The organism is Arthrobacter sp. THG-b23 (genome assembly GCF_059091265.1).
Genome location: NZ_JBNHGM010000009.1, coordinates 1 through 112687 on the forward strand (window position 1 = coordinate 1; position 112687 = coordinate 112687).

Sequence of the window (112687 nt, forward strand, 5' to 3'; positions counted from 1 at the left end):
GCGGCGGCAGCCTTCAGGCCCTCCAGCGCCGTGAGCTCTTCGACCAGTTCCGGGTCCGGCGCGTCCAGATCGATGCCCTCCAAGGCAACGGCGGCGGTGCGAACGGCGGCAGACCCGACCGGACCCGCGGCAGCGGCGGGCGGTCCTGCGGCCGGGGGAGGTTCGGATACTGCCGGATCAAACATCTCAGCGTCTCAATCTTCAGCATGCGTGCTGCATGGCCTCGAATACGAGCGGTCACGAACCCTGAACGGATCCGCGGACGCCGCCGGCAAACCCACACCCGGCGGCCAACGTTGGTGCTGAACTGCTACTAAAAACAGACTATGCGCCGCCACTGACAGTTTCGGAGGACGCAGCAACCGCCACCGACTGCAGCAAGGCAACCGGTGGAGTGGCCCTGACCGAATTGCGGCCTATAGTTTCCGCACGAGGACCTTCTAAGCAAGACCACCAAAGCGGGCCATGCAGAAGGACCGCTCTGCCCCTGCCGCGCACATCCGACGGTACAAACGGTCCCACGTAGGAAGACCGCACGGGGTACCGCGTTCGCGTGAGACTACACCGGCACCGGCGTAAGGTCGTAATGCATCTCGACCAAGTCGCCCAAGGTGCGGCTGCCGCGAAGCCGGGCCGGCGCCGTCGTGCTGGGAACGGGTAGCAGCGGTTGTCCGCCGCCCAGCACTACCGGCACCAACGTCAGGATGAGTTCGTCCAGCAGGCCGGCCGACGCGTACTGTGCGGCAAGTTGCCCGCCGCCGACCAGCCACACGTCTTTCTCGCCGGCGTCGGCGCAGATGTCATCGTGGAAGATACCCACATCGCCTCGCACAAACGTGATGTCCGCTCCGGGTATGCCTGGCAGTTCGTGATGCGTGAAGACCCAAGTGGGTGTTGAGCCGTAGGGCCATTCCTCCGGTACGTCCTCCAGCACGAACTTATACGTCTCGGAGCCCATGACGATGGACCCGATGCGCTGCATGAAGGTTGCGAAGCTGTCCTGGACGCCGGCGGCGTCATTGAACTGCGTGAGCCAGTCGAGCTTGTTGCTGCGGTCGGCAATATACCCATCCACCGAGCTGCCGACGTAGTAAATAGTCCGGGCCATGGGGCCCATGCTAGCCAGCGGGCCGAACCAGTGGAAGCTTGGCGTGCGTCCCGCTGGACATGCGGGGGTTGTCGGTCCGCAGTTGTCGCAGCACATGCCGGGGTTGTCGATCCGCGGTTGCCGCAGGACATGCAGGGGTTGTCGGTCCGCAGCTGCGGCAGTACAACGGTGGGATGGATGCGAAGACTGCGGCGTGGATCACGGCCTACCGGCAGGCGTGGGAAACCAATGACCCGGATCAGATCGGAGCCTTGTTCACCGACGACGCCGAGTACCGGCCGGAGCCTTGGACGGAACCGTGGCGTGGCCGGGACAGCATTGTCCGGCAGTGGCTGGCCCGCAAGGATGAGCCAGGTGCCGCGACATTCGAGTGGGCCGAAGTCGCGGTGACCGACCACGTCTCCGTGGTTGAGGGAACGACCGCCTACCGGGACGGACGCACCTACAGCAACCTGTGGGTGATCCGATTGAACGGCGAAGGCCGGGCAACCCACTTCACCGAGTGGTGGATGGACCATTCGGTCGCTTCCTGAAACCGACGCCGGCGCAAGATGCGCCGCTCCTGCATCAACCGCGCCCTGAGTCGTAAGCTCAGGGAATGGCGAGATACTTCGACGTCCACCCCCAGGATCCCCAGCCGCGATCGATCGGCCAGATTGTGGACCTTGTCCGGTCCGACGCGCTGATCGTGTACCCGACCGACTCTTGCTATGCGTTCGGTGCGCAACTGGGCAACAAGGACGCGTTGGAACGGATCCGGACCATCCGCCGGCTCGACAACAAGCACCACTTCACCCTGGTCTGCAAGGACTTTGCCCAGCTGGGCCAGTTCGTGCACGTCGACAACAACGTTTTCCGCGCCATCAAGGCCGTGACTCCGGGCAGCTACACCTTCATACTGCCGGCCACCGCGGAGGTTCCCCGCCGGCTGCTGCATCCGAAGAAAAAGACCGTGGGCGTCCGCATTCCGGCGAACAACGTCGCCCAGGCAATTCTTGCGGAGCTGGGCGAGCCGCTGCTCTCCAGCACCTTGCTGTTGCCGGACGAGGAGGAGCCGCTGACCGAGGGCTGGGAGATCAAGGACCGGCTCGACCATGTGGTGGACGCCGTTGTGGATGGCGGCGACTGCGGGTCCGAGCCGTCCACCGTCGTCGACTTTTCCGGCGGCACTGCCGAGGTAGTCCGTTACGGGGCCGGCGACCCGTCCCGGTTCGAATAGGCCAATGGGGCCGGCGGACATGCCAAGCTGACGGCTCGCCGTGCCGGCAGACACGCCAGGCTAACGGCCCGTCCGGCCGCCGGGGGCGGCGCCGAGGGCGGGACGTGCAGGTTCTCCGCGCGGTCAGTCCTTCTTGCGCGCCCGGCTGGGCTGCACCCGAGGCGGCTCGCCTGGCATCTTCGGATAGTCGGGCGGGAAGGGCATCTCCCCCAGACCCGCCTCGAGGTCGCGTTCCCACCACTGGAGCAGGACGTCGATCTTGCCCGGCTCATCATGCATGCGGGCCCACGGGTCGCCGGTTGTCTTCAACCTGTCCGGAACCGTCGCGATCGTGAAGTTCTTCGGCTCGGCCGTCTCGAGTTCGTCCCATTCGATCGGACAGGACACCGCCGCATTGGGCAGGGCCCGCGGGCTGTAGGCACCCGCCATGGTCCGGTCGCGGTTGGCCTGGTTGAAGTCCACAAAGATCCGTTCCCCGCGCTCTTCCTTCCACCAGGAGGTCGTCACCTGCTTGGGCATCCGCCGCTCGATCTCCCGCGCCGCCGCGATGACGGCATGGCGTACGTCCAGGAATTCGTGCGTCGGCTCGATCGGCGCGAACATGTGCAGCCCGCGGTTTCCGGAGGTTTTGATGAACGCGTTGAGTCCGGCCTCCGCCAGCACCGACCTCAGTTCGATCGCCACCGGGATGGCGTCGTCGAACGAGGTCCCCGGCTGCGGATCCAAGTCGATGCGCAACTGGTCCGGGTTGTCGGAGTTCCCCGCGCGCGACGGCCACGGGTGGAACACCACGGTGTTCATCTGCACCGCCCACACCGCCGCTGCGGGCTCGTCGAGGACCAGTTGCGGGTGCGAACGGGCGCTCGGATAGACCACCATCACCGACCGCACGAACTCGGGCGCGCCCTTGGGCGGATTCTTGGAGAAGAACTGTTCGCCGTCGATCCCGTCGGAGAACCGTTGCAGCGACACCGGACGATCGCCGTTGGCGCGGACGAACGCCTCGCCTACCTCCGCAATGTAACGCGCCAGATCCAGTTTGGTGATCCCCAGTTGGGGCCACATGACCCGGCTCGGACTGGAAATGCGCACCTCGCGCTCGCCGTGCGGTCCGTCGACCGTCAACGTTGTCTGTTCGCTGGCCATGGGAACACCTAAACACACCCACGTCGCTTCTGGCGAGGGCATGATGGGAGTATGCCTATCACCGAGTCGCCCGTGACCATCGACGTCGGCGACACCACCGTCTCCGGCGTCTACGCCCGTCCCAGGTCCCCCTTCGCATCGCTGGTGGTGGCCCACGGGGCCGGCGCGGGCATGGACCACCCGTTCCTGTCGGGTTTCACCCGCGCCTTGAACGACGACGGCGTGGCCACCTTGCGCTTCAACTTCCCCTACCGGGAGGCCGGCAGGAAGTTTCCGGACCGCCCGCCGGCTGCCATTGTGGCGTGGCGTTCGGCCATGCGGGAAGCGGCCGCACGCTCCGGCGGCGAACCGCTGTGGGCGGCCGGCAAATCCTTCGGCGGCCGCATGGCGTCGATGGCCGTGGCGGAGGGAATGCCGGCCGCCGGCCTCGTGTACCTGGGCTATCCGCTGCACCCGCCGGGGAAACCGGACAAGCTTCGGGACGAGCACCTGTATGGCCTCACGCTGCCCATGCTGTTCCTGCAGGGCACCCGCGATACCTTCGCAACCCGGGAACTGCTCGAGTCCGTCGTCGAACGCATCGGTCCGAACGCCGTGCTCGCCTGGCAGGAAGGCGGCGACCATTCCTTCGACGTCAAAGGGCGGAAACGTGGAGCAGCCGAGATCGGGGCCTCGCTCGCCGGCCCTGCCGCCGAATTCCTGCGGTCGGCGGTCGGCGGCGCCTGACCGCCGGGCTGCCTGCCTGTTACTGCTCGACGATGGAGTCGATGGGCCGCGGGGAAGTTATGGGATCGGCATGACGGTGAATGATCTTCCAGGTGCCGTCCTCCAGACGGAATATCGTCGTGACGCGCAGCGAGACCGGGGACGCCGCGTCGGACACGTTGACCTTCACCCGGGTCCGCTCTATTTCGACGATGTAGCCCAGGTCTGTCCCGACGTACGTGGAGATACGCTCAAACCGGATCGGCTCGCCCTCGCTGAAATGCGATACCGCCCGGTCCATGGCAGCCTCGACCTCTTCCCAGCCACGGGCAGGCGGTCCGAGCGGATTGGCAAGCGTAACCTCTTCCTGCCTCGAAAACAGGTCCTTCACCAAAGCGGGGTTTCCCTGCACGAACGCGTCCAGCGCGCTGTGATAACGCTCGGCAACCAGATCAAGATCGGATCCTGGCATGTTTCCTCCAGCCGCAGCCTCCCGCCGGAGCCGCACGGGCGGCCGGGGCGCGAATACAGCCATGCTCCCACCGCCATCCGGGGATGTCCATGACCCGCGTGGGCTCCGGTCAAGGGCCTCCTAGCCGGGGGCGGGCCCCGGGACTACGATGGTCGGGCCTGGGTCCCGCACGCCCCCAGCTGCGGGTCCGTGCCGGAAGGGGCCGCGTCCGATGAACGAGCATCCTGCCGGTCTCGTGCTGGAGCTGGAGATGGTCCTTGCCGCGCCGTGCGAGCCGGTGTTCCGGATGCTGACCGAGGCGGTCGAATTGGCCAGATGGTGGGGCCCGGAAGGTTTCACAACACCCGAGGTCATGCTCGACGCAAGGCCAGGCGGCGCCTACCGGCTGACCATGAAACCGCCCGACGGCTCGCCCTTCCACCTCGCCGGCGAGTTTCTCGAGGTCGTCCCTCCGCGCCGCCTCGCCTACACCTTCCGGTGGGAGGAGCCCGTGCCCGATGACCGCGAAACCATCGTCACGCTGTCCCTCGAACCCGTGAAAGGCCGCACACGGCTTGCTCTCTCCCAAGGCGGGTTCGCTACGGAAGAACGCCTCGGCCTTCACCGGGCCGGCTGGACGGACGCCTTGGCAAAACTCGCCCGCGTTCTCCACTCCGGCGGGTGACCCGGCCAGTCCCGGCCGACAGCCTTACCGTTGCCCGACGCCGGTCGACGCTGCCGTAGGCACCGGATCGTGCCGCAGGTACGCGCGCCGGAAACGTCCCGTGCCGCCGGTCAGGGCACGAAGGTCGATGGCATAGCGCAGCAATTCCTGGTCCGAAACTTCCGCGCTGATTTCGGTGAGCTCCCCGCCGGCTGAATCCGATCCGGTCAGACGTCCGCGCCGGGCGGACAGGTCGCTCATCACCGCTCCCACATAGCCGTCGGGAACTGTGATCGTCACAGCTGAGACCGGCTCGAGCAACTGGATGCGCGCCGCCGCAGCGGCTTCCCGCAAGGCCAGGGCACCCGCGGACTGGAAGGCCGCGTCGGAGGAATCGACGCTGTGCGTCTTGCCGCCGACCAGTGTCACGCGGATGTCGACGACGGGGAAACCGGCGGAGACGCCTTTCTCCATCTGCGCCCGGACCCCTTTCTCGACGGACGCGATGTACGGCCCCGGAATGACACCGCCGACGATCTTGTCCACGAATTCAAACCCGGCGCCCCGCGGGAGCGGTTCGACTTCAATCTCGCAGATGGCGAATTGGCCGTGCCCCCCGGACTGCTTGACGTAGCGTCCGCGTCCGGTGGCCGCTGCCGCGAACGTTTCGCGCAGGGGCGTGACGACGTCGACCGTCTGCACATTCACGCCCTGCCCGCGCAGCCGGTCGAGCACCACCTCGGCGTGTGATTCGCCCATGCACCACAGGACGAGTTGGTGCGTCTCCGCATGGCGCTCCACCCGCAGGGTCGGGTCGCCCGCGGCCACCTTGGCCAGGCTCTTCGCCAAGGCGGCCTCATCGTTGCGCGTGGCAGCCTCCACCGCGACAGGCAACAGGGGTTCCGGCATGTCCCACGGTTGGATGAGCATCGGCTGTTCCCTCGACGACACCGTGTCCCCGGTCTCGGCGGTGCCGATCTTCGTCAGCGCGCAGATGTCGCCGGCGATGCAATAGGACACCGACCGCAAGGTCGAGGCGAGCGGGGCGTGCAGGTGGGTGACCCGTTCATCGCTGTCGTGGTCGGCATGGCCCCGGTCGGCGAGCCCGTGTCCGGACACGTGGATGGCGGAGTCATCCCGCAGGGTGCCCGAGAAAACCCGCACCAGGGAGACCCGGCCCAGGAACGGGTCCGTCGTCGTGCGGATCACTTCGCCGGCGAGCGGACCGTCGGGATCACAGCGCAGCGTGGTGCTCCGCGAACCGTAGAGTCCCGCCGCTGCCGGCAGCGGGCGCTCACGTGGGGACGGAAACGCCCGCTTGAGCATGTCCAACAGCTCCGCGATGCCCAGCCCTGTCTCCGAGGAGGTGGCCAGCACCGGGTAGAACGATCCGCGCGCGACGGCGGTCTCCAGGTCGGAGAGCAGAACGTCGAGGCCGATGTCCTCGCCGCCGAGATAGCGGTCCATCAGGGACTCGTCCTCGCTCTCGGCAATGATCCCTTCGATCAGGGCGCTGCGCGCTTCCTCGGCGCCCTCCAGTTCCCCGGCGTCCGCGGGGCGGAAGGTGGGGTGGCGTTCCCCGTCGCTGTAGTCCGATACGGTCCCGGACAGCAGTCCGTGCAACCCCGTCAGCTCCGCCCCGTTGCGCACCGGCAGGTACAGCGGCTGCACCGAGTCGCCGAAGGCGCGGCGGCAGCCGGCCAGCGCCGCGTCGAAGTCGGCCCGCGGGTGGTCCAGCCGGCTAATGGTCACCGCCCTCGGCAGCCCGACGCCCTGGCATTCGTTCCACAGCTCGGTGGTGGCGGCATCGATCCCCTCCACGGCGGACACCACGAACAGGGCCGCGTCGGCGGCGCGAAGACCGGCACGCAGTTCGCCCGTGAAGTCCGAATAGCCCGGCGTGTCCAGGAGGTTGATCTTGACGTCGTCGTGCATAAAGGGAAGGACGGAGAGCACGACGGAACGCTGCTGGTGGATCTCCGAGGGGTCCGAGTCGCTGACGGTGGTGCCGTCTACGATGGAACCCATCCGGTTCGTGGCTCCCGCCGCCGCCAACATGGCCTCCGCGAGCATCGTCTTCCCGGCACCGGAGTGGCCCACCAGCACCACGTTGCGGATTTGCTCCGGCCGGGACGCCGTCGCCGCGGCGGAGTCCTCCGCCCGCCGCAGATCGGCGCTCCGTCCAGAACCCTTCGCCAACCCGTTGGCTGATTTCCCCGACATGAGCGCCTCCTGGCGTCATAGGCATCGTCGTCCTGCGCACTCACCTGCTCTTAACAGATTCGACACCCGGAAGGGGCACAGCGGCAAGGGCGTGGCCGTATCCCTGCGCAAACATAACGACCGCGTCCCCGGTTCAGCCGCACATCGCCGGCCAAACGTCCCCGCTGATTGGGCGCAGGCTGACTCCGCGCGTGCGCTCAGCCGGCTGGGCACCGGCTGACCGGCCCCTGGAACACCGCGGCCACGGGGTCCATCTGTTCGCCGGGTTGATACTGCTCGTTGAACACAACGGATCCCTCCGGCGTCAGCCGGGCGGGTGTCTCCGGCAGGAGGTGGAAGGCGCCGCCGGCAACAAGCCGGGCCGAGGGCAACTGCAGCAGCGGCACGCGATTGCTCAGGTCCGGCCAGTGCCGCACGTCCACGATGCTGACTACCGCCGCGTCGTTGTCGAATTCTATCCACGGGTCGGCAATCAGGACGGAGAGCATGCCGTAGTGCCCGCGCAACTGAACCTGGCCCCGGAACCTGAGGACTTCCGACGTCGTCAGCGGACCGTACTCCCCGCCGTCGGGCTCGAAGCGGAAGAAGCTGCCGTCCACAATCGCAGCCCCGTCCCGGGCGGTGACTGATCCGTCCGGCAGACGGGAGATGTAGTTGATGAAACTGCGTTTGATGCCCCAGGTCAGGCCTGCGGGCGGGGAGTCCCCGCCCGCAGGCTGCTGTGCCGTGGGCTCCGGTGCGGAGTCCATAGGTCCCTTCCTACAGGGCCAGCTTGAGCGGGCAGCCGCCCTGGGAGCGCGAAACGCAGATGAACATGCTGTCGCAGCTGACCTTTTCTTCGTCGGTCAGGATGGAGTCCCTGTGGTCCACGGCTCCGGCTACCACCGGGGTTTCGCACGTACCGCAGGTGCCTTCGTTGCAGGAGGACAGTGCCGGCAGGCCCGCCTCCTCGGCCACCTCGAGGATGGACTTGTCCGCCGGAATGGTCAGCGTGACGCCACTGTCCACGAATTCGACTTCGAAGGCCACGTCGCCACTGGAATCAATCTCCTTGGGCACAAACCGCTCCACGTGCAGGCTGCCCGAGGGCCAATGCGCCGAGGCCCCTTCCACCACGTTGAGCAGCGGCTCCGGCCCGCAGCAATAGATCAGTGTCTCCGGCTGGATGTCCCTCAGGTAGGCGGCGAAGTCCACTCGGCCGTCAGTATCCTCCGGGACAATGCGGACCCTGTTCCCGAACTGTTCGAGCTCGCCCAGGAACGCTATGGTGGCCCGTGACCGGCCGCCATAGACCAGGGTCCAGTCCGCGCCCGCACGTTCGGCCTGGTTCACCATGGCCAGGATTGGTGTGATGCCGATGCCGCCGGCAATGAAGACGTATTTCTTGGAGGGCTGGAGCACAAAGTTGTTGCGCGGCTGGCTCACGGTCAGGGTGCCGCCGGCCCGCACGGTCTCGTGGATGGCCCGTGAGCCCCCGCGTCCGTTCGGCTCGTTCAGCACGCCGATGCGCCAGCTGTCCTGGCTGCCGCCGGGAGTGCACAGCGAGTACTGCCGGACGTAGTCCCCGACATGCACGTCAATGTGAGCGCCGGGGTGCCATTCCGGCAGCGGTGCTCCGGCCGGGTCAACGAGGGTCAGCGAAAGCACGCCGTCGGATTCCTGCCGGCATTCGCTGACGCGCAGCTCGAGGGTTGCGGTGGGATCTTCGGGGAGCTCGACAGCATGCCGCGGCGCGTTCGCGGCAACATCCCATTCCACATCGAGGCTGCGCCGGACCGGCAGCAGCGCCATGCGGATGAAGTCCAAGCCCCAGTCCTTCGCAGGGCGCAGGCTGGGCAGCCGCTCGAAGAGCACCTTCAGCCCGGTGGCTCCCTGCACCCGGGCCAACGGCTGGCCCAGGCAGGTGTGGCGGCCCTTGGTGAAGGCCAGATGGTCGCGCGGGTCCTCGCGGTGGATGTCGAACTCGAACGGGTTTTCGTAGTATTCGGGATCGGTGTTGGCGCTGGCCAGCGCCAGCCAGATCATGTCACCGGCTTTGATGTCCGCGCCGCCGATCGTAACATCCACGTTGGCGCGGCGCGACGCGAAGGTCGACGACGGGCGGCGGCGCACGGTCTCGTCGAAGACGGCCTGCCACAGGGCCGGATCGGCCTTGGCGTCGGCGAGGGCGGCCGGGTTGTCATTGAGGAAGATGACCGCATTGGCCATCGCCTGGGCGGTGGTGTCGGTACCGGCCGCAGAGAACTCGCCCAGGTGCAGTGCGATCTGCGCCTCGGAGAGCGAATAGTTGCCCTCGCGGTCCTTGTCGCGGGCCATCACCGAGATCAGGTCATCCGCTTCGCTCTCGCGGCGGTCGCGGACAATCCCGCGCAGCACCAGCTGGGCGGCGACGTAGCGATCCCAGACCTCCGTGCGGCGCGGTTCCGGCAGCGGCTCCTGCGCGCTGGCGAGGACCTGGAAGAAGTCGTCGCGCAGCTGGCGCATCATGGGCTCCAGCGCGGCGGGCAGGTCCATCAGCGCCATCAGCGTCTGGGTGGTCAGCTCCAGGTTGTAGGCGTCCATCAGGTTCGCGGCGCCGTCCGCCTCGATCCGGTCGATGATCCGGTGCGCGCGCTCTTCGATCTGCGGCTGGAGCGCCTCCATCCGGGCCTGCAGGAAGCCCTTCTGCGCCACTCGGCGGGCGATCGTGTGGCCCTGCGGGTCGGAGCCGACCAGGATGCGGGAGATCAGCTCAGCCGGCATGGTCTCCGCGTGCTTCTGGGGCACCGTGATCAGTCCGGCGTTGCTGGCGCTGGAGAACTTCTGCCAGTCCGGCAGGATCATCTCAGCGTCAGCTCGGCGGGTGACCATCCAGGCGTTGAGGTAGGGGTAGAAGAAGGTGGGAGTGCCTTCGCGGACGTCGGCGAAGTGCCGCGCCGGGTCGCGGTAGTAGTCGTCGCCCATCGCGTCGAACTCCGGGGCGAGCGGCCCGCGTTCGCGCAGGCGGATGGTTTCTGTGCTCATTGGCGGATATTCCAATCAGAGGGCCGCGGAGGCGGCGATGGTGGAGAGTTTTTGGAAGCGCAGCACGTTGTCGCCTTCGTCCATGACGCCGGCGGTGAGGCAGACGAAGGTCATGTCCCGCTCAGGGTCGATCCAGAACAGCGTGGATCCGGCGCCGTAGTTGCCATGCGTGCGCGGGCTGGTGAACGGACCGAAGAAGGATGCATGGGTGCCGGTGCCGCTGAGCGAGAAGCCCAGGCCGAAGTTGCCCATGGGCTCTTCCCAGCCACGGGCGCGGGCGATCATCGCGTACAGGTCATTGGTCATGTCGCCGGTCTGCAAGGTGGTCGCAACATCCAAAACTGCCGGGGCGATCAGCTGCCGCCCGGCGAACTCGCCCTTGCGGCGGATCATCTCCGCGAACGTGAAGACGTCGGCGGCGGTGCTGACGGAACCCACCCACGGCATCTCCGCATCCTGGTCCACTGCCTCGTTGAGGATTTCCACGTCCCGCGCGGAAAGCCACCCGTCGTCCGGGATGTAGGCCTTGAGCGGGACAATGCGGTCCTTCCACTCCTCCAGCGGGCCGAACCGGGTGTCCGTCAGGCCCAGCGGACCGAACAGGTTCTTCTCGGCCAGATCACGGAACGAGTCCGCACCGTAGACCCGGCGGAGCATCTCGCCCATCAGCGCGTGGTTGATGGCCGGGGAGTAGGTCAGGTTGCTGCCGGGCTCGTGGATGACGTCCAGATTGCAGATCGCCTCGATGGTGTTTGCCAGATTGCCCAGCTGCTCGGTGGGCAGCGGCTCCGGGGTGGCCGGCAGGCCCGAGCGGTGCGTCAGCAGGTGTGAGAGGTTGACCTTGTCCTTGCGCAGCATGCGGAAGCGCGAGGGGCCAAAGAATTCCGGGATCACGTCGACAACGCGGGTGCTCAGCGCCAGCTTGCCCTCGCCGATGGCCTGGTAGACCAGCGCATTGGTAAACGCCTTGGTCAGGGACAGGACGCGGAAGATGCTGTCCGCCTGCATTTCGCGGTTAGCGGCCCGATCCGCCCAGCCGATGGTGGCGTCCAGGGCCACGTCGCCATGGCGGGCCACGATAATGCGGGCGCCGTCATAGTCACCGGCGCTGATGTCGTTGCGGATGGTGGACTCAAGCAGCTCAAGGGCTTCTGGATTCAGTCCGTGGGTCATGGTCAAACTCCTGCAGTTTGTTGGTTTCTGCGATGGCACAAAGGCCGGAAAGACAAAACCGGGGGTACGACGGCGGCAACCGTCCGCCGTCGTACGTTGCGGTAGTGCGGGCTGCTACATGTGGAGGCCGCCGGACGGCGAGAGGGTCTGGCCGGTGTAGTAAGCACCGGAGTCGCTGGCCAGGAAGAGCAGCGTTTCGGCGATCTCTTCCGGGGCCGCGGGCCGCTTGATGGGCTGCATCCCGATCAGCATGCCAGTGATTTCGGCGGGCTGCTGGCGGAACAGCGGGGTGTCTACTGCGCCCGGCGCAATTGCGTTGACCCGGATGTTGAAGGGAGCCAGCTCGGCGGCGGCACCGCGGGTCATGCCCAGCACGCCGGCCTTCGACGCCGGGTAGTACAGCGGCATGGGCACCCCCAGCAGGGCTGCGGAGCTGGAAACGTTCACGATGGCGCCGCCGCCCGTGCGCTTGAGCAGGGGCGCGCTGGCGCGCATCACGTAGAACGGGCCGAAGAGGTTGATTTCCAGCACGCGCCGGAAGTCCTCGTCGCTGATGTCGCCCAGGAAATCCGGAAAGTACTCCTCACCGGACTGCGCGGCACGGAAGGAACGGACGTTGGATTCAACCAGCTTGTCGTTGGCGGCCTTGTTGGGAGCGTTCACTCCCGCGGCATTGATCACGGCGTCCAGTCGGCCGAACTCGGCATCCAGCTTCGCAAAGGCAGCGTTGACGGCGGCGCTGTCCGTCACGTCCAGGGCAATGGCGAGTGAACCCGGGATCTTCGAGAACTCCCTGGCCAGCGCATCCTCGGACAGGTCCGCGCCCACCACGGACGCTCCGGCAGCCGCGAAGGCCCGCGCCGTAGCCAGGCCGATTCCCGATGCCGCTCCGGTAATGAATGCCACTTTGCCGTCAAGATTCATTGTTTTCCTGCCATCCTCCATCCCACCGGGACGGTACGAACTGTGATCGAAGACACCCAGTCTCGCACGCTATTAGACACCTGTCTAGCGAATTGTTGGATCGAAATATAAAAATTATTCACCCGTCCTATTGTCAGACGCCCGTCCATCGGTATGCTGATCACCGTCAGTCTTTTATGAGGCGCATCACATCGCCGTGCTGCCTTTTTCACTGCCGGCAACTTCGGCTCGCCGATCGAGCCCTTCACGCCGGTCCCTTTCAGCGGGTCCCGAAGGACCTCACTTCAGAGGAGAAACATGTCTGCTCCACTAACTCCGACCGCAACGGCCGGACTGCAGGATGCCCGGGGAACACTTCCCTGGAAACGCGCAGGAATGCTGATGGCCATCACCTTTTCCGGCCTCCAGCTGCTCAACGAAGTGGGCGCCATGATGGCCATCCCGCTCTATCAGTCGATGAGCATGGACCTCGGGCTGACCCCGGCCCAGGTTTCCTGGGCATTGCTGTCCACCCTGCTGATGGGCGCGGCTTCCATCCCGTTGCTATCGAAGGCCGGCGATGTTTTCGGCCACCGCAAGGTGATGATCTTCTGCATCCTCGGGATCCTGGCCGGCTACGTGATCTCGGCCCTCGCCACCACGTTCGCCGTGCTGGTGATCGGCCGGGCGCTGACCGGCATCATGGCAGGCCAGGCGCTGGTAGTGGGCATCATGAATGACCGGCTGTCCAACTTCGACCGCAAGAAGGCCATCGGCATCATCGCCGGCGGCCAGGCCATCGGGGTCACGTTCGGCTTCGGCCTGGGCGGCCTGATGGTGGTCGTGGGCGCCACGTGGCGCACCACTTTCTGGATCGGCGCTGTATTGACCGTGCTCAGCCTGGTGGGCATGCTGCTCTGGGGATCCGATTCGGATGCAGTGCTGCGCAACCGCGGCGCGAAGCGGCGGATCGATGTCACCGGCGTCGTCCTGATGGGCCTGTCCCTTACGGCGCTGTGCATCGGCATCAGCCAAAGCACGGCATGGGGCTTCTTTACCGCTTCCACCCTGATCTGGGTCATCGGAGGGATCGCCGGCCTGGTCCTGGCGCTCCTGGCGGAGTCCCGGAGCAAACAGCCGCTGGTCGATGTCAGCCTGCTGCTGAGCACCCGGCTGCTGCCTGCATACCTTGTCTTTGTTGCCCTGGGCGCCGCCGGCATCATGATCTTCAACTTTGTGATGGGCTGGGCCCTGACTCCGACGGAAGTGGCAGGCTACGGCTTCGGCCTGAATCCGCTGATGGCAGGCTTTTTGTTCATCCCGATGACCGCCGCCGGCATCGTTGTCTCGCTCTACGTACCGCGGCTGCTCCACCGCATCCCGCCGCGCCGACCGCTCGCAGCCGGCGCCATCCTGCTGACGCTGTCCTTCATGTGGCTGTACTTCATGCACACCCAATTGTGGGCCGTTGTGGTCGGCATTCTCTTCTACGGCATTGCCTACACCACCGTGCTCACCGTAGCAGTCTCCGTCATCGCCGCCGAAGCACCCGAAGGCAGGGGCGCCGGTACGGCCTCGCTCTACGTCGCCATTGCCTTGTCCTCGTCGTCCATTGGCACGGCCATCTATGCCGCGATCATCGCACTCAACACCACGCCGGCGGCGCCCCTGCCATTGGCCGAGAACTACGGCATAGGCTTCATGGCAGCGGCCGGCATCTGCCTTGTTGCTGTCGCCGCCGCCTTCTCGTTGTCCAAGAGCGTGCGCCTCACGGAAATCTCCAGCCACTAGCACCCGTAGATTCAGGGTGCCAGGCCGGCAAGCATCGCTTGAGGGAAGCCGGCCGCATCACTCAGTGAGTGTTCCTGCCCCGGCAGGGACACTCACTGAGTTGTTGTATCCCTGCGGAGGAAGGCGAGCCACTGGGCGGCGAGCACTTCTTTAAGACTGACCATGTCCACCGGACGCTGACGAATAACGGCAAAATACATCATGCGGTCCAGCGCCATCTGCAGGGTCAGAAGGTGCAGCCGGGCACGCTCATGCTCGTCCGGATCGGTAAATCGGGAGAACGTCCTCGGCATGACCTTGTAGCTGTTCCCCAGGACGGAGATCCACGTATCCGTCACCACATCGTCATTCGCGAGTGCCTGCTCCATGGTGGCAAAGTCCCGGGCCTTCTCGCGCCACAGGGCGAAGGTCTCCCCGAGCCAGGACACGATGCTCTCCACGTCCGGGTCACTTATTTCGTCCAGCCGCCGGTACGCAGCCAGCACATCTGGCGCACCCTGCCGCATGATCTCGGCAACAACTTCAGCCTTGCTCCGGAAATAGACGTAGAAGGTTGCCCGGCTGGCGCCTGCTGCACTGGCAATGTTTTCAGCCGTCGTTTCGTTGTAGCCCCGGTTCCGAAACTCCTCCGCGCCGGCCTCGATCAACCGCTCCCGCGTCAACTGTTTCTGCAGCTCGCGCAACGACTGACGCGGAGCCTTTTCCTGAGCGCTGCTCCCACTTTCGACCGGGCCAGGTCTGCGCTCATTGTCAACGGTGCTCACCCTGCCAAAACTACCATTGGCGCGCCGTGTCCCGCCCCTGCCATAGGTGGGTCGACGAAACGTTTCGGAGCCCGGAGACAAACGCGGCCGTTTCCTGTCGGGTGAAAAAGGTACCTTCTGTCCGCGATGGCAATTCGCAGCTGGCTGCGAACTCCATCCGGGAATGGCCCGCAGAGATTCCAACCGGTAGGCCGGGGTCCGCATAAGCCGGTCTCCACCGCGACATTCTCCTGCCGCTCCGCACCGGTTGGATCCGTATCATCACTAACTGTGCCCGAGGTGGGATTCGAACCCACACGGTTTTACCCGCCGCATTTTGAGTGCGGTGCGTCTGCCATTCCGCCACTCGGGCCTGCACCGGTTGCCAAGCCGGTCTCCAACTGTGAAAACCGTCATGCTGCCCGGTGCGCGAATCTACTCTACATGCCGATAGGCTATTTCACGGAACCGACGCCAAATCAATGGCAACGCAACACCCTAGGAGCGCCAGTGTCTGAACAAACCGAGTCTGTCCCCGCTCGCCGCGTCGTCGTCGCGGAGGACGAGACACTGATCCGCCTGGATATCGTCGAAATCCTCAGGGGTGAGGGCTACGACGTCGTTGCCGAAGCCGATAACGGCGAAAAGGCAGTGGAACTCGCCCAGGAACTGAAGCCGGACCTGGTCCTCATGGATGTGAAGATGCCCGTGATGGACGGCATCTCGGCGGCGGAGCAGATCGTCAAGGCACGCATTGCCCCGGTGGTGCTGCTGACCGCGTTCAGCCAGAAAGAACTGGTGGAGCGCGCCCGCGACGCCGGCGCCATGGCGTACGTGGTGAAGCCCTTCACGCCGGCGGACCTGATTCCGGCCATCGAGATCGCGCTCTCCCGCCACGAGGAGCTCGCCGCCCTGGAGTCCGAGGTATCCGATCTGCAGGAGCAGTTCGAGACCCGGAAGCTGGTGGAGCGGGCCAAGAGCCTGCTGATAACCAAAATGGGCCTGACCGAGCCGGAAGCGTTCCGCTGGATCCAGAAGACGTCGATGGACCGCCGGCTGAGCATGCGCGAAGTCGCCGAGACGATCATCAACCAGGTGAACTAAGGCAAACAGGAACGGCCTCCGGAATGATCCGGAGGCCGTTTCTTCTGTCCGTGGCCTGCATCGGCCCTTCACCTACGACGACGGCCAGGGGCCGACCCGCTCGGGCCGCGGGTGCGACTGGCCGTCCAGCAGTTCGCCGGCATCCGCCAGATCGCCCACCCGGTGCACCTTCAGGGAGTTGGTGGAACCGGCCTTGCCCGGAGGCGAACCGGCGGCGATGACGACCAGGTCATCGATGTCCACGAGCCCGCGCTCGTAGAGGATCCGGTCCACCTGCGCGGTCATGTGGTCCGTGTGCTCGACGAACTCCACGACGAGCGGCTGGATGCCCCAGGTCAGCGAGAGCACGTTCAGGGTGGACTGGAGCGGGGTGAACGCGAACACCGGCCGCCCCGGGCGCAGCCGGCTGAGCCGGCGGGCCGAGTCGCCGGACTGGGTGAAGGTACAGATGTACTTGGCGTCGAGCTGGTCGGCGATCTGCACGGCCGCCCGGGTGATGGCGCCGCCGCGGGTCTTCGGCTGGCTGCCCAGCGGCTGAATGCGGTCCAGCCCGTGCTGCTCGGTGGATTCGATAATCCGGGCCATGGTCCGGACCGTCTCCAGCGGGTACTTTCCCACGCTGGTTTCGCCCGAGAGCATGACCGCGTCGGCGCCGTCGAGCACGGCGTTGGCGCAGTCCGATGCTTCCGCCCGGGTGGGCCGCGGATTGTCGATCATCGATTCGAGCACCTGGGTGGCAACGATCACCGGTTTCGCCCACCGGCGGGCGAGTTCGACCGCACGTTTCTGCACCAGCGGCACGTCCTCCAGCGGCAGCTCCACGCCCAGGTCGCCGCGGGCGATCATGATGGCATCGAACGCGTCGATGATCTCTTCGATGGCGTCCACGGCCTGCGGCTTCTCGATCTTGGCGATGACCGGGGCGCGGCGTCCTTCCTCGTCCATGATCTCGTGGACCCGCTGGACGTCGGCGGCGTTGCGCACGAAGGACAGTGCCACCATGTCGACGCCGGTCTTGAGCGCCCAGCGCAGATCCTCCTCGTCCTTCTCGCTCAGGGCCGGGACATTGACCGCCACGCCGGGCAGGTTGATGCCCTTGTTATTGGACACCGCACCCGCCACGGTGACTTCCGTCACCACCTTGACGTCGTCGACCTCGATGGCCTTGAGCGCCACCTTGCCGTCGTCGATGAGCAGGGAGTCGCCCACGTTGACGTCGCCCGGAAGGCCCTTGTGCGTGGTCGAGCATTGCTCGGCGGTCCCCTCCACGTCTTCGGTGGTGATCGTGAAGCGGTCCCCCACCGCGAGGTGGTGGGGGCCGTTCGCGAAGCGTCCCAGGCGGATTTTCGGGCCCTGCAGGTCGGCGAAGATGCCCACCGGCTTGGATAGTTCGGCCGAAGCCTTCCGGACGTTGTCGTAGGTCTGCTGATGCACGCCGTAGTCGCCGTGGCTCATGTTCATCCGGGCCACGTCCACGCCGGCCTTGAGGACAGCCAAGGTGCTCTCGTAACTGGCGATGGCAGGGCCGAAGGTTGCAACGATTTTTGCGCGTCTCATATCCCTACCCTAATCAGAATGCGGCCATTGCGCAGGGCGTGCCCCGCTAGGGCAGCACCGCGATCGCACGGTCGTCCGGGGCCACCGGGGCCGGCAGCCGCGTACTTCCGGTCAACCACTGGTCGACGGCGGCCGCGCAGGCGCGCCCTTCGGCGATCGCCCACACAATCAAGGACTGTCCGCGCCCGGCGTCGCCGGCCACGAAGATGCCCTTGGTGCCGGTCATGTAGCCGCCGTCGCGGGCGACATTCCCGCGCTCGTCGAAGGCCGCGTTGACCTGGGCGCCGAGCCCGGCCTGCTCCGGACCGGTGAAGCCGAGGGACAGGAACACCAGGTCCGCCGGGATCTCCCGCTCGGTGCCGGGCTTGGGCACCCGCCGGCCGTCCACGAACTCGGTTTCGGCGACCTTCAGCGCCGTGAGCACACCGTCTTCGCCCACGAACTCCACGGTGGAGGCGAGGTAGGTCCGCTCGCCGCCTTCCTCGTGGGCGCTGGCCACTTCGAACAGGGTGGGGAACGTCGGCCAGGGCTGGTGCGAAGCACGCTGGGCCGGCGGCTGCTTGCCGATGGCGAGGGTGGTCACCGATGCCGCCTGCTGTCGGTGCGCCGTGCCGAGGCAGTCCGCGCCGGTGTCGCCGCCGCCCAGGATCACCACGTGCTTGCCCCGGGCGTCGATCTGGTCCGGGACCGCCTCGCCGGCCACCACCCGGTTGGCCTGCACCAGGTAGTCCATGGCGAAGTGCACGCCGGACAGCCCGCGCCCGGGGATCGGCAGGTCCCGTGGCACGGTGGCGCCCGTCGCGATCACCACGGCGTCGTAGCGGCGGCGCAGCTGGTCCCAGCTGATGTCCTTGCCGGCCTCGATCCCGGTGCGGAACCGGGTGCCCTCGGCACGCATCTGCTCCAGCCGGCGGTCGAGGTAGTGCTTTTCCATTTTGAAGTCGGGAATGCCGTAGCGCAGCAAGCCGCCCACCTTGTCGTCGCGCTCGTACACCGCCACCGTATGGCCGGCCCGCGTCAGCTGCTGCGCCGTCGCCAGCCCTGCGGGACCGGATCCGACGACGGCGATGGTGTGCCCGGTCAACCGCTCCGGCGCGTGCGGAGTCACCCAGCCCTGGTCGAACGCTTCCTCGATAATGGAGACTTCCACCTGCTTGATGGTCACCGCCGGCTGGTTGATGCCCAGCACGCAGGCAGCCTCGCACGGCGCCGGGCACAACCTGCCGGTGAATTCCGGGAAGTTGTTGGTGGCGTGCAGCCGCTCAATCGCTTCCTGGTCCTTGCCGCGCCAGGTCAGGTCGTTCCACTCCGGGATCAGGTTGGCCAGCGGGCAGCCCTGGTGGCAGAACGGGATGCCGCAGTCCATGCAGCGCCCGGCCTGGCTGCGGAGCACGCCCTTCTCCTGCGCTTCGTAGACTTCCTTCCAGTCCATGATCCGCACGGGGACCGGACGGCGGGGCTGGGTCTGGCGTTCCCGCACTTTCATAAATCCGCGTGGGTCAGCCACCGGTTACCTCCAGGATTCGGGTCCAGACAACGTCGCCGTCGGGGTCCAGCCCTTCGGCTTCGGCGTTCGCCCGGGCTTGCAGCACCGCCGCGTAGTCGCGCGGCAGCACCTTGGTAATGCGGGTCAGGGTATCTTCGAGGTCCTCGAGCAGGCGCGCGCCCAGCCGGGAGCCGGTTTCCTCCGCATGCTTCTTGAGCAAGGCGGCAATTATTTCTTCGTCCACCGGGTCCGGCCGCAGCAGCTGCAATTCGCCGTTGTCCGTGCTCTGCGTGTTGAGCCGGCTCCGGTCCAGGTCCAGCACGTAGGCCACGCCGCCGGACATGCCGGCGCCGAAGTTGCGTCCGGTCCGGCCCAGGACCAGGGCCAGTCCCCCGGTCATGTACTCGCAGCCGTGATCGCCGATTCCTTCGACGACGGCGGTGGCGCCCGAGTTGCGCACCAGGAACCGCTCTCCCACCTGGCCGCGCAGGAACATCTCCCCGCTGGTGGCACCGTAACCAATGACGTTGCCCGCGATCACGTTGTGTTCGGACGCGAACGTGTTGGCCCGGTCCGGCCGGACGATGATCCGGCCGCCGGAAAGTCCCTTGCCGACGTAGTCGTTCGAGTCGCCGAGCAGCCGCAGCGTGATGCCGGCGGGCAGGAAAGCGCCCAGCGACTGTCCGGCCTGGCCCGTGAGGGTCACGTCGATGGTGTCGTCCGCCAGGGTCTCGATGCCGAAGCGCTTGGTCACTTCGTGGCCGAGCATCGTTCCCACGGACCGGTCGGTGTTGATCACGTCCAGGCTGATCCGCACCGGTTCGCGGTGGGTCAGCGCGTCGGAGCTCATGGCGATCAGCTGGTTGTCAAAGTGCTTGTCCAGTTCATGGTTCTGCGTGGTCATGTTGCGCAGCGGGACGTCGGAGTCGGTGCCGTAGCCGCGCAGGATCGGTGCCAGGTCCAGGCCGTCGGCCTTCCAGTGGTCGACCGCTTCGCGGGTGTCCAGCAGCTCCGCATGGCCGATGGCTTCTGCCAGGCTGCGGAAGCCCAGTCCGGCCAGCAGCTCGCGCACCTCCTCCGCGATGAACTCGAAGAAGTTCACCACGAACTCGGGCTTGCCGGTGAAGCGGCGGCGGAGCTCCGGGTTCTGCGTGGCAACCCCCACCGGGCAGGTGTCCAGGTGGCAGACGCGCATCATGATGCAGCCGGAGACCACCAGCGGCGCGGTCGCGAAGCCGAATTCCTCGCCGCCCAGCAGCGCCGCAACCATCACGTCGCGGCCGCTCTTCAACTGCCCGTCCACCTGCACCACCACGCGGTCCCGCAGGCCGTTGAGGATCAGCGTCTGCTGCGTTTCGGCCAGCCCCAGTTCCCAGGGCGCGCCGGCATGCTTGAGCGAGTTCAGCGGGCTGGCGCCGGTGCCGCCGTCGTGCCCCGATACGAGGACGACGTCGGCCTTCGCCTTGGTCACGCCTGCCGCCACGGTGCCGATCCCGACTTCGGCCACCAGCTTCACGTGCACGCGTGCCGAGGGGTTGGAACGCTTCAGGTCGTAGATCAGCTGCGCCAGGTCCTCGATCGAGTAGATGTCGTGGTGCGGCGGCGGCGAGATCAGGCCGACGCCCGGTGTGGAATGCCGGGTCCGGGCCACCCAGGGGTAGACCTTCTGGCTCATCAGCTGGCCGCCCTCGCCGGGCTTGGCTCCCTGGGCCATCTTGATCTGGAGGTCCTCGGCGTTGGTCAGGTACAGGCTGGTGACGCCGAACCGGCCGGACGCCACCTGCTTGATGGCCGACCGGCGCACCGGGTCCAGCAGCCGGTCGACGTCCTCGCCGCCCTCGCCGGTGTTCGATTTCCCGCCCAGCCGGTTCATGGCGATGGCCAGGGTCTCGTGCGCCTCCTGCGAGATGGAGCCGTAGCTCATGGCCCCGGTGGAGAAACGCTTGACGATGCTGGAGACCGGTTCGACCTCCTCCAGCGGCACGGGCGGGCGGGTGCCGGCCTTGAACTTCAACAGGCCGCGGAGCGTCATCAGCTCCTTGGCCTGGTCGTCCACGCCGCGGGTGTAGGCCTTGAACACGTCGTAGCGCCGTTCGCGGGTGGCATGCTGCAGCCGGAACACCGTCTCCGGGTTGAACAGATGCGGTGGTCCTTCACGGCGCCACTGATACTCGCCGCCGTTCTCAAGGGTCCGGTGGGGGTCTTCGATCCCGTCGGAGGGGTAGGCCTGGGCGTGCCGGGCCGCGGCCTCGGCGGCGATGACGTCCAGGCCCACGCCGCCGAGCTGCGATTGCGTTCCCGCGAAGTACTGGTCCACCAGGGACTGGGCGAGTCCGATGGCTTCGAACGTCTGGGCGCCGCAGTAGGAGGCGACGGTGGAGATGCCCATCTTGGACATGATCTTGAGCACGCCCTTGCCCAGGCCCTTGATCAGGTTCTGCACGGCCTGGGCTTCGCTGACGCCTTGGATGTCGCCGTTGCGCACCAGTTCCTCGCAGCTTTCCATCGCCAGATACGGATTCACGGCCGAGGCGCCGTACCCGATGAGAGCGGCGACGTGGTGGACCTCGCGCACGTCGCCGGCTTCCACCAGCAGCGAGATCTTGGTCCGGTTGGCGCTCTTGAGCAGGTGGTGGTGCACGGCACTGGTCAGCAGCAGCGACGGGATCGGCGCCCACTGGGCGTTCGAGTCCCGGTCCGAGAGCACGATGAACTTCACGCCGCGGTTGACCGCGCCGGAAACCTTTTCGCAGATTTCCTGCAGCCGGGCAGCCAACTCGGCGGCGCCGCCGTCGGGCCGGTACAGGCCACTCACCTTCAGCGTGAGGCGGTTGCCTTCCTCGTCTGCCATCGCGGCGATCTTGGCCAGTTCGTCGTTGTTGACCACGGGGAAGTTCAGCGACACCTGGGTGGTGCGCACCTGGCCGGTGGCCAGCAGGTTGCCGTCGGGACCGATCGACGAACGCAGCGACGTCACCAGTTCTTCGCGGATGGCATCCAGCGGAGGGTTGGTCACCTGCGCGAAGGACTGCACGAAGTAGTCGAACAGCAGCCGCGGGCGCTTGGACAACACGGCGATCGGGGTGTCGGTGCCCATGGCCCCCAGCGGTTCGGCGCCGGTGCGGGCCATCGGGCCCAGCAGGATCCGCAGCTCTTCCTGCGTGTAGCCGAAGGTCCGCTGGCGGAGGTTGACGGACGCGGCGGTGTGCACCACGTGCTCGCGCTCCGGCAGGTCCTCCAGCCGGATCATGTTTTCCTTGAGCCATTCGCCCCACGGGTTGGCCGCCGCGACGTCGGCCTTGATTTCCTCGTCCTCGACCAGCCGCCCGGCTTCGGTGTCCACCAGGAACATCTTCCCCGGCGAGACCCGGCCCTTCCTGACCACCTCCGCCGGTTCGATGTTGACGACGCCGACCTCCGAGGCCAGCACGACCAGCCGGTCCTCGGTGACCCAGTAGCGGGCCGGGCGCAGGCCGTTGCGGTCGAGCACCGCGCCCACGAGCCTGCCGTCGGTGAAGGAAACGGCCGCGGGGCCGTCCCACGGCTCCATCAGCATGGAGTGGTACTGATAGAAAGCACGCCGCTCCGGGTCCATCGTGGCGTGGTTCTCCCACGCCTCGGGAATCATCATCATGATCGCGTGCGTAATCGGGCGGCCGGAGAGCATCAGCAGTTCGGCGACTTCGTCAAAAGAGGCGGAGTCGGAGGCGCCGGGCGTGCAAATCGGGAAGAGCTCTTCCGGCGTCTCCCCCAGCAGGGGGCCCTTCAGCTGCGACTGGCGGGCCCGCATCCAGTTGCGGTTGCCCTTGACCGTATTGATCTCGCCGTTGTGCGCAATGGTGCGGAACGGTTGGGCCAGCGGCCATGAGGGGAAAGTGTTGGTGGAGAAGCGGGAGTGGACAATACCCAGTTTCGTCTTGAAGCGGGGGTCGGAGAGGTCCGGGTAGAAGGGTTCCAGCTGCGCGGTGGTCAGCATTCCCTTGTAGACGATGGTTTTCGACGACAGCGACGGGAAGTACACGCCGTACTTGTTTTGCGCGCGCTTGCGGACGCGGAAAACGCGGGCATCCACGTCGCTGCCGCCGGCATCGGCCGGGTCGAGGCCCAGGAACACCTGGGCGAAGTGGGGCATGCAGGACCGCGCCAGGGCGCCGACGAGCTCGGCCACCACCGGGACGTCGCGCCAGCCGAGGACCTTCAGGCCTTCGGAAGCGGCGATGGATTCCACGCCGTCCCGCGCCGCCGCCGCTTCAGACTCGTCGCTGGGCAGGAAAGCGGTCCCGGCGGCATACCGGCCGGGCTCCGGAAGTTCGAAGCCCACCACCGCCCGGAAGAATTCATCGGGGATCTGGGTGAGCAACCCGGCGCCGTCGCCGGTTCCTTCATCGGCGCCGACTGCGCCGCGGTGTTCCAGATTGCGCAGCGCCGTCAGCGCCGCGTCGACGATGTGGTGGCCCGGCTCGCCCCGCAGGGTGGCAATCACGGCGAGGCCGCAGGCGTCCTTTTCGTGGGCGGGGTCGTACAGCCCGGTCTTTTCCGGGTAGGCGGCGAAACGACTGAACGGCGAGGGCACTGTGGTGTGCCGGCGCCCGTGTCCGCCGCCGAGGCTGCGCGGGGTGCTGGACCCCTTGAACGGAGGAGTCATCTGAACTTCCTTCTCCTGGATGTAGGTGAGAAGGGGGACGGCGCTGGCCCCGCCCGGGCGGCTTGTGGGCAAGCCGGCCGGTGATGCACCGGGATTCTATGGCCAGCTCACCCCGCACAGCGTATTCGGTGTCCAAGGGGTCGGATGGGGGCCGCCAGGATGAACTGTGCGGTCAATCGGCCACGGCCGCCGGGACCGCACTGGGTGGTGCGCCTTGTCCGGCGGAGAATCCACGTCAGTGTGGTCGGTACGCCGCATGCCTGCGCCCGGTCGGTGGTCCGGGAGGTGCGTACTGATCGTTCGGCCCGCCCGTCAAGGTGGGACCGGCCCGCGGAACGAGTCTGTTCTGCGGTAGAGCGACGATAGCACGGCAGGCACCCCGCGACACAGGCTTTTCGGGTTTTTTACCGACCGCCTTCCGGATTGTTATCGGAGGCCCGGAGTGCACGAAGCCGCCGGAACGTAGGGATGCTACTATTCCGGCGGCTGCGCGGGGAAACTAGTTCCGGGGGCGGTTGTTGTCCGCCCGGGGCGGGTCGTTCTCGGCGGCGGCGTCGGCGGGCGCCGCAGGCTGCCCGGCTTCCTCGGCTGCCGGCGCTTCGTCCGGGGTGGGCTCCGTGTCCTTCGACCCCGGCTCAACGGCCGTGCCGGTCGGCGCCGCGCCCTGTGGGGCAGGCTCCCCGCCCTTCGGGTCGGGCGTCCCGGCAGGGGTTTCCCCCTTCTCCCCAGCGATCACGGAAGATCCGGCTCCCGCGGCGCGCGCACCGCCGTCGTGCTCGGGGGCGTTCTCCTGCAGGACCGTTGCCTGCCCGGATTCCGCCGCCGCGGCGCCGGACGGCTCCCGGCCCGGCAGGTACAGGGAGTCGGTTTCCGCGGTGCGCGGGCGGCGGGACAGCACAACGAAGATCACGACGGCGGCGACCAGCAGCAGCAGCGACGTCCAGACGTTCAGCCGCTGGGTGATGCCGAAGAGCGTGACCATCTCGGCGTCGTCGATGCGCAGCATTTCGATCCAGACCCGGCCGAGGGTGTAGAACGCGACGTACAGCCAGAACAGCATGCCGCGGCGGAACTTGAAGCGCCTGTCCAAGAGCAGCAGCAGGGCCACCCCGGCCAGGTTCCACAGCGACTCGTAGAGGAAGGTGGGGTGGAACAAGGTCCCCGGTGCCGCGTCGGCCGGGAAGTTGGGGTTGTCGGCGTCGATCTCCAGACCCCAGGGCAGCGTGGTGGGAGCGCCGAAGAGCTCCTGGTTGAACCAGTTGCCCCAGCGGCCGATCGCCTGGGCCAGGAGTACCCCTGGTGCGGCGGCATCCATGAAGGCCGGCAGCTTGAAGCCGGCCCGGCGGCAGCCGATCCAGGCACCGACCAGGCCGAGAGCCACGGCACCCCAGATTCCCAGCCCGCCGCGCCATATCTGTGGGATCAGGCCGAGGTCGCCGTTCGGCCCGAAGTAGGCATCGGGCGAGGAAAACACGTGGTAAAGGCGGCCGCCGACAATGCCGAACGGGATGGCCCAGATGGCCACGTCCCAGATGAACTCCTCCGGCCCGCCGCGGGCCTTCCAACGGCGGTGCGTGAGCCAGATTGCCGCGACGATGCCCAGCAGGATGCACAGGGCATAGGCGTGGATGGTGAGCGGGCCGATGCTGAATCCGGACCAGCCGGGGCTGGGGATGGATGCCGGTACGGCCGTTGCAATAGTCGTGCTGTACACCAGGTAAGTCCTCTTGGCCGGAGTTTGCAGGTCGGGCGCGGCCGCGGCGGACCGCTGGCCACCGCTTATTCTGTCAGGCCCGGGCTGTGCCTTCGCTCAGCCGCGCCGCGAGCTTGCCGAGTGCCGGCACACCGGAGTTGCCGAGTTCGGCCACCAGCGCGGTGCCCACGATGGCGCCCTCGGCATACGCGCCGATCTCGCGCACGTGCTCGGGACTGGAAATCCCCAGGCCAACGCAGACCCGTTCGGCTCCGGCCTCATGCGCCGACCGGACCACACGCTCGGCGGCGCTGGACACACTCTCGCGGGCACCGGTGACGCCCATGATCGATACCGCGTAGACAAATCCGCGGCTGGCCTTGACCGTCATCGCCATCCGCTCCGGAGAGGACGACGGGGCGACCAGGAACACGCGGTCCAGCCCGTACTTGTCCGAAGCCTCGAACCATTCGGCCGCCTCGTCCGGAATCAGGTCCGGGGTGATCAGCCCGGCGCCGCCGGCCTCGGCCAACCGGCGGGAGAACTCGTCAACGCCCATCCGCATGACCGGATTCCAGTACGTCATCACCAGGACGGCGGCATCGCAGCGGGCGGTGATCCCGGCGACGATATCGAACACCTGGCTGACCCGGAAACCGTCCTTCAGCGCCTGGACCGTAGCGGCCTGGATGACCGCGCCGTCCATCACCGGATCCGAGTACGGGATGCCGATTTCAATGACATCGGCACCGTTCTCCGCCAGCGCGACGGCGGCGTCGATAGTGGTCTGGACGTCCGGGTATCCTGCGGGCAGATAGCCGACCAGTGCGGTCCGGCCGTCGGCCAGGGCCCTGTCGATGGCCGCGGCGGACTTGCTGGCGATGGCGGTGTTGTTCACAGCTGCTCTCCTTCGGAACCGATGCTTGCTTCGGGTGATTCCTCCGGAAGCAGGCCGAACCACTCGGCGGCGGTGGCGACGTCCTTGTCGCCCCGGCCCGAAAGGCTGACGACGATGATGACGTCCTGCGGATTGTCCCGTCCCTCGGTCAGGCGCTTGCCCACCCGCAGCGCTCCGGCCAAGGCGTGCGACGATTCGATCGCCGGGATGATGCCCTCGGTACGGCACAGCAGCCGGAACGCATCCATCGCTTCGCTGTCGGTGACCGGTTCGTAGCTGGCCCGGCCGATGTCCGACAGGTAGGAATGCTCCGGTCCGACGCCGGGGTAGTCCAGCCCGGCCGATATTGAATGCGACTCGATGGTCTGGCCGTCCTCATCCTGCATGAGGTAGGAGCGCGCGCCGTGCAGGACTCCGGGCCGGCCCAGCGTGATGGTGGCGGCATGGCGGCCGGTGTCGACGCCGTCGCCGCCGGCTTCAAAGCCGTACAGCGCGACGTTCCGGTCGTCCAGGAAGCCGTGGAAGATGCCGATGGCGTTCGAACCGCCTCCGATGCAGGCGCAGACGGCGTCCGGAAGCCGGCCGGTCTGGTCCAGGATCTGGGCGCGGGCTTCCTCGCCGATGACTTCATGGAAGTAGCGGACGAGCGCCGGGAAGGGGTGGGCGCCGGCAGCGGTTCCGAGCAGGTAGTGGGTGTTGTGCACGTTGGCCACCCAGTCGCGCAGGGCTTCGTTGATGGCGTCCTTGAGCGTCTGCGACCCGGCGGTGACGGGCACGACGGTGGCTCCGAGCAGTTCCATCCGGGCCACGTTCAGGGCCTGCCGGCGGGTGTCTTCGGCGCCCATGTAGACCACGCATTCCAGGCCGAGCAGCGCGGCGGCGGTGGCGCTGGCCACGCCGTGCTGGCCGGCACCGGTCTCCGCAATGATGCGGGTCTTGCCCATCCGCTGAGCCAGCAGCGCCTGTCCCAGCACGTTGTTGATCTTGTGTGAGCCGGTGTGGTTCAGGTCCTCGCGCTTGAGGAAGATCCGGGCGCCGCCCGCATGCTGCGAGAAGCGCTTGGCTTCGGTCAGCAGCGAGGGCCGGCCCGAATAGTTCTTGTTCAGCTCGGCGACCTGGGCGGTGAATTCGGGATCGGCCTTGGCCTTTTCGAAGGTGTCTTCCAGTTCGTCCAGCGCAGCAATCAGGGATTCCGGCATCCACCGCCCGCCGAAGGCACCGAAGTAGGGGCCGGGGGCATGGCGGAGGCTGTCTCCGGCCAGGAAGGCATCGGCTTCCTGCGTGTTTCCGGGCTCCGCCGGGGTATCGGGGCTCTGCGTCATGGCCGTCCTGTCTGTTACTGGAGGCAGGACGCGGAGCCGCAGATGGCCCCTGTCTGCCCCTCTAAGGATTCTTAGGTTGTGTGGCCCGCGGGCTCAGCGGCGCGCGGCAATGGCCTCGGCGCCCGCCGCGCCGAATTCGGCAACGGCCGCTTCCGGATCACCCGTGATGACCAGCGCTTCGCCTACCAGGACGGCGTTGGCGCCCTGGCTGGCGTAGTCACGCACATCGTCCGCTCCGCGGACTCCCGACTCGGCCACCACCACGGCACTGGAGGGAATCCGGCCTGCCAGCCCGGCGAACACCGAGCGGTCCACGTCGAGGGTCTTCAGGTTGCGGACGTTCACGCCGATGATGCGTGCGTCGACGGCGACGGCCCGGTCGATCTCCTCGGCGGTATGGGTCTCCACCAAGGCCTCCATGCCCAGTTCGTGCGTCAGCGCCAGCAAGGCCTTCAGCCGGTCGTCGTCCAAGGCGGCGACGATCAGCAGCACCAGGTCCGCGCCGTGGGCGCGTGCCTCGAAGATCTGGTATTCATCGACGTTGAAGTCCTTGCGCAGCAGCGGCACGTCCACCGCGGCGCGCACGGCGTCGAAATCCGCCAGCGAGCCGTTGAACCGGCGCTGCTCCGTCAACACGCTGATGACCGCAGCGCCGCCGCGTTCGTAACCGGCCGCCAGTTGGGCCGGGTCGCTGATGGAAGCCAGGTCGCCTTTGGAGGGGCTCTTGCGCTTGACCTCGGCGATCACCTTGAGCGCGGTTCGCGGCGAATCGTTGCCGCCCAGGGCTGCGTAGGCATCACGCGGGGCCGGCGCGCCGGCCGCCAGCCGCTGGATCTGCGCCAAGGGAACCTGGGCGCGCCGGGACTCGAGGTCTTCGCGGACTCCAACGATGATGTCGTCGAGAACGGTCACGCTCAGTGTCCGCTGCCCTGGATCTTGCTGCCGTCCACGCCGTAGCCGACCTTCTTCATGATTCCGCCGACGATCAGGCCGATGAAGACGACCGCCATGCCGGCCCAGAAGACCAGGGACGAGGCCATGGCGAAGCCGATGCCTGCCACGATGGAGCCCGCGATCATGATGAGCACGCAGGTCCAGGCGGCCGGGCTGTTCCCGTGGCCGATGACCTCGTCGTGGATGCTGCCTGCCGGGTCCGTCTTCATCGCGGTTTCGGTGGCGGTGGCCTGGTTGCCCATGGTGTATCTCCCTCTAAAAACGGTTCTGCTACTTCATTCTGCCATTGTTTGCGGGACCGGCAGGCCAGTGTGACACGGCTGCCGGATGCCCCGGTTCCCGGTGCCGGCCGCTGGCGGCGGTTCAGTCCGTCGGGTCCTTGCCCCGGCTGAGCTGGTCCCAGCTGTCGATTTCGTCGACGCTGCCGGCCCTGTCCGATGGCATCCCGTCGGCCTGCCGCTCGGTCGCCGGCACATACTTCTTCGACGCGGCCCAGGACCGTCCGGCCACCATCAGCCAGACAGCCGCCAGCAAAAGCAGGACACCGGCAACTGCCCCCAGGTACGGGAAAACCGTGATGTCGACGGCGGCCTCTCCCCCGATCTGCCCGGTCGCCTCGCCGATGGCCGCCGAAGCGGCCCCGGCCGGGTTGGCGACCACGGTGAAGCTGGCGGCGGCGATGCCGATGCCGGCCGCCGCCAGGAGCACGGCGATCACGATGCGGGCGATCCGGCCGGCGATGGAAGCGGCCAACGCGGCGGCCAGTGCCACGAGTGCCAGGGCTGTCACGGCGGTGGCGGCATCGCTGCCGGCCACGCTCACGTCGGGGGTCTGCACCCGGGTTCCCGGGAACCGGGCCGTGAGCCAGGTTTGCGTCGTGGTGCCAAAGGCGGCCAACGAGATCACGACGGCGGCAAGCACCACGGTGCCCTTGCGCTGCCATCGCGCGGGGGACGGCCGCCGCTCCGGTTCCGCGTCCCGCGCCGGGGAGGTGTTCTCGTCGCTCATTGCTGCCCCTTGACCGGTACGTGTGCCGGATTGGCCCGATGGAGCCGCGCCGCCAGGGTCACTGCCCGCAGCGGCGCCGCCGCCTTGTTCACGGTTTCCAACGCCTCGGCCTCCGGCTGCGAGTCGGCCACGATCCCGCCGCCGGACTGGACGTAGGCAACGCCGCCGCGCAGCAGCGCCGAGCGGATGGCGATGGCCATGTCCATGTCCCCGGCAAAGTCCAGGTAGCCCACGACGCCGCCGTAAATACCCCGGCGGTGCGGTTCCAGTTCGTCCAACAGCCTCAGGGCGCGGGGTTTGGGTGCGCCGGAGAGCGTACCTGCCGGGAACGTCGCGGCCAGCACGTCGTAGGCGGTCTTATCCGGGGACAGCCGGCCAACCACGGTGGAGACCAGATGCATGATGTGGCTGAACTTCTCCACCTCCATGAACTGCGTGACGTCGACGCTGCCTGGTTTGCAGACCTTGGAGATGTCGTTGCGGGCCAGGTCCACGAGCATCAGGTGCTCGGCGCGTTCCTTTTTGTCCGCCAGCAACTCCTCGGCCAGTTCCTTGTCATGCTCCACGCTGTGCCCGCGGGGCCTGGAGCCGGCGATCGGGTGCGTAATGACCTCGTCGCCGGTCACGGTGACCAGCGCCTCCGGGGAGGATCCCACGATCGAGTAGCCCACGCCGTCGGAATCTTCCAGGCTGAACAGGTACATGTAGGGGCTGGGATTGAGGTTCCGCAGCACGCGGTAGACGTCGAGCGCCTCGGCTGAGCATTCGGCTTCGAACCGGCGCGAGATCACGACCTGGAACACTTCGCCGTCGACGATTGCTTCCTTGCCGCGCTCCACGGCGGCCAGGTACTTCTCACGGGCCCAGCGGTGGGTGACGCTGTTCATCAGGTCCGCGGTTTCCAGCGCGGCGTCTTCCAGCACCGACACCTGCTGCGCCAGCGGTTCAGCGAGTTGGGCCAGCAGGTGCTTGGCGCGTTTGACGGCGTCCAGCCACGCCTCGTCCACGCGCTCGTCGCGGTTGTCGAAGTTGATGGCATTGGCGATCAACGTGACCGTGCCCTCGGCGTTGTCGTGCACGGCCAGGTCGGTGACCAGGTTCATGGCCAGCTCGGGCAGGTTCAGGTCGTCTTCGGGCGGGGACGTCAGCTTCTCCCAGTGCCGCACGGCCTCCCAGCCGACGAAGCCCACCAACCCGGAAGTCAACGGCGGCAGCGAATCGAACCGTTCGGTCCGCAGCGCCTCCACGGTCGCGCGCAGCGCCTCCACCGGGTTGCCCGCGCGCGGAACGCCCACCGGCGGCTCCCCCAGCCAGTGCGCCTGTCCGTCCCTGGTCGTCAGCGTGGCCCGCGAGTTGGCGCCGATGAAGGAATAGCGGGACCAGACTCCGCCGACGGCGGCCGACTCCAGCAGGAACGTTCCCGGCCGGGAATCCGCCAGCTTGCGGTAAATGGAAATGGGAGTCTGGTCATCGGCGAGCACCTTGATGGAGACCGGGATGACCCTGCGGTCGCGCGCAAGCGCGCGGAATTCCTCCAGGCTGGGGCTGATGACGCCAAGGTCCTGCATGCGTTATCTGTCTTTCGCTTCAGTGGCTGATACTGCGGTGGTCATGAGTTCCGTTCAGGTGCCAGACGCTCCTGCGCCGCCGCCCGGTTCGGCGCCGTGGCCGGCGACGGCGTCGAGGCCGCGGCCGTCAAAGCAGGTGCGGGTGCCGGTGTGGCAGGCGGCACCGACCTGGTCCACCCGGACCAGCAGGGCGTCGCCGTCGCAGTCCAGGGCCACGGACTTCACGTACTGCACGTGGCCGGACGTGTCGCCCTTGCGCCAGTATTCCCGGCGCGAACGCGAATAGAAGGTCACGCGGCCGCTGGTCAAGGTGCGGTGCAGCGCCTCGTCGTCCATCCAGCCCAGCATCAGCACCTCGCCGGAATCGAACTGCTGGACGACCGCAGCCACCAGGCCGGCGGAGTCGCGCTTGAGTCGCCCGGCGACGGCGGGGTCAAGGGCCGTAGCGCCGGCAGCGGACGGCATTGTATTCGGGGAACCAGACTCGGAAGGCATCGCTACAAGTCTAGTGCCAAGTCCCGACGGCTCCCGCCCGCGCCAGGACGGCGGGCACGGACCCATTTACCGGCCCGCAGGCGCCTTCTTCGTGCTAGGTTCATGGTGATGCATTTCGTAGATCCGTCCCGTGAAGTCCTGGCCGAGACCTTGCTGGCTGCCGGGCCGGATTCGCCCACCCTGTGCGAGGGGTGGAGGACAGCAGAACTGGCCGCCCACCTGTACATCCGGGAGCACCGTGTGGGTGCCGCCCTCGGCCTGGCCTTTAAGCCCCTCGCCCGGGTCTCGGACGAGGCCACCCGAAAGGTGGCGGACAAAGCCCGGGAACCGGCCGGCTATGCCAGGCTGGTGGAAGCCTTCCGCGCCGGACCACCGGCCCTGTCCCCGTTCCGGGTGCCCGGGGTGGACAGGGTTGCCAATCTGGTGGAGTTCTTCGTCCACACCGAAGACGTCCGGCGGGCTACCGACCGTTGGGCACCGCGGGCGCTGGACGAGGACTATTCGTCGGCGCTGTGGGACGAACTCATCAGGCGCGCGGCCCTGCTGTACCGCGGAGTGGACCTGGGCATCGTGCTGGTGCGTCCGGACGGTCCGCGGCACGTGGCCAAACGCGCGCCGGTCTCGGTGGCGATCGTCGGAGAACCGGGCGAACTGCTGATGCATGCGTCCGGCCGGGCCAAGCATGCCCTGGTCACCTTCGAGGGCCAGGACGATGCCGTGGCCCTGCTGGACAGCGCCGAAATCGGCCTCTGAGCTTCCGCTTCCCGGCTCCGGGACTCAACGGACCGGGTAGCCCGCGTCCCGGATCGCCTGCTTGACCTGGGCGATGGCGTCGTCGGGCCCGAAGTGGAAGACCGACGCGGCCAGCACCGCGTCGGCCCCCGCGGCGACGGCCGGCGGGAAATGCGCGGGCTTGCCGGCGCCGCCGGAAGCAATCAGCGGGACCTTCACCGCGGCCCGTACCGCCCGGATCATTTCCAGGTCGAACCCGTCCTTGGTCCCGTCGGCATCGATGGAGTTGAGCAGCAGCTCCCCCACTCCGCGGTCGGCCGCTTCGCGTGCCCACTGCACCGCGTCGATCCCGGTCCCCTTGCGGCCGCCGTGCGTGGTGACTTCGAATCCGGAAGCCACCGAGGGATCCTCGGTCCGGCGTGCGTCCAGCGAGAGCACCAGCACCTGGGAACCAAAGTGGCGGGTGATCTCGTCGATCACATCGGGCCGGGCGACCGCGGCGGTATTGATGGCGGCTTTATCCGCCCCGTAACGCAGCAGTTTGTCGACGTCGGCGACCTCGCGCACGCCGCCGCCCACGGTCAGCGGGATGAAGACTTCCTCGGCGGTGCGGGCCACGACGTCGAACGTCGTTTCGCGGTTGCCGGAGGAGGCGGTGACGTCCAGGAAGGTCAGCTCGTCGGCTCCGGCCCGGTCGTACCGGTGCGCCAGTTCCACCGGGTCACCGGCGTCGCGCAGGCCCTCGAAATTAATCCCCTTGACCACGCGTCCGGCGTCGACGTCCAGGCAGGGGATCACACGGATGGCAACAGTCATGGCTTACTCCAGGGCGGTCAGATGCGGCAGGCGTGGATGGTGCTGACCAGGATGGCCCGTGCGCCGAGGTCGTAGAGCTCGTCCATGATGCGGTTGGTCTGCGTGCGGCGGACCATCGAGCGGACGGCCACCCAGCCGGTATCGCGCAGCGGCGAGATGGTGGGTGACTCCAGCCCCGGGGTCAGCGCCGCGGCGGCGTCCACGAGGTCCTTGCGGATGTCGTAGTCCATCATGACGTACTCGCGGGCAACAATGACGCCCCGCAGTCGGCGCATCAGCACGTCCAGTCCGTTGGGCGAGGTCTCGCCCGCGCGGCCGATCAACACGGCCTCGGACTTCAGGATGGGATCGCCGAAGATCTCCATGCCGGCGGCCCGGAGCGTGTTGCCGGTCTCCACGACGTCGGCGATCGCGTCGGCCACGCCGAGGCGCACGGAGGATTCGACCGCGCCGTCCAGCCGGACGACGGAGGCGTCGATGCCGTGCTCCGCCAGGTAGCTGCGCAGCAGCCCGTCATAGCTGGTGGCCAGGCGCTTGCCGTTCAGTTGCCCGGCGCTGCTGAACTCGCCGACCGGGCCGGCGAACCGGAACGTGGACGCCGCGAAGCCCAGGTTCATCAGCTCGACGGCCTCCACCTGTGCATCCAAAAACAGGTCACGGCCGGTGATGCCGACGTCCAGGGTGCCGGCGCCTACGTAGACGGCGATGTCGCGCGGACGCAGGAAGAAGAACTCAATATCGTTGTCCGCATCGGTCATGACCAGTTCGCGGCTGTCGCGGCGCTGGAGATAGCCCGCCTCGCCCAGCATGGCGGAGGCGGCTTCGGACAGGGAGCCTTTGTTGGGAACAGCTACACGCAGCATGTGGAGTCTTTCTGGAATCGTCGCGGCCGCAGCAGGGCCGCGCAAGTGTGGAATCGGCCTGGGTCTGGGCGGGGCGCCGGCTCGGGCGGCGTCCCGCTACAGATGCTTGTAGACGTCTTCCAGCCGCAGGCCCTTGGCGATCATCAGTACCTGCAGGTGGTAGAGCAGCTGGGAGATCTCCTCGGCGGCTGCTTCGTCGGATTCGTGTTCGGCTGCCATCCAGACTTCGGCGGCCTCTTCGACGACCTTCTTCCCGATTCCGTGGATGCCGGAATCCAGCTCGGCTACCGTACGGGAGCCCTCCGGGCGCCGCTGCGCCTTTTCGCTCAGTTCCGCAAACAGGGATTCGAAGGATTTCACGCCCTTTAGACTACGTCAGGAGCGCATGGGGGCGGCAAACCGCCGTTCCCATTGTGACGAATGCCTCCGGCGCCGCGCGGCGGTCCGGTTTCAGGCGCGGCGACGCGCGGCGCTCCGGTTTCAGACGCGGCGACGCGCGGCGGTCCGGTTTCAGACGCCGAGGCCTCGGAGCGTGGCCGCGGTCGCCAGGGCGGCGGTAACCGCTTCGTGGCCCTTGTCCTCGCTGGAGCCCGCCAGGCCGGCTCGGTCCAGGCCTTGTTGCTCCGTGTCGCAGGTGAGCACCCCGAAGCCCACCGGCTTCCCGGTCTGCACGCTGACGCTCGTCAGGCCCTCGGTGGCGGCCTGGCAGACGTACTCGAAGTGCGGAGTTCCGCCGCGGATCACGACGCCGAGCGCCACCACGGCGTCATAGTGCGGTGCCAGCCGGGCGGCGGCGACGGGCAGCTCGAAGGCACCGGGCACCCGGACCAGGGCCGGTTCCCCGATCCCTGCCTCCGTTGCCGCCCGCAGCGCGCCGTCGACCAGCCCGTCCATGATCTCGGTGTGCCAACTGGCGGCCACTATCGCGAGCCTTAGCGCGCCGGTCTCCGCCTGCAGGCCGGTGATGTCGATGGTGGGTGCTCCGTGTCCGCTCATGTTCTTCCCTCGTGAAACTCTCGTCGGTGGTTGGTCGGTGGTTGATAGTGGATGCTTGCCGGGCGCAGGCGTCAGCTCTGCTGCACCGGTGTTGTCTGCAGGACGGCCAGCCGGTGGTCCATGCGGTCCCGCTTGGTCTCCAGGTAGCGGCGGTTCTGCTCCCGGAAGGGAACTTCGGCGGCCACCATCTCGACCACGTCGATTCCCAGCGCCACCAGCATGCTGCTCTTGGCCGGATTGTTGCTCAGCAGCCGGATGGCGCCGATGCCCATCGCCTGCAGGATGGCGGCAGCGGCAGAGTAATCCCGCGCGTCCACGGGCAGGCCCAGCTGCTCATTGGCCTCCACCGTATCCGCGCCGGCTTCCTGCAGCGCATAGGCCCGCATCTTGTTGGCCAGCCCGATGCCGCGCCCCTCTTGCCCGCGCAGGTACAGGACCGTCCCGCCGTTCTCGCCGATCATGGCCAGCGCCTGTTCCAATTGCTCGCCGCAGTCGCAGCGGTAGGAGGCGAACACATCGCCGGTCAGGCATTCGGAGTGCAGCCGGACCAGCGGTGCGGCCGCCGGCCGGACCTGGGAGGTGATGCTCAGGTGCTCCACGCCGGTGGCGGCGTCGGTCCAGGCTTGGGCCGTGAAGCTGCCGAAGGCGGTGGGCAGCTGGACCGCGGGCCCGCCCTCGACCGTGGCGGCAGGAGTCTTTTCGCGGATGTCCTTACCGTCCATGGTTCGCCGCCTTCGGCAGGCCGGCGGTGTCCGGGCGCCCGGCCAGGTGGTTCGCGAGGTCCTCGATCGACACCAGCGGGCAGCCGTGCTCGTCGGCAAAAGCACGCAGCGCCGGCAATCGCATCATGTCCCCTTCATCGTGCACAAGTTCGGCGATCACGCCCACCGGGGCCCGCCCGCCCAACCGGCACAGGTCCACGGCCGCTTCGGTATGTCCGCGCCGCGCGAGCACGCCGCCGTCGACCGCCCGCAGCGGGAAGACATGGCCGGGCCGGGTCAGGTCGGCGGCGGTGCTGTCCGCTGCCGCGAGCACCGCGGCGGTGCGCGCACGGTCCGCGGAACTGATGCCGGTGGTCACGCCGTCGGCGGCGTCGCAGGACACCGTGTAGGCCGTCCCCTTGGCGTCCTGGTTGACCTCGACCATGGGCGGCAGCCCCAGCTCGTCGGCCCGGGCAGCCGGCAGGGGCACGCAGATGACGCCCGAGGTATAGCGGATGGTCCAGCCCATCAGTTCAGGGGTGGCGGCGTCGGCGGCGAAGATGATGTCGCCTTCGTTTTCCCGGTCCTCGTCATCAACGACGACGACGGGGCGGCCGGCGGCGACCGCCGCCACCGCGGCTTCGATCGTGTCGAGCGCGATCCGCGGCTCCACGGCGGCGCTCATGCCCTGGCTCCGGTGGTGAACGCCAGGAGCCGCTCGGCGTACTTGGCAAGGACGTCCACTTCCAGGTTGACACTGTCTCCGGGCTGCTTCGCTCCCAGCCCGGTGTCGGCCAGCGTGGTGGGAATCAGGCCGACCTCGAAAAACTGGGTCGCGGCACCGGCGTCGCTGACGTTCGTGACCGTCAACGAGACGCCGTCGACGGCAATGGATCCCTTCTCCGCGATGTAACGGGCCAGCTCCACGGGAACGGTGAAACGCAGCCGCTCCCAGTCGCCCAGGTTCTCGCGTTCGGCCAGCGTGCCGACCCCGTCCACATGCCCCTGGACCACGTGGCCGTCCAGCCGTCCGCCGGCCGGGACGCAGCGTTCCAGGTTGACTGTCTGCCCCGGCTGCAGCGATCCGGTGGTGGTGCGCGTGAGGGTCTCCCCCATCACGTCAACGCTGACCCGGCTGCCGTCCAGCGCGACTGCCGTCAGGCACACGCCGTTGACGGCGATGGACCCGCCGAGTCCGAGGCCGGCGGCCGTTGCGGGTGCGGTGAAGGTCAGCACAGCACTGTCGGTGGCTGGACTCAGGTCCAGCGATTCAACGCGTCCTTGTTCCGCGATGATTCCGGTAAACATTCATTTGCCTTTCTGGATGCCGTGGGACGGCAGGGGTTCTAGGTGCAGGCGCAGATCCGCGCCCAAGGTTCGGGTGCTGCCGCCGGCCGTGTCCCAACGCCAGCGGCCGGCCTCGGCCAGTGTCCCGATGCCGATGTCGGCTACGGCACGCGTGCCGGCGCCGAGCATCAGGGGTGCCAGGTAGAGCACGAGTTCGTCGACCAGGTCGGCGCGCAGGAAAGCCGAGGCGACGGTGGCTCCGCCCTCGATCATGGCGTGGCCGACGCCGCGCCGTGCCAGTTCGGCCAAGACTTCGGCCGGGTCATGGGTGGCCAGTTGCAGGAAGCGGCCATCGGTGCCGCGGACGGCGGCGTCTGCAGGGACCTTCCGGCGCCCCATCACCACGCGCAGCGGCTGGCCGGGGGTATCGTGTCCGGCCTGGTCGCGGGCGGTGAGCCGCGGGTTGTCGGCGGCGATGGTTCCGTTGCCGGCGATGATGGCGTCTGCGCGGGAGCGGATGCCGTGGCTGTCCGCCCGGGCCTCCTCCCCCGTGATCCACTGGCTGGTGCCGTCCGCTGCGGCAATCAGCCCGTCCACCGTCTGCGCGATGTGCAGCGTGGTGAACGGCCGGGCTTCCCGCCGGGACTGGACCCAGCGATGGTTCAGGTCCAGCGCCTGCTCGCGCAACAGCCCCGTGCGCACGGCGACGCCGGCCTCGGCCAGCCGCTGCGCCCCGCCGGCGGCCACCTCGGTGGGGTCGGCCGTGGCGTAGACCAGCGAACGGATGCCCGCGTCCAGGATGGCACCTGAGCAGGGGCCGGTGCGGCCGCGATGGTTGCACGGTTCCAGGGTGACCAGCATGGTGCTTTCCGCCAGGTCCGCGGCGCGCTCCGAGGACACGTTCGCCAGCGCATCGACTTCGGCGTGGGGTGTGCCGGCGCCCCGGTGGTACCCGATGCTGACCACTTCGCCCCCCGGGTCGATGATGACGGCGCCCACGAGGGGGTTTGCTCCGCGCACGCCCTGCCGCGCGGCGTCCAGCGCCAGCTCCATGGCGCGCTGCTCCGCCGTCGAAAAATTGCGGGCCGTGCCAACCGCCGCCGGGCCCGTCACGCCTGCACCTGATCATCGGCCGGGCGCCCGATCCGCGGATCGGGATGCAAGGTTTCGACCCCGGGCTTGGCCTGTGCGTTGGCCCGCCACCACACGAAGAATCCAACCAGCGTGAATCCGCCGTAGAAGAGGTACATGAAGGCGCTGGCGTAGTAGCCGGCGCTGAACAGGAGCGGTACACCCACGATGTCCACCGCCACCCAGATCAGCCAGAACTCGACCCAGCCGCGGGCCATGCCGTAGGTGGCCAGCAACGAACCGACGAAGGTCCAGGCATCCGCCCAGACCGGCTCGTAGGAGCCGAGGGCCGCGAACACCGGGGTCAGGGCGACGGTGCCCAGGAGCAAGGCCGCGACCAGGCCGAGGCGCGCCTTGCCGCTGGCCCACTGCGGTGTGATGGCGTGGCCGTCGCCGCTGCGTGCGGAGCGCCAGCGCCTCCAGCCGTACACGGCCACGGCGATGAACATGACCTGCCGGCCGGCCTGGCCCAGCAGGTTGGCGGTATTGGCGGACCCGAAGAGCGATCCGAGGAAGACGGTCAGCAGCAGCACGTTGCCGACGATGCCGATGGGCCAGGCCCACACCTTCCGGCGCATACCGCCGAGCGCGCTGAGCAGGCCGAAGACGTTGCCCAGAACTTCGCGCAGCAGCAGGGCGCTGCCGGCTACGGGAATCTGGGCTTCAAAGAGCCACCGCAGAAAATCCATGCCGTTCCTTTCGAGCCGCGGCGGCTCCGGGGAACGACAGAGCGGAAGATCCGGGGCTTTACGGGATAACGGTCATCGACCGTACCCGGTGGCCCCATGGCTGCCACCTGTACGTGCTTCTCCCATCCAGACTTTAACTGTCGGTACCGGAATTCCACCGGTTCAACCGCTGCGTGAAGTTCCGGGTGGAACTCTCGGCAGCGGGTCGCGGACTATGACCGCCGGTTCGGACTTACACCGACCCCGGAGCACGTTGTGTTTGCGTAACTATGCTCTCACAACTGCCCGTTGTCACGTTCCATTCCCGTCACATCCTGTAACAGCGGTCACAGGAGCCTCAGGAGGTGGGTTGCCGGCTGGCCGCGGCCCGCAGCGAAGCGATGGCCTGCTCCGGATCGGCCTTGCCGTACACGGCGGATCCGGCCACGAAGACGGTGGCGCCGGCCTCGGCGGCCCGCACGATGGTTTCTTCGGTGACGCCCCCGTCCACTTGGATCGCCACCGGCAGCCCGGAACCCGCCACCGCGTGGGCGGCCTTGCGGATCTTGGGCAGGGTGACGTCCAGGAAAGACTGGCCGCCGAAGCCCGGCTCGACCGTCATGATCAGCAGGAGGTCCATCTCCGGGAGCAGATCCAGATAGGGCTCGACGGCGGTGGCCGGCTTCAGCGCCATGCCCGCCTTGGCACCGCGGGACCTCAGCTCCCTGGCCAGCCGGACCGGAGCGGCCGCCGCTTCCACATGGAAGGTCACCGATTCAATCCCGGACTCGGCATAGGCCGGCGCCCAGCGGTCGGGATCGGCGATCATCAGGTGCGCGTCCAGGGGCAGGGTGCTGACTTCCCGGATCCGCTGCACCACCGGCAGCCCGATGGTCAGGTTCGGCACGAAATGGTTGTCCATCACGTCCACGTGCACGGCATCTGCGGTACTGATGCGCCGCAGTTCGGCTTCGAGGTTGACGAAATCGGCCGAGAGGATGCTGGGGTTGATGCAGCACTGTGCCATCGGATGCTTGCCTGCCTGTCTGTCTGTGTGTGTCGAGGGGTGTCGGAACCGGTGTTGACCTAGTTGGTTCGGCGCAGCAGCGCCATGAACATGGCATCGGTGCCATGCCGGTGCGGCCACAACTGCGCGGTCGTTCCGCCGGACCGGCCCACCGCGTCGCCGCCCGGCTGCCCTGCTTCCAGCTGCCCCGGGAGACTGACCCCGTCGAGGACGGAGGACGTATCCAGCAGCTCCAGCCCGGGGTTCCGGCGCAGCAGGTCGGCGACCACCGCCGTCGTCTCCGCCGGATGCGGAGAGCACGTGACGTAGGCGATCAGGCCGCCCGGCCTGGCGGCGGCGACGGCCGCGTCGAGCAGTTCGCGCTGCAGGGGACCCAACTGGGCCACGTCGGAAGGCTTCCGGCGCCACCGCGATTCCGGGCGGCGGCGCAGGGCTCCCAACCCGGTGCAGGGCGCGTCCACCATGATCCGGTCGAACTGCCCGGCATACAGATCGCCCACCTCGCGGCCGTCTCCGGTACGGATCTCCCACACGTCGGCCGGGACCGGGGCCAAGGCCTTTCGGACCAGCTCGGCGCGGTGTTCGGCCACCTCGTTGGCGAGCAGGGTGGCGCCCTGTTCGGCGGCCAACGCGCCCAGCAGGGCGGCCTTGCCGCCGGGGCCGGCGCAGAGATCCAGCCAGCGCTCGCCCGGCGTTACCGGCGCGGCGGCGGCCAGTGCCCGCGCCACGAGTTGGGAGCCGGCGTCCTGGACGCGGGTGGTTCCCGCCCGGACACTGGCCAGCCGGCCGAGGTCGCCGCCGGCATATAGGGCGGAGTCTGCGACCAGTTCCCCCCGCTCGGCGCCGGCGTCGAACGCCTCGTCCAGCGTGCCCAGCCCCGGCAGCGCCACCAGGTTCACGACCGGCGCGGCGTTGTCGGCCGCCAGCAGGTCTTCCAATTCGTCCACGCTGCGTCCGTGCCCGGCCAGGGACTGCCGCAGGGCCCGCACCACCCATTCCGGATGGCTGTGTTCCAACGCCGCCGCCTTGACCGGATCGGTCTCCCCGGCGGTCAGCTCGGCGGTCCACCCCTGGAGGTCCCGGGCGGTGACCTTGCGCAGGACGGCGTTGATCAGCGAGCCGGGGCCCGCGCCAATCACCGCGCGGGCCAGGCTGACCGTCTGGTCCAGGGCGGCATGGGCCGGCACCCGCATGGCCAGCAGCTGGTGGGCGCCGAGGCGGAGCGCATCGAGGATCGCGGGGTCCAGCTGGTCCAGCGGCCGGTCCACGCAGCGGGCCAGGATGGCATCGTAGGTGCCCAGGCCGCGCAGGGCCCCGTAGGCCAGCTCGGTGGCGAAGCCGGCATCGCGCTTGTCCAGCCGGTGTTTGCGGATGCTCGCCGGCAGCACCAGGTTCGCATACGCGTCGTCCCGTTCCACCGCGCGCAGCACCTCAAAGGCCGCCAGCCGTGCCGGATCCGCCGTCCTCGTCCGCTGCGACGGAGCCGACCGGGAGTACTGCCTGGTGCCGCCGCGGTTGCGCTCCCGCCCCGCAGCATCCCGACGGCCGGCTCCCTGGCCGCCGCCACCTTGGCGTCCGCTGTTCCGGCTGCCTTCATTCCGGCCGCTCATTCGAAGTGCACATCCTCACGCTGCCCAAGCCCGCGGGCCCAATCTGCTGCATCCATCATTTTCTTGCCCGCCGGCTGGACCCTGTCCAGCTCCACGGCGTGTGAACCGGTGCCCACAAGCGCCGAGGCCGACGAGCCGCCCGCCAGCCTGACGGCCCCCGGCGGCAGATCGCGGTGCTCCGGCCGCAGGCGTACCGGGCCCAGTTTGAAGCGCTGCCCGTCGAGCATGGTCCAGGCGCCGGGCTCGGGGGTGACACCGTTGATCCGGCGGCGGATGGCCAGCGCCGGCTGCCGCCAATCGATGTGGCCGTCCTCCAAGGACAGCTTGGGCGCAAGACTGACATCGCCGGACTGCGCCACCGCCACTGCCGTGCCTTCGCCAACGGCTGCCAGCGTTTGGGACAGCAGCACCGCGCCGCTGCGCGAGAGCCGTTCCAGCACCTCGCCGCTGGTCTCCGCAGCGCCCAACGCCTCGGTCAGGGTGCCGTACACCGGGCCCGTATCCAGCCCCTTCTCCAGTTGGAAGGTGGAGGCACCGACGACGTCGTCACCGTTAATGACGGCGTGCTGCACCGGCGCGGCGCCGCGCCAGGCGGGCAAGAGCGAGAAGTGCAGGTTGATCCAGCCATGTTCGGGTATGCCGAGCGCAGCTTCGGGGACGAGGCCGCCGTAGGCCACGATGGCCGCCACATCCGGAGCGGCTGCCCGGATGGCATCGGCCGCTGCCTGCCCGATCCGATTGGCCCGGATCACCGGCACGCCCAGTTCCGCGGCACGGGCCGCCACCGGCGAGGCGGTCAGGACGCGTTTGCGCCCCACCGGCGCATCTTCCCGGGTGAGCACGGCCACGATCTCGAAGCCATCCTCGACGAGCCGGTCGAGGGACGGCACTGCCACGCCGGGAGTGCCGGCGAAAAGGACCCGCAAGCGACTGCCGCCGTCCGTCATGCCAGCGGCTGCCCGAAGGAACCGGCGCCCGCCGCGGCCGGTCCCCGGCTGAAGCCGGAGCCGACGTGGGCGGCGCGCTGGGCCTGCGTCTCGCCGGCCACGCCGTTGTAACCGGCGTTGCGGATGGACCGCAGCGCGTTTTTCCGGTCCTCGCCGGTGAGGTGGTCGATGTAGAGGATGCCGTCCAGGTGGTCGGCCTCATGTTGGAAACAGCGGGCCAGCATGCCTTCGCCCTCGTACTCCACGGGGTTGCCGTGCATGTCCTGGCCGGTCACCCGCGTCCAGCGGCGCCGGCGCACTGGATAGCCCAGCGCGGGGATGGACAGGCACCCTTCGGCGACGTCGTCCTGGAAGTCGTCGCTGAGCTCGAGCACCGGGTTGACCACGTGGCCACGCTTGCCGTCCACGCGGAAGGTAAAGACGCGAAGGCTCACGCCAACCTGCGGGGCGGCCAGCCCGGCGCCGTCGACGTCCTCCATGGTTTCGTCCATGTCCGCCACCAGCTTGGCCAGCTCCGGCCCGAACCCGGTGACCGTTTCCGCCTTGGTCCGCAGCACGGGGTCGCCGATAATCCGGATGCTCAGGATCGCCATGTAGTTCTTGTCCTCACTGTTGCCGCTTCGGGTGCTGCCGTTGGTTCCGGTCCAGTTTAGTGGGCCTGCTGGGCCGCCTGCAGGGCGGCCGCGGGCGGCGGCGCGATCGGCAGCAGCGCCCGGCCCGCTTCGGCTACCTGCAGATGCGTCTCCCATGCTCGTCGCAGCGAGCAGAAGCGATACCAGTGCCATCGAAGCACTTCCGGGTTGGCGCGCATGGGCCGGACTTCCGTCTCACCGATCGCCACGCCCAGCAGCAGCGGATCGTCACCGTGCGCCCACGGCTCCCAGCTTCCCGTCGCGGCGTCGACCAAGGACTCCTGGGCCTTCATCCCGGCCACCAACTGCATGACCACCTTGTCATTGAGCGCCTTGACCTGGCCGTTGCGGTCCGTGCCCTTGGTCTTGAAGTCGATCAGGCAGGTCCGCCCCCCGATCCTGGCCACGAGGTCCAGCGTGCCGGCGTATCCCACCTCCTGGTTCCAGACGGTGATCTCCGGGGCGATCGGTTCCACGCCATAGAGTTGCCACCATTCGTCGAACCTTGCGGCGAAAGCTTCTTCGCCGTTGGCCTTGAGCGCCTCCCGGGCACCCGCAACGTCGTGCTCCCTGTCCAGCGCCCGGAGTGCCACCTGTTCGCAGTAGCCGTGGACTCGGTCCCCGCGCAGCGCGGCAGCGTCACGGTAGCGGTCGGCGGCCAGGGTCGCTTCCTTCGCCAGCGACCGCAGCCGTCCCGGGTCCCCGGCGGCTTCGGCCAGCCTGGCATCGGAGGCCAGGGAGGTGGCTGCCATGTGGGCGAACCAGCCGTCCAGCGTGGTCGGCTCCTGCGCGATCACGGTGGTGATGGAAGGAACCGACGGCGGCTCCGAGGTGGAGCGCGCGTACATCCGGCCGTTGGCGGTGGCATGCGCAAGGAGTGGTGCAGTCATAAGGAAATCTTCTCAGGTTCCACTGACCGTTCCGGTCCGCCGGCCACAGCGCCTGTTCACAGGGGGCGGGCCCAAGGCCCCGTTAACGAAAATATCCCGGCCGGGCACTGCTGCCTGGCCGGGATATTTGCCGTGGTGGGCGATACTGGGTTCGAACCAGTGACCTCTTCGGTGTGAACGAAGCGCGCTACCACTGCGCCAATCGCCCGGGTTTGCTGCGGATGCGCCCGGCGCTTCCTGCAACGTCTAGAAATGCTAGCCCACAGACCCGCTGAAACAAAAATCGCGCCGGAACGAGGCTGTGGCCGTTGTCGTTTCACCCCGTCACCGGGCCGATTGGACGAAGCGGGAATCGTCCTATAGAGTTTTTACTCGTTGGAAATCACAGCGACGCCGCGGGCCGTTCGATGAACGGATCGCGGAAAAGTGATGGAAAACTTCTGCGGACGTAGCTCAGCTGGCTAGAGCACCACCTTGCCAAGGTGGATGTCGCGGGTTCGAATCCCGTCGTCCGCTCGCAAGTCACTGTTACGAGCCAGCGTCGCTGGCCGGTCCTGGCGCAACTGCGGATAGGCACGGTGGGGTGGCCGAGAGGCGAGGCAGCGGCCTGCAAAGCCGTATACGCGGGTTCGAATCCCGTCCCCACCTCGTTTGTGATGAGCAAACATCTCGTGAGAGATCACGGGCGATTGGCGCAGCGGTAGCGCGCTTCCCTGACACGGAAGAGGTCACTGGTTCGATCCCAGTATCGCCCACTGGAACGAAGTCCGGAGTAATTCGGAACCGTTTCGCGCGGACGTAGCTCAGCTGGCTAGAGCACCACCTTGCCAAGGTGGATGTCGCGGGTTCGAATCCCGTCGTCCGCTCTCTTTTTCAGAGTTTTCTCCAGCGGCCCGCCTCGGGCACACCGGGGCGATTGGCGCAGCGGTAGCGCGCTTCCCTGACACGGAAGAGGTCACTGGTTCGATCCCAGTATCGCCCACCATTCCACGGCTCCCCTGGCGGGAGCCGTCCTTGTTTAAGCCGTTTACTCCGTTGAGCGCCCGCGGCGCGGTGCCTACGATGGATGTGCAGGGGCGAAAGGCCCCCCGTCGGAAAGGAGGTGGCTGTGTCTGTATTTGACGAGCTCAAGGGCAGGGCCGGAGGACTCAAGGACAAGGCAGCCGGTCTCGTGGGAGAACACTCTGGCAAGATCAAGGGTGCCGTCGGCAGCGCCGGTGACTACATCGACACCAAGACCGGCGGTAAGTATTCCAAGCAGGTAGGCGGCCTGCAGGCCAAGGCATCCGGTTTCGTCGACACGTTCGGCGACAGGGATGGCCAGGCACCGTCCGACGGGAACACTCCGTCCGCCTAGTCCTGGGCACGCCAAGGAGGGTGCCGGACCGCCGGGAGGCGAGCCGGCACCCTTTGTCGTGAGGCCGCCTGTTCGCCCGCGCGTGCCCGGCTGCGGGAGCTAGACCGCGGGTTCGCCGGAGGCGCTGGCACTCCTTCGATTCTGGGGAGTGCTCGACCCAGTGAAACACCCTGCCGCAAGGCTCGACATCGGAACCGGCTCTAACCCGGTAAGGGGCCGGGGCCTTCCTCCCGATCACTCAGGGGCGTTTGACTACCCAGCTTGGCTTTGAAATTTCCCTCGGTCTGTCCGAGACACGCGGAGGAATGGGTCGACGGTATGCGTGCCCTGGTCGCCACCCATGAACGGATCATTGAGACGCAGGCTGTGGGCCTCAGGTGCTGGAGAAAGGTTCAACCGAACCGGAGCCTGCGCCAACCAACGATAGGTCCGCAGAGAGCCGTACAGAGCCTCCTGCCCCTGCCCCTCGCCCTACTCCAGACACAGAGAAGGACGGGCGCCAGCCCGTCCCATTCCTGCGCCGCCTGCTAGGCCGTCTCTAGTCCTGCGCATTGGCGGTCATGCTCAGGTAGCGGTACACCACGCGCGACTGGATCAGGCAGCGGTCCTCGCGGTCCTCGCGCTGCTCGGCGTGCGCCGCTCCCCGTACTGGCTGGCCGCAGGTTGGGCATTGCATCCCTTCTGGGACATCCCGCTGCATCTGTGGGAACCCGGTCATGAATTCACCCCGTTGGCCTACTCCATCGCTTGCCTCACCTGTGACTGGGCGGTGGCCCTCTACGTCGTCATCGCCTACTCCCCGCCACCGGCTTCCGGTTCAACCGGGTCAGGCGAAGCCCCTCCCACCCCTTGCACCGTCCCTCTATGCTGGGGGAACCGCAGCGGGCGGTACACGAGATCAATGGGGGTTGAACCGTGGACGACATTTCATTTCTCGGCACTATTGCCGCCGCTCTTTCCTGGACTGCCACCCTTGCGCCCCTTGCAGTGGCGATCCTCGCGGCCATCGCAGTGCGTACCTTGTTCCTGTTGAACGCCATGCTCAGGCTCCGGGTTGATCAACTCCGCTTGGAAAACCTGCGCCAGGATATCGCCGACGACGTAGCGCAATAGCCATGGGTTCGGACAGAGAAGGACGGGCGTCAGCCCGTCCCATTCCTGCGCCGCCTGCTCGGCAAACGATAGCTAACCGGGTGGGAGCCTGGAGGCCAAGGCGCGAGTGTAGCTCTCGGGATCGTTATGGGTCTGCGCCGAGACGACGAGATGCCTTGGGCTGATGCGCTTGGCGTAGTCCCCCTGATAAGGCATGACCAGGACGGTGTCCAAGCCTGTTTTCCAAGCGGCAATCAGAGCCGGCAGACAGCGGCGTTCGGGGTGTAGTTCAAGAGGGAGCATGTGGTTGGGCTGCAGCTGGATTTGCCAACGGTTGAAGGCGTCGATGTCCACGCCATCCCAGCCGTATTCGGTTGTCCAGCCCGGGGGGAAGGCCACGTGCATCTCCTGATCGGCGCGGATTTCCGGCGTTGGATGCTGGTTCTTCTGGTCCCCCGTGTCGTACCAGGCCCAAGCTCGTTCCCAAGCCTGCTGCCAACGGGTGCCCCACTCAGTCCTGTCTGCAGTGGCAGGCGGTCGCGAGGCACCGGGCTTCGGTGCCGGGTTCAACTCCGGAATGTTGACATCCGGGGCAATGTTCCAAGCGCTACGGATGAAGAGCAGGAGCGATAGGTGGTTCGGCGCGTCTTTCACAGAGATGACCATGTCCTGCGGCCAAGGGTTATCTGGCAGGGGCTGATTGGATCTCATGAATTCCCTTTCGAGATTTTGATTCCTCGTCCGCTCCAGCTCGAGTCAGGTTAGTGTCCCACGATAGGACCGGCACAGAACCGCACAGAGCCTCCTGCACCTACTTCTCACCAAGCTCCAGATACGGAGAAGGACGGGCGTCAGCCCGTCCCGTTCCTGCGCCGGCTGTTGAGAAGCCGGCCCTAGTCTTGGTTGGCAACCGCCGGCGGCTCCACATCCTCTGTCCGCAAGAAATCCACTGCCTTGTTCCTGAGTCCGAACGCGACGGGCACAAGGGCGAGAGAGGCAAGAACCCCGAATAGCATGGCAGGCCCGCCGACGGCTGCGAAGGACCCGGCGTGTACGCAGACACCCGCGAAGATCACTCCCATGGAGATTAGGGAAAGTGCCATGACGTTGGCCCAGCCCTTTGACCGAGCGGCCACAGCCCCTCCCCGCGCCGCGGCCGAAAGTAGTTGCCATGCTGCCAGCAAAGCCACCTCGAATCCGCCGATTGCAACCATGATCGCCGTGACATACGGGGGCGCCAGATACGCAACTTCGGGGTAGGCATCGGCGTACTCAGCCGCGACCCGTGGAACAACCACAAGTTGAGCCAGCAGGGCGCCAAGAGCAAGCGCTCCGAGGAGAATGCGGAGGGGTGTAGCTTGCTGTGTGATCACAGCGCGATCATCGCCTTGCCTATCGTGACTGTCAACCGTCCCGATGAGCTGTTTCTTGGAGGGCACGCCGCAGCGTGACCGACTCCAGCACAGCCTTGACGGTGGATGCGTGCCACGCCCTGCCCGCAGCAGTCGGGATTCTTTCCGCCGTCAGAGCTTCCGCAATCTTCCGGAGGATAGACCGCGCTCGCTGTCACCGTGGATCCGCAGCATGACCTCGACCGGCAGGCCGGCAGCCCTGCCCATGTGTCCCCCTGGGCGGCTTCCTCCTGCATTGCCGCAGCCGTCCGCGCACCGATGAACTTCCGTTCGATCTCTGCAAAGTTGAGCGCCATGTTGTACATGCCAGCCCCCATGATGGTGGCCGTGTCGACTCCGAGGTCGAGACAGATGATGCGCCAACCCTGACGCTGCGAGTCGGCCAGCAGCCGGGTGCCGTCCTCCATGTTCCTGGAGAGACGATCAAGCTTGGAGACCATGAGCCCCTGGTACTTGCCTGCCTTCAGCTCTGCCAGCAGTGCCAGCATCTTCGGGCGCTTGCTGATGGTGGCCGCGCTCGCGGCCAGCTCCTCGACCAGCTCCAGTTCGTACCCCATGCGGCTGGCTTCTCGTATCAGCTCTGCACGCTGTACGTCGGGGCTGATGTCCTGCTTGTCCGTGGAGACGCGGATGTACCCAACGACGCGGATTGCCTGGTCGGCGTGGATGTGTCGGTGTCGGCGCCCTCCTGGTCCGGCCAGCGGAGAGACATACTGCGGCTTCTTGAGGCATGCCGAGCCAGCGATCCCCGGCGACAGGAGTGGGGGGTGTACTCCGGCCCCGCTCTCTAAATTGGCGTCTTCAGATCCGTTAGTGCCGTCAAGAAGATGATGGCGAACGCAAGTATGCACAGACCTCCGGTTAGGCACACGGCGAGCATCATCTTTCGCTGCGGCCCGAACGGTTCCCCTTCTCGTCGGGGATGCGCAATGGCGTAGACGGATGAGAGCCCAACCAGTACAAGGCCGATGATGAAAAGGATCAGCGCTTCCGGATGCATGCCCCATCCTTGCATCCCGACAGGGGGGTAGCCCCCGTATCGCGGCACCCCGCGCCCGCCCGTACATGGCGATCACGGAAGCGTACGGGTATTTACCGCTATAGGCGGCAGGTCCAAAGCGTAATCTCTTGCTATGACTGGCTCATGCCTATTCGAGGAGCGGGTGGAGCGGCTTCCCGCGCTACTGCCTCGCGCTTGCCTGGCGGCTGTGGCGCTGGGGGTAGGCCTTAGTCTCGCCGCATGTGCCCAAGTCCAGGGCGGGGGTCTAACTACGACATCCAGCCCATCGAACGACACGCACCTCATCGTCACTAGTTGGGCGAACGGAGATGACGCCATGCTTGCCCTCCTAAACGGCGTCCTCATCGTGCAGTCTGACGGTTGCGTGGGGCTGCGAACCAGCGACCCAAAGTCGAAACCAAATCTCCTGCGCTGGCCCGCCGGGACTCGCCTGCCTGAAGACGGGGAGGCAGTTGTCGGCCTATCCGGCCAGCGCTTTGACTTTGACACGCTGGTCGCGGTTGGCGGCGGCTTTGGCCTTGCCCCCGTTCCTGCCGAGTGCGATTCGGGGTTGTGGGCCGGTGTCGTTGAAATACAGCAACCGCTGTAGGGCGTGGTGGTTTCGGCCCACGATCAAAGCCCGGGGGGTGGACCCTTCGGGCCCGCGCCAGCGGGACAGGTGGTCATCGTGACTTTTGTCCCGGACGGGTTGGAAAGTATCTCTTGAGCCAACTTCCCCGTGGTTACTGGGATGCAGGGCTATTGACGCGGGGATCTTTAGGCCCGCGCCAGCTTCACAACCGATGGATAAGAAGTTGGAACCGGATACCGGTGCACTGGCTGGCCATCCAGCCCGAACCCAAACGGCTCTCCTGTCTGCGCCCTGCCGATGGGAAGACCCTTAAGCACAGCCCACGCGCTGACGTCCTACGGCATCTCTGGAATCAACACAAGCGTGCGGGCGATGTCGTCCCGGGACAGTTCCCTGCCGTCGCGCTCTTTCCTGGTATTGCTCAGCAGCGTCATTGGCATGAGGTGGTCCGGTCTGTGGCCGATGTTTGCTTTCGTCAGCTTCTTCGTAGCCATCGGGCTGGGCCCGTTGGCTTACCTGCTCGGCTACCTGCTGCGCCCAGTCCGGCGACAATGGCCGCACGTCCTCAGTTTCTACGCCCTGTTCACCGCACTGCCCGCAGCCGCACTGGCCTTCACTCCCACCCTTGGAATCCTGCTGCCGATTGGTCTCGGCTCCTGCTGGGAATCTGCGCAACAGCGGGACGAGCGGCTGTCATCCGTGACGCGATCATCACCCCAAATCCTGAACCGGGGCAGAGCGGGGCCGCGTAGCTTTGGGAGAGCGGCCCAGACCCTAGTCATCTGGCCGCATCAGCAAGAAGTTATTGCTTCGCAACGTCCCACCCTTCCTCTCCATGCTGTTCCGCCGCTACCGTGACGCAGACCGTTGTATATCACACACAAGGGGCGGTCATGCATGCGATAGCCAAACTGACGACTGGGGTTGTCGTACTGCTGGCGTTGTCCGGCTGTGGAAGTTCAACATCCGGAGGAACCGCCGTCCAAGAACCAGCCGGCACGGCAGGGGTGAACGATCCCGACGCGCAGATGCATCCCGAACTGCTCGAAGTCTCGCCTTCTCCTGCCAAGCCGGGGCAGACGATCAAGGTCCGATTCCCCGAGGAAACTTCTCGGGGAATCCCCTGGGTCCTGGAAGAACAGGACGGCAACAGTTGGCATGTCCGCTACTACCTAATTGCCACGACCGATGGTGACGGCGGCTCTGGTTCCCCATCTTGGTGGCCTGCGAACGACCCCAGGGGCCAAACCTGGAAGGATATTGGCGTCGGGGGACCAGGCCCAGACACCCTCATCATTCCGGACAGCATTCGCCCTGGAACATACCGGCTGTGCACGGCCAACAGCATGCCGAACATCTGCACCATGCTTGGCATCACGGAGTAGGGGCGCCCAGTCTCGGCCATTCGGCGGGGTCGCGTAGCGCCAGCGGAGCGACCCTCCTGATGCTTCCGCGCATTCCCAGCCCGATCACCTGACCAAGCACCTTGGCGGGGATGGGTGGGGGAACGTATCAGGCAGACGATGGTGTTAAACACCGCGTCGGTCGCGTCGGTTGCTCCGTCGTATCGTCATCAGGCGCAGGGCATTACTCCTGCACCGTGGCGGCATGTGCGCGCCCGGCTGCGGGAGCTAGACCGCGGGTTCGCCGGCCTGGCCCTCGCGGGCCAGCGCAGTCAGGCGGGACACCGCGCGGTAGTACTTCTTCATGTAGCCACCGGACATCATTTCCGCGGTGAAAAGCTCATCGAACGGCACACCGCTGGCGATGATCGGCACGTCCTTGTCATAGAGCCGGTCGGCCAGCACCACGAACCGCAGGGCCACTGCCTGCTCGGTGATCGTGTGCACGTTATGCCAGGCGACCGCATCCACGCCGTCGAGAAACTGCTTGTACCGGCTGGGGTGCACCCCGGCCAGGTGGTTGACGAGATCGGAGAATTCATCGGCCGCCACCACCTTGCCATCGAAATCATGCAGCCGCCGCTTGAGTTCGTGGTCGCTGAGCGGCTGGGGAGCTGCCGGCAGCCCGCGGTGCCGGTAGTCCTCGCCGTCCACCCGGATGACGTCGAACTGGTCGGACAGCACCTGGATCTCGCGTTGGAAATCGACGGCGGCAAAGCGTCCCTCCCCCAGCGAGCCCGGCAGGGTGTTGGAGGTTGCCGCAAGCTTGACCCCGGCGTCGGCCAGCTCGCGCATCAGCCGCGACATCAGAACAGTGTCGCCGGGATCATCCAGTTCAAACTCGTCGATGCACACCAGGCGGTAACTGCTCAGCGCTTCCACGGTTTTGCGGAACGACAGCGCGCCTACCAGGTTGGTGTACTCCACAAAGGTGCCGAAGGCCTTGGGGCCATCCACAGCGTGCCACAGCGAAGCGAGCAGGTGGGTCTTGCCGACACCGAACCCGCCGTCCAGGTAAATGCCGGAGTGGCCCTCCGGCTTGCCGCCGCCGAACAGCTTCTTCAGGCCCTTCGGCTTGGGCCGGTCGACCTCGGCGGCAAAACGCTGCAGCGCCCTCACGGCCTCGCTCTGGGACGGCTGGGCCGGGTCCGGGCGGTAGCTGGCGAAGGACACTTCGCCAAAACGCGGCGACGGGTGCAGGCCCGCCAGCAGTTCGTCCACGGACACCTTCGGCGTCCGGCGTGAAAGCTGTTCGATCTGGGGCACGTAGGCTAACCGCTGCCTTCCTGACATGGGCTCGGAGAATGCACAGCGGCCGGAATGCCGCCAGCAAAACGATACGCTACCCCGCCCGCCGGCGGCAGCCGGTGTAAGCCAGGCCACAGCCCGCCCGGCGGGCCTCGGCTCTCCCCCCGGCCCCGATGTGACGCGGGGTGAGGCCCCGGAAGCTTTTGCCCGCTCCAGTGGTTAGGCTGAACAGAAGTCCCCGGCCGTTTTGCACGGCTGTCTGCACGCTATGGAAAGCTGCACGTCAAGGAAAGGTTTGCCATGCCCATTGCCACCGAGCACAACGAGAAGTTTGCCGCCTACGCCAACCCCGACCGCCTGGTCTCCACGCAGTGGCTGGCTGACAATCTGGGCACTGACGGGCTGGTGGTCGTGGAGTCCGACGAAGACATCCTGCTGTACGAAACCGGGCACATTCCGGGTGCCGTGAAGATTGACTGGCACACCGACCTGAATGATCCGGACACCCGCGACTACGTGGACGGCGAGGGCTTCGCCGCGCTGCTGGGTTCCAAGGGCATCAGCCGGGACGCCACCGTGGTGCTCTACGGCGACAAGAGCAACTGGTGGGCAGCCTACGCCCTCTGGGTCTTCACCCTGTTTGGCCACGAAGACGTCCGGTTGTTGGACGGCGGCCGCGACAAGTGGATCGCGGAGGGCCGCGAACTGAGCACCGAGACGCCGCGGCCCGCCGCGGTGACCTACCCTGTCGTCGAGCGCAACGACGCACCCATCCGCGCCTTCCTTAACGACGTGCTGGACCACTTCGGCAAGCCGCTGGTGGACGTCCGCTCCCCGGAGGAATACACCGGCGTGCGCACCACCATGCCGGCCTACCCCGAGGAAGGCGCGCTGCGCGGGGGCCACATCCCGACGGCGGCGTCCGTCCCGTGGGCGCGGGCGGCGGCCGACGACGGGACGTTCCGTTCCCGCGAAGAGCTCGAAGCCATCTACCTGGACGACGCCGGGCTGAAGCCGGGCGACGATGTGGTGGCTTACTGCCGGATCGGCGAGCGGTCCAGCCACACCTGGTTCGTGCTCAAGTACCTGCTGGGCTTCGACACGGTCCGCAACTACGACGGCTCGTGGACCGAATGGGGCAATGCCGTCCGCGTGCCGATCGTCAGGGGCGCCGAGCCCGGCGGGATCCCCGCCTCGGCGCGCTAAGGAATAGCCGACCGGCACACAACGTTGACGTTGGGGAGCCCGAAACCGCAAGAGAGAGCGCAAGTATGACCGTGACCGAGCAGACGATTCCCGAACCGCTGGCAGAAATCATCGACGACTTCCAGGCGGTCACCGAGGCCGAGCGGCTGCAGCTGCTGCTGGAGTTCTCTCGGGAGCTTCCCGAGCTGCCCGAACGTTTCGCCGGCCATCCGGAGCTGCTGGAGCAGGTGGTGGAATGCCAGTCGCCGCTTTTCCTGACGCTGGAGCTGGGCGCTGACCCGGACCAGGACGTGCAGATCTACTTCTCGGCCCCGCCGGAGGCTCCCACCACGCGCGGCTTCGCCTCCGTGCTGCACGAGGGGCTCAACGGGCTGCCGGCGGAGCAGATCCTGGCCGTTCCCGATGATATCGCCGAGCACCTGGGCCTGACCCGCGCCATCACCCCGCTGCGGATCCGCGGCATGTCCGCCATGCTGTACCGCATCAAGCGCCTCATCACCGAGGCACGGCAACTGCGCGCTGCCTCGGCCTGACGATGGCCAAGCACAAGCCATCCGCCGGAACCCCCGCCACCACGCTGCTGCAGCGGGCGGGGGTTCCGCATGTGCTGCACACCTATGCCCATGACCCCGCGGCGCCCAGCTTCGGCCGGGAGGCCGCGGAGGCGCTGGGGATGGATCCCGCCCGCGTGTTCAAAACCCTGATGGCCGTCGTGGACGAATCGCTGGCGGTCGCCGTCGTGCCGGTCAGTTCCAGCCTTGACCTGAAGAAATTGGCCGCGGCCCTGCGCGGGAAGCGCGCGGCCATGGCAGACCCTGAGGTAGCTCGGCGGCGCACCGGGTATGTGCTGGGCGGAATTTCGCCGCTGGGACAGAAACACGCCAGCCCCACCTTGCTGGATTCCACCGCCCGGGACTTCGGCGCCATCCTGGTCTCCGGCGGCCGCCGCGGACTGGATATCGAAATCGCGCCGGCGGACCTGGCCGCCCTGACCGGCGCGTCCTTCGCCCCGCTCAAGGCAGATTAGCCCTTACCCCACCGGACGGAGCACCCGGCTCAACCAGGACGTGACGACGCGCTCCCAGCGTTCCGGGTCCACGTTCCATTCGCGGGTATGTCCGGCCCCGCTGAAACGCTCGAAGGTGACCAGAGGATTCTTTTCGGCCAGCGCCGCCGACGGGCCGTGCGGCACGAAGTCGTCGTCCTCGCTGTGCACGATCAGCGTCGGCACGCGCAGCTCGTCGGCCCGGGCCACCCAGTTCATCATCTTCAGGTCCAGCGGGGCGGCCAGGCCGGTCAGCAGCCGTCCGGCCTTGTTCGAGATCAGCCACTGTGAGAATTGCCCCACGGCGTCCGGAATCCGGTTCAGCTTCGCTTGGTGGGCCAGCACATCCGTCCAGTCAATCACCGGGGCGTCCAGCACCAGCGCACGGATCCGGCTCCGGTAGCGGGACTGGTCGGCGGCCTGCAGGCTGATTGCCCCGCCCATCGACCAGCCGAACAGCACCACATCCTCTGCCCCGTTCGCCAGGGCGAACCCGATCGCCGCCTCGACGTCGCGCCATTCGGTCATGCCCAGCCCATAGCGGCGGTCCGGGGCGGAGGGGGCTTCGCCGTCGTTCCGGTAGGAGATCAGCAGCGAAGAGATGCCCAGGCCGCGGACCGACCGGACGGCGCGGATACCCTCGGCCCGGGACGCTCCGCGGCCGTGCACCATGATGGCCCAGGTTTTCGCGTCCCCCTCGGCGCGGACCAGCCAGGCCGGCGCGATGCCGCCTTCCACCTCGATCTCCACTTCCTCATTGGCCAGCCCGACGGCGGCCGGGTCAGGGTAGGCCGCACCGCCCCACCAGCCGCGCGTGGCGGCGGCGAGGTCGCCGGCATACACCCGCTCGACCCTGCGCTGGACCGTGCCTTCCCGCGGCGAGTAGGACGTCACCTCACCCACCCGCGCCACCGAGCGTCCGCCGTCGAAATAGAGGCTGTAGACGCCCGGCGCGGTGGTGTCCAGGGTCGCCGGCAGGATGATTTCCTGCTCCACGCCGGATCCGACGACGGCCAGGATTTCCAGATCCTGTACATGCTCGCGGACCGGCGTGAGCACCTGGCGGGCGAAATAGGAGGCCAGCCCCGACGTCGCTCCCGCCAGCACGGATCCGGCACCCGCCCCCGCCAAGGCACCGAGCAGCAGCCAGCGGGCACGGGGCAGCTCGCCGTCGCCGGCAGAAGTGTTCCGGCCGGACCGGTATGAGCGTTCGAACACAGCCATGGCTCCATTCTTGCCGGTGCCGGTGCCCACCGCTAACCGGCGCGGCCGTCGGCGTGCCGCGTTGTTGTCCCCGGCTTGCGCTGCTGATTAGGCTTGGCGCATGACCGAAACCATCGTCGTGCTGACCGAGGAACCGCTCAATGACGCCGACCTGAAGAACTTCGGTTGGCTGGCCGGCGAGCAGACCGCCGGCGAGCAGGCCACCTTCCGGGTGCTGATTCCCGAGGACACCAAGCGAAACCTGCTGCTGGATTTCGTCGAGCGGCTGAGCATGTTGGAGGTCGGCACCGCGTTCCGCGAGCTGGCGCACGGCCAGCCGAGTCCGGAGGAGGCCCGGCACGAGGCCGACGAGGCCAGACGCATCTCCGCCAGGCTGCTGGCGGAAGCGGGCTTCAACGCCACGGTGGACATCGTTGAGGACGACGGAGTGTCCGCCCTGGTCAAGTACGTCGGGGAACATCCTGCAGACCGGGCGGTCGTCATCACCCGGCCGCATTCCATTTCCGACACCTTCCATACCGACTGGGCCAACCGGGCGCAGGACAAGCTGGGCATTCCCGTCCTGCACCTGTACTCGGGCTCGGGATACATTGGCGACTCGTGAGCGTTGGAGAGAGTATGAGCAACACAGAGGCCGGGCAGTTCCCGGTGACCAAGACCGACGATGAGTGGCGGCAGGAGCTGAGCCCGGAGGAATACCATGTGCTCCGCGAGGCCGGCACGGAGCGGCCGTACACCGGCGAATACTGGGATACCCATACCGAGGGTGTCTACAGCTGCCGCGCCTGCGGGGCCGAGTTGTTTACCAGCAAGGAGAAGTTCGACTCGCACTGCGGCTGGCCGTCCTTCTGGGCGCCGCTGGCCGAAGGCACTGTGCGCTACCTGCGGGATTCGGCCCTGGGCATGGAGCGGATCGAGGTCCGCTGCGCCAGCTGCGACTCTCACCTGGGGCACGTGTTCGAGGGCGAGGGCTACGGGACCCCCACCGACCAGCGCTACTGCATCAACTCCGTGTCCCTGACGCTGAAGGGCACGCAGTAGCTTTTTCGTACCGCGCCACCCGCAGCGCTTAAGGCGCTTCCACGTTTCAGCATGATTAAGCCCGGCCAGCACGAGCCGGGCTTAATCATTTCCGACCGCCGCGCCTCCGAGCATTACAGTCACTTACCTGTTGCCGGTTTTGAAATAAGTATGGCTGTTGCGTTGCTACGCTCGCTACATATCCACTCGAGGCGCCGGGACCCGCCGGCACGACGGAAAGGCGAGGCGACGATGACGATCACCCCCACCCGCAGCAACTCCAGCGCTGCCGTGCACGGCAACCCGGCGCAGCACCCGGCTTGGCTGCGTCTGAAGGAGGCAGCCACAGCGCTGCGCGCACTCCAGGTCCAGGACGGCTCCGTCCCGGACGAGGGCAACAAACCCGCTGCCGCCCGGCACGCCGACGTGATCATCGACGCCATCGGCCAACTGGCCCCGCTGTTCGAACACGACGCCGACTACCTGGACAAACTGGCCGTGGATTTCCGCCGCTGGCGCGACGGTGGATTCGGCGTCCCGGACTTCCTGGACTCGCTGCTGGCGTTCCAGCCGCAGCAGCACCGGGTCAACGGTCTGCGGCACCTGGTGGTCTTCCCCATGTACACGCAAAACGGCAGCAGCGACCGGTTGGTCGAAGCCGTGCTGATCGAAGTCATCTGGCCGGACTTCATCGGCGAACTGGAATCGGGCTCCTACTCGAACAAGCTGTTCGTGCCCATCCGGTTCCTGGACTTCACGGCCGGCTACGACACCAACTCGGCCGTGCTCTTCCCCGAGACCGTGGCCGTGCGCGAAACCCCTGCCTTTACCTGGGGCGCCATCTTCGCCGACCGGGAGGCCGCCCGGTTCCGCAAGGTGGTCCGCGCAGCGGCCGAGATCACCTCGCTGGAACTGCCGGAAGAGGCTGCGGCCCTGCTCGACGACCAGCAGCTGACGCAGGAAACCTTTGTCATGTGGGACCTGATCCACGACCGCACGCACATGCGCGGCGACCTGCCCTTCGATCCGTTCATGATCAAGCAGCGGATGCCCTACTTCCTGTACTCGCTGGAGGAACTGCGCTGCGACCTGACCGCATTCCGCGAGTCGGTGCGCCTGGCCCAGGACGCCACCGCGTCCGATCAGGTCCGTAAGCACGCCCGGCTGGTGCAGTACGCGGTGATCTTCGACCGGATCTTCCGCTTCGCCATCACCGGCAACCGGGTGCGCAACTACGACGGCCTCGGCGGCCAGCTGCTGTTCGCCTGGCTGCACCAGCACCGGGTGCTGCACTGGACGGACGGCAAGCTCTCCATCGACTGGGACAACGTCGCGGACGCCGTCGTCGCCCTCGGCGGCGAAATCGAGGACCTGTACTGGCGCTCCATCGACCGGCCCAAGGTGGCCCACTGGCTGGCCGCCTACGAGATGCTGACCCGGACGCTGACCCCGCACCCGGCCTCGGTCTGGGCCAAGGGCCCCGATGCCCTGCCGCTGACCGGGCTGCCGCGCGAGGTCACCGACCAGGTCATGGACGACGAGTTCCCGCTGTCGATGTTCTACGAGGCCCTCTCGCGGAAAATGAAGCCGGTGATCGAATCCACCTCGGGGATCACCGGAGAGTCGGCCTGACATGGCCGCCCCGCAGAACGGCACCGGCGACGGACCGCCCGATGCCGAACGGCTGCTGGCCGCCGCGCCCGGCCCCGGCCGGCTGGCCGGCCTGAGGGTAGTCGTCGCCGGCGCGTCCGGCGCCTCCGGCCAGGCCGTCACCGCGGCCCTGACCGCCGCGGGCGCCACGGTGCTGGCGGTCGGCAGCAGCAAGAACCGGCTCGACGCCGCCTATGCGGAGAACGACGCCGTGGCCTGCTTCCAGTGCGACCTCGCCGACCCCCGGGCCGTGGAAGAACTGGCCGGCGCCGTTGCCGCGGAGCACGGCGGGGCCGACGGCCTGATCCACCTGGTGGGCGGCTGGCGCGGCGGCCAGGGCCTGGCGGGGCAGTCGGATGAAGACTGGGACTTCCTGCACCGGCAGCTGATCAGCACGCTGCGGAACACCACCCGCGCGTTCTACTCCCAGCTGGAGGCCTCCCCGTCCGGCCGGGTGGCCATCGTCTCGACCACGGCAACGGATTCCCCCACCGCGTCCGGCGCCAATTATGCCGCCGCCAAAGCCGCCGCAGAAAGCTGGATGTCCTCGGTGGCCGACGCCTTTCGCCGGGCCCAGTCCGGACGCAAGGAGGACCCCGCGCCCCAGCGCTCCGCCGCCGTCGTCCTGGCCGTCAAGGCCCTGCTGGACGACGCCATGCGCCGGGCAGACCCGGAGAAGGCCTTTGCCGGCTTCACCGACGTGGCAGACCTGGGCCGCGCGGCCGCCGCCCTGTTCACGCTTGACGCCGCCCGCCTCAACGGGACACGCATCCGGCTGGCCTGACCCGGCCCGGCTGTGACGGCACCCACTGATTAAGGAATACTGAAACACGTGACTGACTCCCCCCTGCTTTCCGGTTCCCTGCACGACACCGACCTGCGCGGCTTCGCCTCGGACAATTACTCCGGCGTTCATCCGGAGGTGTTGACCGCGTTGGCGCATGCCAACACCGGGCACCAGGTCGCCTACGGCGAGGACGCCTACACCGCGCGGTTGCAACAGGTGATTGGCGGACACTTCGGCGAGGCCGCCCAGGCTTTCCCGGTGTTCAACGGAACCGGCGCCAACGTGCTGTCGCTGCAGTCGCTGCTGCCCCGGTGGGGCGCCGTCATCTGCACCTCCACCGCCCACATCAATGTGGACGAGAACGGTGCACCCGAACGCGTGGGCGGGATCAAGCTTCTGGCGGTGCCGGCCGATGACGGAAAGCTCACCCCGGAGCTGATTGACCGTGAGGCGTGGGGCTGGGGCGACGAACACCGCGCGCAGCCGCTTGCGGTGTCCATCACGCAAAGCACCGAGCTGGGCACGCTCTACAGCATCGAGGAAATCCGCGCCATCGCCGACCACGTGCACGAACGCGGCATGAAGCTGCACATGGACGGGGCACGGCTGTCCAACGCGGCCGCCTCCCTGGGCACCGACCTGCGCAGCTTTACCACCGACGCCGGGGTGGACATTCTCTCGCTCGGCGGCACCAAGAACGGCCTGCTCTATGGCGAATGCGTGGTGGTGCTGAACCCGGACGCGGCTCACGGGCTGCCGTACCTGCGCAAGATGAACATGCAGCTGGCCTCGAAGATGCGGTTCATCTCCGCCCAGCTCATCGCCCTGTACGACGGCGACCTGTGGCTGCGCTCCGCTTCCCACGCCAACGCGATGGCCGCGCGGCTGCGCGCCGCCGTCGAGGGCGTCGAGGGGCTGTCGTTGACCCAGCCGACCCAGTCCAACGCCGTGTTCGCCGCGCTGCCGCCCGGGGTGGCGGACCGGCTGCGGCAGAAATTCCGCTTCTATGACTGGGATTCGTCGCGCGGCGAGGTCCGTTGGATGTGCTCCTTCGACACCACCGAAGACGACATCGACGCCTTCGCCGCGGCCATCCGCAGCGAGCTCTCCTAGTCCCGCGCCGGGGATCCCCGCGGCTCCCCGGCGCGCCTGCCTGACGTCTTATAGCTCCAGGGCATAATCTGGCTATGTGAGTGCGATTGATCTCTCAGCAGTGCCCCCTGAGTTCATGCGCGCGCTGTCGGCTCTGCGCCAGGCGCAGTGCCGGAATGAACTGCGGCTGGAGGAAATTCCCGCGCCCTCCCGGCTGGCACCCTTCGCCGTGGCCCTGGGCGCGGAAGTCATCGCCGAACCCGGCCCCCGGCCGCTCCACGGCCCGGTGGTCACGGCCCTGCAGACCGCCGACGGCCCGGAACTGGCCACCGGCCGCTTCATCCTGCTGCATGATCCCGAAGGTTCGGCGGTCTGGGACGGTACCTTCCGGATCGTTACCTACATCCGCGCCCAGCTCGACGCCGACATGGGCAACGACACCATGCTCGGCTCCGTCGCCTGGGACTGGCTGGTGGAGGCGCTGGAGAACCACGGCGCCCCATACCGCAACGCCGGGGGCACCGCTACCCGCATCCTGTCCGAAAGCTACGGCACGCTGAACGGGCGGCAGGACTCGATCGACATCGAGCTTCGCGCCTCCTGGACGCCTGCTTCAGCCGACATCCGCTCCCACCTGGAGGCGTGGAGCGACATGGTGTGCAGCTATGCCGGGCTGCCGCCGCTGCCGGAGGGCGTTGCCGCCCTTCCAAACCGCCGCCGCAACTGACCAACCGCCGCCTGGCTGCAGGCTCCCCGCGTGCGCGGCTCCAGTCGGCGCGGGCGGTTAGCCTGGCGAACATGACGTCTTCAAAGCTCCCGGCCCCCCTCTCGCGACAGGTACGGTTACTGCCGTCGTCCTGGTATCCACCAAGGCGTATCACCAAGATCATGGAGCGCAATTTTGCCGCAAACCGATAGGACACAGATGAAAGCACAGGGGAAGCGAAAGGGCTCGGCCCTTAAGCACCGCTCGCTCCATATGGTGCTTGGGATCGGCATCCTGCTGGCCGTCCTGGGCCTGGCTGCCTTGGCTGTCAACCTGATCTTCTTCTCACGGATCCATGATGTGGCCCCCTGGCAGACCGACGTCCGGGTCTCCGGCGGGCTGTTCGCACTGTCTCCATCAGAAATCAGTCAGTTGTCCTTCTTCGTCGCCGTGCCCGGAGGCCTTTTCCTTCTCGCGCTCTGTTTTATCATGACGGCCCGGGTGCTCCGGGGCCGCGTCGGGACGCGTGAGACGAAGGGCCTGGAGGGCGGTATCGTCGTCTCCAGCAACGAGTATCTTTCCCCGCGCGCCCAGCTGGGGTGGCTTGTAGTTGCACTGGTGTTCTGGTTCATTCTCATCCCCGTTCCTGTCCTGCTGGCATCCCGGGGAAGTTGGCCGGCGACGGTCAGGGAACTCCCGCAAACCTATGTCTGGATTAACCTCGGAATGTACGGGGCACTGGCCGCTGGCATCGCCGGTGTTCTTCTCGTCTCGCACCTGAAGAAACAGTGGTATCTGGCAATGCTCGAGGTGCAGGACGCACGCCTGCGCGAGCCCCAGCGCGGAGTCTGGCGCTGGGCGACGTTCCGGTGGCGCTTCGACCTGTGGCTCGCCGGGATGGGGGCGGCCCTGGCCGGTGCATCCGGGCTCGCGCTGGCATTCGACGACGTCGCCTTCCTGGTTCTCCCCACAGCAATAGGGGTTGTTCTTTTCGCACTCGGTCTATGGCTGGCCCGGCAGTACTGGCGGGCAGGAATGCCGCTCGGCACTGGCGAATCCTTCATGTAGAGGAGGGGCAGTCCGGCGCTTTCCCACGATGTGGCCGCCTGTCGGCACCCCCGCCCACCGGAAACGGCCGGTACCGCATTCACTTCTTCCACGTTCACCTAAGCCGGTCCCGTGCCAAGGTAGCGTTCACCGACGTCAATGAAGAACGTGGGCAGCGCTTCCGGATGCATGGGCCCATCCTTGCATCCCGACAGGGGGTAGCCCCCGTATCGCGGCACCCGCGCCCGCCCGTACATGGCGCACACGTAAGCGTACGGGTATCCGTGGCGACAGGGGCGGGGGGTGTACCCTTCGGGCCGGCGGTGGCGGGACCGGTAGTCATAGCGACTTTTCCCGCGGACGGTTTGGAAGGTCTTCTTGAGCCAACTTCCCCATGGTTACTGGGATCCAGGGCTGTTAAGGGAGGGAACTTTAGGCCGGCTCGTGCGGGCTAGATAGGCACCAGGTCTTTTGCACTGGGTATTCCGTCAGGCCGGAATGCCCTTTGCATATTTAGGGGCTGCCGGTGGGAGAGTTGTTCAGACGTTTGAAGAATTCGAATGCCACCGCTGCCAGACTTCCCAATACACCGGTCAAGGCGCCAAGGAGTCCTGCGAAGAAAGCAAGCCAGCTACTGCCGCTGATGAGAGCCCACGGCAGGCACAGGAGCGCGCCGGCCGCAGCCATGAACGGGACTCGGACCAGTTCCGCGAAGCCGTTGCGATGGAACCACTTCCAGGTCGGCCACCATGTAATGGCCGTCCAGGCAACAGCCGATGCCAGCGCCAAGGCGTAGATGTAGAGAACCGAAACCGGGCTCGAGGGAGGCACGAGAAGAAGGACGTAGATCGTGGTCGCGAGGAGGGACGAGGCAGGCAGGGCAACAAATATCAGCTTGAGTTGTCTGCGCTCCACAGACGCAGGGTGCTCTGTCATGGGCCAAGGCTACACATCGACAACGCAGCTCCACGCCGGACCTGCGATGTCGTGGAAGGTGGGGGGAACCCCGATGCTGCGGCGGCCACGCCCGCCCGTACCTGGCGCTCACGGAAACGTACGGGTTTCCGGTGCGACTCCAGCAGCCTGCTTTGCGGCGGGACAGAATCAACCCGAAGGCCGCGGACAGTCATAACGGTCTGTTCCCCGATGCGATCGAAGAAGCTGCAGTCCGCGGACGCCGTCACTTGGCCGCCGCGGTTCGACTGCGATGCGACTACTTCTTCAGCCACGACGGCGGCTTCGCCCTAAATCACCAGGTTGACTCCGTAAGGGTTCAAACACCTCGAGTGGTGTGGCAAGAATCGTTGTTTGATCAGCAGTCTACTGCGTAGTGTTCCCATGGTTTGGTTGCACCCGTATAAATCCGCGCAGAACCGCCCAGCACTCGCACGTTTGTCCCGCCCTAAGCGCGGAAGTATATAGACACGAGGAGCAGACGTTGCGAAGCAATAACTTCCTAAACGGTGGCAGTAGCTCAGAGCGTCCTGTGCTCTTCGCCCTCCAGTCCCCATCTATCCCCATCTATGTGACAGATTCACCGCGCCGCCTACCATCCAAACCGGATCATGCTTCCCTTCGAAAGTGGAATAGCCGCCGAGTGCCATACGTTTCACCGGAGTCAGTCAACCTTCGAGAAAAGAGAACAAGCCAAGTGGCAACCGATTACGACGAGGTTCGGTCCGACGTCAAGGAATCCCAGCAGAACTCTCTGCAGGCACTAAAGTCCGCAAACGCACCGCATGCCCGCAGCGTCGTCATGGAGCTGGATGAGGCCGACGGCCTGGACGGAGCCGGTGTTCCCGGGGGCGAGTTCATCGCCGAGGAGCTGACCGTTCAGGTCATCCCCCAGGCCGAAGACGAATTCACGTGCCACTCGTGCTTTATGGTCCGCCACCGGTCCCAGATTGCCCGACAGAAGGGCAGCCACGCCTACTGCACCGACTGCGACGGCTAAACGGCCGTTCTCACTGTTGGGTGGGTCAGCACCCTTGGTGTCACCCGGGAGCTGCGGATGCACCAGAAATGCCTGCGGGCCGCGTGAAAGCCGGCGTGCGGCGCTTCATCGCCTCCGATTACGGCACGGCGCGTCCTGCCATTCGGCCGGGCGCATACTGCTGGCCTAAACTGAACGGATCATGAGCTCCTTGACTTCGGACACGTCCGGGCACAACAGCCCTGACCAGAGCACCTCCACTGACGCCGCAGAACCCCGGGAGCAGACCCCCCAGCTGATCCACCTCGACGCGCCCCGCGACGGCGTTCCGCTGGTCATCGCCAGCGAATCGGGCCTGCAGCGGGCCGCCGCTGCGCTGGCGGCCGGCACCGGCCCGGTCGCCATCGATGCCGAGCGGGCCTCGGGCTTCCGCTACGGGCAGAGGGCCTTCCTGGTCCAGCTGCGGCGCGAGGGGGCCGGCACCTGGCTGATCGACCCCGAGCCGTTTGAGGACCTGAAGCTGCTCAATGACTCCGTGCGCGGCGTCGAGTGGATCCTGCACGCCGCCAGCCAGGATTTGCCCTGCCTGTCCGAGCTGGGCATGTGGCCGGACAAACTGTTCGACACCGAACTCGCAGCCCGGCTGGCCGGCCTGCCCCGGGTGGGCCTGGCAGCCGTGATCGAATCCCTGCTCGGCTTCACGCTCGCCAAGGAGCACTCCGCGGCGGACTGGTCCACGCGCCCGCTGCCCGAGCCGTGGCTGCGCTATGCCGCGCTGGACGTCGAGGTGCTCATCGAGCTCCGCGAGGCCCTGATCGAGAAGCTGCGCGACGCCAGCAAGCTGGAGTACGCGCTGGAGGAATTCGAGGCCGTGCGCGCGGCCCCGCCGTCGCCGCCGCGCGTCGACCCCTGGCGCCGCACCTCCGGACTGCACCAGATCCGCGACCGCCGGCAGCTGGCCGCCGTGCGCGAACTCTGGAACGAACGCGAAGCCTTGGCTGCCAAGCGCGATGTTGCACCGGGCCGGCTGATCCCCGACTCGGCCATCGTCGCCGCGGCCAAGGCCATGCCCGCCACCGTCCCGCAGCTGCTGGAGACGCACGGGTTCCATGGGCGGGCGGCACAGCGCGAAGCACCGCGCTGGCTGCGTTGCGTCGCCACGGCCCGGGGCGAGACCGAGCTGCCTCCCCTGCACCTGCCCACCAACGCTCCCCCGCCGCCGCGCTCCTGGGCCGACAAGGATCCGGCCGCCGCGGCCCGGCTGCAGACCGCCCGGCCCCGGCTGGCATCGCTCGCCGAGCAGTTGGACATGCCGGTGGAGAACCTGCTGACCCCCGACTACCTGCGCCGCACCGCATGGCGTCCGCCGGAGCCCGTCACCGAACAGTCTGTGGACGCCGCCTTGGCAGAGCTCGGCGCGCGGCCTTGGCAGCGCAAACTGACCGCCGGGCTGCTCGCCGAGGCCTACGCCAACCCGGAGCCGCTGGCACTCAAGGAGAACCCGGAGCGGTCCGAGGGCGCGACCGACGACGGCGCTGCGGGCACCTCCGCGCGCCGGCGGACTTCCACTGGAACCATTGCCGGGCCCGCCGAAACGTCAGCGGGGGCGGTGTCCGGCTCCATCCGGCGGCGCCGGCGTGAACGGCATTCCCCCGCCTGACCGCCTCCGCCGCGCCGACACGGGAGCTGAGTCTTCCGTTCCCGGCAGACTCCCCGCCGGTGGCGTCGGGCCGCCGCCCGCGAACGCTCGCCGGCGGCGGCCGGGTACAGTCAGGACGGCGAGGCCGGCGACGACCAGGGCGACGCCCAACCAGCCTGCCGGCGACAGCCGCTCGCCCACCACCAGCACGGCCAGCACCGCGGCCACCACCGGCTCCGCCAGCGAAAGCGTCGTGGCGGTGCTGGCGCGGACCCGCGCGAGGCCGAGGCCGAACAACACGTAGCCGGCGAACATCGGGACCAGCGCCATGTAGGCCCCCACGGCCGCATTGCCCCACGAAGCCAGCAACGGAGCGCCCGTGGCCAGCAGCACCGGCATCAGCAACAGTCCGCCCAGGCCGAACATGGCGCCCATGGCGGCACGTGCGGGAACACCGCCGCCAATGATCCGATGCGCCGCCCAGGAGTAGAGGGCGTAGGTCAGTCCCGCCAACAAGCCCAAGGCAATACCGGCGAGCGTCCCGCCCGCATCCCGGGCCATGCCGCCGTCCGCGGCACCGTTGCCGCCGCCTCCGGCGGCCGCGAAACACAGCAAGGCGGTTCCGGAGAGCCCCAGCACGGCGGCGCCGGCCCAGCGGGCGCCCAGGATGTGACGGTCGGCAGCCCGTTCGATGAGCGCGGACGCCAAGGGGGCGGAGCCGATGCTCACCACCGTGCCGACGGCAACCCCAGCCAAATGCATGGAACTGTAAAACGCCAACGGATACACGGCGACGGCGACCGCCCCCGGAAGCACCAGCTTCCACTGCGCCCGCAGTCGCCGCCGGGCGCGACCGAGCGGCCGCAGCGCAATCAGCGCTTGAAACAGCCCGCCCACCCCCATGGCCACCGCGCCGATGGCAAGCGGACCGACGTCGGGCGCGAAGGTGGCAGCCGTTCCGGTAGTCCCCCACAGCACTGACGCCGCCAGCACCAGGAACGCACCGGGATAGCCCACCGCCGGCCGGTACCGCTGTTCTGCTTCCATGCCTCCTCGCCCGGTTGCCTGCCGACAGCCTAGCCGCTGCACCGTACCCGCAGCATCCGTTCCACCGGACCACCGGGCCGCGCTTGCTGGCTAAGTTACCGGCGGGTAACATCTTGCCTAGCACTGTGTCCCGCATCTCATGGAGGTATCAGGTGAGCCCCACGTCCCCGCCCCGCGCCCTGAGCGATGTCGTCTTCGTCGACGGCGTGCGCACCCCGTTCGGCAAGGCGGGTGAGAAGGGGATCCACGCCGGCGCCCGGGCCGACGACCTGGTGGTCAAGTGCATTCGGGAACTCTTGCGCCGCAATCCGTCGCTGCCGCCCGAACGCATCGACGACGTGGCCATCGCCGCCACCACGCAGACCGGCGACCAGGGCCTGACCATCGGCCGAACCGCCGCGCTTCTTGCCGGGCTGCCCCGCTCGGTCCCCGGCTTTGCCATTGACCGGATGTGCGCCGGCGCCATGACCGCCGTGACGACGACGGCCGGGGGCATCGCCTTCGGCGCGTACGACGTGGTGGTGGCCGGCGGGGTGGAACACATGGGCAACCATCCAATGGGCCAGGGGGCGGATCCGAATCCGCGGTTCGCCAGCGAGCGCCTGGTGGATCCCGCTGCGCTGAACATGGGCAACACCGCCGAAAACCTGCATGACCGCTTTCCCGCGATCACGAGGGAACGGTCCGATGCATACGCCGCGGCCAGCCAGGCCAAGCTCGCCGCGGCCTACCGGAACGGCAGCATCCAGCCCGACCTGGTGCCGGTGGCCGGCCGCAAGCCCGGCGAAGGCTGGTCGCTGCACAGCGCCGACGAACCCCCGCGGCCGGACACCACCATGGAAGACCTAGCCGGGCTGCGGACCCCGTTCCGCCCGCACGGCCGGGTCACCGCCGGCAACGCCGCCGGCCTCAACGACGGCGCAACGGTCTCCCTGCTGGCCTCTGCGGAGGCCGCCGCGGAGCTCGGCCTGCCGGTGAAGATGCGCCTCGTCTCCTACGCCTTCGCCGGCGTCGAGCCCGAAGTCATGGGCATCGGCCCCGTCCCGTCCACCGAGAAGGCCCTGAAGATGGCAGGCCTGGACATCGCAGACATCGGCTTGTTCGAGATCAACGAGGCATTCGCCGTACAAGTGCTGTCCTTCCTGGATCACTACGGGATGGCCGACGACGATCCCCGCGTCAACCGCTACGGCGGGGCCATCGCCGTCGGCCATCCCCTGGCCGCCTCCGGCGTGCGCCTCATGACCCAGCTGGCCCGCCAGTTCGAAGAAGACCCGTCGGTGCGCTACGGACTGACCACGATGTGCATTGGCCTGGGGATGGGGGGAACGGTGGTCTGGGAGAACCCGCACCATGCGGATTACTCGGGCCGCACCGTCGATACGGCCGCCGAAACTGTTGGAACCGCCGACCCCGCATCAGCACCGGCACGAGAGGACCACGCATGAGCGCCGCCCAGTACACGGCCCTGGCCGCGAAGTTTCCGGACGAGACCGTTACCCATTCCTACGTGCAGGATGTGGAGCTGCCCGGTGCCGGCACCCTGGCGCTGCTGACCCTGAACAATGACCTGGACCACCGCAAGCCGACCACCCTCGGCCCCAATACCCTGGTGGAACTGGGCGCGGCACTCGAGGGGCTCAAGGCACGGGCCGCGGCGGGCGAGATCTCCGCCGTCGCCATCACCGGCAAGCCCTACTACCTGGTGGCCGGGGCCGACTTGGGCGCCGTGGGCAGGCTCACCGACCCCGAGGACGGACGGGCCATGGCCCGGCTGGGCCACGATGCCTACGCCACGCTCGCCTCCATGGGTGTCCCCACGTTCGCCTTCATCAACGGAGCGGCGATGGGCGGCGGGTTGGAGATCGCGCTCGCCGCCGACTACCGCACCATCTCCACCGGCGCCAGCGCCATCTCCCTGCCGGAAGCCTTCTTGGGCCTGATCCCCGGCTGGGGCGGGGTCTACCGGCTGCCGCGGCTGATCGGCCCGGCCAACGCCGTCAAGGTCATGGTCGAGAATCCGTTGAGCAACAACAAGGCGCTCGACGGCGGGGCCGCCTACCGGCTGGGCATCGCCGACGTCCTGTTCGAACCGGCCGATTTCCTGGAGCAGTCGCTGGACTGGGCGACGCGGATCCTCACCGACGACGGCGCCCGCCGGCTGGTCGCGGACCGCCGCGCTGGAACCTCGGCGGCCTCGGAGGCGGACTGGGACGAGGCCATCGCGGCCGGACGGAAGTTTGTGGAGGCCAAGACGTCCAACGCCGCGCCGGCACCGGCCAAGGTGCTGGATGTCCTGGACGCCGGCCGGGGCAAGAGCCAGCAGGAATCAGCCGACCTTGAAGTCGAAGCGCTGGCCGAATTGATGCAGACCCCGCATTTCCGCGACACGGTCTACGCCTTCCTGGAGCTGGTGCAAAAGCGTTCCAAGCGGCCGGCCGGCGCACCGGACCCGAAGCTCGCCCGGCCCGTCACCAAGGTGGGCGTGGTCGGCGCCGGCCTGATGGCCAGCCAACTGGCGTTGCTGTTCGCCCGCCAGCTGAAGGTTCCGGTGGTCATGACTGACATCGACCAGGCCCGGGTGGACAAGGGCGTGGGGTACGTCCACGCCGAAGTGGACAAGCTGCTGGCCAAGAAGCGGCTCTCGGCCGACGCGGCCAACCGCACCAAGGCCCTGGTCACCGGCTCGGTCTCCAAGGAAGCGTTCGCGGATGCCGACTTCGTGATCGAGGCGGTGTTCGAAGAACTGTCCGTCAAGAAGCAGGTCTTCGCCGAGGTCGAGGCAGTGGTCTCCGAGGACTGCATCCTCGCAACCAACACCTCATCCCTGTCCGTCACGGAGATGGCGGCGGACCTGCTGCATCCGGAACGTGTGGTCGGCTTTCACTTCTTCAACCCGGTGGCCGTCATGCCCCTGCTGGAAATCGTCCGGGCGCCGAAGACCAGCGACGAAGTGCTCTCCACCGCCTTCGTTTTGGGCAAGGCACTCAAGAAGACCACGGTACTGGTCCAGGACGCTGCCGCGTTTGTGGTGAACCGGGTGCTGCTGCGGCTGATGGGGGAGGCGGCAAACGCCTTCGATGAAGGCACGCCCGCCGACATTGCCGACAACGCGCTCAGGCCCATGGGCCTGCCGATGACCCCGTTCACCCTGCTGGCCATGGTCGGCATCCCGGTGGCCCAGCACGTCACCGAGTCGCTGAATGCGGCCTTCGGCGACCGCTTCCGGGTCTCCGCCAACCAGCAGCGGCTCATCGACAACGGCATCACGGCCCTCTGGATCACCGACGACGACGGCCGGCAGGTGATTCCCGAGTCAACACTGGCGCTGCTGGAGTTCGGCGACTCCCCCAGCAGCTCCGAGCAACTGCTGCGGCGCACCCAGGACGCACTGGCCGAGGAGATCGGGCTCATGCTGGAAGAAGGCGTGGTGGCCGCACCCGAAGACATCGACCTGTGCATGGTCATGGGTGCGGGCTGGCCGCTGCATCTGGGCGGCATCACCCCCTACCTGGACCGGGTGGGCGCCTCCGAACGGGTCAACGGCCGAAAGTTCCACCCGGAGCGGTAACCGCAGCACCCAACCCGGGCACCGCCGTCGTACCGGTCCTCCGGGACGACGGCGGTGCGTGGCGTCGGAGGAACCGGCATGGTTACCCGGACGCCCGGGAATGCAGGCCCGGCGCGCAGCAACTGTCCCCGCGCCACGCTTCGCGGCCTTCGTTGATCGCCACCGCGGCGATCACGAGCGCGGCGAGCGGATCGGCCCAAGACCAGCCCAGGGTGCTGTTCAGGAGCAGGCCCGCGAGCAGAGCCCCGGACAGATAGGTGCAGAGCAGGGTCTGCTTCGAGTCGGCCACGGCGGAACACGATCCCAGCTCGCGGCCGGCGCGCCGCTGCGCCCAGGACAACCACGGCATGACGACCAAGCTGGCGGCCGCCAGCACGATGCCTGCCGTGGAGGGGTCCGCTTCGCGTCCGCTTAGGAGCGAACGGAGCGCATCGGTGATGACGAAGGCGGCCAGGGCGAAGAAGGAGAAGGCGATAAACCGCAGCGCTTTCTTCTCACGCTTCCCGGGGTCGGGACCGGCGAACTGCCATGCCAAGGCAGCGGCGGAGGACACCTCGATGACGGAATCCAGGCCGAAACCGATCAAGGCGCTGGACGAGGCGGCTGAACCGGCGGCAAGCGCCACCACGGCTTCCAGGACGTTGTACGCGATGGTCGCCGTGACGAGCAGGCGAATCCGCCGTGACAGGACCGCCCTTCGCTCCGCCGCGGCTGCGGTGGTCCGGGGGTGCACAAGGGTCACCATCAAAGTGTATTCAGCGTTTGCGGATTCGGTCGATGCCGGGCGACTGAACCAACGCAGAGACCCGGGCGTCTATCTTTTACGAACACGCTTACTGCCCAACGGGGAAGGTCAGCGCATGAATCCCAATGCCGGTCCCGCGCGACGCTCAGTCCTGGCAGCCTCGGCAACAGCCTGCTCGGCGTGTGTACTGGCTGCCTGTGCGCCGGCGGGGAGCGGTGGCGGCCAGACCGGCGGAAAACCCGGCCCTGCTACGTCCGGCGGCGCGGCCGTCCAGGTCCTCAAGCTCGCCGACGTTCCGGTCGGCGGCAGTGCCGGTGGTGAAGCCGGCGGGCAGGAAGTCCTCATCCACCGCCCCGATGAAACGACCGTCCTGGCCTACAGTGCAATCTGCACGCACCAGGGATGCACCGTGGCGCCGGCGGACGCGGAGTTCCGATGTCCGTGCCACGGCTCAGTCTTCAGCGCTGCAGACGGCAAGGTGCTCAACGGACCGGCCTCGGCACCGCTGCAGCGCTTTGCCGCCGCCATTGACGGCGAGTGGATCACCGTGGTGGCCTGATCGACGCAACCTGCGCCCTGCGCCCCATCATCAGTCCGTTTGGAAATTAACCGGTAACGTCCGGGAGAATAGCGGACATGAGTTCGTCCCTGCCTTCGCGCCGCGCCATTCTGACCGCTACTACCGCCGTCGGTGCGGTGGGCGCGCTGACCGCATGCTCCCCGCTCCAGGACTACACAGGGGCACAAGGCGCCACTCCCTCCCCGGTTGCCAGCGATGGCACGCCGGTTCGAGTCGGCAAGCTCAGCGATGTGCCGGTAGGCGGCAGCGCCAGCGGTGAAGCAGACGGGCAGCAGATCCTCATCCACCGCCCCGATGAGTCAACCGTCCTGGCCTACAGCGCCGTGTGCACGCACCAAGGATGCGGCGTGACTCCGGCGAAGGCCGAATTCGTGTGCCCTTGCCATAACTCGACGTTCGCGCTCGCCGACGGCACGGTAACCGGCGGTCCGGCACAGGCTCCGCTGCCGCGTTTCGCGGCCGCCATCGACGGCGAATGGATCACTGTCACCGTCTGACGATAGTCCTGACCGCTACGGAAAACGGGCGCCGCGGCCGGCTTCCCGCTCCCCGCGATCGGTGGGCCTAGGGCCGCCCCGCGGCACCGTATCCCGCGTCCAGGAAGTCAATCAACGGCCCGTCGAGGCCAGCTGTTGCCGTCGCCCGATCCGGTGCCTGGAAGGACTCGGCTCCGCGCCAGTCGCTCTTAACCACACGGCCGCCGGCTGCCCAATGAACGCCGACCAGCTGCGCCCCGGCGTCCGGCCCATAGTCCTGCGGTGTGGGAAAGCCGCCGTCGGGGGCCGCCGGTCGCCCGGTCTGGACAACTTCGTAGCGGTCGCACGAGGGCCGGCGGCCATCCGGCAACACGACCGTCTCGGTGCCGGCCAGCGACACCTTCGTCCATGCCCCGCCGTCGGGTTCGGCCGGGGCTGCGTCGTCCAACCGGAAAAACTCCACGGCGTGGGCGCCGGATCCGAGCATGTCCGCCAACAGGAGGTACTCCGCGTAGCTGGGCAGGCTCGTCCCGGGCAGCCCGAAATCCTCGCGGCGGGCCGATGCCTCGGTGCTGCCCTGCCCCTGCCGGAAGGAGGAGGATTCCCACCGCCGTGTCCCGGGCTCGAACCGGATGACGGATTCCGCGCGGTACCCGTCCGGGCCGCTTCCGAAGGCGATCCGCGTGGTGAGGACGTGATCCGCCCACCGTCGGTAGAGGCAGCCTTGCTTGGCGCCCTCAAGGTAGAAGTCTTCCCAGCGTTCCATTGGCTCCTCCCGCGGCTTCGTCGAAGATGTCAGAACAGGGCTACTTGCGGGACCGCGGGGAAGATGCCTTCCAGCTCGGCCAAGTCCTCGCGCGTTGGCTGCCAGCCGGCGGATTGGGCGTTCTGCCGAACCTGTTCCGGCTTCGTGGCTCCGGCGATGACCGATGCGACCGCGGGACGCGTGGCAAGCCAGGAGAACGCCACCTCGATTTCCTTGAGTCCGCGGTCCGCGGCGAAGCGGGAGAAGGCGCCCAGCTGCTCCCAGTCCGCGTCCTTGAGCATGTTGGTGCGCGAGTGGGTCAGCCGGCTGCCTTCCGGTGCCTTGCCGTCCTTGTACTTGCCGGTGAGCAGGCCGTTGGCCAGCGGGAAGTACGGCAGCAGGCCCAGCCCGTAGGCCTCGGCAGCAGGAGTGACTTCCAGCTCGGCCCGGCGGTCCAGCAGGTTGTAATGGTTCTGGCTGGAAACGAACGGGGTGTAGCCGCCCATCCGCGCCGTGAATTCCGCCTCGGCGATCTGCCAGCCGGCTCGGTTGGAGTGGCCGATGTAGCGGACCTTGCCGGCGCGGACCAGGTCGTCCAGGGCGGACAGGGTCTCCTCGACCGGAGTCAGCGGGTCGGGCGTGTGGAACTGGTAGAGGTCAATCCAGTCGGTGCCCAGCCGCCGCAACGACGCTTCGGCGGCCTTGACGATGTAGCGCCGCGAGCCGCGGGCACCGAAGTCTTCGCCGATCGCGCCGCGCATGTCCATGCCAAACTTCGTGGCAACCACGACGTCATCGCGCCGCGTTCCGAGTGCCTTGCCCAGGAACTCCTCACTCAGCCCCGGAGTCTTCCCGTAGGTGTCGGCCACGTCGAAAAAAGTCACCCCGGCGTCCAGCGCGGCGTTGACCACCGCGTCCGTTCCTTCCTGCGTTTCCGTCGGGGTATTGGACCGGCCCAGGTTGTTGCAGCCGAGCCCCACCGTCGAGACGGTGAGGCCGGATTTGCCGAGACGCCGGTATTCCATCGCTACATCCTTGTCACTGGGGGATTTGCCGTTCGCCTCGCATCCTATCCCGGCTCCGGCCGGGGCACCGGAGCCGGGAGTGAGTTCCCGCACGTCACGTAGGCGGCCGCGGCGTTGCCGCTTCTGTCTTTGGGTGCCGCTGCACATATGATCGAAACCATGGCCAAAGTTCTGACTTCCCTTCCCGTCGGCGAACGCGTCGGCATCGCCTTCTCCGGTGGACTTGATACGTCCGTTGCCGTTGCGTGGATGCGCGACGGCGGAGCCGTGCCCTGCACGTACACGGCCGACCTCGGCCAGTACGACGAGCCGGACATCGACGCGGTGCCCGGCCGCGCCACCGAGTACGGCGCCGACATCTCCCGCCTGGTCGACTGCAAGCCCGCACTCGTGGAGGAAGGCCTGGCCGCGCTGGCCTGCGGCGCCTTCCATATCCGCAGCGGCGGCCGTTCCTACTTCAACACCACCCCGCTGGGTCGCGCCGTGACCGGCACCTTGCTGGTGCGCGCCATGCGGGAAGACGGCGTGGACATCTGGGGCGACGGTTCCACCTACAAGGGCAACGACATCGAGCGTTTCTACCGCTACGGGCTGCTGGCCCACCCGCGGCTGCGCATCTACAAGCCGTGGCTCGATCCGCGCTTCGTCTCCGAGCTCGGCGGCCGCCAGGAGATGTCCGAATGGCTGACCGCGCACAACTTCCCCTACCGCGACTCCGCCGAGAAGGCGTACAGCACCGACGCCAACATTTGGGGCGCCACCCATGAGGCCAAGACGCTGGAACACCTGGGCACCAGCCTGGAGGCCGTCGAGCCGATCATGGGCGTGGCCTTCTGGCGCGACGACGTGGACATTCCCACGGAGGACGTGTCGGTGCGCTTCGAGGCCGGCCGCCCGGTCGCGATCAACGGCACCGAATTTGCCGACGCCGTCGCCCTGGTCCAGGAAGCCAATGCCATCGGCGGCCGCCACGGGCTGGGCATGTCCGACCAGATCGAGAACCGCATCATCGAGGCCAAGTCGCGCGGCATCTATGAGGCCCCGGGCATGGCCCTGCTGCACATCGCCTACGAGCGGCTGCTCAACGCCATCCACAACGAAGACACCGTGGCCAGCTACCACGCCGAGGGCCGCCGCTTGGGCCGCCTGATGTACGAGGGCCGCTGGCTGGACCCGCAGGCGCTCATGCTGCGCGAATCGCTGCAGAAGTGGGTTGGCTCCGCGGTGACCGGCGAGGTCACGCTGCGACTTCGCCGCGGCGAGGACTACACCATCCTGGACACCTCCGGGCCTGCGCTGAGCTATCACCCGGACAAGTTGTCCATGGAGCGTGTGGGCGACGCTGCCTTCGGGCCGCTGGACCGCATCGGGCAGCTGACCATGCGCAACCTGGACATCGCCGACTCCCGCGCCCGCCTGGAGCAGTACGCCGCCCAGGGCCTGGTGGGCGGTCCGACCGCCGAGCTCGTGGGCGCGCTGGAAGCCGGCGGCGCGAGCGAAATCGCTGACACCGCCGAGCTAGACCCCGCCGACCGCGCAGCCGACGAGGCACTGGACCGCGCAGCGTTCGACGCCGGCACCGACTGATTCGCCGGTCCCGCCTGAGCGGGCCGCGGCGCGGGCACGGTGCCCCTCTTCACGGGGCGCCGTGCCTTCGTCGTTCCGCAGCCCGTGCCGTGTTCGCGGCGGGACTGCAGGGCGTGTGAAAGAGTGGTTTTGTGCCCTTTACCCGTGCTGAACTGCTCGCTTACCGGGACGCGTTGGTCCCCGATCTACTGGGCCCGGGTTTGCGCCTGCTGTTCGTGGGCATCAATCCCGGTCTCTGGTCCGCTGCCACCGGCTCGCACTTCGCCCGGCCCGGCAACCGGTTCTATCCGGCATTGGCCGCCGCCGGCATTACCGGCCATCTGATCCGCGCCGGGGACGGCATGGCAGCGGCCGATCGCAACCACCTGATCTCCCGCGGTGTCGGCATCACCAACATCGTTCCGCGGGCTACCGCCAGGGCGGACGAGCTGGGTGCCGAGGAACTGCGGGCCGGAGCCCGGCTCCTGGCCGAACGGGTCGAAGCCCTGGGGGCCCGGGTGGTGGCAGTCGCCGGGGTGACCGCCTACCGGGTGGGCTTTGACCGGCCGAAGGCGAAGCTGGGCCGTCAGCCGGAGACGCTCGGCGGGGCCGAACTGTGGGTGGTGCCGAATCCCAGCGGCCTCAACGCCCACCACAGCGTGGCCACGCTGGCGTCCGCCTACCGAGAGGCGGCACGCGCCGCGGGCCTGGAGCTGCCGGAGGGCAGCTAGCGCCGCCCCCGCGGCCGGCCGGCCCTAGAGGCTGAACGCCGTCTTGGCCGGCAGCGGATGCTTTTGTTTCACCGCGGCAAGGTTCCCGTGGGGCGCGACGCCGATGCTCAGCTTGGTGAAGTCCAGTTTGGCTTCGCGGAGGCAGACCTTCAGGCCCGCCACCGCCTTGGCCGCATCCGGCGCCAGGACATAGATGTTGAGCTTGTGCGGGACGAACTCGGTCTTCTCCACGGTTCCGAGCCCGCGCCAGGCAAAGTACTCGGTGATGGTGCGTTTGGCCTTGTCCTCGAGGTAACGGTCGCGGTCGCTGCCGGCCGCCGTCTTCAACGCATACTGGGCAATCACCCAGTGCTGCTCCCCCGGCGCGAGCTCCGCGTAGCCGTCCTCGGCGCACTGGGCCGCGAACGCGTCCATCAGCGACTCTGCGGCCTCGGGGTCGACGTCCCGACTGTCCTGGGTGGTGCTCTGGTGGCCCACCGTACCCTGGTTGACCACGAACTGGCCGTAGTCTTCGTCGAACCACGCCTCGCGGAACACCAGCCCGCCGTCGTCATGCTTCTTGTACACGCGCAGGAAACTCATGTCCGTCCTTTGTTCAACCATGTCAGGGCCGTGCCGTCGAACGGGGCGGCCTCTGCCGCCACTTGCTCATGGAGCGCCAGGCAGCTGGCGTGGATCCGTGCGGCCAGCGCCGGCGGATAGCCCATGCTGACCCGGTGTTCGGCGAATTCGTCCTCGTCGTCGATGTACACGCCGCCGCTGGCGGTGCGGACCACATCCAGGTCCATGTCCGTGAGCTGGACTTCCCAGCCAGCCGGAAGCAGCGGGTCTACCCGGATGCCGGTGGTCAGGTCGATGTAGATGCGGAAGTCGCCGGGGTAGCTGTCGTCGTAGAACGTCGCCACGTAGTCGCCTTCACGGGGCAGTAACTGCACGGCGTCGGACGCGGCGAAGAAGGCGATGCCGGGCCGGGCGACCAGGGAGCCGGCCGGCTGGAAGATCCAGTCGCCGAAGCCGTCCGCGCCCAGGTAGGTGCCGGGCACCAGCCAGTGGGCACCGCCGTCGTACTTCCAGTTACGGAACACCACCATGTCGCCGGGCTGGGCCTCGGCGGGCATGCGGCCGGTCACTGGATCTTGGGAATCTGGCCGGTCGGCAGTTCCTGTCCGGGCAGCGGGCGCGCGAACGGGACCTTGGTGCCCAGCACCTGCGCGACCGTGTCCTGGGCCACCTGCTGCGCCGTGAGGCCCACGCGCTCCAGGACCTCGGCGCGGGTGCCGTGGACCAGGAACTCGACGGGGAGGCCGACCTCGTTCAGCGCGGTGTCCACGCCGGCGGCACGCATCTCCTGGCGGATCCGCGATCCGACTCCGCCGGCGCGGACGCCGTCTTCAATCACGACGACGATCCGGTGCCGGGCCGCAAGGCCGATGATTGAGCGGGGCACCGGCAGCACCCAGCGCGGGTCGACGACGGTGGAGCTGATCCCTTGCGCGCCGAGGCGGTTCGAGACGTCCAGCGCCAGTTCGCTCATGGCGCCCACGCTGACGATCAGCACGTCGTTTTCGGTGGAGCCGGACGGCCGGCGCGCCAGGACGTCAACGCCGTCCTTGAGCCGCTCGAGGGCCTCAACCTCGGGCCCCACCGAACCCTTGGAGAAACGGACCACGGTGGGGGCGTCGTTGACGGACACCGCCTCGCGCAGCTCTTCCTTCAACCGGGTGGCGTCGCGCGGGGCGGCCAGGTGCAGCCCCGGCACGATCTGCAGCAGCGACATGTCCCACATGCCGTGGTGACTGGGGCCGTCCGGGCCGGTGACCCCGGCACGGTCCAGCACCACGGTGACGCCTGCCTTGTGCAGGGCGACGTCCATCAACAGCTGGTCGAAGGCTCGGTTCAGGAAGGTTGCGTAGAGGGCCACCACCGGGTGGAGTCCGCCGTAGGCCATGCCAGCGGCGCTGGCCAGCGCGTGCTGCTCGGCGATGCCGACGTCGAAGACACGGTCCGGGTGCTTGCTGGCGAATTTCTGCAGGCCCACCGGGATCAGCATGGCTCCGGTGATGCCGACGATGTCCTGGCGTTCGTCGGCGATCTCGGCGATCTCGTCGGCGAAGACCGAGGTCCAAGACTGGCGGCCGCCGGACTCGACGGGTTCGCCGGTCTCGGGGTCGATGACGCCCACGGCGTGGAACTGGTCCGCCTCGTGGGCGCGGGCGGGGGCGTAGCCGCGGCCCTTTTCGGTCATCGTGTGGACAATCACCGGGCCCCGGTAGTTCTTGGCCTGCGTCAGCGCGGCCTCCACGGCCTCCAGGTCGTGCCCGTCGATCGGCCCGATGTACTTCATGCCGAGGTCCTCGAACAGGCCCTGCGGCGCCCACCAGTCCTTGATGCCCTTCTTGGTGGCGTGCAGGCTCCGGTAGGCGAACTGGCCCAGCGGTCCGCCCGACTGCAGTTTCTTTTTCCACCAGTCCAGGGTGCCTTCGTAGGCCTGGTGGGTGCGCACCTTGTCGATGGTGGTCCGGCGCAGCGCGGCCAGCTGGTCGGCCAGTCCGCCGATCGTCGGGGCGTAGGAGCGCCCGTTGTCGTTGACCACGATCACGACGCGCCGCCCGCGGTCCGCGGCGATGTTGTTCACGGCTTCCCAGGCCATACCGCCGGTGAGGGCGCCGTCGCCCACGACCGCGACGACGTAGCGGTCGCCTTCGCCGGTCAGCCGCCGGGCACGGGAGATACCGTCTGCCCAGGACAACGACGACGACGCGTGCGAGCTTTCGACGATGTCGTGCACCGATTCGCCGCGGTCCGGGTAGCCGGCCAGCCCGCCCTGCTGCCGCAGCGTCCCGAAGTCCTGCCGCCCGGTGACCAGTTTGTGCACGTAGGACTGGTGGCCGGTGTCAAAGACGATGCTGTCCTGCGGGGAATCGAACACGCGGTGGATGCCGAGGGTCAGTTCGACGACTCCAAGGTTCGGGCCGAGGTGTCCGCCGGTCTGTGCGACGTTCGTGATCAGGAACTGGCGGATTTCCCGGGCCAGGTCCTGCAACTGGACCATGTCGATCCGGCGCAGGTCGCGCGGCTCGCGGATGGTCTCGAGCAATCCCACAGAGCAGGTCCTTTCCTTCACAAAGCGTCGGTTAATCCTACCGCCATCCATCCGCCACTCTGCGTCCCCCCGGTGCGAGGGTGCACACAACGCGGTCAACGCGTGATCAGGGACTGAGCCGGAAAGCGGGCTGGTGCGGTGGCCAGACGCCGCAGGGCGGACGTCCATCGGACGCCCGCCCTGCGTTGGGCCGCTGTGCGGTGTGTGCCGGACCCGAGGCTAGTTCGCCGAGATCTGGCGCAGCACGTACTGCAGGATGCCGCCGTTGCGGTAGTAGTCGGCTTCACCCGGGGTGTCGATCCGCACCACCGCGTCGAAGCTCTTGGTGCCGCCGTCCTCGCCGGTGGCGGTGACCTTCAGCGTCTTCGGGGTGGTGCCCTCGTTCAGCGCGGTCACGCCCTCGATGGAGAAGGTCTCCGTACCGGACAGCCCCAGCGACGCAGCGGACTCGCCGGCCGGGAACTGCAGCGGCAGCACGCCCATGCCGATCAGGTTCGAACGGTGGATGCGCTCGAAGCTCTCGGCGATGACGGCCTTGACGCCCAGCAGGGCGGTGCCCTTGGCGGCCCAGTCGCGGGAGGAGCCGGAGCCGTACTCCTTGCCGGCCAGCACCACCAGCGGGGTGCCGGCGGCCTGGTAGTTCATGGCGGCGTCGTAGATGTAGGCCTGCGGGCCGCCGGTCTGGGTGAAGTCGCGGGTGAAGCCGCCCTCCACGTTGTCCAGCAGCTGGTTCCGCAGCCGGATGTTGGCGAAGGTGCCGCGGATCATCACTTCGTGGTTGCCGCGGCGGGAACCGTAGGAGTTGAAGTCCTTGCGCTCCACGCCGTTTTCCAGCAGGTAACGGCCGGCGGGGCTGTCCGACTTGAACGAACCGGCCGGGGAGATGTGGTCAGTGGTGACCGAGTCGCCCAGCTTGGCCAGCACGCGCGCGCCGCCGATGTCCTCCACCGGCTCCGGCTTGGCGCTCATGCCTTCGAAGTACGGTGGCTTCCGCACGTACGTGGAGTTCGGATCCCAGGCGAAGGTATCGCCTGCGGGGGTCTCCAGCGCCTTCCAGCGGTCGTCGCCCTCGAACACGCCCTCGTAGCCCTTGGCGAACATTTCCTTGTTGATCGAGGAGTCGATCACCTGCTGGACCTCGACCGGGTTCGGCCAGATGTCCTTCAGGAACACGTCGTTGCCGTCCGGGTCCTGGCCCAGCGGCTGCTTCTCGAAGTCGAAGTCCATGGTGCCGGCCAGGGCGTAGGCGACGACCAGCGGCGGGGACGCCAGGTAGTTCATCTTGACGTCCGGGTTGATGCGGCCTTCGAAGTTGCGGTTACCCGACAGCACCGAGGTGATCGACAGGTCGTTGTCCTGGACGGCCTGCGAGATCTCCGGCTCCAGCGGTCCGGAGTTGCCGATGCAGGTGGCGCAGCCATAGCCGACCACGAAGAAGCCAAGCTTCTCCAGGTACGGGATCAGGCCGGACTCTTCGTAGTAATCGGTGACGACCTTGGAGCCCGGGGCGATGGAGGTCTTGACCCACGGCTTGGACGCCAGGCCCTTCTCCACCGCGTTGCGGGCCAGCACGGCCGCCGCCAGCATGACCGACGGGTTGGAGGTGTTGGTGCAGGAGGTGATCGACGCGATGGAAACCGCACCGTGGTCCAGTTCGAACTCGCGCCCATCTTCCATGGTGACGTGGACGCGCTTGGAGGCGCGGCCGTCGCTGGGCAGGGCGACGTGGCGGCCCTGGCTGGCCGATCCGCCGGAGGGACGGTCGTTGGCCTGCGCAGCGCCGGCCTGCGCACCGGCGGCCTGCGCGGCGGCAGCGTGGCGGACCGTGGAGGTCATGGCCGGGACGTCCGACGCCGGGAAGGACTCTTCGAGTGCCTCGTCCAGGGCGTCCTCGTTGCCGGTGCCGACGTAGCTCTGCAGGTCCTTGCGGAACTGGTTCTTGGCGGAGGTCAGGGCGATGCGGTCCTGCGGCCGCTTCGGACCGGCAATGGACGGAACCACGGTGGAGAGGTCCAGCTCAAGGTATTCGGAGAACTTCAGTTCGTGCGACGGATCGTGCCAGAGGCCCTGTTCCTTGGTGTACGCCTCGACGAGGGCGATGTTCTCCTCGGAGCGGCCGGTCAGGCGCAGGTAGTCGAGCGTCACGTCGTCGATCGGGAACATGGCGGCGGTCGAGCCGAACTCCGGGCTCATGTTGCCGATGGTGGCGCGGTTCGCCAGCGGCACCGCGGCCACGCCTTCGCCGTAGAACTCCACGAACTTGCCCACCACGCCGTGCTTGCGCAGCATTTCGGTGATGGTCAGCACGACGTCGGTGGCGGTGGCGCCGGCGGGGATGGAGCCGGTGAGCTTGAAGCCGACAACGCGCGGGATCAGCATCGAGACGGGCTGGCCGAGCATGGCGGCCTCGGCCTCGATGCCGCCGACGCCCCAGCCGAGCACGCCCAGGCCGTTGACCATGGTGGTGTGCGAGTCGGTGCCGACCAGGGTGTCCGGGTAGGCGCGCAGCTTGCCGTCAACCTCGCGGGTCATCACGGTGCGGGCCAGGTATTCGATGTTGACCTGGTGCACGATGCCGGTTCCCGGCGGAACGACCTTGAAGTCTTCGAATGCGGTCTGGCCCCAGCGCAAGAACTGGTAGCGCTCACCGTTGCGCTGGTACTCGATCTCCATGTTGCGCTCGAGCGCGCCGGCGTTGCCGAAGACATCGATTTGGACCGAGTGGTCGATCACCAGTTCGGCCGGGGCCAGCGGGTTCACGCGCTTCGGGTCGCCGCCGAGCTCCTTGACGGCCTCGCGCATGGTGGCCAGGTCGACGACACACGGAACACCGGTGAAGTCCTGCATGATCACGCGGGCGGGGGTGAACTGGATTTCGGTGTCCGGCTGCGCGTCGGGGTTCCAACCGGCCAGGGCTCGGACGTGGTCCGCCGTGATGTTCGCACCATCTTCGGTGCGGAGCAGGTTCTCCAGCAGGACCTTGAGGCTGAACGGAAGGCTCTCGGCACCTTCAACGGCACTCAGCCGGAAAATTTCATACTCGGCCCCGGCGACGTTCAAGACGCCTTTGGAACCGAAGCTGTCCACATTACTCATGACAGGACTCCTCTCGCCACACTTTATCTTTGTCCGGGCGGCAACCACCCGCTAGTTAGGCATCCCTAAGTGTGAAGGGACAGCTGTGGGCTCGGCCTCTGGCCTCTTTGCACGCCGAAGCCCGCAGAATTTACAAACCAGAGACTCTATGCTTCGTCCGGGACCGCTGCCTCCATCCTATCGGGTAGGCGGTTGGCAGGAACCGGAGCGCCGCCTGTGGCCTGCCTCACAGCCACAATCGCGGTGCAGCGGCCGCGGATGGTGAGGGACGGTGGGGTGCGGCGCGAGGGAAGGCCGGGCGGGCACGCGCCCCCCGCTCAGCGGCGGCCCGGAGTCAGCACGGCGAAGGATTCCATGTGGTGGGTATGCGGGTACAGGTCGAAGACGCGCAGCGAGTCGAGGTTCCAGCCCAGCTGCAGGAAGTAGCTTAGGTCCCGGGCGAAGGAGGCCGGATCACAGGACACGTAGCCGACCACCCGGGGGTTCCGGGCGGCGACCGCCTGCACCACGGTCTTTCCGGCGCCGGCGCGGGGCGGATCAAGGACGACGGCGTCCATCGTGTCTGGCTGCGAGCGCAGCACCCGCTCCACCTTGCCCTGGACGATCTCGACCTGCCCGAAGCCGTGCAGGTTCTTGCGGGCGTCCTTGCTGGCGGCCGGCGAGCCCTCGATGGAGAGCACGTTGCCCGTGACCCCGACGGCGTCCGCCAACGGCGCCGTGAAAAGTCCCGCGCCCGCATACAGGTCGGCCACCCGCTCCCCCGCCCCGGGCGCAACGCCGTCCAGGACCGCGGCCGTCAACGTGGCCGGTGCCAGCCGGTGGATCTGCCAGAAGCCGTCTCCCGTCACCCGGTACTGGTGCCGCCCGCTGGTCTCGGCGACCCACGTGCGCCCCCGCAACCGGGTGAGCCGCCCTGGCTTGGGCTCCCAGGCGGCAACCGAAACGCCGGGTTCGATCCGTTCGGCGATCTTGGCCAGCCGTTTGGCCGTTGTCCCGGCGCCCGGCACCAGCAGCACCAGCGGAGTGCTCCCGTCGGCGGGCGCGGCCACCTCCACCCGCTCCAGCCCCGACAGATCGAGCTCCCACAGCCGCAGGTCGTTGACGCCGTCCGCGGCCAGCGGCATCTCCTGGATCGGTATCAGTTCGTCGGACCGGTGGGCGTGCATGGCCAGGCGCCCGTCGGACCCGACGCCGAAGGCGGCGCGGGTGCGCCAGCCGAGTCCGTCGTCGTACTCCCCCGCCGGGGCTTCCACGGTGACCTGCCGTTCCAGTTTGGCCAGCCGTTGCAACTGTTCGGCGAAGATCCGGCCTTTCAGCCGGCGCTGGGCGTCCAGCCCGATGTGGCCGAATTCGGCGCCGCCCACGGCCGGCCGGCCGGCTTCGGCAGCGGCCAACGCGTCCGCCGGCGCCCAAGGATGCTGCACCCGGTCGGGGGATGCCTCCAGCACCTCAACGGTGTCCGCCCGCCAGAAGCCCGCGTCCGGTCCGCCTTCGGTGACGCGTGCCAGCACCCGCTCCCCGGGCAGCGCGTGCCGGACGAACACCACCCGGCCGTCGTGCCGCGCGACGAAGTGGCCTCCGTGCGCCGGAGCGCCGATGGTCAGTTCGATCAGTTGCGGTGCGGGGTCGGTCATGAAAGCTCCTGGTAGCGGCGGACGGAATCGGAGGAAGCCAGCTGCCACGGCACGCTGGCCACCATGACGCCGGGCTCGAAGTGCAGGCGGGTCTTGATGCGCAGCGCGGTCTGGTTGTGGACCAGCTGTTCCCACCAGCGTCCCACGACGTATTCGGGGATGTAGACCACCACCAGTTCGCGGGGCGAGTCCCGTCGGATGCTCTTGATGTAGTCGATGATCGGCGTGGTGGTTTCGCGGTACGGGGAGGCGAGCACCGTGATCGGAACCGGGATGTTGAGCTTCTCCCAGTCGCGCAGGGTCTGCTCGGTCTGGTCGCGGTCGAGGTCCACCACCACCGCGTCGAGCCGGGACGGGCGCGAGGCCCGGGCGAAGGCAAGCGCCCGGAGCGTCGGCTTGCGCACGTGCGAGACCAGGATGACCGCGTGCACCCGTGACGGCAGCGCGGTGGTCGGCTGGTCCGGATCGATCGCGAGCTCACGGGCGACCTGGACGTAATGGCGGTTAATGCTGAGCATGACCAGCCCGAGCAGGACGATGCCGAGCACGGCCAGCCACGCCCCGAAAACGAACTTGCTCACCAGTACCACCACCAGCACGGTGACGGTCAGGATGAAGCCGACCATGTTGATGAACCGCGAGCGCACCATCCGGCGGCGCACCGGGCGGTGCGGGGTGGCCCGGATTTCACGCGACCAGTGCCGGATCATGCCCAGCTGGCTGCAGGTGAAGGAAACGATCACGCCGATCACGTACAGCGGGATCAGCCGGGTGACGTCCGCGTTGAAAACCAGCACCAGCACCACGGCCGCGGCGGCCAGGGCCAGCACCCCGTTGCTGTAGCTGAGCCGGTCTCCCCGGGTGCGCAGCTGGCGCGGCAGAAAGCCGTCGGTGGCGAGGATCGATGCCAGCTGCGGGAAGGCGTTGAACGCCGAGTGGCTGGCCAGCACCAGGATCGCCGCGGTGGCCGCGACCGTCAGGTAGAAGAGCAGGGCGCCGTCGCCGAAGACCGTCTCCGCCAACTGGCTGAGCACCGGGGACTGGAAGTAGCCGGCCGGCAGCTGCCCGCCGTCCAGCCGCAGTTGGTCGGCGGGGACCTGCACCACCCGCACGTCGGTGGCCCGGGCCAGGTACATCACGGCCATGGTGATCACGGTTGCGGAGATGCCCAGCATCAGCAGCGCAAAGCCGGCGTTCTTGGCGCGCGGTTTCTCGAAGGCCGGAACGTTGCTGGCCGGTGTCTCCAGGCCGGTGAGTGCCGCTGCGCCCGTGGAGAAGGCCCGCAGTACCAGCAGCGCGCCGGCCAAGCCGGTCAGGCCGGCCTCAAAACCGGGTTCCGGCACGACGTCGAACGCCGCGCTGGGAGCCTCGCCAAGACTGCCGCTGAGGTCGAGGACGAACCCGGCCAGGCACATCAGCAGCACGGTGCCCACAAAGATATAGGTGGCGATCGCCACGGTGAGGCGGCCACGTCCCAGCCCCCGCAGATGGAGCAGGGCGAGGATCGCGATGCCGGCGACGGCCGCTCCGGGCTGCCAGCCCTTCAGCGCCGGGACGGCGGACACCAGATAGTGCGCCGCGGAGGACATGGACACCGCAACCGTGAGCACGTAGTCCAGCATCAGCGCCGAACCGACCGTAATGCCGGCCGGCTTGCCCAGGTTCTTGGTGGCGATCTCGTAGTCGCCGCCGGACGGATACGCATGGATGCTCTGCCGGTAGGAAGCCACCAGGACCAGCAGCACCATCATGACCGCCAGTCCGACCCAGGGCGACAGGGCGATCGCCGCAACCCCCGCCAGGGCCAGCGTGAGCAGGATCTCGTCCGGGGCGTAGGCCACCGAGGAGAGCGCGTTGGCGGAGAAGACCGGAACTGCCAGCCGCCGCGGCAGGGCGTCCTGCTTCAGCCGCTCGCTGCGGAACGGCTTGCCCACCAAGACGCGCTTGAGGGCATCGAGAAATGTCAGCACGTTTCGCTCGGCGACACAGGCAGCGAATGGGTCCGGATCTTCACGGCTTAGAGTCTAGACCGCCGGCCGGAAACTTCGGGGCAAACAGGAACCCCGATCGACGATTTCATAGCCGCGGAACCACCGCGCGGGTTAGCATATGCGTGTGTGAATGTGCGCTGCATCACATTCACAATGCTGGGCCGATTGACCCAGTGACTGCTCGCTAAGGAGTCTTAGATGGGCAATGCCGCCGCCGTGATGACCGGCCTTAACAGCATCGAGATTCAGGAGCGCCCGATACCCGAGCCTGGTCGGGGCCAGGCCGTTATCCGGGTGGAAGCCGTGGGGGTCTGCGGCTCCGACGTCGCCTATTACCGCTACGGGAAGATCGGCCCGTTCGTCGTTGACGGCCCGTTCATCCTGGGCCACGAGGTTTCCGGCGAGGTGGTCGCCGTCGGCGAAGGGGTCGGCAACGTCCGCGTCGGTGACCGGGTGGCCGTGGAGCCGGGCACGCCCGACCGCAGTTGCGAAGAGTGCCGGGCGGGGCGCTACCACCTCTGCCCGAACCTGGAGTTCCTGGCCACCCCGCCCTACGACGGCGCACTGCTGCAGTACCTGGCCATGGACGCGCGCTGCTACTTCCCGATCCCGGATTCGATGAGCTACGAGGACGGCGCGCTGCTCGAGCCGCTGTCCGTGGGTTTGTGGGGCTGCCGGCGGGCGAACCTCCAGGCCGGCGACGACGTGCTGATCACCGGCGCCGGGCCGGTGGGCCTGCTTGCCGCCGAAGCGGCGCGGGCCCTCGGCGCCGGAAGCGTCACGCTCACGGACGTCTCCGACTACCGGCTCGGCGTCGCCCGCGACCACGGGTTCGCGGTGGAGAAAAGCGGTGCGGCCACGGCGCGGGGCTATGACGTGCTGCTGGAATGCTCGGGCGCCAACGGCGTCCTCGCCTCCGCGCTCGGCCGGTTGCGCGAGGCCGGGCGGGCGGCCGTCATCGGCCTGGCCAAGACCGAGGAGGTGCCGCTGCCCCTGTCCACGCTCAACTGGAAGGAGATCACGATCTCGATGGTGAACCGGTACAACAACACCTGGCCGCTGGGCATCGACCTGGTGTCCTCCGGCCGGATCAAGCTGGAGGGACTGGTCACGCACAGCTTTGCGCTGCCGCAGACCGCGGCCGCACTGGAAAACACCTCCACCGAACCCGAATCGCTCAAGGCGATGATCTACCCCCAGCGGCTCTGACCGCGGGTGCCGGAACGCACGAACGGCAACGCGGCACGCCACCATTAAGAGGAGTTCCGATGAAGAAGAACACACGGGGAATCCTGGGCCTCACCACGGCCCTGTTTCTCGCAGCCGGCATGACTGCCTGCGGTGGCGGTGGCGGCGGCGGCGGTGAAGCCGGCGGCGGCGGCGGGACCGCAGGCGGTGGCGGCGGCCAGGCCGAGGGCAAGATCGCGTTCCTGATGCCGGACCGGGCCTCGACCCGCTACGAGCAGCAGGACAGCCCGCTGTTCAAGGCCAAGGTCGAAGAGCTGTGCGGCGGCTGCGAGGTGCTGTACCAGAACGCCGACGGCGACGCGAACAAGCAGCAGCAGCAGGCCAACGCCATGATCACCCAGGGCGTCGAGGTCCTGGTCCTGGACCCGGTGGACAGCACAGCTGCCGCCTCGCTGGTTAACACCGCGAAGGGCCAGGGCATCAAGGTGGTCACTTATGACCGGCCGGTCCCGGACACGCCGGCGGACTTCTACGTCTCCTTCGACAACAAGAAGATCGGCAGCCTCATCGCCGAGGACCTGGTGAAGAAGCTGGACGCCGACGGCAAGGAGACCGGAGGGGTGCTGATGGTCAATGGCTCCCCCACCGACCGGGCCGCGCAGCTGATCAAGGAAGGCGCGCAGGAGGCCGTCGAGGCCAGCGAGCATGAAATCCTGGCCTCGTATGACACCCCGGAGTGGCAGCCGTCGAAGGCGCAGGACTGGGTGGCCGGCCAGATCACCCAGTTCGGTGAGGACATCACCGGTATCGTGGCCGCCAACGACGGCACGGCCGGCGGCTCCATCGCCGCCCTGAAGGCCGCCGGCGTCTCGCCGTTCCCGCCGGTCACCGGCAACGACGCGGAGGTCGCCGCGATCCAGCGGATCATCAAGGGCGACCAGTACAACACGATCTCCAAGCCCATCAAGATCGTCGCTGAAAAGTCGGCCGAAGTGGCGGTCCAGCTGCTGAATGACGAGACCCCCGAACCCGACGCGACGCTCTTCAATACCCCGTCAGCGTTGTTCGTGCCGACGGTTGTCACCAAGGAGAACGTCAAGGAAGTGATTTTCGACGGCGGCATCTACAAGCCTGAAGAAATCTGCACCGGTGAGTACAAGGCGGGCTGCGACGAACTCGGCATCAAGTAGCGCAGCCGCGGCCGGCAGTGCCGCGCCCACCGCGGCACCGCCGTCGTAAGGGAAGGGGAAGCAGTGTCCACTGTGTCAGCGGAACGGCCGGAGGCAACCGCTCCGGTCCTGTCCATGCGGGGCGTGAGCAAGCACTTCGGTGCCGTTGCCGCCTTGACCGACATTGACCTGGACGTCCACGCCGGCGAAGTCGTCGCCCTGGTCGGTGACAACGGCGCCGGGAAGTCGACTCTGGTCAAGATCCTCGCGGGCGTGCATCCGCAGGACGCCGGAACCGTGAACTTCGACGGCAGGGACGTGACCATCCACACCCCGGTGGATTCCATTCAGCTGGGCATCGCCACGGTGTTCCAGGACCTCGCCCTCTGCGACAACCTCAGCGTGGTCGACAACCTCTTCCTCGGCCGGGAGCTGGGCGCGTGGCGGTTAAACGAGGTGGAGATGGAGGTCCAGTCCTGGAAGCTGCTGCGCCAGCTCTCGGCGAAGATCCCTTCGGTCCGCATCGCCGTAGCCTCCCTCTCCGGCGGCCAGCGCCAGACCGTCGCCATCGCCCGGTCGCTGCTCGGCAGCCCCAAGCTCATCATCCTTGACGAGCCCACGGCAGCCCTCGGCGTGGCGCAGACGGCCGAGGTGCTGAACCTGGTGGAGCGGCTGCGTGAAAACGGCCTCGCGGTGATCATGATCAGCCACAGCATGCAGGACGTCAAAGCCGTCTCCGACCGCGTCGCGGTGCTGCGGCTGGGGAAGAACAACGGCACGTTCCGGATGAAGGACGTGTCGACCGACGACCTGATCGCCGCGATCACCGGCGCCACCGACAACGTCGTGACCCAGCGCGCCGCCCAGACCGGGGCAGCAGCAGCCGCGGCCGGCGGGGCGGGAAGCGACACTGGGGCCGAGGGGGCCGGGCTGGGCGGACCGGGCGGAGGCTCGCTGCCGCCCGGCCAAGCCGCAGGAAGCGCGGACAAACAGGGGTCCGGGGCAGCAGCACCGGAAGAAGGGACCGTACCATGACAACGAATCCAGCCGCCCCGGTCATCCCCGTGGCCACGGACCTGCAGGATGAACGGCTGATCCGGACCGAGGGCTTCAAGGGCGCCGTCAAGGTCGGGATCAACCGGGTTCGCGGCGGCGATCTGGGCGTGCTGCCCATCGTCGTTGGGCTGCTGGTCATCTGGTCCATCTTCCAGGTGCTCAACCCGTTCTTCCTCTCCAGCGCCAACCTGGTCAACCTGCTGCTGGAAAGCGCCGCCGTCGGAGTCATCGCACTGGGCATCGTCTGCGTCCTGCTGGTCGGCGAAATCGATTTGTCCGTCGGCTCCGTCAGCGGCCTGTCGGCCGCGATCGTCGGCGTCACCTTCATCAAGCAGGACTGGCCGATCGGGCTGGCGGTCTTGACCGCCATGGCGGTCGGTGCCGCGATCGGACTGGTCTATTCGCTGGTCTACACCAAGTTCGGGGTGCCGTCCTTCGTGATCACGCTGGCCGGCCTGCTCGGTTTCCTCGGCCTGCAGCTGTTCGTGCTCGGCGTCGAGGGCACCATCAACCTGCCGTTCGATTCCTTCCTCGTCTGGTTCGGCCAGCAGGCCTTCGTGCCGGGCTGGCTGTCGTACGTGCTGGCGGTCGTCGGCGTGGCAGGCTTCTTCCTCAGCCAGCTCACGCTCTCCCGCCAGCGGGTCAAGGCAGGCCTGTCCGGGCGGCCGATGAAGCTGGTCGTGATGCAGACAATCCTGCTGGCCGTGATCCTGCTGTTCGCGGTGTGGTACCTGAACCAGGCCCGCGGCGTCGGCTGGATGTTCGTCTTCTTCGCCGCCCTCGTGCTGGCGATGCACTACGCCTTTACCCGGACCCAGTGGGGCCGCTCCGTCTACGCCGTCGGCGGCAACCGGGAAGCGGCGCGGCGGGCCGGCATCGCCGTCAACCGCATCTACGTGTCCATCTTCGTCCTGTGCTCGACGTTCGCGGCCGTCGGCGGCATGCTGGCCGCCGGCCGGCTGGCCGCCTCGGCGCAGAGCAGCGGCACCGGGGACGTGAACCTGAATGCCATCGCCGCCGCGGTGATCGGCGGGACCAGCCTGTTCGGCGGCCGGGGCTCGGCGTTCTCCGCCCTGCTGGGCATCTTGGTCATCCAGTCCATCTCCAGCGGCCTCACCCTGCTGAACCTTGAGTCCTCCTTCCGTTACATGATCACCGGCCTGGTGCTGCTGCTGGCCGTGATCCTCGACGCCGTATCCCGCAAGTCCCGCACGTCGCACGGCCGCGCCTAGTGGCCGGCCGCCGGAGCGACATGTTCCTGGGCATCGACGTCGGTACGGGCAGCAGCAAGGCGGTGCTGGCGGACGCCGGGGGGAAGGTACTGGACAGCGCGACGGCCGCGCACGACGTCGCCTACCCGCGGCCGGGCTGGGCGGAGTTCGACGCCGAGGGCGGGGCGTGGGCGGAGGTGGTCCGGCTGTGCCGGGAGCTCTTCTCCCGCAACGACGCCGGGGCCGTCGCCGGCGTCTGCGTCAGCGCGATGGGTCCCAGCCTGGTGGTCACGGACGAAAACCTGGCCCCGTTGCGCCCGGCGATCCTGTACGGAATCGATGCGCGCGCCGTCGCCGAAATCCGCGAGCTTACGGAGGAGTTCGGCGCCGAGGCGATCCTTCGCGATGCGGGCAAGGTCCTGTCGTCCCAGGCCGTGGGACCGAAGCTCCGCTGGCTGCGCAACCGGGAACCGGAGGTCTTCGCCCGTGCCCGGAACTGGCACAGCCTGAACTCCTTCATCCTGGCCAGGCTGACCGGTGAGCTGGTGTTGGACCACCACACCGCCAGCCAGTGCGATCCGCTCTACGACGTTCGCGGAAACCGGTGGCATCCGGAGCGGTACGAGGCCGTCGCCGGCCACCTGCCGAAGCCCCGGCTGGCATGGCCGGCCGAAGTCGGCGGCCGGGTCCACCGCCGGGGGGCCGAGGCCACGGGCCTGCCCGAGGGCGTGCCGGTCTGCGCGGGCACCGTCGACGCATGGGCCGAGGCGTTCAGCGCCGGCGTCCGGCAGCCGGGCGACCTCATGCTGATGTACGGCTCCACGATGTTCTTCGTCCAGGTCCTCGGGGAGTTCCGCGCCGAACCCAAGCTTTGGACCACGGCCGGCGTGGACCCGGGGTCCCTGACGTTGGCCGCGGGGATGTCCACGTCCGGAAGCCTGACCACGTGGCTGCAGCGGCTGTTCGGCGACGTCCCCTTCGAGCAGCTCGTGAGGGAGGCCGCCGCGGTGCCGCCGGGATCCGACGGGCTGCTGCTGCTGCCCTACTTCGCCGGCGAACGGACGCCCGTCTTCGACCCCGACGCCCGCGGCCTGATCACCGGCCTGTCGCTGCGGCACGGACGCGGCCATCTGTTCCGCGCCGCGTATGAGGGCATCGGCTTTGGCATCCGGCAGATCCTCGAGTCCCTCGAGAACGCCGGCGAACCGATCCGGCGCGTCGTCGCCGTCGGCGGCGGCACCAAGGCCAGGCTCTGGACGGAAATCGTCAGCAACATCAGCGGGCGCGAACAGCTGGTCCCGGAACAGGCCATCGGTGCCAGCTACGGGGACGCGCTGCTCGCCGCCATCGGAACCGGGGCCGTGCCCGCCGGGACCGACTGGGCCCGCACGGCGGCGACGGTGAAGCCCGATCCGGCGACCGCCCCGCTCTACGAAAAGCTCTACGCCACCTACCGGCTCCTCTACCCCTCGAACCGTGAGCACATGCACGTGCTCGCCGCCCTGCAGGAGCCCGCGGCCGGGTAGGCGGCCCCGGGCCGGGTAGGCGGCCCCGGGCCGGGTAGGCGGCCCGGCGGCTGCCCGGCAGCCGCCGGCGCTGTTTCGACCCCTGCCCCTGTCATGACATCGATGGACCGGTTCAGCGTTATGGTTGCAGTACATTTGATTCCCGCTGTTGCAGCGGGTGCCGGAAGGACGTGGATGGCGCACTTTGTGATCATGGGCTGCGGGCGCGTGGGCGTGACGCTGGCCCACACCCTGGAAGACTCCGGGCACAGCGTGGCCATCATCGACCAGGACGACCGGGCGTTCCGCCGGCTGCGCTCGGGATTCACCGGCCGCAAGGTCACCGGCGTCGGGTTCGACCGGGACACGCTGCGGCACGCGGACATCGAGAACGCCTACGCCTTCGCGGCCGTTTCCAGCGGCGATAATTCCAATATCCTCGCCACCCGGGTGGCCCGCGAGACCTTCCACGTGCCGCACGTGGTGGCACGCATTTACGATCCCGGCCGCGCCGAGATCTACCAGCGGCTCGGCATACCCACGGTGGCCGCGGTGCGCTGGAGCGCCGATCAGGTGCTCCGGCGGATCCTGCCCGAACAGGGCATCAAGGGCGATTTCCGTGAGGCCTCCGGACGCCTGATCCTGGGTGAGGTGCAGCTGGACGACGGCTGGGTGGGCCGGGAACTGGCCGAGATCGAAGCCGCCTCCGGCGCCCGGGTGGCCTATCTGACCCGTTTCGGCGAGGGAATCCTGCCCGCCCGCGGCACCCGCTACCAGAAGGGCGACATAGTCCACGCCATGATGGCAGTGGATTCGACGTTCGAGATCGACAGGATCCTGTCCAAACCCCCGGTGGAGGAGTCCGAATGAGGGTGGTCATTGCCGGAGCCGGCAGCGTTGGATCGTCGATCGCGCGCGAGCTGCTCTCGAACAACCACGACATCCTGCTGATCGATCCGAAGCCCGAGGTGATCGGCCGCAGCGGGCTGAAGGGCGCCCGCTGGCTGGTCGGCGACGCCTGCGAGATCACCACCCTGCGTGAAGCCCGGCTGGAAGAAGCCGACGTGGTGGTCTCGGCTACCGGCGACGACAAGGTGAATCTGGTGGTCTCGCTGCTGGCCAAGAGCGAGTTCGGCGTCGGCCGCACGGTGGGTCGCGTGAACAACCCCAAAAACGACTGGATGTTCGACGATTCCTGGGGCGTGGATGTTGCCGTGAACACCCCGCGCCTGATGACGGCCCTGGTAGAGGAAGCGGTGGAGATCGGCGACCTGGTGCGCCTGCTGACTTTGCAGAGCGGCGTCGCATCCATGGTCGAGTTCACCGTTCCCGCCGACTCGGCGTTGATCGGTCAGCGGCTGGGCTCCATCGCCTGGCCGCAGGATGCGACGGTGGTGGCGATCCTGCGCGACGACGCACCGATCACGCCGAGCCCTGACGACGTGGTCGAGGGCAGCGACGAGCTCTTCTTCATCACCACCATCGCCGCCGAGGACGACCTGCGGGCGGTTCTGACGGGCCGGCCCGCAACGGCGGCGGCAGACTAGTTCACCCGGCCCGGCTCGCCTCAACGGAGGCCGGGCGGGAGACCAGCCAGGCCAGCCACAGCCCCAGCGCGTACAGCGGGACGCCCATGAGCAGGCGGGTGGTGCCCAGCGCCACCAGCCCCTCCTCGCCCATCAGGTAGAGGGGAAGCTGCACCGCAAGCCGCAGCAAGAGCACCGCCATCACGATCCAGGTGGCAAGGGTGTACGCCTTCAGCCGCTTCGGCTCCTTCCGCCATGCCGTGCCCTCGCTGCGGATCAACCCGAAGATCAGGCCGAGCGCCGGCCACCTGACGGCCACCGACACCAGCATGACCAGAATGTAGGCGGCATTCGTGATGAAGCCCCAGACGTAGAAGTCCTCGGCCCGGCCCGTGGAGTTGGCGACGAAGGCGCAGATGGCAACCCCCACCAGGCCGGAGAAAGCCTGCGTCACGGTGCCTCGCTGCACCAGTCGCAGCACGGTGAAGGCGGCGGCGGCCGCAAGCGCCCCGATCAGCGCGGGGCCGAGCTCCCGGCCGATGGTGAAGACCACCAGGAAGATCACGCCCGGCAGGATGCTCTCGGCCAGCCCGCGGACGCCGCCAACGGTCTTCAGCACGTCGATCTGTCCGTCGTCGGTACGGTGGACCGCGGCGCTTGCGGCATAGGCGCCGGCGAGTGCTTCGGCTTTGTCCGGGCGCCTGTTGCCTGGTTCTCCCGCGGGTTCCGGACGGGCGCCCGGCGGCTGCCCGGCGCCGGCCGGCGGCACGATGTGCTGCGGACCGGAGTCCGGCTGCTGGTCTGTCATGGGTCAATTCTCCAACGGACTGAGGATCTCGTAGCGCGGGTTGTAGATGGTGGCGGTTCCTTCCACTCTGAACAGCATGCCCTCGAAGGCCAGCCGGATACCAGCCGCGATGCCGGGGACGCGGCGCTGCCCCAGCCAGACCAGCCGGACCCGCGGGTGCCCGCCGTCGCGGGATTTGCCGGGCTCCTGCTGGCCCGCGTCGGTGACGACGGCGGCAAACCGCGGCGGCTGTCCCGGCGGCGCGATGGTGATCGCCTCGACCAATCCCGTGCCGGCCACCTGGCCGCGCTCCGGCAGCCGCGCGATGGCGCTGTCCGCGGCGCCGCGATGGACGCGGGAGCGGTCAGCCAATCTCGGTGATCTCCGGACCCCGCTCGGGCGCGGTCAGCCCGGGGTTGTGCGGCGCGCCGGCCGGCGGCTGGCCCGGGACGCCCTTGGGCATCTTGAGCTGCAGCAGGTCCTTGGGCGGCAGCGGCTGCGTGCCCCGGACCACCACGGTGGAGCGGAAGAGTTCCTCGAGGTCGGCGGCCTTGGCCCGGTCCAGCGCGGCGGGGCCGCCGATGACGCCGCGCAGGAACCAGCGCGGCCCGTCGACGCCTAGGAAACGGGCCACCCGGAAGCCCGTCTTCCCATCAGCGGTCCGTGCCGGCAGCTTGGCCACCACCTCGGTCCCCATCGGTCCGTCGATCTCTTGGACTGTGCCGCCCTGCGAGCCCACGGAACTCGCGATTTGGGTGCGGATTTCCTTCCACAGCCCCTCGGATTTCGGCGCGGCAAATGCCTGGAGCTGCAAGTTGGAACCGGCCAGGTCCAAGGTCACCGCAACAACCCGCTTGGACTTTTCCTCGACCTCCAGCCGCAGCTGCAGGCCCTCCCGGGGGCGGACCTTCAGCGCACCCAGGTCCAGGTAGCCGTCCCCGGTGTCCTGCTCGGAGTCGTCGTAGGGACCGTTGCGGCGGGGCCCGCTGTCCGGCGCCGGCCGGGTGGCTTCCTCGCCGGGTGCGGCCGCGTCGGCTTCCGGCACTCCGCCGTCGTCCTGGTTTTTCTTCTTGGAACGCCCAAATGCCATAACGTGAGATTCCTCTTCCTCCGGTACTGCACCGGGTTGCTCAATGTCTGCGCTGGGGATGCTGCCTCCGCGGCCAGGCATGCACGTGCGAGGGCACGCCGCCGCGAGGAGCTAGCCGGCGCCGAACCCTCCGGTGGATCCGAACCCGCCGGCCCCCCGCACCGAGTCCGGGAGTTCGTCGACGCGTTCGAACGCGGCCGTCTCCACCTTCTGGATGACCAGTTGCGCGATCCGGTCCCCCCGCTTGAACGTGAGCGTTTCACTGGCATCGGTATTCAGCAACGTGACCGCTATTTCGCCCCGGTAACCGGCGTCCACCGTGCCGGGGGCGTTGACGATGGTCAGCCCGTGCTTTGTGGCCAGCCCGGAACGCGGATGGACCAGGGCAACATACCCGTGCGGCAGCGCAAGCGCCACGCCCGTCGGCACCAGGACGCGCTCGCCCGGAGCGATCCGGAAATCGATCCGGCTCCGCAGGTCGGCCCCGGCGTCCCCCGGGTGGGCGTAGGCGGGCGGTTCCAGCCCGTCGTCGAGCATTTTCAGCTGGACCGTCAGCGTTTCAGTTGTCTGCTGCACTCGTGATCGTTTGTCCTTGCGATTGCGGATGTGGCGGGAAAATGGCGGCCGCCAAGGGCCTGGCCCGCTGAGATATTCCGCACATCACTCTAGCGCCTTTTCAACCGTGGCGCCCGCGGGCGGGCAGGCTTCCGGGGCCCCGCCGGGAGCAAGGTGAAATGCCTGCCAAAAGGTGAAAAGCTGAGTCCATGACACAACCCGCGACCCCTGCAGGCGGCTCCGGTCCCGCCGGCGGTCCTTCTTCCGTGACCCACTTCGATGAGCGGCTCTGGCCCAACTTCTGGGTCTGGCTCATCGCCGCCGGCACCGCCGCCGCGGTCATCGTGATGCTGGCACCGATCAGCATCACCGCGGGCATCATTGGCGCCGTCGTCGCCGCCGTCCTGCTGGCGGTCCTGCTGATCGCTTCCACGCCGCGGATCCTGGTCACCGATACGATGCTGCAGGTTGGCCGCGCCCAGATCGAGCGCCGCTACGTGGGCCGGGTGGAGGCCTTCACCGGCGAGGCGGCCACCGAGCAGCGCGGCCCCAAGCTGAACGGCACCGCCTACATGTGCCTGCGCGGCTGGATCGATCCGGTGGTCACCATCGAAATCACCGACGAAACCGACCTGACCCCTTACTGGATCGCCTCCACGCGCCGGCCGCAGCAACTCGCCGCGGCGCTGAACCGCCCCGCGCCGGACGCGGCCTAGCCGCAGCTACCCCTCGCAGTCCCGGCAATAGAGCAGCCCGTCTTTCTCCTTGGCCACCTGCGACCGGTGGCGGACCAGGAAGCAGGAAGCACAGGTGAACTCGTCCTGCTGGGCCGGGAGGACGCGGACCAGCAGCTCCTCGCCGGACAGGTCGGCGCCGGGCAGCTCGAACCCCTCGGCCGCCTCGGCCTCGTCCTCGTCGACGACGGCGGACTGGGTGTCGGTCCGCCGGTGCGACTTCAGCTCTTCAATGGACTCCTCGTGGGTCTCTTCGTCCGGCTTCCGCGGGGCGTCGTAGTCAGTGGCCATTGTTGTTTGCTCCCACTCCGGTGGTCGAGTCCAGTTTCACGTCAGACCCCCGGTTCCGGGACGCGTGCCCCATGCCTGACGATCTGTGCACAGGCTCAACGCATTCGCCGTCTGATTTGTGCCCGTGACGCGAAGATTCTTGCCGATTTCCGTGCGCCTGCCAAACCGCGGGGTTCGAACGGCATTCACGGCGGCCTTCGGAAGTGGCGCCGGTGAGGGCGACCTTGGCCACAAACACCGCGCCACACCTGCGAAAACAATAGGAAAAGCCCGGTATGGGTGGCAGAGTTTCAGGCATAAAGTGTCGTCTGGTGGAGGGTTTTCATGCAGGATCTACGGCTGGTGGGTGTCCATGAGGATGGCGAACATCTGCTGTTGAGCGCAGGTGGGGACGACTACCGTCTGGCCATAGACGAAGCCCTGCGCACAGCGGTCTTCCGACCCACAACCACCCGCGCTCCCGGTGCCGGCGAACCGTCGGACGCCGGTTTGTCGCCCCGCGAAATCCAGGCGCGCATTCGTGCGGGCGCCACTGCCGAGGAGGTCGCGGCCGAATCGGGCCTCGACCTTGCACGGATCCGGCGCTATGAAAGCCCGGTGCTCGCGGAGCGCCACTACATCGTCGAGCAGGCCCGCAAGGTGGAAGTCGCCGGCCCGCTGCCCGGCCACGACGGTTACCGTTCGGCCTTCGGCGATGAGCCTGCCACCCTGGGTGAGATGGTGGACCACCGGATCCACGCCTTCGGCATCGATCCCGAGTCGATGGACTGGGATTCCTGGCGCCGCAGCGACGGCAGCTGGGAAATTGTGGCGTCCTTCTCCGCCCCGGCCGCCCCCGCCACCGACTCCATCGGGGAAGAACCGCCCGCCCGCTGGGTCTTCCACGCAGCCCGCCGCACCATCCAGAATGCCAACCGGTGGGCGCAGCAGCTGAGCGAGCTCGAAACCGTGGACGGCCCGGTACCCGCACGCCGGCTGAAGGCCGTCACCGACCACGTCTTCGACTTCGAAGCGGACACCGGGGCGGACCCGGACCTCGATCCGGCCGAGCAGCAGGACGGCGGGCAGGACGGCGAGCAGTCCTCCGAGTCGGACGAACTGCTGGAGGTGCTGCGCTCCCGCCGCGGCCAGCGGCTGGGCGTCGACGAAGACGCCGACGACGCACTGGCCCTGATGCTCACCCACGGCCCCATTCCGGCGGCCCACCCGCGCGAATCGTTCCAGGAAGCGGACGATTCCGACGACGAGTCCCCCGGCGCGCGTCCTCGGGCCGGCTTCCCGTTGACCCTGGCTCCGGCCTACGACGACGGCGCGGCCTCGTCGCTGGAATTGGGGCACGGGATCAGCACCCACACGCACGAAATCACGCTCTCCGGCGCGCCCGGATTCCTGCGGGACCAGCCGGCCACGGAAACCGGCGGCGACGTTCGGGAGGCGGACGAAGACTCTGCCGGCGAAGCCGGCGACGAGCGCCTCGAGACCGGCGGCGCGCAGGAAACAGGTACGGCCGACGACCGGATCGAGGTTGCGCGTCCTTCCACCGCACCAATGAAAACCGTGGAGAACGGCAACGCAGCGGCCGGGGACCAGGCCCGCACTGCACAGGCCGGGGCGAAGACCGCCGCCGACCCCGGAACCGAAACCACGGACGCCCGGCAGGCCGATCCGGCACCGGAACCGCCCAAGCGCGCGATCAAGCCGAAGCGCTCCAGCGTTCCCAGTTGGGATGAGATCGTCTTCGGCACCAAGCACGACTGACCTGCTGCCCGCGGCAGCCAAGATCCGCCCGGTGCGCGTTCCGGCGACCTCCCGTTAGTGGCGGGCGCGGATTCCTAGCGCCGTTTGCCCGGAGCCGCCAGCGTCAGCAGGGGCACTTCCCGCTCCGCCCTGGTCAGCGAGCCGTGCTGGCCGACCACGGACAGCGCGGTCTCCGGGACGCGCCGGGTGTCGTAGAACGCCACGGGTTCGCGGGCGGCCACCATCAGGTCTCCGATGCGCGGCAGCACCCGCGGGTCGACTCGGCCGAAGAACCCGCGGCTGACCGCTTCTTCGCGGGTGAAGACCCAGGCCTGCTTCCCGTATTCCTGCAGCCAGGCACGGGCCACCTGTTCGCGCTGCCCGTCCGTGGCGTCCGGTTCAAAATAGAGGTGCACCAGGCGCGGTTCCCCGCCGGTGTGCCGGACCCCCGCCACCAGGGCCGGGTCCGCCGAGTAGTCGAAACGAAACTCCTCGGCCACGTCCAGCATGCCGTGGTCCGCGGTCAGCAGCAGCAGCGTATCGGCCGGAAGCTGCCGGGCCAGGCGGCGCATGTCCGAATCAAGTTCCTCCAGCGCGTTCCCCCATTGGGCCGACGCCGCACCGAACCGGTGGCCCGCCTTGTCCAGTTCGTTGAAGTAGAGGTACACCAACGCCCGGTCCGTAGCCGCCAACGCTTCGGCCGCGGCCTGGGTCCGGGCGTGGCCGGTGGCGCCGGGCACGAACGTGCTGCCGCGCAGCGCCGCCCGGGTCATGCCCGATTCCGCGAACCGGGGCAGGCTGACGGTGGTGACCGGCAGCTGCGCGGCCACCCGTTCAAACACCGTCGGATACGGTTGCCACACCTGCGGATCCACCCCGGGGTCCCAGCCTCCGAGCTGGTTGACCACCTTGTCCTGCCCGGGGTCGAGGACGTCGTAGCCGACCATGCCGTGCAGCCCGGGTGCCAGCCCGGTCCCCAAACTGGCGAGGGACGCCGCCGTCGTCGACGGGAGGGCGCTGCCGAGGGTGCGCGAGTTGTCCACGGCCTGCCGCAGGAAGGGGGCGTGTCCGCCACGCTGCTTCAGCAGCGCCTTGCCCAGCCCGTCCACCATGACCACGCACACGCGCCGCGCCGGCGGCAGCTGCAGCTCGTTGTCGAAGCCCTCGGCGCCCAGCGCGGCCGCGGCGCTGGTCATGACCTCGGCGAGGGAGTTGCGGCCGTAGCCGGGGGCAGCCGGAAGCGGTTCCTGTATCAGGGTCACGCAGTCAGTCCCGCAGGTCAGCGGCCGTGGTGGCCGCGGACCAGGCGGTTGCCGATGCGCGGGCGCTGCTGCACCGGGCCCGGCGCCGCGGCGGGTTCCGGGTGGCTGGTGCTGACCTTGCGCAGGGCGCGGGCAAAGTCCTTGGCGTTCTGGACCGCCTGCAGCCCGTCGGCCTCTGCGCTGACCCGCAGCACGATGTCTTCCTGGACGATGTTGCCGGTGTAGCCGTGGTCGGCGTCGCACTGCGGATCTCCGCACCCGGCCGGGCCCATGTCCAGCCGCTGGCCGCCGGACCAGGCGATGGCCAGGGTCAATTCGCGGGCCTGGTCGGCCGAGGTGTAGTTCTGCGGCTGGGCGTAGACGTAGCTGAGCACCACGGAGCGGATCTGGCTGACCGGGACCGACTCGGTGGAAATCTGCGCCACCATCTGCTCGCCCTCGTCGTCCAGCTGCTGGTCGTCCACGTGGGTGATCACCAGCATGTCCTCGGTGAGCACCAGCACGGTGATGTGCCGGTGCACCTCGTTGCGGTCGAAGTGTGTCTCCAAGTGCACCAGGTGGGACAGCGGCTCGCGCTCGTCCAAAGCGTCGTGGACCACGTCGGAAACCAGCAGCGGGTAAAAGCCTGCCCGGTTGAGGGCGTCATCGAGACTGCGGCGTTCGGCCGTCGAAAGGGGGCTCATGTGTTCCATAATCCCCTACGCTGCTGCCAGATGGCCAACCCGGACGGTTTAGTCGCGCATGGCGCGCCGCGCGCTGTCCGTGCGGTGCGCGTGGTTTCCGAGCCGGACTTCGGCGTTCAGCACGGCAAGGCCCCGGTCGGAGAGCTGGACCGGGTTGAGCTCCAGCAACGCAACCTCGGGATGCTCGTCCTTGAGCTGCGCTACGCGGGCGATCAGGTCTTCCAGCGCCGGAACGTCCACCGCCGGCAGGCCCTGGTAGCCGAAGAGCTTCTCGGCCGCGCGGGGTCCGCGGACCAGGTCCGCCACATCCACGGTGGTCAGCGGGGGGATCCGGTGGGACCAGTCCCCCAGCAGGTTGACGGCGTCGCCGGCCAGCCCGAAAGACACCACCGGGCCCAAGAGCGGATCCTCGATCGAGCGGATGGTGCAGGCCTGGCCGGCGGGCACCATCGACTGGACTTCCAGCGGGATGTCGCCGAACGGGGCCAGGCTGGCCCGCATGTGCGCGATGTTGGCGCGCAGGGTCGCCTCGTCGGTGATGTTCAGCCGCACGCCGCCGAGGTCCAGCCGTTGCCGCAGCCGCGCATCCGTGGTTTTGACGGCTACGGGCCAGCCGAGCCGTTCCGCAGCGGCCACGGCCTCATCGTCGTGCGTGAAGCCGGCCGACTCCTGCACCGTGATGCCATAGCAGCCCAGCAGCCGGGCGGTCTGCGCGGGGGTAGGCGTGAGCAGGTCTGTCCCGGTGACCCCGGCGAGCAGGGCGTCGATCTGCCGTTGGGCCTCGGCCGGGTCGGTTCCCGCCGGTTCGGCGAATTCGCCCTGGTCGCGGGCCTTCCATTCGGCGTAGCGAACCACGGCCGCCAGCGCGTTCACGGCGCTGCCGGGGCTGGCAAAGCTGGGCAGGCCGCGCTGCAACCCGCCGTCGGCACCGCTGCCTCCGGTGGCAAGCAAGCCGTCGGTCCGTTCGGCCAGATCGAGCACGCCGGTGAAGGAGGCGACCACCGGCTTCCCGGCTTCTTCGGCACAGTCCCGCAGCACTTCCGCCAGCAGGGAGGTCGGGATTCCGGTGGCGGGAAGGAGTGTGACGACGGCGGCGTGCACCGCGGGTGCGGACAGTGCCTGCCGCACCTGCCGGCGAAGCATCGGCAGCGCAACGGACTGGCCGGTATTCAGGTCCAGCGCCACCTCCCGCCGGACCACGTCCAGCTGGTGTGCCTTGGCGGCGTCGGCCACCACGTTGCCCAGCGCCAGGGAGTTGCTGAAGACGGCCAGGTTGGCTCCGGCCGGAAGCGGCTGGCTGACCAGGATCTGCGCCACGTCCATCAGCTCTTCATTGGTTTCCACGCGGATCACGCCGGACTGGCGGAACATCGCGTCGAGGGCGCCCAGCGGGGCCTGCGTGGTGCGCACCGCATGGCCGGGCGGCAGTTGCAGTCCCATCACGTCGGACTTGGCCACGATCACCGGCTTGCTGCGCGAGAGCCGGCGCGCAATCCGGGAAAACTTTCGAGGGTTGCCGATGGATTCCAGGTAAAGCCCCACCGCCTTGGTGGCCGGGTCGTCTTCCCAATACTGCATCACATCGTTGCCGGAGACGTCGGCCCGGTTCCCGGCGGACACGGTGGACGACAGGCCCAGCCCGCGCCGGCTGGCGGCGGTGTAGAGCAGGACGCCGATCGCTGCGGACTGGCTGAACAGCCCGAGCGGCCCGCGCGGCGGCATGGCGGGCGCCATCGAGGCGTTCAGCGACACGGCCGGGTCGGTGTTCAGGAGTCCGAGCGACCCGGGGCCGATCACCCGCATGCCGTGGGCGCGGGCCTGGCGCACCAGCTCGCGCTGCCGTTGCAACCCTTCGTTCCCGGCTTGGGAGAAGCCGTCGCTGGCCACCAGGATCCCCTTGACCCCGGCGGCAGCGCATTCGCGGGCCACCTTGGGCACTTCCTCGTAAGGGACGGCGACGACGGCGAGTTCCACGGGGTGCGGGACGTCGGCGATGGCCGCGTGGGAGATCATGCCGTTCAGTTCGAAGGCCTGGGGGTTGATGGCGTAGACGGGGCCGGTGAAGCCGGCTTCGATGATGTTCTCCAGCAGCGAGTAGCCCACGCTGCCCCAGTCCCGGCTGGCGCCGATCACGGCCACGGATCCGGGCGCCAGCAGGGCAGCCACGCTCTTGGCCTCGGCCCGGTGTTCCCGGGCGGCCATCACGGCACGGGAGCGATCGGTCGGGTCGATGTCGAACTCGAGGGCGACCACTCCGTCGTCGAAATGGCGCCGCACCTCGTAGCCCGCGTCGTTGAACACGGTGATCATCTTCCGGTTCTCCGGCAGCACCTCGGCGGAAAACTTGCTGATGCCGTTTTCCCGGGCGGCGGCGGCCAGATGCTCCAGCAGGATGGATCCCAGCCCCCGGCCCTGGTGGGCATCCGAAATGTTGAAGGCGACCTCGGCTTCGGCGGGATCGTCCAGCCTGTCATAGCGGCCAATCCCGATGATTTCGTCGCCGATGGTGATGACGAAGGCCACCCGGTTGACGTAATCGACCTTGGTGAAGCGGGCCAGTTCGCGGGCGCTGAGCTTGGACTTGAAGGTGAAGAAGCGCAGGTAGATGGAGCTTTCGGACTGCCCCACGTGGAAGGCCTGCAGGGCCTCGGCATCGGCCGGGACGATCGGGCGCAGGTGCGCCGTCCCGCCGTCGCGCAGCACGACATCCGCTTCCCAATAATCCGGATAATCCGGGGAATCAGCCTCTTGCGCCATAAACTCACTGTATCCGCAACTTTTAACTAAGGACCGAAGCTCTACCCATGCCCCGCCGCCAGACTCCCGCCCCCGAAGAGGACTACACGGAGAACATCGTCGATATCGACGTGACCTCCGAGATGGAAGGCTCCTTCCTCGAATACGCCTACTCGGTGATCTACTCGCGCGCTCTGCCCGATGCCCGCGACGGGTTGAAGCCGGTGCAGCGGCGCATTCTCTACATGATGTCCCAGATGGGGCTGCGGCCGGACAAGGGGCATGTGAAGTCCGCCCGCGTGGTCGGCGAGGTGATGGGCAAGCTGCACCCGCACGGCGACGCCGCCATTTACGACGCGATGGTGCGGATGGCGCAGTCCTTCTCGCTGCGCATGCCGCTGATCGACGGCCACGGCAACTTCGGGTCGCTCGACGACGGTCCCGCGGCACCGCGCTACACCGAGGCCCGCCTCGCGCCGCCGGCCCTGGCGCTGACCGACCACCTGGACGAAGACGTTGTGGACTTCGTTCCGAACTACGACAACCAGCTGATGCAGCCGGCGGTACTCCCGGCCGCTTTCCCCAACCTGCTGGTCAACGGTTCCTCCGGCATCGCCGTGGGCATGGCCACCAACATGGCGCCGCACAACCTCGGCGAGGTGATCGCCGCGGCCCAGCACCTGATCGCCAACCCGGACGCCACGCTCGAGGACATCATGCGGTTCGTCCCCGGACCCGATCTGCCGTCCGGCGGCAAGATCGTGGGCCTGGACGGAATCCGCGATGCGTATGCCACCGGCCGCGGCTCCTTCAAGACCCGCGCCAAGGTGGAGGTGGAGAAGCTCACCGCCCGCCGCACCGGCCTGGTGGTCACCGAGCTGCCCTACGGCGTGGGCCCGGAGAAGGTCATCGAGAAGATCAAGGACGCGGTCACGTCCAAGAAGCTGCAGGGCATCAGCGACATCGTTGACCTGACCGACCGGCAGCACGGCCTGCGCCTGGTCATCGAGCTGAAGAACGGCTTCAATCCCAACGCCGTGTTGGCGCAGCTGTACCGCTATTCGCCCATGGAGGACTCCTTCGGCATCAACAACGTGACGCTCGTCGACGGGCAGCCGCGCACGCTGGGCCTGATGGAACTGCTGCAGGTCTACGTCAGCCACCGCATCGGCGTCGTGCGCCGGCGCACCGCGTTCCGGTTGGGCAAGAAGAAGGACCGGCTGCATCTGGTCGAAGGCCTGCTGATTGCCATCGTGGACATCGACGAGGTCATCCAGATCATCCGTTCCTCGGACGAGGCCGCCGCCGCCCGCGAACGGTTGATGGCCATCTACGACCTGTCCGAAATCCAGGCCAATCACATCCTCGAACTGCGGCTGCGCCAGCTGACCAAATACTCGCGGATCGAGCTCGAGAAGGAACAGGACGAACTGCGCCGCGAGATCGCCGGCTTGGAGGAGATCCTGGCCAACGAGGCCATGCTGCGCCAACTGGTCTCCGACGAACTGGGCGAGGTTTCCGCGCTCTACGCCACGCCGCGGCGGACCGTGCTGCTCGAATCGGAAGCGGCGGCCCCGCTCCGCGGCACCGCCCTGCCGGCTCCCGCCGCCGCCGGCAAGACCGCCAAGGCCGCCCTGCCGCTGCAGATCGCGGACGATCCGTGCTGGGTCCTGCTCTCCGCGTCCGGCCAGCTCGCCCGCACGGTGGACCAGGAGCCCCTGTCGGACGGCCAGCGGATCAGGCACGATGTCCTGGCGTCCGTCGTCAAGACCACGGCACGGGCCGAAATCGGAGCCGTGACCTCGCTGGGCCGGATGCTGCGGCTTCCGGTTTTGGACATGCCGGTGCTCGCCGCCGCTGCCGGTTCGCCCAACCTGGCCGGCGGCGTCCCGGTCAAGGAGTTCGTGACCCTGGCGAAGGGCGAATCCCTGGTGGCTTTGGCGCCGCTGGACAAGGTCCTCGCCCTTGGCACTGCGCAAGGCATCGTCAAGCGCGTGACCCCGGACTACCCGCTCAACCGGGAGGACTGGGAGATCATCGCGCTTAAGCCCAAGGACTACATCGTGGGCCTCAGCGTCACGGCCGACGACGACGAACTGGTCTTCATCACCCGCCAGGCGCAACTGCTTCACTTCCCGGCCTCGGCGGTGCGCGCCCAGGGCCGCACGGCCGGCGGCGTAGCGGGCATCAAGCTGGGCGCGGAAGACACCGTGGCGTTCTTTGGTGCGGTCGCCGCAGGGGATGCCGACGCGGTAGTCGTCACCGTCGCCTCCACCCGGGAAGCCCTCCCGGGCACCTCCCCCGGCTCGGTCAAGGTCACCCCGTTCACCGAGTACCCGGCCAAGGGCCGCGCTACCGGCGGAGTGCGCGCACACCGCTTCCTGAAGGGGGAGGACATGCTCTCGCTGGCGTGGGCCGGGCACGGTCCGGCGAAGGCCAGCTCGTCCAACGGCGCCTCGCGGGCCCTGCCCACCGAACACGGCCGCCGCGACGGTTCCGGCATCCCGTTGTCCCAGTCCGTGGACGCAGTCGGTCCCTCCCTATCGCAGCAGGGGGCGGAAGACTCCTAAGCTGGCTGCATGGCGATCATCCCCGACACCAAGGACTGGACGTGGGTCACCGAGCGGCCCTGCCCGGAATGCGGCTTCGACCCGGCCGGCGTCACGCCGGACCGGATCGGACCGGCGGTGCTGGCCACCGTTCCCCGCTGGCAGGCGGCCCTGGCGGAGCCCGGCGTCCACGTCCGCCCCAACGACTCGACGTGGTCGGTGCTGGAGTACGCCGCGCACGTGCGTGATGTCTGCCGCGTGTTCGATGCCCGGCTGGAGCTGATGCTCAGCCAGGACAACCCGGAGTTTGCCGACTGGGACCAGAACGCCGCGGCCGTGGAGGGGCGTTACGGCAGCCAGGACCCGCTCGCTGTGGCCCAGGAACTGGCGGCGGCAGCGGCGGAGGTGGCCGCCGGCTTCAATGCGGTGACCCCGGCCGAGTGGGACCGGCGCGGCAGGCGCAGCAACGGTTCGGCTTTCACGGTCACCACGCTCGGCAGCTACTTCCTGCACGACGTCATGCATCACCTGCACGACGTCGGGGCGTAGCCGCCGGCCCGCCGCGGTGCACGGCGCCGGGGCGTAGGCCCCTGCCCGCGCGGTGCACGGCGCCGGGTCGCGGTCCCCTGCCCCTGTCAGGTCAGCGGCAGTTCATAGTCCAGGTAGCGCTGGGTGGGCACGTAGCCCATCCGGGTGTAGAGCGCGAGTGCGCCGCTGGGATTCTGCGTGTCCACGCCCAGCCCGGCGTGCGCCATCCCGCCGGCCCTGAACCGGCGCATCGCTTCGGCCAGCAGCGCCTGGGCCAGCCCGCGGCCGCGCCACGGCCTGCGGACGCCGAGGAGATTGGTGAACCCTTCGTCGTACCCCGACTGCAGCCTGTACTCGGGGTCGAAGCTGGCCACCTGATAGGCCACCGTCTCGCCGGACGAGGCCTCCACCACCGACATGCTCCACTCCGGCTTGGTTTGCGGGTGCATCAGCAGGGTGTTCCACCGGCGCTCGTCCCTGGGCTCGCTGCCCCAGTGGTCCGCAAAGGCCTCGTTGTGGGCGAGCCTGACGGCCTCGCTGTCCTCCGGGTCCAGGTCGACGAACGCGAACCCTTCAACCAGCGGTGCTTCCGGAATCGTTTCCAGCGGCCGGGTCATCTCGGTGAAGTAGCGCACCACCGTGGCGCCCACGGCGGCCATCAGCGCGTTGTGCGCCGGGTCCCGTTCTTCGGTGCTGGTCCGCAGGACACCGCCGGCGATGCCGGCCGCGCTGAACCGGCGACGCTGGCACTCGGCCTGCCAGTCGTACAGCGCCCGGCCAATGCCGAGGCGGCGCCATTCCGGGTCGACGCCGCCCCAGGTGTGGGCCGCCGCGGAGCCGGCGTTCGCGTAGACCCGCCCCACGGCACGGACCGTTCCGTCGGCGTCCACGCCGATGGCCGTGGTCTGCGCCGGGTCGTTGGCGGGGTCGTCGAACGCCTCCGCCAGGTCCGCCGTCGTCTCGACCCAGACCGGCTGGTCCACGGCGGCCATGCGGCGGATCAACTGGTGCCAGCCCTCGATGTCCGAGGCGGACATGGGGCGCCAGCGCAGGGCTCCGCCGGGAAAGTCAGGCAGGTCGGGAACGGTCATTGCCTCAGCTTAGGGCAGCGGCGTAGCTGCCGGTAGCCAAATGCAGCCGATGCTCGCACCACGCGGCTTGCCGCTCGTCATGGGTCACCATGACCACTGCTTTACCGGCGAGCCCGCGGCGCAGGTCGGCCAGCAACGCGTCCGCCGCCTCGCGGTCCAAGTGCGCGGTCGGTTCATCCAGCAGCACCACGTCCGAGTGGGCCAGCAGCGCCCGGGCCACGGCGAGCCGCTGCCGCTGGCCGCCGGAGAGGAAGTGCCCGCCCGGGCCGATCCTGGTGCCCAGCCCGTGCGGCAGCCCGGCCAGGAATCCGCCCAGCCCCACGGCGGTGAGCGCCGAGCACATCTCCTCTTCGGTCGGCGCGTCCGTGGCCGGGCGGGCCAGCAGGAGATTGGCCCGGAGCGTTGAGTTGAACAGGTGCGCCTCCTGCGGCATCCACGCGATGGCGGACCGCGGCGCCCCGCCGGCCGTCCCGTTGACCAGGTAGTGCCCGGATGCCGGCGGCAGGAAGCCCAGCAGCACGCCAAGCAGCGTGGACTTCCCGCTGCCCGAAGGGCCGGTGACCGCCAGCCATTGTCCGCGCTCCACCCGCAGGTCCACTTTGGTGAAGGCGTCGTGGCGGGCACCCGGGTACCGGTAGGAAACGTTGCGCAGTTCGAGCGTTTCGACCGGGTCTTCCCGCCGCGTTTCGCTGGCCGGTTCTGCGCCGCTGCTGCCGAGTTCCGGCATGACGCGCGCGCCGGCCTGGCGCCAAGCGCCCCATTGCTGCACCGCGGTGTTCACCGCCATGAACGGTTCCGCCAGCGCCAACTGCATCAGGACGACGACGGCGGCCGCCCCCGGTACCGTTCCACCGGCGGAGCCGATCATCACCACGGCGGACAGGGAACAGGCCAGCACGGTCAGGGCGTGTCCCAGGCCCTGCGCCCAGGCGCTGCGCTGCACGGCCGCGGTGGCTTCCCGGTCCAGGCGGCGGGCCCGCAGCAGCAGCGGCCCGGCCGCCGTGTTTGCGGCCAGGTCCGGGGCTGCCGCCAGCAGGCGCGTGAAAGCGTTCAGCGACCTGCCCTTGACCCGCACGTTGGTCGCCTGGGCATGGCGGTCGGCCCAGCGGGTCACGGCGGGGGCACCCACCACGCAGATCCCCGAGAGCAGCAGCTGCCACCCCAGGGCCGCGGGCATCAGCAGGGCCGTGGCCACGCAGGACGCGGCGGCCACCAGCAGGCCCACCAGCGGGGCGAAGACGGCCCGGGGTGCGATGTCCCGCAGTTCGTCCACATCTCCGACCAGCCGTTCCAGGGCGCCGCCGCCGCGGGCCAGCCGCCGCCACGCCGCCGGCCGCTGCAGCAGCCCGTTCCACAGCCGGATCCGCAGCCGGTCGGTGCTTTCGAAGACGGCGTCGTGCAGCTTCAGCCGCTCCTGGTAGCGCAGGACCGAGCGTCCGATCCCGAAGAACCGGACGCCGACGATCGAGGTCATCAGGTACAGGATCGGCGGTTGCTCGCTGGCATAGACAATCAACCAACCGGACAGGCCCGCGAGCGCGACGGCGAAGAGCGCAGCGCCGAGGCCAAAGCACAACGCCGCCAGGAAGCGGGGGCTCCAGGGCCGCAGCAGCGCCGCTTGCCGCCAGAGGCCGGGTCCGGCGCCGGCGGCGCCCTCCCCCAACGTTTCCGTCCGGGAGCCTGCCGCGGCCCCGGGCGCGGGCCCGCCGCGTTCGGCCTCCGGTGCCGCGGGCCGCGCACTACCGGTACGAGCCGGGGCGGCAGGGGCTCCCCCGGACGCCGGCATCACCGGCACCACGTGGTCGGCGAGCGCCGCCGTGTCCGGGTCGTGTGCCACCAGGACCGTGGTTACCCGGCCGCGGAGCCCGTCCAGCGCGGCCTCGATCGCCCGGGCGCTGCGCTCATCCACGTGCGCGGTGGGTTCATCGGCCAGCAGCACGTCCACATCGGGGACATGTTCGATCCGGGCCAAGGCCCGTGCCACGGCCACGCGGCGCAGCTCTCCCGGGCTGAGGTCGCCGGTGTCCGCGTCCGCCAAGCCTGCGGCATTGACCCGCGCCAGCGCTTCCTCCGCCGCCGCACGCCCGGCCGGTCCTGGCAGCCCCGCGTACAGGGCCACCTCTTCGGCCGCCGTGGCTTCGGAGGGAACCGGGTGCTGCGGGATCCACGCGATCCGGCCGCGGTCGACGCCGGACACCTGGCCGGCCAGGTGGATGCCGGCCCCGTCCCGGCGCAGGCCGGCCAGGATCTCCAGCACCGTGGTCTTGCCGCCCCCGCTTGGTCCGGACAAGGCGGTGATGCGGCCGGCAGGTGCCGTGAAATCCAGCCCTTTCAGCACCTGGCCGCGGCCCGGGTAGCCGGCGGCCAGCCCCGCCACCCGCAGCTCCGGCGCTTCCCTGCCAGCGGCCCCGGACCGATGCCCGGCGTTCGGAGCGGGGACCAGCGGCCGGCCGGGCGACGCGTCCAGCACGGCCTTGCTGCGCTCGAGGGCTTCCAGTCCGTCTTCGCTCGCGTGATGCGCCGAGCCGAGGTCGCGCAGCGGCTGGAAACACTCTGGCGCCAGGATCAGGGCCAGCAATCCGGCTTCCAGTTCCATTTCGCCGTAGACCAGCCGGATCCCCACGAACACCGCCACCACGGCCACGGAAATGGTGGCGATCAGTTCCAGTGCCAGGGAGGACAGGAAGGCGACCCGCAGGGTGGCCAGGGTCCGCTCCCGGTAGGCGCGGGCGACGTCGCCCAGGGCCCTGGTCTGCGCGGCGGCCCGGCCCAGCCCGACCAGGACCGGGAGTCCGCGGGCCAGTTCCAGCAGGTGGTCGGACAGGCGGTCCAAAGCCGCGGCGGCCTGTTTCGTCCGGTCTTCGGTGTGCTTTCCGATCAGGATCATGAAGACCGGCACCAGCGGCAGCGTGAGCACCACGATCAGCGCGCTCACCCAGTCCGCGGCCAGGATCCGCAGCCCCACCAGCAGGGGCACCGTGGCGCAGGTCACCAGCGCCGGCAGGTACTTGCTGTAATAGTCGTCAAGGTTGTCCAGTCCCCGGGTGGCCAGCACGCTCAGGGCGCCCTCACCCGGGGCGGAGCCGTCGCCCCCGGCCGGGGAGCCGCCGCCGTCGTGCAGGATCCGCGCGGCGAGCCGGGCCCGCAGGTCCTCCTTGACCCCGGCCGCCGCCCGCTGCGCCGCGACGTCCTGGCCCCACGCCGCGGCCGCGCGCAGTACGGCGCCGAGGGCGCCGGGCAGCAGCACCGTATCCCAGCTGAAAGCCCCGGCCGCCACGCCCGCCACCCCGGCGGCCACCGCCGAAGCGAGCATCACCAAGCCGCCCGCCTTGGCCGCCGCGGCCAGCCCCAGCAGGTAGAGCGCACGTTTGCCGGCCGCGCCCGCCGGAAGCATCGGCTTCACTGTGCGGTGACGGCGTGTGCGGCGGGGATGGCGGATGCGCTCACGCGCTTGCGGAACACCCAGTAGGTGTACCCCTGGTAGACCAGCACCGCCGGGATGCCGAACAACGCCACCACACTCATCACGCCCAGCGTGTAGTCCGAGGACGACGCCGAACCCACGGTCAGGCTGAATGCCTCGTCGACGGTCGAGGGCAGCACGGTGGGGAACACCGAGGTGAAGATGGTTGCCGTCCCGGCGACCACGAAGGTACCGAGCCCGGCGAAGGAGAGCCCGTCCCGCCCGGCCTTGGCCAGCAGCCAGGCCGCCGCCGCACCGAGGGCGGCGACCAGCAGCGTCGCCACCGTCACCGCCTTGCCGTGGCGCAGCACCAACACGGCCGCCCAGGCGGCCATCGGCAGCAGCGCCACCGGCAGCCAGCGCAGGACCAGCGCCTTGGCCCGCAACCGGACCTCGCCGTCGGTCTTCAGCGCCAGGAACGCCGCCGCGTGCACCAAGCTGAAGCCGACCACTGCCAGCCCGCCGAGCACCGCATAGCCGTTGAACCAGGCGAACGGTCCGCCCACGCGGTCGCCGTTGGCGTTGAGCGGCAGGCCGGTGGTGGTCAGGGCGAGCATGGCGCCGACGCCGAAGGCCGCGACCAGGGAGCCCAGCGCGATCGCCCAGTCCCAGCGGGCCCGCCACCGATCGGTGTCCACCTTGCCGCGGTATTCGATGCCGACGGCGCGGAAGATCAGGGCCAGCAGCACCAGCACCAGCGGGAGGTACAGGCCGGAGAACAGGGCGGCGTACCACTCGGGGAAGGCCGCAAACGTGGCGGCCCCCGCGGTGACCAGCCAGACTTCGTTGCCGTCCCAGACCGGGCCGATGGTGTTGAGCAGCACGCGGCGCTCCGTGTTGTTCCGGGCGAAGCCGCGCATCATCATGCCGACGCCGAGGTCGAATCCTTCCAGGAACAGGTACCCGGTCCAGAAGAAGGCGATGACAATGAACCAAATGGTGGGCAGGGTTTCCATGTAGCCGTCCTTATCGATCCGTAGGAGCCGGTTCAGTACGCGAAGGAGAGCACATCATCGGTGTCTTTCCCATCGCCGTTGTTTCCGTCTCCGTCCTTGCCGCTGCCGCCGGTGCCGTCGCCGCCGTCGTGCTTGCCCGGACCATCCCCGGACGTCGCGTGCAGCAGTTCGGGCATCGCCGCGGGCACACCGCCGCGGCAGTAGGCAGCGAGCAGCTTCACTTCCACCACCAGCAGGGAGCCGTAGACCAGGGTGAAGGCGCTCAGCGAGAAAATCAGCTCCCCCAGCGAGACGCCCGGCGACACCGCCGCGGCCGTGAACATGAAGACGTTGTCGATGCCGTCGGGGTCCGGGTTGGGTGCGACGACGAACGGTTGGCGGCCCATCTCCGTGAAGATCCAACCGGCCGAGTTGGCGCCGAACGGGGCAAGGATTCCGAGCACGGCCAGCCGCATCAACCACTTCGATTCGGGCACGGTGCCCTTGCGCACCACCCACAGGGCGACGGCGGCGGCCGCGGCGGCCAACATGCCGAAGGTAATCATCATCCGGAAGCCCCAGTACGTGACTTCCATGACCGGCACGTAGTCGATTTCGCTGCCGGCGCGCTCGCCGTAGATCGGGTTGTCGGGCAGGTGCGTCCCGAAA

General features: G+C 68.2%; 105 protein-coding genes, 7 tRNA genes, 1 pseudogene and 1 riboswitch (1 of these 114 cut by a window edge). Of the genes and pseudogenes, 45 read left to right on the forward strand and 68 right to left on the reverse strand.

Annotated elements, in window-relative coordinates; translation table 11 throughout:
- On the reverse strand, positions 1-185 hold a 185-nt coding region (locus AC5RVD_RS14315), incomplete at its 3' end, for a hypothetical protein (protein ID WP_494127286.1).
- A 374-nt stretch (positions 186-559) separates the two neighbouring features.
- A complete protein-coding gene (locus AC5RVD_RS14320; protein WP_494127287.1) occupies positions 560-1108 on the reverse strand; it encodes a dihydrofolate reductase family protein in 549 nt (182 codons plus the stop codon).
- A gap of 173 nt (positions 1109-1281) precedes the next feature.
- Here AC5RVD_RS14320 and AC5RVD_RS14325 point away from each other — a divergent pair, with 173 nt between their 5' ends.
- Positions 1282-1641 carry a nuclear transport factor 2 family protein gene (locus AC5RVD_RS14325; protein WP_494127288.1) on the forward strand — a complete coding sequence of 120 codons (360 nt, stop codon included), beginning with the start codon at positions 1282-1284 and terminating at the stop codon, positions 1639-1641.
- Between the two features lie 65 nt (positions 1642-1706).
- Complete coding sequence (locus AC5RVD_RS14330; protein ID WP_493987341.1) at positions 1707-2327, forward strand: L-threonylcarbamoyladenylate synthase; 621 nt, start codon at positions 1707-1709, stop codon at positions 2325-2327.
- Between the two features lie 123 nt (positions 2328-2450).
- Here AC5RVD_RS14330 and ligD read toward each other — a convergent pair whose 3' ends face one another.
- Entirely contained in the window at positions 2451-3473 is a 1023-nt protein-coding gene (gene ligD, locus AC5RVD_RS14335; RefSeq protein ID WP_494127289.1) for a non-homologous end-joining DNA ligase, read from the reverse strand.
- Positions 3474-3524: 51 nt separating this feature from the next.
- Between ligD and AC5RVD_RS14340 the strand changes: the two genes are divergently transcribed.
- Positions 3525-4199: an alpha/beta hydrolase family protein gene (locus AC5RVD_RS14340; RefSeq protein WP_494127290.1), complete on the forward strand. Its 675-nt coding sequence runs from the start codon at positions 3525-3527 to the stop codon at positions 4197-4199.
- A 19-nt stretch (positions 4200-4218) separates the two neighbouring features.
- On the opposite strand, the gene AC5RVD_RS14345 is transcribed toward AC5RVD_RS14340, so the two are convergent.
- Positions 4219-4650 carry a YybH family protein gene (locus AC5RVD_RS14345; protein ID WP_494127291.1) on the reverse strand — a complete coding sequence of 144 codons (432 nt, stop codon included), beginning with the start codon at positions 4648-4650 and terminating at the stop codon, positions 4219-4221.
- A 211-nt stretch (positions 4651-4861) separates the two neighbouring features.
- Between AC5RVD_RS14345 and AC5RVD_RS14350 the strand changes: the two genes are divergently transcribed.
- A complete protein-coding gene (locus tag AC5RVD_RS14350) occupies positions 4862-5314 on the forward strand; it encodes an SRPBCC family protein (protein ID WP_494127292.1) in 453 nt (150 codons plus the stop codon).
- 24 nt (positions 5315-5338) lie between these two features.
- Here AC5RVD_RS14350 and AC5RVD_RS14355 read toward each other — a convergent pair whose 3' ends face one another.
- The 5 genes from AC5RVD_RS14355 to AC5RVD_RS14375 form a co-directional block, all read right to left on the reverse strand.
- A complete protein-coding gene (locus AC5RVD_RS14355; protein ID WP_494127293.1) occupies positions 5339-7516 on the reverse strand; it encodes an elongation factor G-like protein EF-G2 in 2178 nt (725 codons plus the stop codon).
- A 197-nt stretch (positions 7517-7713) separates the two neighbouring features.
- The gene (locus AC5RVD_RS14360; protein WP_494127294.1) at positions 7714-8265 is read right to left on the reverse strand and encodes an HtaA domain-containing protein; all 552 of its coding nucleotides are present in this window, start codon (positions 8263-8265) and stop codon (positions 7714-7716) included.
- A 10-nt stretch (positions 8266-8275) separates the two neighbouring features.
- Complete coding sequence (locus AC5RVD_RS14365) at positions 8276-10519, reverse strand: cytochrome P450 (protein WP_494127295.1); 2244 nt, start codon at positions 10517-10519, stop codon at positions 8276-8278.
- 15 nt (positions 10520-10534) lie between these two features.
- Complete coding sequence (locus AC5RVD_RS14370; protein ID WP_494127296.1) at positions 10535-11692, reverse strand: serine hydrolase domain-containing protein; 1158 nt, start codon at positions 11690-11692, stop codon at positions 10535-10537.
- Between the two features lie 114 nt (positions 11693-11806).
- Positions 11807-12616, reverse strand: a complete 810-nt coding sequence (locus AC5RVD_RS14375) for an SDR family NAD(P)-dependent oxidoreductase (protein WP_494127297.1) — start codon at positions 12614-12616, stop codon at positions 11807-11809.
- A 381-nt stretch (positions 12617-12997) separates the two neighbouring features.
- Here AC5RVD_RS14375 and AC5RVD_RS14380 point away from each other — a divergent pair, with 381 nt between their 5' ends.
- Positions 12998-14386 (forward strand): MFS transporter, encoded by a 1389-nt coding sequence (locus AC5RVD_RS14380; protein ID WP_494127298.1) that lies wholly within the window; start codon positions 12998-13000, stop codon positions 14384-14386.
- Positions 14387-14478: 92 nt separating this feature from the next.
- Here AC5RVD_RS14380 and AC5RVD_RS14385 read toward each other — a convergent pair whose 3' ends face one another.
- Together AC5RVD_RS14385 and AC5RVD_RS14390 are read right to left on the reverse strand one after the other, a co-directional pair.
- Entirely contained in the window at positions 14479-15150 is a 672-nt protein-coding gene (locus tag AC5RVD_RS14385) for a TetR/AcrR family transcriptional regulator (protein ID WP_494112542.1), read from the reverse strand.
- Between the two features lie 271 nt (positions 15151-15421).
- A tRNA-Leu gene (locus AC5RVD_RS14390) sits at positions 15422-15502 on the reverse strand.
- A gap of 137 nt (positions 15503-15639) precedes the next feature.
- Between AC5RVD_RS14390 and AC5RVD_RS14395 the strand changes: the two genes are divergently transcribed.
- The gene (locus AC5RVD_RS14395) at positions 15640-16233 is read left to right on the forward strand and encodes an ANTAR domain-containing response regulator (RefSeq protein ID WP_493987353.1); all 594 of its coding nucleotides are present in this window, start codon (positions 15640-15642) and stop codon (positions 16231-16233) included.
- Between the two features lie 72 nt (positions 16234-16305).
- On the opposite strand, the gene pyk is transcribed toward AC5RVD_RS14395, so the two are convergent.
- From pyk to hisI, 11 genes are all read right to left on the reverse strand, one after another.
- Entirely contained in the window at positions 16306-17790 is a 1485-nt protein-coding gene (gene pyk / locus AC5RVD_RS14400; protein ID WP_494127299.1) for a pyruvate kinase, read from the reverse strand.
- 46 nt (positions 17791-17836) lie between these two features.
- Complete coding sequence (locus AC5RVD_RS14405; RefSeq protein ID WP_494127300.1) at positions 17837-19297, reverse strand: glutamate synthase subunit beta; 1461 nt, start codon at positions 19295-19297, stop codon at positions 17837-17839.
- Positions 19290-23921 carry a glutamate synthase large subunit gene (gene gltB / locus AC5RVD_RS14410; protein WP_494127301.1) on the reverse strand — a complete coding sequence of 1544 codons (4632 nt, stop codon included), beginning with the start codon at positions 23919-23921 and terminating at the stop codon, positions 19290-19292. The genes AC5RVD_RS14405 and gltB overlap by 8 nt, the downstream gene beginning before the upstream one ends.
- Before the next feature lie 499 nt (positions 23922-24420).
- Positions 24421-25635: a prolipoprotein diacylglyceryl transferase gene (gene lgt / locus AC5RVD_RS14415; RefSeq protein ID WP_494127302.1), complete on the reverse strand. Its 1215-nt coding sequence runs from the start codon at positions 25633-25635 to the stop codon at positions 24421-24423.
- Between the two features lie 73 nt (positions 25636-25708).
- The gene (gene trpA / locus AC5RVD_RS14420; RefSeq protein ID WP_494112546.1) at positions 25709-26512 is read right to left on the reverse strand and encodes a tryptophan synthase subunit alpha; all 804 of its coding nucleotides are present in this window, start codon (positions 26510-26512) and stop codon (positions 25709-25711) included.
- Positions 26509-27834: a tryptophan synthase subunit beta gene (gene trpB / locus AC5RVD_RS14425; protein ID WP_494127303.1), complete on the reverse strand. Its 1326-nt coding sequence runs from the start codon at positions 27832-27834 to the stop codon at positions 26509-26511. The genes trpA and trpB overlap by 4 nt, the downstream gene beginning before the upstream one ends.
- A 93-nt stretch (positions 27835-27927) precedes the next feature.
- Positions 27928-28746, reverse strand: a complete 819-nt coding sequence (trpC, locus tag AC5RVD_RS14430; protein ID WP_494120580.1) for an indole-3-glycerol phosphate synthase TrpC — start codon at positions 28744-28746, stop codon at positions 27928-27930.
- 2 nt (positions 28747-28748) lie between these two features.
- Positions 28749-29030 (reverse strand): HGxxPAAW family protein, encoded by a 282-nt coding sequence (locus tag AC5RVD_RS14435; RefSeq protein ID WP_494120579.1) that lies wholly within the window; start codon positions 29028-29030, stop codon positions 28749-28751.
- A 121-nt stretch (positions 29031-29151) separates the two neighbouring features.
- The gene (locus AC5RVD_RS14440; protein ID WP_494127304.1) at positions 29152-29796 is read right to left on the reverse strand and encodes a Trp biosynthesis-associated membrane protein; all 645 of its coding nucleotides are present in this window, start codon (positions 29794-29796) and stop codon (positions 29152-29154) included.
- Positions 29793-31364, reverse strand: coding sequence for an anthranilate synthase component I (locus tag AC5RVD_RS14445; protein WP_494127305.1), 1572 nt, complete (start codon positions 31362-31364; stop codon positions 29793-29795). Before AC5RVD_RS14445 ends, AC5RVD_RS14440 begins: the two co-directional genes overlap by 4 nt.
- 54 nt (positions 31365-31418) lie before the next feature.
- On the reverse strand, positions 31419-31829 hold the full coding sequence (gene hisI, locus AC5RVD_RS14450; RefSeq protein ID WP_494112599.1) for a phosphoribosyl-AMP cyclohydrolase: 411 nt from the start codon (positions 31827-31829) through the stop codon (positions 31419-31421).
- Positions 31830-31967: 138 nt separating this feature from the next.
- On the opposite strand from hisI, the gene AC5RVD_RS14455 reads away from it, so the two are divergent.
- The gene (locus AC5RVD_RS14455) at positions 31968-32612 is read left to right on the forward strand and encodes a TIGR03085 family metal-binding protein (RefSeq protein ID WP_494112552.1); all 645 of its coding nucleotides are present in this window, start codon (positions 31968-31970) and stop codon (positions 32610-32612) included.
- Positions 32613-32636: 24 nt separating this feature from the next.
- Here the strand turns inward: AC5RVD_RS14455 and hisF are convergent, their stop codons facing one another.
- The 15 genes from hisF to AC5RVD_RS14530 form a co-directional block, all read right to left on the reverse strand.
- Positions 32637-33407 (reverse strand): imidazole glycerol phosphate synthase subunit HisF, encoded by a 771-nt coding sequence (gene hisF, locus AC5RVD_RS14460; protein ID WP_494112553.1) that lies wholly within the window; start codon positions 33405-33407, stop codon positions 32637-32639.
- Between the two features lie 17 nt (positions 33408-33424).
- Entirely contained in the window at positions 33425-34270 is an 846-nt protein-coding gene (gene hisG / locus AC5RVD_RS14465) for an ATP phosphoribosyltransferase (protein WP_494112554.1), read from the reverse strand.
- A gap of 96 nt (positions 34271-34366) precedes the next feature.
- The gene (locus tag AC5RVD_RS14470) at positions 34367-34630 is read right to left on the reverse strand and encodes a phosphoribosyl-ATP diphosphatase (RefSeq protein ID WP_493987366.1); all 264 of its coding nucleotides are present in this window, start codon (positions 34628-34630) and stop codon (positions 34367-34369) included.
- Positions 34631-34780: 150 nt separating this feature from the next.
- The gene (gene ribH, locus AC5RVD_RS14475) at positions 34781-35266 is read right to left on the reverse strand and encodes a 6,7-dimethyl-8-ribityllumazine synthase (protein WP_494108758.1); all 486 of its coding nucleotides are present in this window, start codon (positions 35264-35266) and stop codon (positions 34781-34783) included.
- Positions 35267-35337: 71 nt separating this feature from the next.
- Positions 35338-35988, reverse strand: coding sequence for a GTP cyclohydrolase II (gene ribA / locus AC5RVD_RS14480; protein ID WP_494127306.1), 651 nt, complete (start codon positions 35986-35988; stop codon positions 35338-35340).
- Positions 35978-36652: a 3,4-dihydroxy-2-butanone-4-phosphate synthase gene (gene ribB, locus AC5RVD_RS14485; protein ID WP_494112557.1), complete on the reverse strand. Its 675-nt coding sequence runs from the start codon at positions 36650-36652 to the stop codon at positions 35978-35980. The genes ribA and ribB overlap by 11 nt, the downstream gene beginning before the upstream one ends.
- On the reverse strand, positions 36649-37275 hold the full coding sequence (locus AC5RVD_RS14490; RefSeq protein ID WP_494127307.1) for a riboflavin synthase: 627 nt from the start codon (positions 37273-37275) through the stop codon (positions 36649-36651). Before AC5RVD_RS14490 ends, ribB begins: the two co-directional genes overlap by 4 nt.
- The gene (gene ribD, locus AC5RVD_RS14495; RefSeq protein WP_494127308.1) at positions 37276-38367 is read right to left on the reverse strand and encodes a bifunctional diaminohydroxyphosphoribosylaminopyrimidine deaminase/5-amino-6-(5-phosphoribosylamino)uracil reductase RibD; all 1092 of its coding nucleotides are present in this window, start codon (positions 38365-38367) and stop codon (positions 37276-37278) included.
- Positions 38364-39074, reverse strand: coding sequence for a nicotinamide riboside transporter PnuC (pnuC, locus tag AC5RVD_RS14500; RefSeq protein ID WP_494120573.1), 711 nt, complete (start codon positions 39072-39074; stop codon positions 38364-38366). Before pnuC ends, ribD begins: the two co-directional genes overlap by 4 nt.
- A 110-nt stretch (positions 39075-39184) precedes the next feature.
- Positions 39185-39329: riboswitch (FMN riboswitch) on the reverse strand.
- Positions 39330-39411: 82 nt separating this feature from the next.
- On the reverse strand, positions 39412-40080 hold the full coding sequence (rpe, locus tag AC5RVD_RS14505; protein ID WP_494112561.1) for a ribulose-phosphate 3-epimerase: 669 nt from the start codon (positions 40078-40080) through the stop codon (positions 39412-39414).
- A gap of 59 nt (positions 40081-40139) precedes the next feature.
- The gene (locus AC5RVD_RS14510) at positions 40140-41690 is read right to left on the reverse strand and encodes an RsmB/NOP family class I SAM-dependent RNA methyltransferase (protein ID WP_494127309.1); all 1551 of its coding nucleotides are present in this window, start codon (positions 41688-41690) and stop codon (positions 40140-40142) included.
- Positions 41687-42616, reverse strand: coding sequence for a methionyl-tRNA formyltransferase (gene fmt / locus AC5RVD_RS14515; RefSeq protein WP_494127310.1), 930 nt, complete (start codon positions 42614-42616; stop codon positions 41687-41689). Before fmt ends, AC5RVD_RS14510 begins: the two co-directional genes overlap by 4 nt.
- A 17-nt stretch (positions 42617-42633) precedes the next feature.
- Positions 42634-43230: a peptide deformylase gene (gene def / locus AC5RVD_RS14520; RefSeq protein WP_494112564.1), complete on the reverse strand. Its 597-nt coding sequence runs from the start codon at positions 43228-43230 to the stop codon at positions 42634-42636.
- Between the two features lie 56 nt (positions 43231-43286).
- Complete coding sequence (locus tag AC5RVD_RS14525; RefSeq protein ID WP_494112565.1) at positions 43287-44159, reverse strand: cytochrome; 873 nt, start codon at positions 44157-44159, stop codon at positions 43287-43289.
- Between the two features lie 133 nt (positions 44160-44292).
- A tRNA-Val gene (locus AC5RVD_RS14530) sits at positions 44293-44367 on the reverse strand.
- Positions 44368-44601: 234 nt separating this feature from the next.
- Between AC5RVD_RS14530 and AC5RVD_RS14535 the strand changes: the two genes are divergently transcribed.
- From AC5RVD_RS14535 to AC5RVD_RS14560, 6 genes are all read left to right on the forward strand, one after another.
- Positions 44602-44675: transfer RNA gene (locus AC5RVD_RS14535), tRNA-Gly, on the forward strand.
- Positions 44676-44736: 61 nt separating this feature from the next.
- Positions 44737-44807 (forward strand) — tRNA-Cys (locus tag AC5RVD_RS14540).
- Positions 44808-44842: 35 nt separating this feature from the next.
- A tRNA-Val gene (locus tag AC5RVD_RS14545) sits at positions 44843-44914 on the forward strand.
- A 37-nt stretch (positions 44915-44951) separates the two neighbouring features.
- Positions 44952-45025 (forward strand) — tRNA-Gly (locus AC5RVD_RS14550).
- A gap of 44 nt (positions 45026-45069) precedes the next feature.
- Positions 45070-45144 (forward strand) — tRNA-Val (locus AC5RVD_RS14555).
- 123 nt (positions 45145-45267) lie between these two features.
- The gene (locus tag AC5RVD_RS14560; protein WP_494127311.1) at positions 45268-45516 is read left to right on the forward strand and encodes an antitoxin; all 249 of its coding nucleotides are present in this window, start codon (positions 45268-45270) and stop codon (positions 45514-45516) included.
- A gap of 538 nt (positions 45517-46054) precedes the next feature.
- Here AC5RVD_RS14560 and AC5RVD_RS14565 read toward each other — a convergent pair.
- A complete protein-coding gene (locus tag AC5RVD_RS14565; RefSeq protein WP_494127364.1) occupies positions 46055-46192 on the reverse strand; it encodes a hypothetical protein in 138 nt (45 codons plus the stop codon).
- Between AC5RVD_RS14565 and AC5RVD_RS14570 the strand changes: the two are divergent.
- Positions 46148-46243: pseudogene (locus AC5RVD_RS14570) on the forward strand (hypothetical protein); the annotation flags it as partial. The gene AC5RVD_RS14565 and the pseudogene AC5RVD_RS14570 overlap by 45 nt on opposite strands.
- Before the next feature lie 188 nt (positions 46244-46431).
- Positions 46432-46629: a hypothetical protein gene (locus tag AC5RVD_RS14575; protein ID WP_494120567.1), complete on the forward strand. Its 198-nt coding sequence runs from the start codon at positions 46432-46434 to the stop codon at positions 46627-46629.
- 72 nt (positions 46630-46701) lie between these two features.
- Here AC5RVD_RS14575 and AC5RVD_RS14580 read toward each other — a convergent pair whose 3' ends face one another.
- The 5 genes from AC5RVD_RS14580 to AC5RVD_RS14600 form a co-directional block, all read right to left on the reverse strand.
- Entirely contained in the window at positions 46702-47319 is a 618-nt protein-coding gene (locus tag AC5RVD_RS14580; RefSeq protein ID WP_494127312.1) for a hypothetical protein, read from the reverse strand.
- 182 nt (positions 47320-47501) lie between these two features.
- Positions 47502-47981 (reverse strand): DUF2975 domain-containing protein, encoded by a 480-nt coding sequence (locus AC5RVD_RS14585; protein WP_494127313.1) that lies wholly within the window; start codon positions 47979-47981, stop codon positions 47502-47504.
- Complete coding sequence (locus AC5RVD_RS14590; RefSeq protein WP_494127314.1) at positions 47978-48889, reverse strand: recombinase family protein; 912 nt, start codon at positions 48887-48889, stop codon at positions 47978-47980. Before AC5RVD_RS14590 ends, AC5RVD_RS14585 begins: the two co-directional genes overlap by 4 nt.
- Entirely contained in the window at positions 48808-49020 is a 213-nt protein-coding gene (locus AC5RVD_RS14595) for a hypothetical protein (protein ID WP_494127365.1), read from the reverse strand. Before AC5RVD_RS14595 ends, AC5RVD_RS14590 begins: the two co-directional genes overlap by 82 nt.
- 927 nt (positions 49021-49947) lie before the next feature.
- The gene (locus tag AC5RVD_RS14600; RefSeq protein ID WP_494127315.1) at positions 49948-50106 is read right to left on the reverse strand and encodes a hypothetical protein; all 159 of its coding nucleotides are present in this window, start codon (positions 50104-50106) and stop codon (positions 49948-49950) included.
- A gap of 399 nt (positions 50107-50505) precedes the next feature.
- On the opposite strand from AC5RVD_RS14600, the gene AC5RVD_RS14605 reads away from it, so the two are divergent.
- Entirely contained in the window at positions 50506-50997 is a 492-nt protein-coding gene (locus AC5RVD_RS14605; RefSeq protein WP_494127316.1) for a hypothetical protein, read from the forward strand.
- A gap of 246 nt (positions 50998-51243) precedes the next feature.
- Here the strand turns inward: AC5RVD_RS14605 and zapE are convergent, their stop codons facing one another.
- Positions 51244-52281, reverse strand: coding sequence for a cell division protein ZapE (gene zapE, locus AC5RVD_RS14610; RefSeq protein WP_494127361.1), 1038 nt, complete (start codon positions 52279-52281; stop codon positions 51244-51246).
- A gap of 282 nt (positions 52282-52563) precedes the next feature.
- Between zapE and AC5RVD_RS14615 the strand changes: the two genes are divergently transcribed.
- The 3 genes from AC5RVD_RS14615 to ybaK all read left to right on the forward strand — a co-directional run bounded on the left by AC5RVD_RS14615 (position 52564) and on the right by ybaK (position 54496).
- A complete protein-coding gene (locus AC5RVD_RS14615) occupies positions 52564-53469 on the forward strand; it encodes a sulfurtransferase (protein ID WP_494112567.1) in 906 nt (301 codons plus the stop codon).
- A gap of 65 nt (positions 53470-53534) precedes the next feature.
- The gene (locus AC5RVD_RS14620) at positions 53535-54002 is read left to right on the forward strand and encodes a SufE family protein (protein WP_494112568.1); all 468 of its coding nucleotides are present in this window, start codon (positions 53535-53537) and stop codon (positions 54000-54002) included.
- 2 nt (positions 54003-54004) lie between these two features.
- A complete protein-coding gene (gene ybaK / locus AC5RVD_RS14625; RefSeq protein WP_494112569.1) occupies positions 54005-54496 on the forward strand; it encodes a Cys-tRNA(Pro) deacylase in 492 nt (163 codons plus the stop codon).
- A 3-nt stretch (positions 54497-54499) separates the two neighbouring features.
- On the opposite strand, the gene AC5RVD_RS14630 is transcribed toward ybaK, so the two are convergent.
- Positions 54500-55738 carry an alpha/beta hydrolase family protein gene (locus AC5RVD_RS14630; RefSeq protein ID WP_494112570.1) on the reverse strand — a complete coding sequence of 413 codons (1239 nt, stop codon included), beginning with the start codon at positions 55736-55738 and terminating at the stop codon, positions 54500-54502.
- 100 nt (positions 55739-55838) lie between these two features.
- On the opposite strand from AC5RVD_RS14630, the gene AC5RVD_RS14635 reads away from it, so the two are divergent.
- The 7 genes from AC5RVD_RS14635 to AC5RVD_RS14665 all read left to right on the forward strand — a co-directional run bounded on the left by AC5RVD_RS14635 (position 55839) and on the right by AC5RVD_RS14665 (position 62061).
- Positions 55839-56342 carry a hypothetical protein gene (locus AC5RVD_RS14635; protein ID WP_494112571.1) on the forward strand — a complete coding sequence of 168 codons (504 nt, stop codon included), beginning with the start codon at positions 55839-55841 and terminating at the stop codon, positions 56340-56342.
- A 14-nt stretch (positions 56343-56356) separates the two neighbouring features.
- Complete coding sequence (msrB, locus tag AC5RVD_RS14640; protein WP_494112572.1) at positions 56357-56779, forward strand: peptide-methionine (R)-S-oxide reductase MsrB; 423 nt, start codon at positions 56357-56359, stop codon at positions 56777-56779.
- 231 nt (positions 56780-57010) lie between these two features.
- Positions 57011-58390 (forward strand): DUF6421 family protein, encoded by a 1380-nt coding sequence (locus AC5RVD_RS14645; RefSeq protein ID WP_494112573.1) that lies wholly within the window; start codon positions 57011-57013, stop codon positions 58388-58390.
- 1 nt (position 58391) lies between these two features.
- Positions 58392-59192: an SDR family NAD(P)-dependent oxidoreductase gene (locus AC5RVD_RS14650; protein WP_494127317.1), complete on the forward strand. Its 801-nt coding sequence runs from the start codon at positions 58392-58394 to the stop codon at positions 59190-59192.
- 48 nt (positions 59193-59240) lie between these two features.
- A complete protein-coding gene (locus AC5RVD_RS14655) occupies positions 59241-60308 on the forward strand; it encodes a threonine aldolase family protein (RefSeq protein WP_494127318.1) in 1068 nt (355 codons plus the stop codon).
- Positions 60309-60423: 115 nt separating this feature from the next.
- Complete coding sequence (locus AC5RVD_RS14660) at positions 60424-61014, forward strand: DUF3000 domain-containing protein (protein WP_494127362.1); 591 nt, start codon at positions 60424-60426, stop codon at positions 61012-61014.
- A 174-nt stretch (positions 61015-61188) separates the two neighbouring features.
- Positions 61189-62061 carry a hypothetical protein gene (locus AC5RVD_RS14665; RefSeq protein WP_494127319.1) on the forward strand — a complete coding sequence of 291 codons (873 nt, stop codon included), beginning with the start codon at positions 61189-61191 and terminating at the stop codon, positions 62059-62061.
- A gap of 492 nt (positions 62062-62553) precedes the next feature.
- On the opposite strand, the gene AC5RVD_RS14670 is transcribed toward AC5RVD_RS14665, so the two are convergent.
- Positions 62554-62976 carry a hypothetical protein gene (locus tag AC5RVD_RS14670; RefSeq protein ID WP_494127320.1) on the reverse strand — a complete coding sequence of 141 codons (423 nt, stop codon included), beginning with the start codon at positions 62974-62976 and terminating at the stop codon, positions 62554-62556.
- Between the two features lie 715 nt (positions 62977-63691).
- On the opposite strand from AC5RVD_RS14670, the gene AC5RVD_RS14675 reads away from it, so the two are divergent.
- The gene (locus AC5RVD_RS14675) at positions 63692-63994 is read left to right on the forward strand and encodes a DUF4193 domain-containing protein (protein WP_494127321.1); all 303 of its coding nucleotides are present in this window, start codon (positions 63692-63694) and stop codon (positions 63992-63994) included.
- A 181-nt stretch (positions 63995-64175) separates the two neighbouring features.
- Positions 64176-65633 carry an HRDC domain-containing protein gene (locus AC5RVD_RS14680; RefSeq protein ID WP_494127322.1) on the forward strand — a complete coding sequence of 486 codons (1458 nt, stop codon included), beginning with the start codon at positions 64176-64178 and terminating at the stop codon, positions 65631-65633.
- On the opposite strand, the gene AC5RVD_RS14685 is transcribed toward AC5RVD_RS14680, so the two are convergent.
- Positions 65571-66659, reverse strand: a complete 1089-nt coding sequence (locus tag AC5RVD_RS14685) for a DMT family transporter (protein ID WP_494127323.1) — start codon at positions 66657-66659, stop codon at positions 65571-65573. The two genes, AC5RVD_RS14680 and AC5RVD_RS14685, sit on opposite strands and share 63 nt — an antisense overlap.
- A gap of 152 nt (positions 66660-66811) precedes the next feature.
- Between AC5RVD_RS14685 and AC5RVD_RS14690 the strand changes: the two genes are divergently transcribed.
- Both AC5RVD_RS14690 and AC5RVD_RS14695 read left to right on the forward strand, forming a co-directional pair.
- Positions 66812-68107, forward strand: a complete 1296-nt coding sequence (locus tag AC5RVD_RS14690) for a thiolase family protein (protein WP_494112581.1) — start codon at positions 66812-66814, stop codon at positions 68105-68107.
- Positions 68104-70230, forward strand: coding sequence for a 3-hydroxyacyl-CoA dehydrogenase NAD-binding domain-containing protein (locus tag AC5RVD_RS14695; RefSeq protein ID WP_494127324.1), 2127 nt, complete (start codon positions 68104-68106; stop codon positions 70228-70230). Before AC5RVD_RS14690 ends, AC5RVD_RS14695 begins: the two co-directional genes overlap by 4 nt.
- A gap of 82 nt (positions 70231-70312) precedes the next feature.
- Here AC5RVD_RS14695 and AC5RVD_RS14700 read toward each other — a convergent pair whose 3' ends face one another.
- The gene (locus AC5RVD_RS14700) at positions 70313-70975 is read right to left on the reverse strand and encodes a cation efflux transmembrane domain-containing protein (RefSeq protein ID WP_494127325.1); all 663 of its coding nucleotides are present in this window, start codon (positions 70973-70975) and stop codon (positions 70313-70315) included.
- A 115-nt stretch (positions 70976-71090) separates the two neighbouring features.
- On the opposite strand from AC5RVD_RS14700, the gene AC5RVD_RS14705 reads away from it, so the two are divergent.
- Entirely contained in the window at positions 71091-71534 is a 444-nt protein-coding gene (locus AC5RVD_RS14705) for a Rieske (2Fe-2S) protein (protein WP_494127326.1), read from the forward strand.
- A 77-nt stretch (positions 71535-71611) separates the two neighbouring features.
- Positions 71612-72052 carry a Rieske (2Fe-2S) protein gene (locus AC5RVD_RS14710; RefSeq protein WP_494127327.1) on the forward strand — a complete coding sequence of 147 codons (441 nt, stop codon included), beginning with the start codon at positions 71612-71614 and terminating at the stop codon, positions 72050-72052.
- 67 nt (positions 72053-72119) lie between these two features.
- On the opposite strand, the gene AC5RVD_RS14715 is transcribed toward AC5RVD_RS14710, so the two are convergent.
- Complete coding sequence (locus tag AC5RVD_RS14715; protein ID WP_494127328.1) at positions 72120-72797, reverse strand: hypothetical protein; 678 nt, start codon at positions 72795-72797, stop codon at positions 72120-72122.
- 29 nt (positions 72798-72826) lie between these two features.
- Positions 72827-73801, reverse strand: a complete 975-nt coding sequence (locus tag AC5RVD_RS14720; RefSeq protein WP_494127329.1) for an aldo/keto reductase — start codon at positions 73799-73801, stop codon at positions 72827-72829.
- 159 nt (positions 73802-73960) lie between these two features.
- Between AC5RVD_RS14720 and argG the strand changes: the two genes are divergently transcribed.
- Both argG and AC5RVD_RS14730 read left to right on the forward strand, forming a co-directional pair.
- Entirely contained in the window at positions 73961-75388 is a 1428-nt protein-coding gene (gene argG, locus AC5RVD_RS14725; RefSeq protein ID WP_494108732.1) for an argininosuccinate synthase, read from the forward strand.
- Positions 75389-75519: 131 nt separating this feature from the next.
- On the forward strand, positions 75520-76098 hold the full coding sequence (locus AC5RVD_RS14730) for a mismatch-specific DNA-glycosylase (protein WP_494127330.1): 579 nt from the start codon (positions 75520-75522) through the stop codon (positions 76096-76098).
- 24 nt (positions 76099-76122) lie between these two features.
- Here AC5RVD_RS14730 and AC5RVD_RS14735 read toward each other — a convergent pair whose 3' ends face one another.
- The 6 genes from AC5RVD_RS14735 to AC5RVD_RS14760 all read right to left on the reverse strand — a co-directional run bounded on the left by AC5RVD_RS14735 (position 76123) and on the right by AC5RVD_RS14760 (position 85901).
- Entirely contained in the window at positions 76123-76680 is a 558-nt protein-coding gene (locus AC5RVD_RS14735; RefSeq protein WP_494127331.1) for a hypothetical protein, read from the reverse strand.
- On the reverse strand, positions 76677-77228 hold the full coding sequence (locus AC5RVD_RS14740; protein WP_494127332.1) for a DUF402 domain-containing protein: 552 nt from the start codon (positions 77226-77228) through the stop codon (positions 76677-76679). Before AC5RVD_RS14740 ends, AC5RVD_RS14735 begins: the two co-directional genes overlap by 4 nt.
- Entirely contained in the window at positions 77225-79201 is a 1977-nt protein-coding gene (dxs, locus tag AC5RVD_RS14745) for a 1-deoxy-D-xylulose-5-phosphate synthase (RefSeq protein WP_494127333.1), read from the reverse strand. The genes AC5RVD_RS14740 and dxs overlap by 4 nt, the downstream gene beginning before the upstream one ends.
- 219 nt (positions 79202-79420) lie before the next feature.
- The gene (locus AC5RVD_RS14750; protein ID WP_494127334.1) at positions 79421-82297 is read right to left on the reverse strand and encodes an aconitate hydratase; all 2877 of its coding nucleotides are present in this window, start codon (positions 82295-82297) and stop codon (positions 79421-79423) included.
- Positions 82298-82614: 317 nt separating this feature from the next.
- Entirely contained in the window at positions 82615-83931 is a 1317-nt protein-coding gene (locus tag AC5RVD_RS14755) for a class I SAM-dependent RNA methyltransferase (RefSeq protein WP_494112594.1), read from the reverse strand.
- A complete protein-coding gene (locus AC5RVD_RS14760) occupies positions 83928-85901 on the reverse strand; it encodes an APC family permease (protein WP_494112595.1) in 1974 nt (657 codons plus the stop codon). Before AC5RVD_RS14760 ends, AC5RVD_RS14755 begins: the two co-directional genes overlap by 4 nt.
- Before the next feature lie 219 nt (positions 85902-86120).
- On the opposite strand from AC5RVD_RS14760, the gene AC5RVD_RS14765 reads away from it, so the two are divergent.
- The 7 genes from AC5RVD_RS14765 (at position 86121) to AC5RVD_RS14795 (ending at position 93598) form a co-directional block, all read left to right on the forward strand.
- Complete coding sequence (locus AC5RVD_RS14765; RefSeq protein ID WP_494127335.1) at positions 86121-87131, forward strand: NAD(P)-dependent alcohol dehydrogenase; 1011 nt, start codon at positions 86121-86123, stop codon at positions 87129-87131.
- A gap of 59 nt (positions 87132-87190) precedes the next feature.
- Positions 87191-88300, forward strand: a complete 1110-nt coding sequence (locus AC5RVD_RS14770; RefSeq protein WP_494127336.1) for an ABC transporter substrate-binding protein — start codon at positions 87191-87193, stop codon at positions 88298-88300.
- A gap of 114 nt (positions 88301-88414) precedes the next feature.
- A complete protein-coding gene (locus tag AC5RVD_RS14775) occupies positions 88415-89314 on the forward strand; it encodes an ATP-binding cassette domain-containing protein (protein WP_494112601.1) in 900 nt (299 codons plus the stop codon).
- Positions 89311-90567, forward strand: a complete 1257-nt coding sequence (locus AC5RVD_RS14780; protein ID WP_493987414.1) for a sugar ABC transporter permease — start codon at positions 89311-89313, stop codon at positions 90565-90567. The genes AC5RVD_RS14775 and AC5RVD_RS14780 overlap by 4 nt, the downstream gene beginning before the upstream one ends.
- Positions 90568-90587: 20 nt before the next feature.
- Positions 90588-92072 (forward strand): FGGY-family carbohydrate kinase, encoded by a 1485-nt coding sequence (locus AC5RVD_RS14785; protein ID WP_494127337.1) that lies wholly within the window; start codon positions 90588-90590, stop codon positions 92070-92072.
- 174 nt (positions 92073-92246) lie between these two features.
- Positions 92247-92921 (forward strand): potassium channel family protein, encoded by a 675-nt coding sequence (locus AC5RVD_RS14790; RefSeq protein ID WP_493977903.1) that lies wholly within the window; start codon positions 92247-92249, stop codon positions 92919-92921.
- The gene (locus tag AC5RVD_RS14795) at positions 92918-93598 is read left to right on the forward strand and encodes a potassium channel family protein (RefSeq protein WP_493987417.1); all 681 of its coding nucleotides are present in this window, start codon (positions 92918-92920) and stop codon (positions 93596-93598) included. The genes AC5RVD_RS14790 and AC5RVD_RS14795 overlap by 4 nt, the downstream gene beginning before the upstream one ends.
- A gap of 1 nt (position 93599) precedes the next feature.
- On the opposite strand, the gene AC5RVD_RS14800 is transcribed toward AC5RVD_RS14795, so the two are convergent.
- The 4 genes from AC5RVD_RS14800 to dut all read right to left on the reverse strand — a co-directional run bounded on the left by AC5RVD_RS14800 (position 93600) and on the right by dut (position 96030).
- Complete coding sequence (locus AC5RVD_RS14800; RefSeq protein WP_494113704.1) at positions 93600-94385, reverse strand: DUF3159 domain-containing protein; 786 nt, start codon at positions 94383-94385, stop codon at positions 93600-93602.
- Positions 94386-94388: 3 nt separating this feature from the next.
- Entirely contained in the window at positions 94389-94736 is a 348-nt protein-coding gene (locus AC5RVD_RS14805) for a hypothetical protein (RefSeq protein ID WP_494113705.1), read from the reverse strand.
- Positions 94729-95454 carry a DUF3710 domain-containing protein gene (locus tag AC5RVD_RS14810; protein ID WP_494127338.1) on the reverse strand — a complete coding sequence of 242 codons (726 nt, stop codon included), beginning with the start codon at positions 95452-95454 and terminating at the stop codon, positions 94729-94731. The genes AC5RVD_RS14805 and AC5RVD_RS14810 overlap by 8 nt, the downstream gene beginning before the upstream one ends.
- Before the next feature lie 111 nt (positions 95455-95565).
- The gene (gene dut, locus AC5RVD_RS14815) at positions 95566-96030 is read right to left on the reverse strand and encodes a dUTP diphosphatase (protein ID WP_494113707.1); all 465 of its coding nucleotides are present in this window, start codon (positions 96028-96030) and stop codon (positions 95566-95568) included.
- Between the two features lie 188 nt (positions 96031-96218).
- Here dut and AC5RVD_RS14820 point away from each other — a divergent pair, with 188 nt between their 5' ends.
- Positions 96219-96725, forward strand: coding sequence for a DUF3093 domain-containing protein (locus AC5RVD_RS14820; protein ID WP_494113708.1), 507 nt, complete (start codon positions 96219-96221; stop codon positions 96723-96725).
- A gap of 6 nt (positions 96726-96731) precedes the next feature.
- Here AC5RVD_RS14820 and AC5RVD_RS14825 read toward each other — a convergent pair whose 3' ends face one another.
- The gene (locus AC5RVD_RS14825) at positions 96732-97034 is read right to left on the reverse strand and encodes a DUF4193 domain-containing protein (protein WP_493987423.1); all 303 of its coding nucleotides are present in this window, start codon (positions 97032-97034) and stop codon (positions 96732-96734) included.
- 324 nt (positions 97035-97358) lie between these two features.
- Between AC5RVD_RS14825 and sepH the strand changes: the two genes are divergently transcribed.
- Entirely contained in the window at positions 97359-98792 is a 1434-nt protein-coding gene (gene sepH, locus AC5RVD_RS14830; RefSeq protein ID WP_494113709.1) for a septation protein SepH, read from the forward strand.
- 74 nt (positions 98793-98866) lie between these two features.
- Here the strand turns inward: sepH and AC5RVD_RS14835 are convergent, their stop codons facing one another.
- The 3 genes from AC5RVD_RS14835 to AC5RVD_RS14845 all read right to left on the reverse strand — a co-directional run bounded on the left by AC5RVD_RS14835 (position 98867) and on the right by AC5RVD_RS14845 (position 103473).
- Complete coding sequence (locus tag AC5RVD_RS14835; protein ID WP_494127363.1) at positions 98867-99967, reverse strand: alkaline phosphatase family protein; 1101 nt, start codon at positions 99965-99967, stop codon at positions 98867-98869.
- An 83-nt stretch (positions 99968-100050) separates the two neighbouring features.
- Entirely contained in the window at positions 100051-100725 is a 675-nt protein-coding gene (locus tag AC5RVD_RS14840) for a DUF5998 family protein (RefSeq protein ID WP_494113710.1), read from the reverse strand.
- A gap of 39 nt (positions 100726-100764) precedes the next feature.
- On the reverse strand, positions 100765-103473 hold the full coding sequence (locus tag AC5RVD_RS14845; protein WP_494127339.1) for a bifunctional acetate--CoA ligase family protein/GNAT family N-acetyltransferase: 2709 nt from the start codon (positions 103471-103473) through the stop codon (positions 100765-100767).
- Between the two features lie 47 nt (positions 103474-103520).
- On the opposite strand from AC5RVD_RS14845, the gene AC5RVD_RS14850 reads away from it, so the two are divergent.
- A complete protein-coding gene (locus AC5RVD_RS14850) occupies positions 103521-106022 on the forward strand; it encodes a DNA gyrase/topoisomerase IV subunit A (RefSeq protein WP_494127340.1) in 2502 nt (833 codons plus the stop codon).
- Between the two features lie 9 nt (positions 106023-106031).
- Positions 106032-106550: a DinB family protein gene (locus tag AC5RVD_RS14855; RefSeq protein ID WP_494113713.1), complete on the forward strand. Its 519-nt coding sequence runs from the start codon at positions 106032-106034 to the stop codon at positions 106548-106550.
- 86 nt (positions 106551-106636) lie between these two features.
- On the opposite strand, the gene AC5RVD_RS14860 is transcribed toward AC5RVD_RS14855, so the two are convergent.
- The 4 genes in view from AC5RVD_RS14860 to AC5RVD_RS14875 are tightly spaced (at most 32 nt apart) and all read right to left on the reverse strand, a layout consistent with a single transcriptional unit that may run on beyond the window.
- Positions 106637-107620, reverse strand: a complete 984-nt coding sequence (locus AC5RVD_RS14860) for a GNAT family N-acetyltransferase (protein ID WP_494127341.1) — start codon at positions 107618-107620, stop codon at positions 106637-106639.
- 4 nt (positions 107621-107624) lie between these two features.
- Positions 107625-111014, reverse strand: coding sequence for a thiol reductant ABC exporter subunit CydD (cydD, locus tag AC5RVD_RS14865; RefSeq protein ID WP_494127342.1), 3390 nt, complete (start codon positions 111012-111014; stop codon positions 107625-107627).
- Positions 111015-111019: 5 nt separating this feature from the next.
- Complete coding sequence (cydB, locus tag AC5RVD_RS14870; protein WP_494113378.1) at positions 111020-112039, reverse strand: cytochrome d ubiquinol oxidase subunit II; 1020 nt, start codon at positions 112037-112039, stop codon at positions 111020-111022.
- A 32-nt stretch (positions 112040-112071) separates the two neighbouring features.
- Positions 112072-112687: the end of a cytochrome ubiquinol oxidase subunit I gene (locus AC5RVD_RS14875; protein ID WP_494127343.1), read on the reverse strand. The gene runs 1019 nt beyond the window's last position; 616 of the gene's 1635 nt are visible here — the last part of the coding sequence; its start codon lies off the right edge, out of view — the gene reads right to left on this strand; the stop codon is at positions 112072-112074.

Coding starts and splice junctions, on each gene's coding strand:
- AC5RVD_RS14320 (WP_494127287.1), bottom strand. CDS start 1,108: ATGGCCCGGACTATTTACTACGTCGGCAGCTCGGTGGATGGGTATATT.
- AC5RVD_RS14325 (WP_494127288.1), top strand. CDS start 1,282: ATGGATGCGAAGACTGCGGCGTGGATCACGGCCTACCGGCAGGCGTGG.
- AC5RVD_RS14330 (WP_493987341.1), top strand. CDS start 1,707: ATGGCGAGATACTTCGACGTCCACCCCCAGGATCCCCAGCCGCGATCG.
- ligD (WP_494127289.1), bottom strand. CDS start 3,473: ATGGCCAGCGAACAGACAACGTTGACGGTCGACGGACCGCACGGCGAG.
- AC5RVD_RS14340 (WP_494127290.1), top strand. CDS start 3,525: ATGCCTATCACCGAGTCGCCCGTGACCATCGACGTCGGCGACACCACC.
- AC5RVD_RS14345 (WP_494127291.1), bottom strand. CDS start 4,650: ATGCCAGGATCCGATCTTGATCTGGTTGCCGAGCGTTATCACAGCGCG.
- AC5RVD_RS14350 (WP_494127292.1), top strand. CDS start 4,862: ATGAACGAGCATCCTGCCGGTCTCGTGCTGGAGCTGGAGATGGTCCTT.
- AC5RVD_RS14355 (WP_494127293.1), bottom strand. CDS start 7,516: ATGTCGGGGAAATCAGCCAACGGGTTGGCGAAGGGTTCTGGACGGAGC.
- AC5RVD_RS14360 (WP_494127294.1), bottom strand. CDS start 8,265: ATGGACTCCGCACCGGAGCCCACGGCACAGCAGCCTGCGGGCGGGGAC.
- AC5RVD_RS14365 (WP_494127295.1), bottom strand. CDS start 10,519: ATGAGCACAGAAACCATCCGCCTGCGCGAACGCGGGCCGCTCGCCCCG.
- AC5RVD_RS14370 (WP_494127296.1), bottom strand. CDS start 11,692: ATGACCCACGGACTGAATCCAGAAGCCCTTGAGCTGCTTGAGTCCACC.
- AC5RVD_RS14375 (WP_494127297.1), bottom strand. CDS start 12,616: ATGAATCTTGACGGCAAAGTGGCATTCATTACCGGAGCGGCATCGGGA.
- AC5RVD_RS14380 (WP_494127298.1), top strand. CDS start 12,998: ATGGCCATCACCTTTTCCGGCCTCCAGCTGCTCAACGAAGTGGGCGCC.
- pyk (WP_494127299.1), bottom strand. CDS start 17,790: ATGAGACGCGCAAAAATCGTTGCAACCTTCGGCCCTGCCATCGCCAGT.
- gltB (WP_494127301.1), bottom strand. CDS start 23,921: ATGACTCCTCCGTTCAAGGGGTCCAGCACCCCGCGCAGCCTCGGCGGC.
- trpB (WP_494127303.1), bottom strand. CDS start 27,834: ATGACGCAGAGCCCCGATACCCCGGCGGAGCCCGGAAACACGCAGGAA.
- AC5RVD_RS14435 (WP_494120579.1), bottom strand. CDS start 29,030: ATGGGCAACCAGGCCACCGCCACCGAAACCGCGATGAAGACGGACCCG.
- AC5RVD_RS14440 (WP_494127304.1), bottom strand. CDS start 29,796: ATGAGCGACGAGAACACCTCCCCGGCGCGGGACGCGGAACCGGAGCGG.
- AC5RVD_RS14445 (WP_494127305.1), bottom strand. CDS start 31,364: ATGCAGGACCTTGGCGTCATCAGCCCCAGCCTGGAGGAATTCCGCGCG.
- hisI (WP_494112599.1), bottom strand. CDS start 31,829: ATGCCGTCCGCTGCCGGCGCTACGGCCCTTGACCCCGCCGTCGCCGGG.
- AC5RVD_RS14455 (WP_494112552.1), top strand. CDS start 31,968: ATGCATTTCGTAGATCCGTCCCGTGAAGTCCTGGCCGAGACCTTGCTG.
- hisF (WP_494112553.1), bottom strand. CDS start 33,407: ATGACTGTTGCCATCCGTGTGATCCCCTGCCTGGACGTCGACGCCGGA.
- hisG (WP_494112554.1), bottom strand. CDS start 34,270: ATGCTGCGTGTAGCTGTTCCCAACAAAGGCTCCCTGTCCGAAGCCGCC.
- ribH (WP_494108758.1), bottom strand. CDS start 35,266: ATGAGCGGACACGGAGCACCCACCATCGACATCACCGGCCTGCAGGCG.
- ribA (WP_494127306.1), bottom strand. CDS start 35,988: ATGGACGGTAAGGACATCCGCGAAAAGACTCCTGCCGCCACGGTCGAG.
- ribB (WP_494112557.1), bottom strand. CDS start 36,652: ATGAGCGCCGCCGTGGAGCCGCGGATCGCGCTCGACACGATCGAAGCC.
- AC5RVD_RS14490 (WP_494127307.1), bottom strand. CDS start 37,275: ATGTTTACCGGAATCATCGCGGAACAAGGACGCGTTGAATCGCTGGAC.
- pnuC (WP_494120573.1), bottom strand. CDS start 39,074: ATGGATTTTCTGCGGTGGCTCTTTGAAGCCCAGATTCCCGTAGCCGGC.
- rpe (WP_494112561.1), bottom strand. CDS start 40,080: ATGGCACAGTGCTGCATCAACCCCAGCATCCTCTCGGCCGATTTCGTC.
- AC5RVD_RS14510 (WP_494127309.1), bottom strand. CDS start 41,690: ATGAGCGGCCGGAATGAAGGCAGCCGGAACAGCGGACGCCAAGGTGGC.
- def (WP_494112564.1), bottom strand. CDS start 43,230: ATGGCGATCCTGAGCATCCGGATTATCGGCGACCCCGTGCTGCGGACC.
- AC5RVD_RS14525 (WP_494112565.1), bottom strand. CDS start 44,159: ATGACTGCACCACTCCTTGCGCATGCCACCGCCAACGGCCGGATGTAC.
- AC5RVD_RS14565 (WP_494127364.1), bottom strand. CDS start 46,192: ATGCAATGCCCAACCTGCGGCCAGCCAGTACGGGGAGCGGCGCACGCC.
- AC5RVD_RS14580 (WP_494127312.1), bottom strand. CDS start 47,319: ATGAGATCCAATCAGCCCCTGCCAGATAACCCTTGGCCGCAGGACATG.
- AC5RVD_RS14595 (WP_494127365.1), bottom strand. CDS start 49,020: ATGCATCCGGAAGCGCTGATCCTTTTCATCATCGGCCTTGTACTGGTT.
- AC5RVD_RS14600 (WP_494127315.1), bottom strand. CDS start 50,106: ATGGCTACGAAGAAGCTGACGAAAGCAAACATCGGCCACAGACCGGAC.
- AC5RVD_RS14605 (WP_494127316.1), top strand. CDS start 50,506: ATGCATGCGATAGCCAAACTGACGACTGGGGTTGTCGTACTGCTGGCG.
- AC5RVD_RS14615 (WP_494112567.1), top strand. CDS start 52,564: ATGCCCATTGCCACCGAGCACAACGAGAAGTTTGCCGCCTACGCCAAC.
- AC5RVD_RS14620 (WP_494112568.1), top strand. CDS start 53,535: ATGACCGTGACCGAGCAGACGATTCCCGAACCGCTGGCAGAAATCATC.
- ybaK (WP_494112569.1), top strand. CDS start 54,005: ATGGCCAAGCACAAGCCATCCGCCGGAACCCCCGCCACCACGCTGCTG.
- AC5RVD_RS14630 (WP_494112570.1), bottom strand. CDS start 55,738: ATGGCTGTGTTCGAACGCTCATACCGGTCCGGCCGGAACACTTCTGCC.
- AC5RVD_RS14635 (WP_494112571.1), top strand. CDS start 55,839: ATGACCGAAACCATCGTCGTGCTGACCGAGGAACCGCTCAATGACGCC.
- msrB (WP_494112572.1), top strand. CDS start 56,357: ATGAGCAACACAGAGGCCGGGCAGTTCCCGGTGACCAAGACCGACGAT.
- AC5RVD_RS14645 (WP_494112573.1), top strand. CDS start 57,011: ATGACGATCACCCCCACCCGCAGCAACTCCAGCGCTGCCGTGCACGGC.
- AC5RVD_RS14650 (WP_494127317.1), top strand. CDS start 58,392: ATGGCCGCCCCGCAGAACGGCACCGGCGACGGACCGCCCGATGCCGAA.
- AC5RVD_RS14660 (WP_494127362.1), top strand. CDS start 60,424: ATGCGCGCGCTGTCGGCTCTGCGCCAGGCGCAGTGCCGGAATGAACTG.
- AC5RVD_RS14670 (WP_494127320.1), bottom strand. CDS start 62,976: ATGACAGAGCACCCTGCGTCTGTGGAGCGCAGACAACTCAAGCTGATA.
- AC5RVD_RS14680 (WP_494127322.1), top strand. CDS start 64,176: ATGAGCTCCTTGACTTCGGACACGTCCGGGCACAACAGCCCTGACCAG.
- AC5RVD_RS14685 (WP_494127323.1), bottom strand. CDS start 66,659: ATGGAAGCAGAACAGCGGTACCGGCCGGCGGTGGGCTATCCCGGTGCG.
- AC5RVD_RS14695 (WP_494127324.1), top strand. CDS start 68,104: ATGAGCGCCGCCCAGTACACGGCCCTGGCCGCGAAGTTTCCGGACGAG.
- AC5RVD_RS14700 (WP_494127325.1), bottom strand. CDS start 70,975: ATGGTGACCCTTGTGCACCCCCGGACCACCGCAGCCGCGGCGGAGCGA.
- AC5RVD_RS14705 (WP_494127326.1), top strand. CDS start 71,091: ATGAATCCCAATGCCGGTCCCGCGCGACGCTCAGTCCTGGCAGCCTCG.
- AC5RVD_RS14710 (WP_494127327.1), top strand. CDS start 71,612: ATGAGTTCGTCCCTGCCTTCGCGCCGCGCCATTCTGACCGCTACTACC.
- AC5RVD_RS14715 (WP_494127328.1), bottom strand. CDS start 72,797: ATGGAACGCTGGGAAGACTTCTACCTTGAGGGCGCCAAGCAAGGCTGC.
- AC5RVD_RS14720 (WP_494127329.1), bottom strand. CDS start 73,801: ATGGAATACCGGCGTCTCGGCAAATCCGGCCTCACCGTCTCGACGGTG.
- argG (WP_494108732.1), top strand. CDS start 73,961: ATGGCCAAAGTTCTGACTTCCCTTCCCGTCGGCGAACGCGTCGGCATC.
- AC5RVD_RS14735 (WP_494127331.1), bottom strand. CDS start 76,680: ATGAGTTTCCTGCGCGTGTACAAGAAGCATGACGACGGCGGGCTGGTG.
- AC5RVD_RS14750 (WP_494127334.1), bottom strand. CDS start 82,297: ATGAGTAATGTGGACAGCTTCGGTTCCAAAGGCGTCTTGAACGTCGCC.
- AC5RVD_RS14755 (WP_494112594.1), bottom strand. CDS start 83,931: ATGACCGACCCCGCACCGCAACTGATCGAACTGACCATCGGCGCTCCG.
- AC5RVD_RS14765 (WP_494127335.1), top strand. CDS start 86,121: ATGGGCAATGCCGCCGCCGTGATGACCGGCCTTAACAGCATCGAGATT.
- AC5RVD_RS14770 (WP_494127336.1), top strand. CDS start 87,191: ATGAAGAAGAACACACGGGGAATCCTGGGCCTCACCACGGCCCTGTTT.
- AC5RVD_RS14775 (WP_494112601.1), top strand. CDS start 88,415: ATGCGGGGCGTGAGCAAGCACTTCGGTGCCGTTGCCGCCTTGACCGAC.
- AC5RVD_RS14780 (WP_493987414.1), top strand. CDS start 89,311: ATGACAACGAATCCAGCCGCCCCGGTCATCCCCGTGGCCACGGACCTG.
- AC5RVD_RS14785 (WP_494127337.1), top strand. CDS start 90,588: ATGTTCCTGGGCATCGACGTCGGTACGGGCAGCAGCAAGGCGGTGCTG.
- AC5RVD_RS14790 (WP_493977903.1), top strand. CDS start 92,247: ATGGCGCACTTTGTGATCATGGGCTGCGGGCGCGTGGGCGTGACGCTG.
- AC5RVD_RS14795 (WP_493987417.1), top strand. CDS start 92,918: ATGAGGGTGGTCATTGCCGGAGCCGGCAGCGTTGGATCGTCGATCGCG.
- AC5RVD_RS14800 (WP_494113704.1), bottom strand. CDS start 94,385: ATGACAGACCAGCAGCCGGACTCCGGTCCGCAGCACATCGTGCCGCCG.
- AC5RVD_RS14810 (WP_494127338.1), bottom strand. CDS start 95,454: ATGGCATTTGGGCGTTCCAAGAAGAAAAACCAGGACGACGGCGGAGTG.
- AC5RVD_RS14820 (WP_494113708.1), top strand. CDS start 96,219: ATGACACAACCCGCGACCCCTGCAGGCGGCTCCGGTCCCGCCGGCGGT.
- AC5RVD_RS14825 (WP_493987423.1), bottom strand. CDS start 97,034: ATGGCCACTGACTACGACGCCCCGCGGAAGCCGGACGAAGAGACCCAC.
- sepH (WP_494113709.1), top strand. CDS start 97,359: ATGCAGGATCTACGGCTGGTGGGTGTCCATGAGGATGGCGAACATCTG.
- AC5RVD_RS14835 (WP_494127363.1), bottom strand. CDS start 99,967: ATGACCAGCGCCGCGGCCGCGCTGGGCGCCGAGGGCTTCGACAACGAG.
- AC5RVD_RS14840 (WP_494113710.1), bottom strand. CDS start 100,725: ATGGAACACATGAGCCCCCTTTCGACGGCCGAACGCCGCAGTCTCGAT.
- AC5RVD_RS14845 (WP_494127339.1), bottom strand. CDS start 103,473: ATGGCGCAAGAGGCTGATTCCCCGGATTATCCGGATTATTGGGAAGCG.
- AC5RVD_RS14850 (WP_494127340.1), top strand. CDS start 103,521: ATGCCCCGCCGCCAGACTCCCGCCCCCGAAGAGGACTACACGGAGAAC.
- AC5RVD_RS14855 (WP_494113713.1), top strand. CDS start 106,032: ATGGCGATCATCCCCGACACCAAGGACTGGACGTGGGTCACCGAGCGG.
- AC5RVD_RS14860 (WP_494127341.1), bottom strand. CDS start 107,620: ATGACCGTTCCCGACCTGCCTGACTTTCCCGGCGGAGCCCTGCGCTGG.
- cydD (WP_494127342.1), bottom strand. CDS start 111,014: ATGCTTCCGGCGGGCGCGGCCGGCAAACGTGCGCTCTACCTGCTGGGG.
- cydB (WP_494113378.1), bottom strand. CDS start 112,039: ATGGAAACCCTGCCCACCATTTGGTTCATTGTCATCGCCTTCTTCTGG.